90 protein-coding genes and 1 tRNA gene (1 of these 91 running past the window's edge) are annotated in these 106,430 nt (G+C 69.4%); 49 read left to right on the top strand and 42 right to left on the bottom strand.

Features of this window, described 5'->3' with window-relative positions; all coding sequences use genetic code 11:
- Positions 1-224: the 3' portion of a lysozyme inhibitor LprI family protein gene (locus OK345_RS05205; protein WP_265126864.1), read on the top strand. 103 nt of this gene lie to the left of the window's left edge; 224 of the gene's 327 nt are visible here — the last part of the coding sequence; the start codon falls outside the window, past its left edge; the stop codon is at positions 222-224.
- Between the two features lie 15 nt (positions 225-239).
- On the opposite strand, the gene OK345_RS05210 is transcribed toward OK345_RS05205, so the two are convergent.
- On the bottom strand, positions 240-797 hold the full coding sequence (locus OK345_RS05210; protein WP_265126865.1) for a GNAT family N-acetyltransferase: 558 nt from the start codon (positions 795-797) through the stop codon (positions 240-242).
- 81 nt (positions 798-878) lie between these two features.
- On the opposite strand from OK345_RS05210, the gene OK345_RS05215 reads away from it, so the two are divergent.
- From OK345_RS05215 to OK345_RS05235, 5 genes are all read left to right on the top strand, one after another.
- The gene (locus OK345_RS05215) at positions 879-2,057 is read left to right on the top strand and encodes a phosphoglycerate kinase (protein ID WP_265126866.1); all 1,179 of its coding nucleotides are present in this window, start codon (positions 879-881) and stop codon (positions 2,055-2,057) included.
- Positions 2,054-2,695 (top strand): HAD-IA family hydrolase, encoded by a 642-nt coding sequence (locus tag OK345_RS05220; protein WP_265126867.1) that lies wholly within the window; start codon positions 2,054-2,056, stop codon positions 2,693-2,695. Before OK345_RS05215 ends, OK345_RS05220 begins: the two co-directional genes overlap by 4 nt.
- A gap of 314 nt (positions 2,696-3,009) precedes the next feature.
- Positions 3,010-4,476, top strand: coding sequence for a pyruvate kinase (pyk, locus tag OK345_RS05225; protein ID WP_265126868.1), 1,467 nt, complete (start codon positions 3,010-3,012; stop codon positions 4,474-4,476).
- Between the two features lie 256 nt (positions 4,477-4,732).
- Positions 4,733-5,737 (top strand): class I fructose-bisphosphate aldolase, encoded by a 1,005-nt coding sequence (locus tag OK345_RS05230; protein ID WP_265126869.1) that lies wholly within the window; start codon positions 4,733-4,735, stop codon positions 5,735-5,737.
- Between the two features lie 112 nt (positions 5,738-5,849).
- Complete coding sequence (locus OK345_RS05235) at positions 5,850-8,144, top strand: hypothetical protein (RefSeq protein ID WP_265126870.1); 2,295 nt, start codon at positions 5,850-5,852, stop codon at positions 8,142-8,144.
- A gap of 136 nt (positions 8,145-8,280) precedes the next feature.
- Here the strand turns inward: OK345_RS05235 and OK345_RS05240 are convergent, their stop codons facing one another.
- The 3 genes from OK345_RS05240 to cysG all read right to left on the bottom strand — a co-directional run bounded on the left by OK345_RS05240 (position 8,281) and on the right by cysG (position 11,657).
- Complete coding sequence (locus OK345_RS05240) at positions 8,281-8,892, bottom strand: O-acetyl-ADP-ribose deacetylase (protein WP_265126871.1); 612 nt, start codon at positions 8,890-8,892, stop codon at positions 8,281-8,283.
- 322 nt (positions 8,893-9,214) lie between these two features.
- A complete protein-coding gene (gene cysK / locus OK345_RS05245; protein WP_265126872.1) occupies positions 9,215-10,174 on the bottom strand; it encodes a cysteine synthase A in 960 nt (319 codons plus the stop codon).
- Positions 10,175-10,196: 22 nt separating this feature from the next.
- Entirely contained in the window at positions 10,197-11,657 is a 1,461-nt protein-coding gene (gene cysG, locus OK345_RS05250; RefSeq protein ID WP_265126873.1) for a siroheme synthase CysG, read from the bottom strand.
- Between the two features lie 156 nt (positions 11,658-11,813).
- Here cysG and OK345_RS05255 point away from each other — a divergent pair, with 156 nt between their 5' ends.
- The 3 genes from OK345_RS05255 to OK345_RS05265 all read left to right on the top strand — a co-directional run bounded on the left by OK345_RS05255 (position 11,814) and on the right by OK345_RS05265 (position 15,616).
- Positions 11,814-12,797 carry a LysR family transcriptional regulator gene (locus OK345_RS05255; RefSeq protein WP_265126874.1) on the top strand — a complete coding sequence of 328 codons (984 nt, stop codon included), beginning with the start codon at positions 11,814-11,816 and terminating at the stop codon, positions 12,795-12,797.
- A gap of 230 nt (positions 12,798-13,027) precedes the next feature.
- Complete coding sequence (locus OK345_RS05260; RefSeq protein ID WP_265126875.1) at positions 13,028-13,477, top strand: DUF2946 family protein; 450 nt, start codon at positions 13,028-13,030, stop codon at positions 13,475-13,477.
- 72 nt (positions 13,478-13,549) lie between these two features.
- Positions 13,550-15,616 carry a TonB-dependent copper receptor gene (locus OK345_RS05265; RefSeq protein ID WP_265126876.1) on the top strand — a complete coding sequence of 689 codons (2,067 nt, stop codon included), beginning with the start codon at positions 13,550-13,552 and terminating at the stop codon, positions 15,614-15,616.
- A gap of 136 nt (positions 15,617-15,752) precedes the next feature.
- Here OK345_RS05265 and OK345_RS05270 read toward each other — a convergent pair whose 3' ends face one another.
- From OK345_RS05270 to OK345_RS05280, 3 genes are read right to left on the bottom strand one after another with little or no spacing between them, the layout of a single operon-like run.
- Positions 15,753-16,481, bottom strand: a complete 729-nt coding sequence (locus tag OK345_RS05270; RefSeq protein ID WP_265126877.1) for a phosphoadenylyl-sulfate reductase — start codon at positions 16,479-16,481, stop codon at positions 15,753-15,755.
- On the bottom strand, positions 16,478-18,394 hold the full coding sequence (gene cysI / locus OK345_RS05275) for an assimilatory sulfite reductase (NADPH) hemoprotein subunit (RefSeq protein WP_306332085.1): 1,917 nt from the start codon (positions 18,392-18,394) through the stop codon (positions 16,478-16,480). The genes OK345_RS05270 and cysI overlap by 4 nt, the downstream gene beginning before the upstream one ends.
- A complete protein-coding gene (locus OK345_RS05280; protein ID WP_265126879.1) occupies positions 18,282-20,123 on the bottom strand; it encodes an assimilatory sulfite reductase (NADPH) flavoprotein subunit in 1,842 nt (613 codons plus the stop codon). Before OK345_RS05280 ends, cysI begins: the two co-directional genes overlap by 113 nt.
- A gap of 198 nt (positions 20,124-20,321) precedes the next feature.
- Between OK345_RS05280 and cysD the strand changes: the two genes are divergently transcribed.
- The 8 genes from cysD to OK345_RS05320 all read left to right on the top strand — a co-directional run bounded on the left by cysD (position 20,322) and on the right by OK345_RS05320 (position 31,326).
- Positions 20,322-21,233: a sulfate adenylyltransferase subunit CysD gene (gene cysD / locus OK345_RS05285; RefSeq protein ID WP_265126880.1), complete on the top strand. Its 912-nt coding sequence runs from the start codon at positions 20,322-20,324 to the stop codon at positions 21,231-21,233.
- Complete coding sequence (gene cysN, locus OK345_RS05290) at positions 21,233-23,206, top strand: sulfate adenylyltransferase subunit CysN (RefSeq protein WP_265126881.1); 1,974 nt, start codon at positions 21,233-21,235, stop codon at positions 23,204-23,206. Before cysD ends, cysN begins: the two co-directional genes overlap by 1 nt.
- Positions 23,207-23,295: 89 nt before the next feature.
- Positions 23,296-24,378 (top strand): efflux RND transporter periplasmic adaptor subunit, encoded by a 1,083-nt coding sequence (locus OK345_RS05295; RefSeq protein ID WP_265126882.1) that lies wholly within the window; start codon positions 23,296-23,298, stop codon positions 24,376-24,378.
- The gene (locus OK345_RS05300; RefSeq protein WP_265126883.1) at positions 24,375-27,500 is read left to right on the top strand and encodes an efflux RND transporter permease subunit; all 3,126 of its coding nucleotides are present in this window, start codon (positions 24,375-24,377) and stop codon (positions 27,498-27,500) included. The genes OK345_RS05295 and OK345_RS05300 overlap by 4 nt, the downstream gene beginning before the upstream one ends.
- Positions 27,493-28,032, top strand: a complete 540-nt coding sequence (locus OK345_RS05305; protein ID WP_265126884.1) for a GNAT family N-acetyltransferase — start codon at positions 27,493-27,495, stop codon at positions 28,030-28,032. Before OK345_RS05300 ends, OK345_RS05305 begins: the two co-directional genes overlap by 8 nt.
- Positions 28,033-28,221: 189 nt before the next feature.
- On the top strand, positions 28,222-29,688 hold the full coding sequence (locus OK345_RS05310) for an alanine/glycine:cation symporter family protein (RefSeq protein WP_425510952.1): 1,467 nt from the start codon (positions 28,222-28,224) through the stop codon (positions 29,686-29,688).
- Positions 29,681-30,514 (top strand): TrmH family RNA methyltransferase, encoded by an 834-nt coding sequence (locus OK345_RS05315; protein ID WP_265126886.1) that lies wholly within the window; start codon positions 29,681-29,683, stop codon positions 30,512-30,514. Before OK345_RS05310 ends, OK345_RS05315 begins: the two co-directional genes overlap by 8 nt.
- Complete coding sequence (locus tag OK345_RS05320) at positions 30,511-31,326, top strand: class I SAM-dependent methyltransferase (RefSeq protein WP_306332086.1); 816 nt, start codon at positions 30,511-30,513, stop codon at positions 31,324-31,326. The genes OK345_RS05315 and OK345_RS05320 overlap by 4 nt, the downstream gene beginning before the upstream one ends.
- Positions 31,327-31,464: 138 nt before the next feature.
- Here the strand turns inward: OK345_RS05320 and OK345_RS05325 are convergent, their stop codons facing one another.
- The 4 genes from OK345_RS05325 to OK345_RS05340 form a co-directional block, all read right to left on the bottom strand.
- Positions 31,465-32,892, bottom strand: a complete 1,428-nt coding sequence (locus tag OK345_RS05325) for a M28 family peptidase (protein WP_265126887.1) — start codon at positions 32,890-32,892, stop codon at positions 31,465-31,467.
- A gap of 161 nt (positions 32,893-33,053) precedes the next feature.
- Positions 33,054-33,467: a large-conductance mechanosensitive channel protein MscL gene (gene mscL / locus OK345_RS05330; RefSeq protein ID WP_265126888.1), complete on the bottom strand. Its 414-nt coding sequence runs from the start codon at positions 33,465-33,467 to the stop codon at positions 33,054-33,056.
- A gap of 57 nt (positions 33,468-33,524) precedes the next feature.
- Positions 33,525-34,235, bottom strand: a complete 711-nt coding sequence (locus OK345_RS05335) for a fumarylacetoacetate hydrolase family protein (RefSeq protein WP_265126889.1) — start codon at positions 34,233-34,235, stop codon at positions 33,525-33,527.
- Between the two features lie 54 nt (positions 34,236-34,289).
- Positions 34,290-34,568, bottom strand: coding sequence for a hypothetical protein (locus OK345_RS05340; protein WP_265126890.1), 279 nt, complete (start codon positions 34,566-34,568; stop codon positions 34,290-34,292).
- A gap of 166 nt (positions 34,569-34,734) precedes the next feature.
- Between OK345_RS05340 and OK345_RS05345 the strand changes: the two genes are divergently transcribed.
- Positions 34,735-35,100 carry a Rieske (2Fe-2S) protein gene (locus OK345_RS05345; protein ID WP_265126891.1) on the top strand — a complete coding sequence of 122 codons (366 nt, stop codon included), beginning with the start codon at positions 34,735-34,737 and terminating at the stop codon, positions 35,098-35,100.
- Between the two features lie 213 nt (positions 35,101-35,313).
- On the opposite strand, the gene OK345_RS05350 is transcribed toward OK345_RS05345, so the two are convergent.
- The 4 genes from OK345_RS05350 to thiS form a co-directional block, all read right to left on the bottom strand.
- Positions 35,314-37,167: an SLC13 family permease gene (locus OK345_RS05350; RefSeq protein ID WP_265126892.1), complete on the bottom strand. Its 1,854-nt coding sequence runs from the start codon at positions 37,165-37,167 to the stop codon at positions 35,314-35,316.
- Positions 37,168-37,200: 33 nt separating this feature from the next.
- Positions 37,201-37,935, bottom strand: coding sequence for a tRNA (guanosine(46)-N7)-methyltransferase TrmB (trmB, locus tag OK345_RS05355; protein WP_265126893.1), 735 nt, complete (start codon positions 37,933-37,935; stop codon positions 37,201-37,203).
- A complete protein-coding gene (locus OK345_RS05360) occupies positions 37,935-38,729 on the bottom strand; it encodes a thiazole synthase (RefSeq protein ID WP_265126894.1) in 795 nt (264 codons plus the stop codon). Before OK345_RS05360 ends, trmB begins: the two co-directional genes overlap by 1 nt.
- A gap of 98 nt (positions 38,730-38,827) precedes the next feature.
- A complete protein-coding gene (gene thiS / locus OK345_RS05365; RefSeq protein WP_265126895.1) occupies positions 38,828-39,028 on the bottom strand; it encodes a sulfur carrier protein ThiS in 201 nt (66 codons plus the stop codon).
- 147 nt (positions 39,029-39,175) lie between these two features.
- Here thiS and OK345_RS05370 point away from each other — a divergent pair, with 147 nt between their 5' ends.
- From OK345_RS05370 to OK345_RS05395, 6 genes are all read left to right on the top strand, one after another.
- Positions 39,176-41,008, top strand: coding sequence for an autotransporter domain-containing protein (locus OK345_RS05370; protein WP_265154949.1), 1,833 nt, complete (start codon positions 39,176-39,178; stop codon positions 41,006-41,008).
- 141 nt (positions 41,009-41,149) lie between these two features.
- Positions 41,150-41,223: transfer RNA gene (locus OK345_RS05375), tRNA-Gly, on the top strand.
- 315 nt (positions 41,224-41,538) lie between these two features.
- Entirely contained in the window at positions 41,539-42,417 is an 879-nt protein-coding gene (gene rimK, locus OK345_RS05380) for a 30S ribosomal protein S6--L-glutamate ligase (protein ID WP_265126896.1), read from the top strand.
- 256 nt (positions 42,418-42,673) lie between these two features.
- A complete protein-coding gene (locus OK345_RS05385) occupies positions 42,674-43,141 on the top strand; it encodes a hypothetical protein (RefSeq protein ID WP_265126897.1) in 468 nt (155 codons plus the stop codon).
- 75 nt (positions 43,142-43,216) lie between these two features.
- Complete coding sequence (locus OK345_RS05390; RefSeq protein ID WP_265126898.1) at positions 43,217-43,894, top strand: response regulator transcription factor; 678 nt, start codon at positions 43,217-43,219, stop codon at positions 43,892-43,894.
- The gene (locus OK345_RS05395) at positions 43,887-45,245 is read left to right on the top strand and encodes a sensor histidine kinase (RefSeq protein ID WP_265126899.1); all 1,359 of its coding nucleotides are present in this window, start codon (positions 43,887-43,889) and stop codon (positions 45,243-45,245) included. The genes OK345_RS05390 and OK345_RS05395 overlap by 8 nt, the downstream gene beginning before the upstream one ends.
- Before the next feature lie 627 nt (positions 45,246-45,872).
- Here the strand turns inward: OK345_RS05395 and coaE are convergent.
- The 5 genes from coaE to OK345_RS05420 form a co-directional block, all read right to left on the bottom strand.
- Positions 45,873-46,496, bottom strand: a complete 624-nt coding sequence (coaE, locus tag OK345_RS05400) for a dephospho-CoA kinase (protein ID WP_265126900.1) — start codon at positions 46,494-46,496, stop codon at positions 45,873-45,875.
- Between the two features lie 10 nt (positions 46,497-46,506).
- On the bottom strand, positions 46,507-46,809 hold the full coding sequence (locus OK345_RS05405; protein ID WP_265126901.1) for a type II toxin-antitoxin system RelE/ParE family toxin: 303 nt from the start codon (positions 46,807-46,809) through the stop codon (positions 46,507-46,509).
- A complete protein-coding gene (locus OK345_RS05410) occupies positions 46,806-47,084 on the bottom strand; it encodes a YlcI/YnfO family protein (RefSeq protein WP_265126902.1) in 279 nt (92 codons plus the stop codon). The genes OK345_RS05405 and OK345_RS05410 overlap by 4 nt, the downstream gene beginning before the upstream one ends.
- Before the next feature lie 74 nt (positions 47,085-47,158).
- Positions 47,159-48,022: a prepilin peptidase gene (locus OK345_RS05415; RefSeq protein WP_265126903.1), complete on the bottom strand. Its 864-nt coding sequence runs from the start codon at positions 48,020-48,022 to the stop codon at positions 47,159-47,161.
- Positions 48,023-48,029: 7 nt separating this feature from the next.
- The gene (locus OK345_RS05420; RefSeq protein WP_265126904.1) at positions 48,030-49,289 is read right to left on the bottom strand and encodes a type II secretion system F family protein; all 1,260 of its coding nucleotides are present in this window, start codon (positions 49,287-49,289) and stop codon (positions 48,030-48,032) included.
- A 393-nt stretch (positions 49,290-49,682) separates the two neighbouring features.
- On the opposite strand from OK345_RS05420, the gene OK345_RS05425 reads away from it, so the two are divergent.
- Together OK345_RS05425 and pilB are read left to right on the top strand one after the other, a co-directional pair.
- Complete coding sequence (locus OK345_RS05425) at positions 49,683-50,114, top strand: pilin (protein WP_306332087.1); 432 nt, start codon at positions 49,683-49,685, stop codon at positions 50,112-50,114.
- A gap of 369 nt (positions 50,115-50,483) precedes the next feature.
- The gene (gene pilB, locus OK345_RS05430; protein WP_265126905.1) at positions 50,484-52,214 is read left to right on the top strand and encodes a type IV-A pilus assembly ATPase PilB; all 1,731 of its coding nucleotides are present in this window, start codon (positions 50,484-50,486) and stop codon (positions 52,212-52,214) included.
- 326 nt (positions 52,215-52,540) lie between these two features.
- On the opposite strand, the gene OK345_RS05435 is transcribed toward pilB, so the two are convergent.
- Entirely contained in the window at positions 52,541-53,923 is a 1,383-nt protein-coding gene (locus OK345_RS05435; protein ID WP_265126906.1) for a sigma-54-dependent transcriptional regulator, read from the bottom strand.
- A gap of 71 nt (positions 53,924-53,994) precedes the next feature.
- Complete coding sequence (locus tag OK345_RS05440) at positions 53,995-55,608, bottom strand: sensor histidine kinase (RefSeq protein ID WP_265126959.1); 1,614 nt, start codon at positions 55,606-55,608, stop codon at positions 53,995-53,997.
- A gap of 307 nt (positions 55,609-55,915) precedes the next feature.
- Here OK345_RS05440 and sucC point away from each other — a divergent pair, with 307 nt between their 5' ends.
- The 5 genes from sucC to OK345_RS05465 all read left to right on the top strand — a co-directional run bounded on the left by sucC (position 55,916) and on the right by OK345_RS05465 (position 61,765).
- Positions 55,916-57,079, top strand: coding sequence for an ADP-forming succinate--CoA ligase subunit beta (sucC, locus tag OK345_RS05445; RefSeq protein ID WP_265126907.1), 1,164 nt, complete (start codon positions 55,916-55,918; stop codon positions 57,077-57,079).
- Between the two features lie 27 nt (positions 57,080-57,106).
- Positions 57,107-57,979, top strand: coding sequence for a succinate--CoA ligase subunit alpha (gene sucD, locus OK345_RS05450; RefSeq protein WP_265126908.1), 873 nt, complete (start codon positions 57,107-57,109; stop codon positions 57,977-57,979).
- Positions 57,980-58,304: 325 nt separating this feature from the next.
- Positions 58,305-59,807, top strand: a complete 1,503-nt coding sequence (locus OK345_RS05455; protein WP_265126909.1) for a UbiD family decarboxylase — start codon at positions 58,305-58,307, stop codon at positions 59,805-59,807.
- A gap of 67 nt (positions 59,808-59,874) precedes the next feature.
- Complete coding sequence (gene ubiU / locus OK345_RS05460; protein WP_265126910.1) at positions 59,875-60,873, top strand: ubiquinone anaerobic biosynthesis protein UbiU; 999 nt, start codon at positions 59,875-59,877, stop codon at positions 60,871-60,873.
- 4 nt (positions 60,874-60,877) lie between these two features.
- Positions 60,878-61,765, top strand: coding sequence for a U32 family peptidase (locus tag OK345_RS05465; RefSeq protein WP_265126911.1), 888 nt, complete (start codon positions 60,878-60,880; stop codon positions 61,763-61,765).
- Positions 61,766-61,968: 203 nt separating this feature from the next.
- Here the strand turns inward: OK345_RS05465 and OK345_RS05470 are convergent, their stop codons facing one another.
- From OK345_RS05470 to OK345_RS05485, 4 genes are all read right to left on the bottom strand, one after another.
- Positions 61,969-63,414: an L-aspartate oxidase gene (locus OK345_RS05470; RefSeq protein ID WP_265126912.1), complete on the bottom strand. Its 1,446-nt coding sequence runs from the start codon at positions 63,412-63,414 to the stop codon at positions 61,969-61,971.
- Between the two features lie 5 nt (positions 63,415-63,419).
- Positions 63,420-64,439 (bottom strand): quinolinate synthase NadA, encoded by a 1,020-nt coding sequence (gene nadA / locus OK345_RS05475; protein WP_265126913.1) that lies wholly within the window; start codon positions 64,437-64,439, stop codon positions 63,420-63,422.
- Positions 64,436-65,275 (bottom strand): ubiquinone anaerobic biosynthesis accessory factor UbiT, encoded by an 840-nt coding sequence (gene ubiT / locus OK345_RS05480; protein ID WP_265126914.1) that lies wholly within the window; start codon positions 65,273-65,275, stop codon positions 64,436-64,438. Before ubiT ends, nadA begins: the two co-directional genes overlap by 4 nt.
- Before the next feature lie 121 nt (positions 65,276-65,396).
- Complete coding sequence (locus OK345_RS05485) at positions 65,397-65,570, bottom strand: hypothetical protein (protein WP_265126915.1); 174 nt, start codon at positions 65,568-65,570, stop codon at positions 65,397-65,399.
- Here OK345_RS05485 and OK345_RS05490 point away from each other — a divergent pair.
- Positions 65,569-67,206 (top strand): NAD+ synthase, encoded by a 1,638-nt coding sequence (locus OK345_RS05490; RefSeq protein ID WP_265126916.1) that lies wholly within the window; start codon positions 65,569-65,571, stop codon positions 67,204-67,206. The genes OK345_RS05485 and OK345_RS05490 overlap by 2 nt on opposite strands.
- A 307-nt stretch (positions 67,207-67,513) precedes the next feature.
- On the opposite strand, the gene OK345_RS05495 is transcribed toward OK345_RS05490, so the two are convergent.
- Entirely contained in the window at positions 67,514-68,395 is an 882-nt protein-coding gene (locus OK345_RS05495; protein ID WP_265126917.1) for an outer membrane protein assembly factor BamD, read from the bottom strand.
- A gap of 115 nt (positions 68,396-68,510) precedes the next feature.
- On the opposite strand from OK345_RS05495, the gene rluD reads away from it, so the two are divergent.
- The 4 genes from rluD to OK345_RS05515 are packed head-to-tail and all read left to right on the top strand — an operon-like array spanning position 68,511 to position 71,209.
- Positions 68,511-69,500, top strand: a complete 990-nt coding sequence (gene rluD, locus OK345_RS05500; RefSeq protein ID WP_265126918.1) for a 23S rRNA pseudouridine(1911/1915/1917) synthase RluD — start codon at positions 68,511-68,513, stop codon at positions 69,498-69,500.
- Entirely contained in the window at positions 69,497-70,276 is a 780-nt protein-coding gene (pgeF, locus tag OK345_RS05505; protein ID WP_265126919.1) for a peptidoglycan editing factor PgeF, read from the top strand. Before rluD ends, pgeF begins: the two co-directional genes overlap by 4 nt.
- Positions 70,273-70,803 (top strand): DUF4166 domain-containing protein, encoded by a 531-nt coding sequence (locus OK345_RS05510; RefSeq protein WP_265154959.1) that lies wholly within the window; start codon positions 70,273-70,275, stop codon positions 70,801-70,803. The genes pgeF and OK345_RS05510 overlap by 4 nt, the downstream gene beginning before the upstream one ends.
- Positions 70,790-71,209 (top strand): thiol-disulfide oxidoreductase DCC family protein, encoded by a 420-nt coding sequence (locus OK345_RS05515; protein ID WP_265126920.1) that lies wholly within the window; start codon positions 70,790-70,792, stop codon positions 71,207-71,209. Before OK345_RS05510 ends, OK345_RS05515 begins: the two co-directional genes overlap by 14 nt.
- 10 nt (positions 71,210-71,219) lie before the next feature.
- On the opposite strand, the gene otsA is transcribed toward OK345_RS05515, so the two are convergent.
- The 5 genes from otsA to OK345_RS05540 all read right to left on the bottom strand — a co-directional run bounded on the left by otsA (position 71,220) and on the right by OK345_RS05540 (position 78,481).
- A complete protein-coding gene (gene otsA, locus OK345_RS05520; protein WP_265126921.1) occupies positions 71,220-72,587 on the bottom strand; it encodes an alpha,alpha-trehalose-phosphate synthase (UDP-forming) in 1,368 nt (455 codons plus the stop codon).
- Complete coding sequence (locus OK345_RS05525; RefSeq protein ID WP_265126922.1) at positions 72,584-74,365, bottom strand: glycoside hydrolase family 15 protein; 1,782 nt, start codon at positions 74,363-74,365, stop codon at positions 72,584-72,586. Before OK345_RS05525 ends, otsA begins: the two co-directional genes overlap by 4 nt.
- 61 nt (positions 74,366-74,426) lie before the next feature.
- Positions 74,427-75,170 carry a trehalose-phosphatase gene (gene otsB, locus OK345_RS05530; protein WP_265126923.1) on the bottom strand — a complete coding sequence of 248 codons (744 nt, stop codon included), beginning with the start codon at positions 75,168-75,170 and terminating at the stop codon, positions 74,427-74,429.
- A gap of 105 nt (positions 75,171-75,275) precedes the next feature.
- Positions 75,276-75,959: a hypothetical protein gene (locus tag OK345_RS05535; protein ID WP_265126924.1), complete on the bottom strand. Its 684-nt coding sequence runs from the start codon at positions 75,957-75,959 to the stop codon at positions 75,276-75,278.
- An 83-nt stretch (positions 75,960-76,042) separates the two neighbouring features.
- Positions 76,043-78,481 carry a TonB-dependent receptor plug domain-containing protein gene (locus OK345_RS05540; protein ID WP_265126925.1) on the bottom strand — a complete coding sequence of 813 codons (2,439 nt, stop codon included), beginning with the start codon at positions 78,479-78,481 and terminating at the stop codon, positions 76,043-76,045.
- 208 nt (positions 78,482-78,689) lie between these two features.
- Between OK345_RS05540 and OK345_RS05545 the strand changes: the two genes are divergently transcribed.
- The 5 genes from OK345_RS05545 to clpB all read left to right on the top strand — a co-directional run bounded on the left by OK345_RS05545 (position 78,690) and on the right by clpB (position 85,534).
- Positions 78,690-79,160, top strand: coding sequence for a DUF3574 domain-containing protein (locus OK345_RS05545; RefSeq protein WP_265126926.1), 471 nt, complete (start codon positions 78,690-78,692; stop codon positions 79,158-79,160).
- Positions 79,161-79,426: 266 nt separating this feature from the next.
- Positions 79,427-80,254, top strand: coding sequence for an XAC2610-related protein (locus tag OK345_RS05550; RefSeq protein ID WP_265126927.1), 828 nt, complete (start codon positions 79,427-79,429; stop codon positions 80,252-80,254).
- A 71-nt stretch (positions 80,255-80,325) separates the two neighbouring features.
- On the top strand, positions 80,326-81,909 hold the full coding sequence (locus OK345_RS05555) for a SulP family inorganic anion transporter (RefSeq protein WP_265126928.1): 1,584 nt from the start codon (positions 80,326-80,328) through the stop codon (positions 81,907-81,909).
- 83 nt (positions 81,910-81,992) lie between these two features.
- Positions 81,993-82,811 (top strand): DUF3014 domain-containing protein, encoded by an 819-nt coding sequence (locus OK345_RS05560; protein ID WP_265126929.1) that lies wholly within the window; start codon positions 81,993-81,995, stop codon positions 82,809-82,811.
- A 137-nt stretch (positions 82,812-82,948) separates the two neighbouring features.
- A complete protein-coding gene (gene clpB, locus OK345_RS05565) occupies positions 82,949-85,534 on the top strand; it encodes an ATP-dependent chaperone ClpB (protein ID WP_265126930.1) in 2,586 nt (861 codons plus the stop codon).
- Between the two features lie 58 nt (positions 85,535-85,592).
- On the opposite strand, the gene OK345_RS05570 is transcribed toward clpB, so the two are convergent.
- Genes OK345_RS05570 through OK345_RS05580 form a run of 3 tightly spaced genes read right to left on the bottom strand, consistent with a single transcriptional unit; the run spans position 85,593 to position 88,086 of the window.
- Positions 85,593-86,168, bottom strand: coding sequence for a relaxation protein (locus OK345_RS05570; RefSeq protein ID WP_265126931.1), 576 nt, complete (start codon positions 86,166-86,168; stop codon positions 85,593-85,595).
- A gap of 41 nt (positions 86,169-86,209) precedes the next feature.
- Positions 86,210-87,514, bottom strand: coding sequence for a Tle-like phospholipase domain-containing protein (locus OK345_RS05575; protein WP_265126932.1), 1,305 nt, complete (start codon positions 87,512-87,514; stop codon positions 86,210-86,212).
- On the bottom strand, positions 87,511-88,086 hold the full coding sequence (locus OK345_RS05580) for a hypothetical protein (RefSeq protein WP_265126933.1): 576 nt from the start codon (positions 88,084-88,086) through the stop codon (positions 87,511-87,513). Before OK345_RS05580 ends, OK345_RS05575 begins: the two co-directional genes overlap by 4 nt.
- Before the next feature lie 426 nt (positions 88,087-88,512).
- On the opposite strand from OK345_RS05580, the gene OK345_RS05585 reads away from it, so the two are divergent.
- Positions 88,513-89,799, top strand: coding sequence for an O-acetylhomoserine aminocarboxypropyltransferase/cysteine synthase family protein (locus OK345_RS05585; protein WP_265126934.1), 1,287 nt, complete (start codon positions 88,513-88,515; stop codon positions 89,797-89,799).
- 186 nt (positions 89,800-89,985) lie between these two features.
- Entirely contained in the window at positions 89,986-90,864 is an 879-nt protein-coding gene (locus tag OK345_RS05590) for an AraC family transcriptional regulator (protein WP_265126935.1), read from the top strand.
- Between the two features lie 252 nt (positions 90,865-91,116).
- Here the strand turns inward: OK345_RS05590 and ybaL are convergent, their stop codons facing one another.
- The 3 genes from ybaL to OK345_RS05605 all read right to left on the bottom strand — a co-directional run bounded on the left by ybaL (position 91,117) and on the right by OK345_RS05605 (position 95,855).
- Complete coding sequence (gene ybaL / locus OK345_RS05595) at positions 91,117-92,817, bottom strand: YbaL family putative K(+) efflux transporter (RefSeq protein WP_265126936.1); 1,701 nt, start codon at positions 92,815-92,817, stop codon at positions 91,117-91,119.
- Between the two features lie 103 nt (positions 92,818-92,920).
- Positions 92,921-93,394, bottom strand: a complete 474-nt coding sequence (locus OK345_RS05600) for an OmpA family protein (RefSeq protein WP_265126937.1) — start codon at positions 93,392-93,394, stop codon at positions 92,921-92,923.
- A gap of 67 nt (positions 93,395-93,461) precedes the next feature.
- Positions 93,462-95,855 carry a TonB-dependent receptor plug domain-containing protein gene (locus tag OK345_RS05605; RefSeq protein WP_265126938.1) on the bottom strand — a complete coding sequence of 798 codons (2,394 nt, stop codon included), beginning with the start codon at positions 95,853-95,855 and terminating at the stop codon, positions 93,462-93,464.
- Between the two features lie 345 nt (positions 95,856-96,200).
- On the opposite strand from OK345_RS05605, the gene OK345_RS05610 reads away from it, so the two are divergent.
- Entirely contained in the window at positions 96,201-98,057 is a 1,857-nt protein-coding gene (locus OK345_RS05610) for an ABC-F family ATP-binding cassette domain-containing protein (protein WP_265126939.1), read from the top strand.
- A gap of 59 nt (positions 98,058-98,116) precedes the next feature.
- Here the strand turns inward: OK345_RS05610 and OK345_RS05615 are convergent, their stop codons facing one another.
- Complete coding sequence (locus tag OK345_RS05615; RefSeq protein WP_265126940.1) at positions 98,117-98,974, bottom strand: LysR family transcriptional regulator; 858 nt, start codon at positions 98,972-98,974, stop codon at positions 98,117-98,119.
- A gap of 189 nt (positions 98,975-99,163) precedes the next feature.
- Here OK345_RS05615 and blaL2 point away from each other — a divergent pair, with 189 nt between their 5' ends.
- The 3 genes from blaL2 to OK345_RS05630 all read left to right on the top strand — a co-directional run bounded on the left by blaL2 (position 99,164) and on the right by OK345_RS05630 (position 101,435).
- A complete protein-coding gene (gene blaL2, locus OK345_RS05620; RefSeq protein WP_265126941.1) occupies positions 99,164-100,057 on the top strand; it encodes a L2 family extended-spectrum class A beta-lactamase in 894 nt (297 codons plus the stop codon).
- Between the two features lie 217 nt (positions 100,058-100,274).
- Positions 100,275-100,541, top strand: coding sequence for an FmdB family zinc ribbon protein (locus tag OK345_RS05625; protein ID WP_265126942.1), 267 nt, complete (start codon positions 100,275-100,277; stop codon positions 100,539-100,541).
- Between the two features lie 249 nt (positions 100,542-100,790).
- A complete protein-coding gene (locus OK345_RS05630; protein WP_265126943.1) occupies positions 100,791-101,435 on the top strand; it encodes a hypothetical protein in 645 nt (214 codons plus the stop codon).
- A 79-nt stretch (positions 101,436-101,514) separates the two neighbouring features.
- On the opposite strand, the gene OK345_RS05635 is transcribed toward OK345_RS05630, so the two are convergent.
- A complete protein-coding gene (locus tag OK345_RS05635) occupies positions 101,515-102,204 on the bottom strand; it encodes a DUF3011 domain-containing protein (protein WP_265126961.1) in 690 nt (229 codons plus the stop codon).
- Positions 102,205-102,623: 419 nt separating this feature from the next.
- On the opposite strand from OK345_RS05635, the gene aspS reads away from it, so the two are divergent.
- Positions 102,624-104,381 carry an aspartate--tRNA ligase gene (gene aspS, locus OK345_RS05640; protein WP_265126944.1) on the top strand — a complete coding sequence of 586 codons (1,758 nt, stop codon included), beginning with the start codon at positions 102,624-102,626 and terminating at the stop codon, positions 104,379-104,381.
- Positions 104,382-104,384: 3 nt separating this feature from the next.
- Complete coding sequence (locus OK345_RS05645; RefSeq protein ID WP_265126945.1) at positions 104,385-104,909, top strand: GNAT family N-acetyltransferase; 525 nt, start codon at positions 104,385-104,387, stop codon at positions 104,907-104,909.
- Positions 104,910-104,925: 16 nt separating this feature from the next.
- Here OK345_RS05645 and OK345_RS05650 read toward each other — a convergent pair whose 3' ends face one another.
- A complete protein-coding gene (locus tag OK345_RS05650) occupies positions 104,926-106,065 on the bottom strand; it encodes a metallophosphoesterase (protein ID WP_265126946.1) in 1,140 nt (379 codons plus the stop codon).
- A gap of 167 nt (positions 106,066-106,232) precedes the next feature.
- On the bottom strand, positions 106,233-106,430 hold a 198-nt coding region (locus OK345_RS05655; RefSeq protein ID WP_265126947.1), incomplete at its 5' end, for an alpha/beta fold hydrolase.

Here is a 106,430-nt window from a genome sequence, read left to right on the forward strand (position 1 = left end):
CCCTGGCCTTCGTCCTTGGCCGCGATGCGGCGGCCGCGTCCCTGCTCGAAGATGCACAGCTGCAGTGGCAGCGTTATTCGCAGGCTTCCTGCGAGTACGCCGTCGCTGCGCGGCAGGCACCGGCCGGGGCAAACGATGCCCGTCTCGAATGCCGTTCGACGTTCGTCGAGGCCAGGATCCGGATCCTGCGCCGTTATCGCGACGATTCCGGGCAGATGGACTGACGCGCGCGGCGGGCTTCAACGGGCGGGGAAATCGCGCCGCAGCAGTCCGTACAACGCCGTGTCGCAGAGTTCGCCGTTGACGTGCCAACGCTCGCGCAGCATGCCTTCGCGGACAAAGCCCAGTTTTTCCAGCAACCGCCATGAAGCTTCATTGCGCGGATCGACATCGGCCTCCACGCGACGCAGCTGCAGCTCCTCGAACAGGTAGGCCAGGATCATCCGCAGCGCCTCGCTGGCCAGTCCGCGTCCTTGCCAGTCGGGATGCAGGCTGTAGCCGATCTCGGCGCGGCCCTGGGCGGGATCCAGCGCGAACACCACCCCGGTGCCGATCAGCCGGTCGCTGGCGGCATCGGCGATCGCCCACACCAGGATGTCCAGCTCGCGGCGCTGGCGCTGGATGTCGGCGACCTTCTGCTCGGCCTGCACCGGGTCCGTCCAGGCCGGATGGCTCCAGTAGCGCATCACCTGCGGATCGGAATGAATGGCGAACAGCGCCGGGGCGTCGTCCTCGCGCACTTCGCGCAGGCGCAGCCGGGGGCCGTGCAGTTCGGGTTGGGGAAGGCGCGTCTGCATCGAATGGAACCCTCGGGTTTGCCCCGGTTGGCGGGGCGGGCGAAAATGGCGGTTTCCCACCCCCGCGGAGCAGATCCTGCCATGTCCATCGTTCGCATGACCGACCTCGACCTTTCCGGCAAGCGTGTGCTGATCCGCCAGGACCTGAACGTGCCGATCGACGAGAGCGGCCGCATCACCTCCGAACAGCGCATCACCGCCTCGCTGCCGACGCTGAAACTGGCGCTGGAGAAGGGCGCGGCGGTGATGGTCGCCTCGCACCTGGGCCGGCCCAAGGAAGGCGTGTGGAGCGAGGCCGATTCGCTGGCGCCGGTGGCCAGGCGCCTGTCCGAACTGCTGGGCAAGGAGGTGCCGCTGGTCAAGGACTGGGTGGATGGCGTGGACGTGGCGCCGGGCCAGGTCGTGCTGCTGGAAAACTGCCGCATGAACGTCGGCGAGAAGGCGGACGACGAGGCGCTGTCGAAGAAGTATGCCGCGCTGTGCGACGTGTTCGTGATGGATGCCTTCGGTACTGCGCATCGCGCGCAGGCGTCCACCCATGGCGTGATCCGCTTCGCTCCGGTCGCCGCCGGCGGCCCGCTGCTGATGGCCGAGCTGGACGCGCTGGCCAAGGCACTGCACGAGCCGGCCAAGCCGCTGCTGGCGATCGTGGCCGGCAGCAAGGTCAGCACCAAGCTGGAACTGCTGTCCAACCTGGTCGGCAAGGTCGACCAGCTGATCGTCGGCGGCGGCATCGCCAATACCTTCATCGCCGCGGCCGGCCACGGCGTGGGCAAGTCGCTGTACGAGCCGGACCTGATCGACACCGCGAAGAAGATCGTGGCCGACGCCAGGGCGCGCGGCGCCGACATTCCGCTGCCCAGCGACGTGGTGGTGGCCAAGCAGTTCCTGCCCGAGGCCGAGGCCACGGTGAAGGCGGTGGACGCGGTGGCCGAGGACGACCTGATCCTGGACATCGGCCCGGACACCGCCCGGCGCTATGCCGAACTGATCGCCGGCGCCGGCACCGTGGTCTGGAACGGCCCGGTCGGCGTGTTCGAATTCGATGCCTTCAGCGGCGGCACCGAGACCCTGGCGCGGGCGATCGCCGCCTCCAGCGCCTTCTCCATCGCCGGCGGCGGCGACACCCTGGCCGCGGTCGACAAGTACGGCATCGCCGACGAGGTGAGCTACATCTCCACCGGCGGCGGTGCGTTCCTCGAATTCCTCGAGGGCAAGACCCTGCCGGCCGTGGCCGCGCTGGAGGTGCGCGGTTCGTGAGCCGCGACACGCTGTTCTTCGATCTTGACGGCACCCTGATCGAATCGTCGCTGGGAATCACCCGTTGCGTGGCGTATGCGCTGGAAAAAATGGACCAGCCGATCCCGTCGGAGAGCGAGCTCCGGCGCTGGATCGGACCGGCGCTGCGCACCAGCTTCACCCCGGTATTCGGCGATCCGGAGCGGGTGGAGCAGGCCGTGCACCACTATCGCGAACGTTTCGACAGCGATGGCTGGAGGGAGCACGAGATCTACCCGGAGATCGGCAACGTGGTGCGCGCGCTGAAGCAGGCCGGCCATCGCCTGGCGGTCGTCACCGCCAAGAACGAACCGCATGCGCAGCGCATCGTCGAGCACCTGCCGTTCGGCGATTGCTTCGAGGATGTCATCGGCGCCACCCCGGACGGTTCGCGCAGCCACAAGCCGGAACTGGTGGCCGAGGCCCTGGCACGGCTGTCCCTGCAGCCGGCCCGCTGCTGGATGATCGGCGACCGGCAGATGGACATCGAGGGCGCGCGCCACCACGACATGCGCAACATCGGCGTGCTGTGGGGCTTCGGTGGCGAAGCCGAGCTGCGCGCGGCCGGCGCCCTGCACCTGGCGCAGCGACCGCACGACCTGCCCGCGCTGCTGGGCTGAGCGGCCGGCCGGCGCCGGTGGCCGCCGCGTCCGGTGTCCCGGCTGTCCTGCCCGCACGGGTGGATGTCCCTTCCCGCACCCGGGCGGTCGGCCACGGGCCAGCGCGATGGCGCATACGTATGCGCCGCGACGCCGGGCTGACCGGCCCGCTACGCTTGCCGGACATCCCGTGTCGCCATGCCATGGCTGTCTGGACGACCTGTCCCGGTTGTCTGCAGGACATCGCGGAAAGGCGGAAAATCCTTTCCGGGACAGACCCATAGCGTCGTGTGCGGTGTGCTAATTTCGCTGTTTTACCGGGGAGCCCAAGTACCATGATCGAACGTCAGCGCCGTACCAAGATTCTCGCCACCCTGGGGCCGGCCACCGACCCGCCGGGCGTGCTGGAGGATCTGTTCCGCGCCGGCGTCAACGTGGTGCGCCTGAACTTCTCCCACGGCGATCCTTCCGGCCAGGCCAAGCGTGCCGCCGATGTGCGCGCGGCCGCGCAGCGCGTGGGCGTGGAAGTGGGCATCCTGGCCGACCTGCCGGGCCCGAAGATCCGCATCGACCGCTTCGCCGAAGGCCGGGTCACGCTCAAGGCCGGCGACCGCTTCGACCTGGTCGCCTCGTCCGACGCGCCGGCCGGCGACGCCAGCCAGGTGGGCGTGAGCTACCTGGGCCTGCCGCAGGACGTCGGCCCCGGCGACGTGCTGCTGCTCGACGACGGCCTGATGCAGCTGCAGGTGGTGGAAGTGCAGGGCGACCGCATCGTCAACACCGTGCTCAACGATGGCGTGCTGTCCGACCGCAAGGGCCTGAACAAGCAGGGCGGCGGCCTGTCGCTGGGCGCGCTGACCGAGCGCGACAAGGAACTGATCGGCATCGTGGCGAAGATCGGCGTGGACTTCATCGCCGTGTCGTTCTGCCGCAACGCCGAGGACATGAACGAAGCGCGCCGCATCGCCCGGCAGCACGGCAGCGACGCGGCGCTGGTGTCCAAGATCGAGCGTACCGAGGCGATCGAGAACCTGGCCGAGATCGTCGAGGCCAGCGACGTGGTGATGGTCGCCCGCGGCGACCTGGGCGTGGAGATCGGCGACGCCGAGCTGCCGGGCCTGCAGAAGAAGATCATCAAGGCCTCGCTGGCGCAGAACAAGGTGGTGATCACCGCCACGCAGATGCTGCAGTCGATGGTCGAAAGCCCGATCCCGACCCGCGCCGAGGTGCTGGACGTGGCCAACTCGGTGATCGACGGCACCGACGCGGTGATGCTGTCGGCCGAGACCGCGGCCGGCGCCTATCCGGTCAAGGCGGTGGAGGCGATGGCGCGCATCTGCCTGGGCGCCGAGCGCCAGTTCCAGACCGAGACCGATTTCGGCGCCGCGCAGCGCAACCTGGAGCGCGCCGACCAGGCCATCGCGATGGCCACCATGTTCCTGTCCGAGCACGTGGGCGTGCGCGCGATCGTGGCGATGACCGAATCCGGCGGCACCGCGCGCTTCCTGTCGCGCTTCCGCGCCACCGCGCCGATCTACGCCATCACCCGCCACGACGGCGCGCGCCGGCGCATGGCGCTGATGCGCGACGTGTTCCCGATCAACTTCGACAGCCGCGGCCTGACCCCGCGCGAGGCCGCGCGCGGCAGCATCCGCCTGCTGGTCGAGGCCGACCGGCTGCAGCCGGGCGACCGCGTGGTGTTCACCAGCGGCGAGCACATGGAAACCCACGGCGCCACCAACACCCTGCGCCTGCTGGAAGTGGGGCCGGACGGCCGCGCCAGCGGCCTGGGCGAGCTGTAGCGGAGAAGAACCACCCGGGGCATTCGCGCCGGTCCGCGATGGGGATCGGCGGGGTTGGCGCAAGGATTCCCCGCGCTGCCGCGAGTGGAGAAGGCGTGCGGCAGCGCAGCCCGCAACAGCCGATGGGCGGCAGCGGCATCGGTCATGGCGTTTGCCGGGGAACCTGCCTGAAAGCGTTTCCAGACCTTGTGGACGGCCAGTTCACGGGGGACGACGGCTATAATTCATGTTTTCCCGCACCCGCCACAGGAAATACATGAGCATCGAACAGCTGGCCGAAACCGCCCAGGCCATGGTCGCCCCGGGCAAGGGCATCATCGCCATCGACGAATCCACCGGCACCATCGCCAAGCGCTTTGCCAGCGTCGGCATCGAGAACACCGAGGAGAACCGTCGCGCCTACCGCGAGCTGCTGCTGACGACGCCGAAGCTGGGCGATTACATCTCCGGCGCGATCCTGTACGACGAGACCATCCGCCAGTCGACCAAGGACGGCGTGCCGTTCGCCAAGTACATGGCCGACCACGGCATCATCCCCGGCATCAAGGTCGACACCGGCGCCAAGCCGCTGGCCGGCTGCCCGGGCGAGATGGTCACCGAGGGCCTGGACGGCCTGCGCGAGCGCCTGCAGGAGTACTACAAGCTGGGTGCGCGCTTCGCCAAGTGGCGGGCAGTGATCAACATCGGCGAGGACATCCCCTCCGGCACCTGCATCGAGGCCAATGCCCACGCGCTGGCCCGCTATGCCGCGCTGTGCCAGGAAGCCGGCCTGGTGCCGATGGTCGAGCCGGAAGTGATCATGGACGGCGACCACGACATCGAGACCTGCTACGAAGTCACCGAGGCCACCCTGCGCTCGCTGTTCGACGCGCTGTACCAGCAGAACGTGGTGCTGGAAGGCACCATCCTGAAGGCCTCGATGGTCATCTCCGGCAAGGGCTGCGACGAGCAGGCCGACGTCGAGGAAGTGGCCGAGTCCACCGTGATGTGCCTGAAGAGCACCGTGCCGGCGATCCTGCCGGGCATCGTGTTCCTGTCCGGCGGCCAGAGCGACGAGCAGTCCACCGCCCACCTCAACGCCATGAACCAGCTGGGCAACCTGCCGTGGCCGCTGAGCTTCTCCTACGGCCGTGCCATGCAGCAGGCCGCGCTGAAGCTGTGGGCCAAGGACATGAAGGGCAACTACGCCAAGGCCCAGCAGACCGTGTACGAGCGCGCCAAGGAAAACGGCCTGGCCGCGCTGGGCAAGTGGGAAGGCTGATGCCTGTCTGCGCCGTGCCGGGGTGATCCCGGCGCGGTGCCGACCGCACCACCTCCTGGAACGCCGGCCTCGCGCCGGCGTTTCCGTTTCAACGCACCCTGGAGCAATACGTATGGACCACATCCTTTCCCGCCCGCCGGCCCGCCTCCTGCGGAGCCTGGCGCTGGGCCTGCTCGGCCTGCTCGGCGGCGTCGCCGCGCAGGCGGCCGAGACCCGCCACGAAGACGTCTACTACGTCCGCCAGCAGATCGGCCCGGCCGACGGCAAGGCGCTGATCGTCCAGCAGGCGCTGATGCCGGTGACGCTGGAGACCGGCGCGTCGGGCAGCCGCCTGCATGCGCGCACCGTCTGGTTCAAGGCGGATGCCGGCAGCGGCCAGCGCGGCGATTCGTACGGACTGGATGCCCGCTACCGCGACGACGCGGCGGTGATCGCGTTCCTGACCGGCGGCATCGAGACCCGGCTCAACCGCAGCGGCAAGGTGGTCGCGGTCGGCGCGGCCGATCCGCAGGCGCTGGAGGCATTGGCCGAGCATCGGCCGCAGGTGCGCGAGGCGTTGGCGCAGGTCATGGAGGGCGTGGGGGTACGGCCATTCGTCCTGCCGGAAAAGCTGCGCCTCGGCCAGCGCTTGCGGGAGACGCAGACCGTAGCCGGGTTGGGCGAACTGGCGTGGTCGATGCAGGTGATGGCGCTGGATGCGCAGCGGGTCGAATTGCAGGTGCGCGGCGATGCGAAGATCGGGACGGTGCTGGACGGGTACCAGGTCGTGCATCGCGAAAGCGGCCTGCCGGTCGAAGCGCGGCTGACCCTGTCGCTGCCGGACGGACTGGTGCCCGGCCAGGACGGGCCGATGCGGATGCAGGTGCTGGCGATCAGCCAGCGCCATGCCGGAATGATGACGTCGGTGCATTGGAACGAGGCGGACTGGAACGCGTACCGCGACAACTTCGCCGAGCTGGCGGCCTCGCCGTTGTTCCGCGACGGCGTGGTGGACGAGGACGCCTTGCTGGACGTCGAAGCCGCCATCGGCAGGATGGCGCTTGCGCAGCTCCCTGCCGGCGAACGCGAGCGCATCGCCGGTAGTCTCGTGTTCGATCTCGCGCCCGCCAACGGGCCGCGGCAGCAGCTGCGGCTGAGCGCGCAGTATTCGGTGGAGTCCGGCAGTATCCGGCCGCGCCGCTTCTGGATGCGGCTGCATGCGGCGCGCCTGCTGGATGCGGACGGTCGGCCACTGGCCGGCCTGACCGTGGTTCCCAACCGGCTGTTCGAAAACAGCGTCGGCTATGCGGACCTGGAGTTGGACGAAAGCGACGAGCAGTTCCCTTTCCGCCTGCCGCCGGGCTTGCCCGACGGCGCGCTGGATGCGCTGGACCGCATCGAACTGGACGTGGAGCTGGCCGGCCATGTGCTGGGCGAGCGCAAGGTGGTCGCCGTCGGGCGGCAGCCGGACGGGGCGTCGCCGCGACTGGAATGGTCGCGGCACTGGGCCGAACTGACGACCGCATCGGATGCGGCGCAGGGCGATATCTGGGTCGTGGTGCCGCTGGATGCGCAGGGCGAGCCGTTGCGCCATATCCCGATCGCCTACAGCAACCACGATGCCCGCACCGCGGGCGCGGGTCCGTTGCCGCCACTGGCCACGCAGGCGCGTGACTGGCATTACCGGGTGGTGGCCGAAGAGCCGATCGCCGCCGTGGAGCTGCGCCGCTATTCCCTGGCATGGGAGCGCGATACCTGGGTCTTCGCCGATGGCGGGGGGATGATCGACGGCGACGGACCGGTCGGCGAGCGCCATGCCGCCGAGCCGCTGTATCCGCTGGCCGCGGCGGTGTCCGGGCAGGAGCTGCTGGCGGCGTTCGACACGCTGGTGGCCGACGACAGCGGCTACCAAGTGAGGGTGCCGCTGCGGGGCGAATGGGTCGATGCCGCCGTGCAGCACTGCAAGGTCACGCCGCGGGTCGCCGACGGTATGTGGTCGGAAGCCCACCTGCGTACCCGCCTGTTCACCGCCTACCGCGATGGTCCCGATGATCCGGGCTGGGATGGCTGGCTGGTGCCGGCCCACGGATTCGCCGGCGACGACGTCGTGGTGACGGCCAGCTGTCCGTCCCGGCTGGAGCCGGTACACGAGCGGATCGGCGAGGGGGGCTGCTTCGACGACCGCGGCAACGGGCGTGTCGGTGTCGCGGCTGCCTGCATCGCAGACGTGGAGCGCGCGATGAAGGAGGGCACCCTCGTCGCCCGCGACGGCCAGGGTCGCCGGCTGGCGGAGTTCCCGGCCAACCGCACGGTGGAGGACCGATCGATGCTGCGCTTCTGGGGCAAGGCCGAGGCCATCGAGTTCGTGCGCGTGCATCCGCGCACGGCCGAGCGCGAGCTGGTGCTGCGCGGCGCCGCCACCCGCTGAACGGGCGGTACCGGCAGCACGGGAGCGGCGACACCCCGTGGTACCTCCGGGCCGGCACCGCGGTGCCTTCATCGATGCTGACCGGGGCGGGATCCGTCCGGCGTCCGGGCGCTGCTCCCCGCCGCGGGCGGGAACCTCAGAGACCGCTGCCGGCCGGCAGCGGCAGCGCGCCATCGGCCCGCTGCGGCGAACGGAGTGCGTCGGGGTTGCCGGCGGTGCCGTGGCCCAGCGCGGCCAGCGCCTGCCGGTAGGCCTGGGTGGTGGCGGTGTTGTAGGCCACCAGGATGATGCGCCGCGGTTCGGCATGGCTGCGCTGCCATGCCACGGTCTCGGTGGCGGCGATCCGCGCCGCCTGCTGCAGCGGGTAGCCGTAGACGCCGCAGCTGATCGCGGGGAAGGCGATCGAGTGCAGTTCCATCCGCTCGGCCAGCCGCAGCGACTGCCAGTAGCAGTTGGCCAGCAATGCCGGCTCGTCGTGCAGGCCGTCGCGCCAGACCGGGCCGACGGTATGCAGCACGTGCCGCGCCGGCAACCGGTGGCCGGCGGTCGCGCGGACCTCGCCGGTGGGGCAGCGCACGCCCGGCCGCAGTTCCGGCAGCTGGCGGCATTCGCGCAGCAGCTCCGGGCCGGCCGCGCGATGGATGGCGCCATCGACGCCGCCGCCGCCCAACAGCGATTCGTTGGCCGCGTTGACGATCGCGTCCACGGCCAGCCCGGTGATGTCGCCTTGCCAGACCTCGATTTTCATGCGTCGATCATCGTCCTTACCCGGATGAGGAAAATGTGATGGCCTCCGGCCGCCGGGCCGGGACCTGGCGGCGGCCGCGAATGCTCGGCCGGAGGCGTCTCACAGGGTGCGATCAGGGAACCCGGACAGGGGGCGGCACTGCAGGAGCGACGTCAGTCGCGACAGGGCTTCCCCGTGCGAATCTTCCGCCCATGCGTGTGGGCTCTTCTTGCGGAAGGGCCCGCGCGAAAGCCCTGTCGCGACTGACGTCGCTCCTACGATGAAGCAAAAAAACGGGGCCGCACATCGGCGGCCCCGGAGGGAATGCAGCGGTCGGGCGCGCTTACGGCAGGCCGGCCAGCCAGTCGTCGTCGCTGCCTTCGTTGACGTCGGCGAACAGCGGGGTGGAGAAGTAGCGCTCGCCGGTGTCCGGCAGCACCGCCAGCAGCACCGAGCCTTCCGGTGCCTTCTGCGCCACTTCCAGCGCGGTGGCCACGGTGGCGCCGGCGGAGATGCCGACGAAGATGCCTTCCTCGGCGGCCAGCCGGCGCGCCACCTCGATGGCGCGGTCGTCGCCGACCGAGTACAGCTCGTCGTAGACCTCGCGGTCGAGTACCTCCGGCACGAAGTCCGGGGTCCAGCCCTGGATCTTGTGCGGCTTCCACTCGTCGCCCTTGAGCAGGGCCGCGCCGGCCGGTTCGGTGGCGATGATGCGCACCTCGGGGCGGGCGACCTTGAGCACCTGGCCGACGCCGGTCAGGGTGCCGCCGGTGCCCCAGCCGCTGACGAAGTAGTCCAGCCGCCGGCCGGCGAAGTCGCGCAGGATCTCCGCCGCGGTGGTGTTGCGGTGGTAGGCCGGGTTGGCCGGGTTGGCGAACTGGCTGGCGAGGAACCAGCCGTGCTGCTCGGCCAGCTCGCGCGCCTTGCGCACCATGCCGGTGCCGCGTTCGGCGGCCGGGGTCAGGATGACCTTGGCGCCGTAGGCGCGCATCAGCTTGCGGCGCTCGATGGAGAAGGTCTCCACCATGGTGGCGACGAACTTGTAGCCGCGCGCGGCGGCGACCATCGCCAGCGCCACGCCGGTGTTGCCGGAGGTGGCCTCGACGATGGTGTCGCCGGGCTTGAGCAGGCCGCGCTGCTCGGCGTCGAGGATGATCGCCAGCGCCAGGCGGTCCTTGACCGAACCGCCGGGATTGAACGCCTCGACCTTGGCGTAGAGGGTCCGTCCCTCCGGCGCGAGGCGGCCGAGCTTGACCACCGGGGTACGGCCGATGGTGTCGAGGATGCTGTCGTGGATGGCCATTCGATAGTTCTCCGTGAACGGGTCAGGCGGCATGCGCCAGCTTGCGCGAGGCGGGCTTTGCGGTGGGTGAGGATGGCGGTTGCAGCGGCGGTGCGCCGAACCAGTGCAGGGTGTCGGCCAGCGCGGCGACTTCGCCCACGATCAGCAGCGCCGGCGAGGCCACGCGGTGCTGGCGGGCGGTGTCGGGCAGGGTCGCCAGGGTGCCGGCGACCACCCGCTGCTGCGGGCGCGAGCCGTTCTCGACGATGGCGAACGGGGTCTCCGGGCCGCGGCCGGCGGCCAGCAGCCGCTCGCGGATGGTTTCCAGCCCGGCCACGCCCATGTAGAAGGCCAGCGTCTGCCGCTCGCGGCCCAGAGTCTCCCAGTCCAGGGTATCGAGCGAGTCGCGGCAGTGGGCGGTGACCAGGCGCAGCGACTGGGCGTGGTCGCGGTGGGTCAGCGGAATGCCGGCATAGGCGCCGCAGGCCAGCGCCGCGGTGATGCCGGGCACCACTTCGTAGGCGATGCCGTGCGCGCGCAGGAACTGCAGCTCCTCGCCGCCGCGGCCGAACACGAACGGGTCGCCGCCCTTCAGCCGCACCACGCGGCGGCCGGCGCGGGCATGCTGCAGCATCAGCGCGTGGATCTGTTCCTGGCGCACGCTGCGGCCGCCGGCCGACTTGCCGACCTCGATGCGCTCGGCGTCGCGCCGGGCCAGCCGCAGCACCGCGTCGCTGACCAGGCGGTCGTGCAGGATCACGTCGGCCTGGTTGAGCGCACGCAGCGCGTTGAGGGTGAGCAGCCCGGGGTCGCCGGGGCCGGCACCGACCAGCGCCACCGAGCCGGCCGCGGGTGCGTCGGCGCCGTCGTCGGCCAGCGCCGCCTGCAGGTGTGCCAGCGCCGCTTCGGGCCGCTGTTGCCGCAGCAGCCGCAGCAGCGGGCCGGCGATCTGCGCATCGAAGAAACCGCGGCGCTCGGCCGCGGCCGGGAAGCGGCGCAGGATGCGCGCCCGCTCGCGGGTGAACAGCGCGGCCAGCGCGCCCCAGGCGTCGTCGAACAGGGTTTCCAGCTGGCGGCGGACGTGCCGAGCCACCATCGGCGCGCCGCCGCCGCTGGAAATGGCGATCTGCAACGGCCCGCGTTCGACCACGGCCGGTACATGGAAGGAGGACAGGCCGGCGTCGTCGACCACGTTGACCAGCAGCCGCCGCAGTCCGGCCGCCGCGGCCACCGCCTGGTTGACGCCGGCATCGTCGGTGGCGGCGATGACCAGCCACAGGCTGCCGGCGAACCAGCTCTCCTCGAAATGGCCGTGCAGCCATTCGACGCGCTGCGCCTGCGCCAGTTCGTGCAGCCGCGGGGTCAGCTGCGGGGCGCCGACGCGGGGCAGGGCGCCGGCGTGCAGCAGCGCCTCCACCTTGCGTTCGGCCACCGCGCCGCCGCCCACCACCAGCACGGGGCGGCCACGCAGATCGGCGAACAGGGGGAACAGGGGAGCGTTCAAGGCAGGCCTTTCCGGATGAGCGGAAGACCGTATCCCGGGCATATGACGGCCGGAAATGACCTGATGCAACTGCTTAATAACTTTCGGTTATCAAACTGTGGGGGCAATTGATCTACAGTCGGTTTCCCACCTCCGCACCCGGCTGCCACGCTCCCGATGACGCTGACCCAACTCCGTTACCTGGTGGCCATCGCCGACGCCGAGCTCAACATCACCCTGGCGGCCACGCGGGTGCATGCGACCCAGCCCGGGTTGTCCAAGCAGCTCAAGCAGCTGGAGGACGAGCTGGGCTTCCTGCTGTTCGTGCGCAAGGGCCGCAGCCTGGAAGCGGTGACCCCGGCCGGGACCGAGGTGATCGCGCGGGCGCGGTCGGTGCTGGCCGAGGCCAACAACATCCGCACTTACGCCGCCAACCAGCGCCGCGAGAGCCAGGGCCAGCTGATCCTGACCACCACCCACACCCAGGCGCGCTTCGTGCTGCCGCCGGCGGTGGCGCGGATCAAGCAGGCCTATCCGCAGGTCAGCGTGCACCTGCAGCAGGCCGCCGAAAGCGATGCGCTGGACCTGCTCAGCCAGGGCGATGCCGACATCGCCGTGATCAGCACCGCCGGCAGCGAGCCGGGCGCCGGCATCGCGGTACCGCTGTACCGTTGGCGGCGGCTGGTGCTGGTGCCCAAGGGGCACGCGCTGGACCGGGCCGGCGGCATCCCCGACCTGGCCGCGCTGGCGGCGCAGCCGTTGATCAGCTACGAATCCTCCACCCGTGCCAACTCGTCGCTGCAGCGCGCGTTCGCCGCGCACGGGCTGGCACCGGACATCGCCCTGACCGCGCTCGACGCCGACCTGATCAAGACCTACGTGCGCACCGGGCTGGGCGTGGGGTTGCTGGCGGAGATGGCGATCAGCGCCGGCGACGCCGATCTGCGCGCATGGCCGGCGCCGGAGGCGATCCCCGAGTGCATCGCCTGGGCGGTGCTGCCGCGCGACCGCGTGCTGCGCGACTACGCGCTGGAGCTGGTGCACGTGCTGGCGCCGCAGATCGACAAGCGCGACCTGCGCCGGGTGCTCGACGGCAACCAGGAACCGAACTGGCCGACGCCGCCGACCTGGGAATCGCTGACCCAGACCATCACCAGCTAGCCGGGCGCGGCGATGGAACCGGCGCGGTCCGCACGCGAGGCCCGCGACCGGCATCGCTTCCGCCAAAGGCAGGCACTCCTGCAGCAGCGACGTCGGTCGCGATCGGGAACAGGCAGCGCATTCGATTCCGCAGGGCGACGCATGCGGTCCGCTCCACCGGCATCGTGCGACAAAGGGTCGCACCGCCGCGGGCGGGAAGCGCGATGGGCCGCCGATAGAATGGCGCGGCCATGCGTACGGCCCGTTTCCAATCCTTCCTGCTCCTGCTGGCTTTCGCCGCCGCGCTGCTGATGGCGGTGGCGCCGGTGGTCAGCCGCTGGGTGCAGGCGCAACACGCCACGCATGCGGCGATGCCGGCGACGGCCCCCGCCGTGCAGGCGGCCGCCATGGAGGCGCATGCCGGCCACCACGGCATGGCCGCCGGGGAACACGCCCACCACGGCATGGACCACGGCACGACAGCCCCCGCGCCGCAACCGCCGGCCGATCCGCACGCCGCCCATGGCGAGGCCTGCGAGTACTGCACCCTGGCCTCGCGGCTGCTGCCGTGGCTGGCGCTGCTGCTGGTGCTGGCGCCGCTGCTGCCCTGCATCGTTCCCGCCATCCGTGGCGCCGCGCCGGCCGTGCGCGCGCTGCGCTGGCCCGCCCATGCGCCGCGCGGGCCGCCGCGCTTGTCCTGATCCCACGACACCTCCTTCCCTTGGCGTGACGCCTGCCGGCGCCGCGCCGTTCGTGCTATCCGGAGTTCCGCAATGTCTTCCATTCCCCGTATGCCGGGCGCACCGGCATGCCTGTCGTCGTGCCTTGCGCTGGCGTTGTTCCCGCTGCTGGCGACCGCCGCCGCCGCACGCGACGACGATGCCCTCACCCTCGACACGCTGGTGGTCACCGCCAGCGCGCCTTCCACGCCGCTGCACTGGACCACCGACCCGCGGCTGCCGCGGCAGCCGGTGCCGGCCAGCGACGGCGCCGACTACCTCAAGACCGTTCCCGGCTTCGCCACGATCCGCAACGGCGGCACCAACGGCGATCCGGTGCTGCGCGGGATGTTCGGTTCGCGCCTGAACGTGCTCAGCAACGACGGCACGCTGATCGGCGCATGTCCCTCGCGCATGGACAACCCGCTGTCCTACATCGCCCCGGAGACCTTCGACCGGCTGACCATCATCAAGGGCCCGCAGAGCGTGCGCTGGGGCGCGGGCGCCTCGGCCGGCACCGTGCGTTTCGAGCGCGACACCCCGCATTTCGAACGGCCGGGCGTGAACATCGGCGCCAGCGCGCTGGCCGGTTCGCGCAACCGCAACGACCAGGCGCTGGACCTGACCGCCGGCGCCGCGCCGGGCTACGTGCGGATCAACGGCAACCGCTCCGAGTCGGACGACTACCGCGACGGCAACGGCGACACGGTGCCGTCGAAATGGCGCAAGTGGAACGGCGATGCGGCCATCGGCTGGACGCCCGATGCCGACACCGTGCTGGAACTGTCGGCCGGCGCCGGCGATGCGCTGGCGCGCTACGCCGGGCGCGGCATGGACGGCGCTTCGTTCAAGCGCACCAGCTACGGCGCGCGCTTCGAGAAAAGCAACCTGCCCGGGGCCTGGGACACGCTGCAGGCCAACGTCTACCACAACGATGCCGACCACGTGATGGACAACTACACGCTGCGCGCGCCCAATCCGCTCGGTGCGATGCCCATGCCGATGGCGTCCAACGTCGATCGCCGCACCCGCGGCGGCCGCATCGCCTCGGAATGGCGCTGGCGCGAGGTGGCCGTGGTCGCCGGGGTCGATGCGCAGGACAGCCGCCACCGCCGCCGCGGCGGCATGGGCCGCAACGCCTACCGGCAGCTGCCGTGGACCACCGACGCGCGCTTCGGCAACCGCGGCGTGTTCTCCGAGCTCACCTTCGGCGCCGGCAGCGCCCGGCGCTGGATCGGCGGCCTGCGCATCGACCGCGCCGAAGCCACCGACGAACGCCGCAGCACCGGCATGATGGACATGCCCAATCCCACCGCCGGCCGCACCCGCAGGGAAAACCTGGGCAGCGGCTTCGTCCGTTTCGAACGCGACTTCGCCAACGGGCTGACCGGCTATGCCGGGCTCGGCCACAGCGAGCGCATGCCCGACTACTGGGAGCTGTTCTCGGCGGATGCCGGGCCGGCCGGGTCGCTCAACGCGTTCGCCGGCATCGCCCCGGAAAAGACCACGCAGCTGGACCTGGGCCTGCAGTACCGCGGCGAAGCGATGCAGGCCTGGGTATCGGCCTACGCCGGGCGCATCGGCGACTACATCCTCTTCCGCTACCACGAGGGCGGGATGATGGGCGCGACCACCTCGGCCGCCAATGTCGATGCGCGCATCGCCGGCGCCGAGGCCGGGATCGAGCTGCAGCCATGGGCGGGCTGGAAGCTGGGCGGCAGCCTGGCCCATGCCTGGGGCGAGAACCGCAGCCAGGGCGGCGCATTGCCGCAGATGCCGCCGCTGGAAGCGCGCGCCAGCGCGGCCTGGGAAGGACGGCGCTGGTCGGCGGGCGCGCTGCTGCGCGCGGCGATGCGGCAGGGACGCGTGGCCGTCGGCCAAGGCAACGTGGTGGCGCGCGACCTCGGCGCCAGTCCCGGTTTCGCCACGCTGGCGCTCAATGCCGGCTATCGCTTCAGCGACGTGCTGCGCGCCAGCGCCGGCATCGACAACCTGTTCGACCGCGCCTACGCCGAGCACCTGAACCTGGCCGGCAGCGCCGACTTCGGCTATCCGGCCGAGCCGGTTCGGATCGCCGAGCCGGGACGCACGTTGTGGCTGAAGCTGGATTACCGATACTGAGCTGGAGCCTGCGGGGGCGCACCGGGGGCGCCCCCGCGGCAGTTCCCTGTCGCAGGAGCGGCGTGAGTCGCGACACGGGGCATTCCCGGCAAGGCCCTGTCGCGACTTGCGTCGCTCCTGCAGGGGGAAGGGTGTTTCAGATGTCCTCGTGGATGCCGCACTCGCGCTTGAGGCCGAAGAAGCGGGTGTCCTCCTCGCGCATGCCCGGCTCCCAGCGGCGGGTGGTGTGGAAATCGCCGATGGAGACGTAGCCCTGTTCCCACAGCGGGTGGTAGGGCAGGTCGTGGCGCTGCATGTACTGCCAGATGTCGCGGTCGTTCCAGTCGGCGATCGGATTGACCTTGTAGCGGGTGCCGCGGCGCTGCAGGATCGGCGTGTCGGCGCGGCTGCTGGCCTGGTCGCGGCGCAGGCCGGTGAACCAGGTGCCCACGTCCAGCTCGTCCAGCGCGCGCCGCATCGGTTCCACCTTGCGCAGGTTGTTGTATTGCTCGATGCCGACCAGGCCCTGCTCCCACAACCGGCCGTGGCGGGCTTCCATCCATGCGCGGCTGACCAGCGGGCGGTAGACCTTGAGGTTGAGCTGCAGGCGCTGGACCAGTTCGTCGGCGAAGCGGTAGGTCTCGGCGAACAGGTAGCCGGTGTCGACCAGGATCACCGGGATGTCCGGCTTCTGCCGGCTCAGCAGGTGCAGGGTGACGGCCGACTGCGCGCCGAAGCTGGACGACAGCGCCGGCTCGGCCGGGCCATGCTGCAGCGCCCATGCCACGCGCTGTTCGGCGTCCATCGCCTCCAGCTGCGTGTTGATGGCGTCCAGGTTGTCGGGCAGGGATTGGGTACGGCCGGACACGGCGGGCAGGGCGGTCATGCGTGCAGTTCCACGGGAATGTGACGGTGGGTGGGATAGGCCGGCAGGGCGACGAGGCCGCTGCGGTGGAGGAAATCGCCGAAGCCTTCGTCGCCGTCGCGTTCGGCGGCATAGCGGGCCAGCAGCGGATCGAGCGCGTCGAGGATCTCGGCTTCGACGATGTTTTCGCGGTACAGGGTGTTCAGCCGCTGGCCGCGGTGGTCGGCGCCCAGCATCAGGTTGTAGCGGCCGGGGGCCTTGCCGACCAGGGCGATCTCGCCCAGGTAAGGCCGCGAACAGCCGTTGGGGCAGCCGGAGATGCGCAGCAGGATCGGCGCGTCGCGCAGCCCGTGCTTGTCCAGCAGCGGCTGCAGGCGCGCGGCGAACTGCGGCAGGTAGCGCTCGGACTCGGCCATCGCCAGGCCGCAGGTGGGCAGCGCCACGCAGGCCATCGCCGCACGTGCCAGCGCGCTGCCGGCAGCGCTGCCGTCGTCCAGGCCGTGGGGGGCCAGCAACGGAGCGATCTGCGCGCGCTGGGCGTCGCTGAGCGCGGCGATCACCAGGTTCTGGTTCGGCGTCATCCGGAACTGCGCCTGCGAACCGGGCGCATCGAGCAGTTGCGCGATATGGCGCAGGCCGCTCAGCTGGGTGCCGCCGGCGGCGGTGTCGGCGATGCGCCCGGCCGCCAGCGACAGGGTCAGGTGCCAGCGGCCGTCCTCGCCCTGCACCCAGCCGTAGCGGTCGCCGTTGTGGTCGAACGCGAACGGGCGCGCCGGCGCCAGCGCGAAGCCGGCGCGGCGCTCGATCTCGGCGACGATGAAGTCCAGCCCGCGGTCGTCGATGGTGTACTTGAAGCGCGCGTGCTTGCGCAGCTGGCGGTCGCCGAAATCGCGCTGGGTGGTGACGATGGCGGTGGTGACGTCGAGCAGCTGCGAGCGCTCGACGAAGCCGACGACGTTGCCCAGCCGCGGATAGGTGGCGGCGTCGCCGTGGCTGGCACCCATGCCGCCGCCGATGCTGACGTTGTAGCCGAGCAGTTCGCCGTCCTCGATGATGGCGATGTAGCCCAGGTCGTTGGCGAACACGTCGACGTCGTTGTACGGCGGCGCGGCGAAGCCGATCTTGAACTTGCGCGGCAGGTAGTGGCTGCCGTAGACCGGTTCGTCCTCGCTGCCGCTGCCGGCCACGCGTTCCTCGTCCAGCCAGATCTCGTAGTAGGCGCGGGTCTGCGGCAGCAGGTGCTCGGAGGTGCGGGCGGCGTCGGCATACAGCGCGGCATGCGCGGCCGACAGCAATGGGTTGGCCGCCACCAGCACGTTGCGGTTGACGTCGCCGCAGGCGGCCAGGGTGTCGATCAGCGTGGCGTTGATCGCCTGCATCGTCGCCTTCAGCTCGCGCTTGACCACGCCGTGGAACTGGAACGCCTGGCGGGTGGTGATGCGCAGCGAGTGGGCGGCGTAGCGGGTGGCGATGGCGTCGAGCTTGAGCCATTGCGCCGGCGTGACCATGCCGCCGGGGGTGCGGGTGCGGATCATGAACTGGTAGGCCGGCTCCAGCTTCTGCCGCCGGCGCTCGTCGCGCAGGTCGCGGTCGTCCTGCTGGTAGCTGCCGTGGAACTTGATCAGCCGTTCGTCTTCCTCGCGCAGCGCGCCGGTCACCGGGTTGGCCAGGCTTTCCAGCAGCGAGCCGCGCAGGCGCCTGCTTTCGCCCTTGATGTCTTCGACGGAATGGGTGCTCATGGTCTTCCGGGTGGAGGCGGTGCGGACCGCTCGGGAAATCGGGGAGGTGCCGGTGGCGGGGCCGCCGCCGGCGGATCGGCGTTCAGTACACGTCGCGACAGTAGCGGCCGGCGGCCTGCAGCTGCCGCAGGTAGTCGGCGGCGGCGTCGGCATCGAGCGCGCCGTGTTCGGCGACGATCTCCAGCAGCGCCGCATGCACGTCCTTGCCCATGCCGATCGCGCCGCACACGTAGAAATGCGCGCCTTCCTGCAGCCAGCCGTAGACCTCGCGGCCGCGCTGGCGCAGCCGGTGCTGCACGTAGATCTTGTCGGCCTGGTCGCGCGAGAACGCCAGGTCCAGCTCGTGCAGCTCGCCGCGCTGCAGCGCCTGCTGCCATTCGACCTGGTAGAGGAAGTCGCGGTTGAAGTGCCGGGCGCCGAACAGCAGCCAGTTGCGGCCGCTGGCGCCGGTCTCGGCGCGCTCCTGCACGAAGCCGCGGAACGGCGCCACGCCGGTGCCGGGGCCGACCATGATGATGTCGCGCGCGGGATCGGCCGGTACCCGGAAGCGTTCGTTGGCCTCGACATAGACCGGTGCATGGGCGCCCTCGGCCAGCGCGGACAGGAAGCCGCTGGCCGCGCCGAGGTGGTCGTGGCCGTGCGCGCGATAGTGCAGTTCGTCCACCGTCAGGTGGACCTCGTCGCCCACCCGCTTGCGGCTGGAGGCGATGGAGTACAGGCGCGGCGCCAGCGGCCGCAGTGCCGCCACCAGCGCGGTGTGGTCCCAATCCGCCGGCCAACGGCGCAGCACGTCGATCAGCTGATGGTCGGCGAGCAGCGCCGCCAGGCCGGCGGGCTGGGTGGGGGAGAGCAGCGTCTGCAGTTCCTCGGCACGCGCCTGTTCGGCGTGCGCGGCCAGGAACGGCCGGGACAGCTTGCTCAGTTCGCGGCGGCTGGCCAGCCATTCGGCCAGCGGCAGGGTTTCCTCGCCCAGGCTCACCTCGGCCCGGCCGTCGAGCCGCAGCGCCTGCAGCACCGATTCCACCAGCGCCGGCGGGTTGCGGTGGACGATGCCCAGCGCGTCGCCGGGCTCGTAGTGCAGGCCGCTGCCTTCCAGCGACAGTTCCAGGTGGCGGACGCGCTTGCCGGCGGCGCCATGCTGGCCGAAGGCGGGGCCCTTGAAATCGCGGCCGCTGATCGGCTGGTTGGCCAGCACCTCGGCGGCGAAGGGGCGTTCGTGGCTCCAGGCCGTCGTGGCGACGGCTCCGCGCAGCGGCGTCACCGTGGCCAGCGGCGCGGCATTCCCGAGCTGCTCGCGGGCATGCTGCAGCGCCTGCCCGCGCCAGGGCGCGGCCACCGTGTCGATGTCCAGGTCGGCTTCGCCCAGCGGCTGCACGCGCTGCGCGCCCAGCTCCGCCAGGCGGGCGTCGATGCGGCGGCCGATGCCGCAGAAATCGGCATAGCTGGAGTCGCCCAGCGCCAGCACCGCGAACTTCAGCGCCGGCAGTTTCGGCGCGCGGCGGCCTTCGAGGAATTCGACCAGGCCGATCGCGTCGTCCGGCGGGTCGCCTTCGCCCTGGGTGCTGATCACCACGTACAGCAGGCGCTCGCCGGCCAGTTCGCGGGTCGGGTAGGTGTCGGCGCGCAGCAGCCGCACCGGCAGCCCGGCCGCTTCGGCGTCGTGGGCGATCTGTTCGGCGGCGCGGCGGGCGTTGCCGGTCTGGCTGCCGTAGACCACGGTCAGCCGCGGCTGACCCGGCGCGGCGGCCTGGCCGCCGGGAACCACCGCCAGCGACGGCGGCGGGTGGCCCTGCGCCAGCCCCGCGGCGAAACCGGACAGCCACCACAGGCTGTTGCCGTCCAATCCCTCCACCAACTGCGTCAGCAGGACCCTGCGATCCTCCGGCAGGGGGCTGGGCGGCACGGCGGCGGGGGCGACGGTCATTTCCTGTCCGGACGGGGGGAGGGATGGACGATGCTACGGAGGCGCCCGGTCCAGCGGAAAGGAGCAGCGGTTATCGCTTCATGCCGTGCGTTCATTTCTGTCCGTCGGCGCCGAACGCCCACACTCGCCGCCTTGCCGGCCCGTGCCCGGCCTCGCTGCTACCCTCCCTCCGACGTGTCTCCGCCTGCACCCCGCTCGATGACCGTACCTGCCGCCTTGTCCCACCTCGACCGGCTGGAAGCCGAAAGCATCCACATCCTGCGCGAGGTGGCCGCCGCCTTCGACAACCCGGTGCTGCTGTACTCGGTGGGCAAGGACAGTTCGGTGCTGCTGCACCTGCTGCTCAAGGCCTTCTCGCCGGGCGTGCCGCCGATCCCGCTGCTGCACGTGGACACGCGCTGGAAGTTCCGCGAGATGATCGCCTTCCGCGACCGCCGCGTGGCCGAGACCGGCATCGAGCTGCGCGTGCACATCAATCCCGACGGCATCGCCGGCGACGTAGGCCCGTTCACCCACGGCGCCGGCGTGCATACCGACGTGATGAAGACCCAGGGCCTGAAGCAGGCGCTGGACAAGTGGAAGTTCGACGCGGCCATCGGTGGCGCGCGCCGCGACGAGGAGAAGTCGCGGGCCAAGGAGCGGGTGTTCTCGTTCCGCAACGACCGCCACCGCTGGGACCCGAAGAACCAGCGGCCGGAACTGTGGAACCTGTACAACGCCCGCGTGCATGCCGGCGAGAGCGTGCGCGTGTTCCCGCTGTCCAACTGGACCGAGCTGGACATCTGGCTCTATATCTACCGCGAGAAGATCCCGGTGGTGCCGCTGTACTTCGCCGCCGAGCGGCCGGTGGTCGAGCGCGACGGCAGCCTGATCCTGGTCGACGACGAGCGCCTGCCGCTGCGGCCCGGCGAACGGCCGCAGCTGCGCAGGGTGCGCTTCCGCACCCTGGGCTGCTACCCGTTGACCGGCGCGGTCGAGTCCGCGGCCGACACCCTGGAGAAGATCATCGCCGAGATGCTGGTCAGCACCAGCTCCGAGCGGCAGGGGCGCATCATCGACCACGACCAGTCGGCTTCGATGGAGAAGAAGAAGCTGGAGGGGTATTTCTGATGGGAAGCAGTATTCCGGAATTCGTGATCGGCGATTCGACAAGGCAGGGCCCGGCCGCCGGCGATGCCGCGGATCGGGCCCATGGATCCCCAGCCACCCATCACGGCGGCGACGAAATTGCCGCCTACCTGCGCCAACACGAATCCAAGCCGCTGTTGCGCTTCATCACCTGCGGCAGCGTCGACGACGGCAAGAGCACCCTGATCGGCCGCCTGCTGTACGACAGCAAGCGCCTGTTCGACGACCAGCTGGCGGCGCTGGAAAGCGACAGCCGCCGCCACGGCACCCAGGGCGAGCGCATCGACTACGCGCTGCTGCTGGACGGCCTGGCCGCCGAGCGCGAGCAGGGCATCACCATCGATGTGGCCTATCGCTACTTCGACACCGACCGCCGCAAGTTCATCGTCGCCGATTGCCCCGGGCACGAGCAGTACACCCGCAACATGGCCACCGGCGCCTCCACCGCCGACGTGGCGGTGGTGCTGGTGGACGCGCGCAAGGGCCTGCTGCGGCAGACCCGCCGCCACAGCTACATCGTCTCGCTGCTGGGCATCGGCCAGGTGGTGCTGGCGGTCAACAAGATGGACCTGGTCGGCTACGACCGGGCGGTGTTCGAGGGCATCGCCGACGACTACCGGCAGCTGGCCGCGCAGCTGGGCATCGCCCACGTGCAGTGCATCCCGCTGTCGGCGCTGGAAGGCGACAACCTGTCCTCGCCGTCCGCCAACACGCCGTGGTACGACGGCCCGGCCCTGCTCGAGCACCTGGAAACGGTGCAGGTGGCCGGCCACGACGCGGCCACCGGGCTGCGCCTGCCGGTGCAGTGGGTCAACCGTCCCCACCAGGATTTCCGCGGTTTCGCCGGCACCATCGCCGCCGGCCAGGTGCGCCCGGGCGATGCGGTGGTGGTGTTGCCCGGATCGCGGCGCTCCAGCGTGGCGCGGGTGCTGGGGCCGGACGGCGACCTCGCGCTGGCCGGCCCCGGCCAGGCGGTGACGCTGACCCTGGCCGACGAGATCGACGTCAGCCGCGGCGACGTCATCGCCGCCGCCGGCGACCCGCCGGAAGTGGCCGACCAGTTCGCCGCGCACGTGCTGTGGATGGACGAGGCCGCGCTGCTGCCGGGCCGGCCCTACCGGCTGCAGATCGGCGCGCGCAGCGTGGTGGCCAGCGTCAGCGAGATCAAGCACCGGGTCGACGTGAACACCCAGGAGCAGCTGGCGGCCAAGCGCCTGGAGCTCAACGAGGTCGGCTACTGCAACCTGTCGCTGGACGAGCCGATCCCGTTCGCCCCCTATGCGCAGAACCGCAGCCTGGGCGGTTTCATCCTGGTCGACCGCCAGAGCAACGCCACGGTCGCCGCCGGCACCCTGGACTTCGCCCTGCGCCGGGCCGGCAACGTGCACTGGCAGCAGCTGGACGTGGACCGCGCCGCGCGCGCGCGGATCAAGGGCCAGCAGCCCCGGGTGCTGTGGTTCACCGGCCTGTCCGGGGCCGGCAAGTCCACCATCGCCAACCTGGTGGAAAAGCGCCTGCATGCGCTCGGTTACCACACCTTCCTGCTGGACGGCGACAACGTCCGCCACGGCCTGAACCGCGACCTGGGCTTCACCGACGAGGACCGGGTGGAGAACATCCGCCGCGTGGCCGAGGTGGCGCGGCTGATGACCGATGCCGGGCTGATCGTGCTGGTCAGCTTCATCTCGCCGTTCCGCGCCGAGCGGCAGATGGCGCGCGAGCGGTTCGCCCAGGGCGAGTTCGTCGAGGTGTTCGTCGACGTGCCGCTGGCGGTGGCCGAGGCGCGCGACGTCAAGGGCCTGTACCGCAAGGCCCGCGCCGGGCAGATCCCCAACTTCACCGGCATCGACTCGCCCTACGAGGCGCCCGAATCCCCGGAGCTGCACCTGCTGGCCGATGGCGACAATGCCGAGGCGCTGGCGCGGCAGGTGCTGCGGGCGCTGGGGCACGGCTGAACGGCCGCCGCGGGGCTCCCACCAATGGCACATACGGCGGTCACGGGCGCCGGCTAGACTGCGGGATCGTCAATCTAGCGGGACTGTTCATGTTGGGACGTATTGCCGTGACCTTGACCAGTGGCGTGGCATTGGCGCTGGTGCTGGCCGCGTGTGGCAGGAGCGAAGGCGGTGCCGGTCCGCAGGGCGGCGCGGTGCCGGTGACCACCCAGGTGGTGCAGCCCTTGTCCTGGAGCGATACGTTGCAATCGCTGGGAACGGCCAAGGCGCGCGAGTCGGTGGCGGTCACCGCCAAGCTCAGCGAGATCGTCCAGCAGGTCCATTTCGAGAGCGGCCAGGAAGTGGCCGCCGGCGCGCCGCTGGTGACCCTGCGCGGCGACGCCCAGCAGGCGGCGCTGGCGCAGGCGCAGGCCACCTTCGCCGAGGCCGACCAGCTGTACCGGCGCCAGCGCGAGCTGGCCGCGCAGCAGCTGGTGGCCAGTTCCACCCTCGACACCCAGCGCGCGATCCGCGACGCGGCGCAGGCGCGGGTGCAGGAAATGCAGTCCGACATCGGCGACCGCCGCGTGCGCGCGCCGTTCGCCGGGGTGCTCGGCATCCGCCAGGTCAGTCCCGGCTCGCTGGTGACCCCGACCACCGTGATCGCCACGCTCGACGACATCTCCCGCATGTACGTCGATTTCCAGGTGCCCGAGTCCGAGCTGGCGTCGGTGGCGCTGGGCGACAAGGTCAGCGGCACCAGCGTGGCCTATCCCGGGCGCGACTTCGAGGGCGTGGTCAGCACCGTCGAGGCGCGCGTGGACACCGCCACCCGCGCGGTCACCGTGCGCGCCGACTTCGCCAATGCCGACCACGCGCTGCGCCCGGGCATGCTGCTGGAAGTGCGCATCTACCGGCCCGAGCGGCAGACGCTGGTGGTGCCGGAGATCGCGGTGGTGCAGGTCGGCCGCGATTCGTTCGTGTACCGGGTCAGGGACGACGAGACCGTCGAGCGCGCCGATGTGGTCACCGGTGCGCGCCGGGCCGGGGTGGTGGAGATCCGCCAGGGGATCGAGGCGGGCGACCGCATCGTGGTCGAAGGCACCGGCAAGCTGCGGCCGGGGCTGAAGATCGCCGCCGACGCGGGGACGCCGGCCGGCGCAGAGGCCGACGCAGAGGCTGACGCGGGATGAAACTCTCCGACATTTCCATCAAGCGGCCGGTGTTCGCGGTGGTGATGAGCCTGCTGCTCGTCGTGTTGGGCATCATGTCGTTCACCCGCCTGACCCTGCGCGAGCTGCCGGCGATCGATCCGCCCATCGTCTCGGTATCGGTGGACTACACCGGTGCCTCGGCGGCGGTCATCGAAAGCCGCGTCACCCAGGTGCTGGAAGACGCGCTGGCCGGCATCGAGGGCATCGACACCATCAACGCGCGCAGCACCAACGGCCGCGCCCAGGTCAGCATCGAGTTCACCGCCACCCGCGACATCGAGGCGGCGGCCAACGACGTCCGCGATGCGGTCAGCCGGGTCGCCGACCGCATGCCCGAAGAGGCGCGCCCGCCGGAGATCGCCAAGGTCGAGAGCGACGCCGATCCGATCATCTGGCTCAACATGAGCTCCACCACGATGGACACGCTGGAGCTCAGCGATTACGCCGACCGCTACGTGGTGGACCGCTTCTCCAGCCTGGATGGCGTGGCCCAGGTGCGCATCGGCGGCCGCCAGCGCTACGCGATGCGGATCTGGCTGGACCGCGACCAGCTGGCCGCGCGCGGGCTGACGGTGAACGATGTCGAGACCGCGCTGCGCAACGAGAACGTGGAGCTGCCGGCCGGCCGCATCGAGTCGGCCGACCGCGACTTCACCCTGCGCGTGGAGCGCAACTACATCAAGCCCGAGGACTTCGCCGGCATCCCGCTCGGCAAGGGCGCCGACGGCTACGTGGTGCGCATGGGCGACGTGGCGAAGATCGAGCTGGCCTCGGCCGAGCGCCGCGCCTACTACCGCAGCAACGGCGAGCCGAACATCGGCCTGGGCATCGTCAAGACCTCAACCGCCAACGCCCTGGACGTGGCCCGCGAGGCGCGCGAGGAAGCCGGGCGCATCGGGCAGACCCTGCCCGAGGGCACGCGCATCTTCGTCGCCTTCGACAACACCACCTTCATCGAAGCGGCGGTGGACCGCGTCTACGCCACCCTGGTGGAGGCGATGATCCTGGTGCTGCTGGTGATCTGGTTGTTCCTGGGCAGCTTCCGCGCCGCGCTGATCCCGGCGGTGACGGTGCCGGTATGCCTGGTGGCGGCGTTCATCGCGCTGTATGCGTTCGGGTTCTCGATCAACCTGCTGACCCTGCTGGCGCTGGTGCTGTGCATCGGCCTGGTGGTGGACGACGCCATCGTGGTGGTGGAGAACGTGCAGCGCCGCATCGACCTGGGCGAACCGCCGCTGGTGGCCTCCAAGCGCGGTACCGCGCAGGTGGCGTTCGCGGTGATCGCCACCACCGCGGTGCTGGTGGCGGTGTTCCTGCCGGTCGGCTTCCTGGAAGGCAACACCGGGCGCCTGTTTCGCGAACTGGCCGTCGCGCTGGCCGCGGCGGTGGCGCTGTCGGCGTTCGTGTCGCTGACGCTGACGCCGATGATGGCTTCCAAGCTGCTCAAGCCGCACTCGGGGCGGGCACCGCGCGGGCTGCACGGGGTGATCAACCGCAACCTCGAACGGCTGTCCACGGCCTATGGCCGGGTGCTGGACGCGCATGTCGGGCAGACCTGGATCTACATCGCGGTGATGCTGCTGTCGCTGCTGGCCAGCGCCGCGCTGCTGAAGGTATTGCCCTCGGAACTGGCCCCGGCCGAGGACCGTGGCTCGTTCCAGATCATGATCGACGGCCCCGAGGGCGCCGGGTTCGACTACACGGTCGGGCAGGTGCAGCAGGTGGAGAGCATCGTGGCCGGCTTCGTCGGCGAGGACAAGCCGATCGTGCGCGCCAACCCGCGCGTGCCCGGCGGCTGGGGGTCGAGCGAGGAAATGCATACCGGCCGCATCAGCGTGTTCCTGCAGCCGTGGCGCCAGCGGGATGTCGCCACCCGCGACGTCGCCGCCGATCTGCAGACGCACCTGGACGGCCTGCGCGGGGTACGCGTGCGCACCCAGGTCGGCGGCGGCCTGGTGCGCAGCGGCGGCCAGCCGTTCCAGATCGTGCTGGGCGGCCCGGAATACGAGGAGATCGCGCAGTGGCGCGACCGCCTGCTGGTGCGCATGGCCGACAACCCCGGCCTGGTGGGGCCGGATTCGGACTACAAGGAAACCCGGCCGCAGATGCGGGTCAACATCGACCGCCAGCGCGCCGCCGACCTGGGCGTGAGCGTGACCGAGATCGGGCGCGCGCTGGAAACCATGATGGGCTCGCGCCGCGTCACCACCTTCGTCGACAACGGCGAGGAGTACGACGTGATGGTGCAGGCCACGCGCGACGGCCGCGCCACGCCGAGCGACCTGGCGGCGATCCGGGTGCGCGGCAGCGGTGGCACGCTGATCCCGCTGTCGAACCTGGTGACGCTGAGCGAAGTGGCCGAAGCCGGTACCCTGAACCGCTTCAACCGGCTGCGCTCGATCACCATCAACGCCGGCCTGGCGCCGGGCTACCCGCTGGGCGAAGCCATCGCCTGGGTGGAGCAGGTCGCCAGCGAGGAGCTGCCGGAGTACGCGCAGATCGACTGGAAGGGCGAGTCGCGCGAGTACAAGAACGCCGGCGGCGCGGTGCTGCTGACCTTCGCGATGGCGCTGCTGGTGGTCTACCTGGTGCTGGCCGCGCAGTTCGAGAGCTTCATCCATCCGCTGGTGATCATGCTCACCGTGCCGCTGGCGGTGCTGGGCGCGCTGGTGGGGTTGTGGCTCACCGGCGGCACGCTGAACCTCTTCAGCCAGATCGGCATCGTGATGCTGGTGGGGCTGGCGGCCAAGAACGGCATCCTGATCGTGGAATTCGCCAACCAGCTGCGCGACCAGGGCCGCGACGTGCACCGGGCCATCGTCGAGTCGGCCATGGTGCGCCTGCGCCCGATCCTGATGACCTCGCTGGCCACGGTGTTCGGCGCGATCCCGCTGGTGGTGGCCGGCGGTCCGGGCTCGGCCAGCCGCGGCACCATCGGCGTGGTGGTGATCTTCGGCGTCTCGCTGTCCACCTTCCTGTCGCTGTTCGTGGTGCCGGCGTTCTATGCGCGGCTGGCGCCGTACACCAAGTCGCCCGAGTCGGTGGCCAACGAACTGGAACAGCTGGAGCGGGAAACCCCCTCGGTCGGCGGCCATGCCTGAGCCGTCGCCGCGGATCGAGGGCGACGGCTTCGCGCTGCGGCGCTGGCGCGCGGACGACCTGGATACGCTGGTGCTCCACGCCAACGACGAGGCGGTCTCGCAGGGGCTGCGCGACCGCTTCCCGTATCCCTATACCCGCGCCGACGGCGAGGCCTTCCTGTCCGGACGCATCCTGCCGCTGGACGGCCCGACCCTGGCGATCGAGGTCGAGGGCCGCGCCTGCGGCGGCATCGGCGCCAGCGCGGGCAGCGGCGAACGCGCGCACAGCGCCGAGCTGGGCTACTGGCTGGGCCGGGCGCTGTGGGGCCGCGGGATCATGACCCGGGTGGTCGCGGCATACGTCCCGTGGGCGCTGCGCACGCTGCGGCTGTACCGGCTGCAGGCCGAGGTGCTCGATTCCAACCCGGCCTCGGCCCGGGTGCTGCTGAAGAACGGTTTCGTCGAGGAAGGCACGGCCCGTCGCGCCGTGTTCAAGCGCGGCGTGCTGCACGATCTGCGCCGCTTCGCCCTGACCCGCGCGGCGCTGGACTGAGGCCGGCGCGGGAGGCCGGCCGGCGCGTTCATCGAAATTGCCACTACGCAGCCCGCTGCGGATCGTGGAGAATCGACGCGTCCTCCCGGCCGACGGGGACGTTCCCTTGTTTCCGCCGACTGGAGAGAGCGCGTGGAAGAAGTAATCAATTTCATCAACGACATCATCTGGAGCAACGCCCTCATCGTCATGTGCCTGGGCGCAGGCTTGTGGTTCACCCTGCGCACGCGCGTCATGCAGGTCCGCGGCTTCGCCGAGATGTGCCGGCTGACGGTCACCGGGCAGAAGTCCGAGGCCGGCGTGTCCTCGTTCCAGGCGCTGGCCATTTCCATGGCCGGGCGCATGGGCATCGGCAACATCGCCGGCGTCGCCACCGCCATCGCCTATGGCGGTCCCGGTGCGATCTTCTGGATGTGGGTGATGGGCTTCCTCGGCGCCTCGACCTCGTACGTCGAGTGCACCCTGGCGCAGGTCTACAAGACCAAGGACGCCGAGGGCCGCTACCGCGGAGGCCCGGCGTACTACATCGAGAAGGCCATGGGCCTGAAGTGGTACGCCACCGCCTTCGCCATCGCTACCATCGTCGCCACCGGCCTGCTGCTGCCGGGCGTGCAGGCCAACGCCATCGCCGACAGCGCCAGCAACGTGCTGTGCAGCGGCGCCGACGGCTGCGCCGCGGTCGGCGGGATGGGGGCGATGAAGCTGTGGATCGGCCTGGGCGTGGCGCTGCTGCTGGCGGCGATCATCTTCGGCGGCATCAAGCGCATCGCCACCTTCGCCGAGGTCGTGGTGCCGTTCATGGCGCTGGCCTTCATCCTGATGGCGGTGACGGTGATGGTGCTCAACGCCGACAAGGTGCCGCAGATGTTCTCCGACATCTTCTCCAGCGCCTTCGGCGCGCATGCCGCGTTCGGCGCGATCATCGGCCAGGCCATCGCCTGGGGCGTGAAGCGCGGCATCTACGCCAACGAGGCCGGCCAGGGCACCGGCCCGCACGCCGCCGCCGCCGCCGAGGTCTCGCACCCGGCCAAGCAGGGCTACGTGCAGGCCTTCGCCATCTACTTCGACACCATGCTGGTCTGCACTTCCACCGCGTTCCTGGTGCTGTCCACCGGCATGTACAACACGTTCCGGGTGGTCAAGGAGGGCGGCAAGGAAACGCTGGAGGCGGTGTTCACCGGCGTGCCGGGGGTGCAGCCTTCCGAGGGAGCGCAGTTCACCCAGGCCGCGGTGGAATCGGTGCTGCCGGGCTGGGGCGCCGGCTTCGTGGCGCTGGCGCTGTTCTTCTTCGCCTTCACCACGATCATGGCCTATTACTACATGGCCGAGACCAACCTGACCTACATCGCCGGAACCCGGCGTACCCACCCGCTGGCGACGCTGCTGCTGCGCCTGGGCATCATCGCGATGGTGGTCTTCGGCGCCTACCACAACGCCAAGGTGGCCTGGGCGCTGGGTGATATCGGCGTCGGCCTGATGGCCTGGCTCAACATCATCGCCATCCTGATCCTGCAGAAGCCGGCGATGGCCGCCCTGCGCGACTACGAACGACAGAAGAAGCTGGGCCTGGACCCGGTGTTCGATCCGGACGCGCTGGGCATCCGCAATGCGGACTTCTGGCGCGAGCGCCGGCAGAAGGCCCTCGCCGGTGAATGATCCCTGGAAATCCGCGCGGCGTCCGTCCGCGCGTCCGCCGCGCGCCACGGCGCCACCGGCGACCGCGGCCGGCGGCAACGTGGTGCGCGGCAACGACGAGCTGCGGCTGTACGGGGTTAACGCGGTGCTGGCGATGTTCGCCGCGCGGCCGCAGGCGCTGCGCAAGCTGTACCTGGCCGAGGCGCTGATCCCGCGGCTGCAGCCGCTGCTGAAATGGTGCGTGGCCAACCGCGTCGGCTACCGGGTGGTGGCCGAGGGCGACCTCAACAAGCTGGCCGCGACCACCCACCACGAAGGCGTGGTGGCCGACGTGCTGCGGGCCGAGCCGCTGCCGCTGGCGGCCTGGCTGGCGGCGTTGCCGGCCGGGCCGGCGCTGGCGCTGTGGCTGGATGGCGTGGGCAATCCGCACAACTTCGGCGCGATCCTGCGCTCGGCCGCGCATTTCGGCGTGGCCGGGATCCTGCTGCCGGCCGGTTCCGGCCTGGCGCTGTCCGGGGCCGCGGCACGCGTGGCCGAAGGCGGCGCCGAAGCGGTGCCGCTGGTGCGGCTGCCGGTCGCCGCGCAGGCGACGGCGCAGCTGCGCGATGCCGGTTTCAGCCTGGCCGCGACCCTGGTGGACGGCGGCGACGACCTGTTCGCGGCCGCATTGCCGCAGCGCCTGGTCTACGTGATGGGTGCCGAGGGCCAGGGCATGGACCGCGATTTCGCCGCTGCCTGCGACCTGCGCCTGTCGATTCCCGGCAGCGGCGCGGTGGAAAGCCTCAACGTCGCCTCGGCCACCGCCGTGTTCCTGGCCATCGGCGCCAGCCGGAGGCCGGTGGGGTGAATCGCGGCGGGCTGCGCGATCTCGGGCAGTGGCGGTCCGTGGCCGGGGCATGGCTGGCGCAGGAGCGGGAAGGCGCGCCGGCACCGTTGCCGCTGCGCGGGCAATGTCCGTTGTGCCGCGAGGACGTGGCGTTCGAGGGCGATCCTTCGGCCGGCAGCATCCGCGAAGGACTGCACTGCCGGAACTGCGGCGCCACCGCGCGGCAGCGTTCGGTGGCCGCGGTGCTGCTGCAGTCGCTGCCGGCGCCCGGGCAGGCGCGGGTCTACGCCACCGAACAGGCCAGCGGCTTCTATCGCCTGCTGCGCCGGCAGGTCGGTCGCCTGCATGGCGGCGAGTACGGGCTGGGCCTGGCCAGGCGGCTGCGGCTGCAGGCCTGGATGTGGCGCCACGGCCTGTACCAATGGTTGCGCCTGCGCGACGTGACCGCACTCGACTTCGACGATGCCTGCCTGGATGCGGTGGTCAGCCTCGACGTGCTCGAGCATGTTCCCGATACCGCCCGCGCGCTGCGCGAGATGGCGCGCGTGCTCCGCCCCGGCGGGGTGCTGGTGTTCTCGGTGCCGTTCTACCAGGACGCCGCGCACAGCACCCGGGTGGCGTGGTTCCAGGCCGACGGCCAGCTGGCTTTCGCGGGGGAGCCCGAATACCACGGCGATCCGGTCTCCGGCGGCGTGCTGTGCTTCCACCATTTCGGCTGGGACCTGCTGGCGGCGCTGCGCGAGGCCGGCTTCCGCGATGCCGAGGTGCTGCGCGTCCACGACCCGCGGGCCGGGCTGCCGCAGGGGCAGTGGGTGTTCCGCGCCACGCGCTGAGCGATTGCCGGCGCGGAAAGCACGAAGGCGCCCGCGGGCGCCTTCGCATTCGATGGTTCCGTTGCCCGCTTGAAGCGGCCAGCGGAACCGTGGCCGTGGTCCGCGCCTGCGCGGGGACGACGGCGGCTGTTGCCGCTCCTACTCCTGCGGGGGCGCGGTTTCCCTGGCCTCGCTGCCGAAGCCGCCTTCGGCCTCGGCGGCCAGGTAGGCGAACACGGTGTAGGCGGCCACGTTCTGCGCCAGCGCCTGCGGGTCGATCTTGTCCAGGGTGTCGTCGGCGGTGTGGTGCAGGTCGAAGTAGTCGCTGCCGTCCTGCGCCAGCCAGGCCCAGGCGCCGCCCTTGGCCGCCAGCGGGATGATGTCCGGGCCGGGGCCACCCTTGTCCGGCGCGTATTCGATGCCCAGCGGCTTGAGCGCCTCGGCGATCTGCGCGGTCGCCTCGCGCGAGCCGTCCGGGTTCGGCGAGCCGGTGTTGAAGGCGTAGATGCGGCCGGCGCCGAAGTCGCTCTCGGCGGCGAGCTGGTGCAGCGCGATCTCGCCGGCCGCCGCGCGTGCGTCGGCGTAGGCCTTGCCGCCGAGCAGCCCCTGTTCCTCGTTGGCGAAGGCGATCACGCGGATGGTGCGCTTGGGAGCCTGCTCGAGTTTGCCGATCAGATGGCCGGCGGCCATGGTGATGCCGATGCCGGCGGCATCGTCGACCGCGCCGGTGCCCAGGTCCCAGGAGTCCAGGTGGCCGCCGATCACCACCACTTCCCTGGGCAGGCTGCGCCCGGTGATCTCGCCGATCACGTTCTGCGAGGTGTACTCGCCGTCCCAGCCGCAATCCAGCGTCACCCGGATGCGGGTGGTGCCGCGCGCCGCCAGCCGTGCCAGCTGGTTGGCGTCGGGCACCGACAGCGCCGCCGCCGGTACCGGCGTCAGGCCCTCGTCGAAGCGGGTGATGCCGGTGTGCGGCACGCGATGCGAATCGGTGCCGGCCGAACGCATGACGAAGCCGATGGCGCCCTTGCGGATCGCTTCCGACGGCCCCTTGCTGCGCACCGCGCCGCCGATGCCGTAGTCCTTGCCGTCGCGCGAGGCGCTCATCTGGTAGTCGACGAAGGCGATCTTGCCGGCCAGCGAGCCTTCCGGCGCGGCCTGCAGCGCTTCCAGGTCGGCGAAGCGCACCACCTCGCCTTCGATCATGCCGCCGGGACTGCCGCCCAGCGCGGTGAGCGCCAGCGGCTGCGCATGCGCACCCAGCACCTCGGCGCGCTCGCTGCGCCGCTCCCATTTGGGGAAGGTCACCGGCTCGGTCCACACCTTGTCGAAACCCAGCGCCTGGAATTTGGCCTTGGCCCATTCCACCGCGCGCGCATCGGCCTCGCTGCCGGCCAGGCGTGGGCCGACTTCGGTGGTCAGCGATTCCACCACCTTCCAGCCGGTGTCGTCGGCCAGCGCCTGCTCGCGCAATTGCGCGGCGGTTGCCAGCGACTCGGGTGGCAGCGTGGTGGCGGCCGCCGCAGCGAAGGCCGGGGCCGCCAGCAGGGCGAGGGTGGAGGCGATGGCAAGGACGCGACGACGCATGGACTGCTCCGGCTTGAGTGCATGGAAGCGCCAGAGCTTAGCAGCGCGTGGCCGGCGCACATGGGCGGGAGGTCACGCTCGCCGCGAACGCTGTATCCCGCCACGATCCGCAAAGCGGAAAGCCCCGCCGGGCGGGGCTTTCGAGGGCGTGGCAGCGATGCCTAGCGTTTGAGGTTGTCGCGGATCTCGCGCAGCAGCAGCACTTCCTCGCTCGGCGCCGGCGGCGCTTCCGGCTCGGCTTCCTTCTTGCGGCTCAGCCGGTTGACCACCTTGACCAGCATGAAGATGGCGAAGGCGACGATCAGGAACTGGATGATGGTGTTGATGAAGTCGCCGTAGCCGATCACCACCGCCGGGATTTCGCTGCCGTCGGCGGCGATCTTGGCCGGCGCCAGCGTCCAGGCCAGGTCGGAGAAGTCGACATTGCCGATCAGCCAGCCGATCGGCGGCATGATCACCTTCTCCACCAGCGAGGTGACGATCTTGCCGAACGCCGCGCCGATGACGACACCGACCGCCAGGTCGATGACGTTGCCGCGCATCGCAAATTCCTTGAACTCGCTGATCATTCCCATGGGTTTCTCCTGATTGTCCGAAGCGGGGGCGAGGGCCGAAGCGTAACCCGGCCGGCGTCAGCCGGCGATCATGCCGTGGCGTTCGGCGACGTTCTCCAGCCGGGCGCTGAAGCGGTCGCCGGGCTGCAGGGCGGCGACCCCGGCCGGCGTGCCCATGAACACCAGGTCGCCGGCGCGCAGCGCGTACAGTTTCGAAAGCTCGTGCAGGATCTCCGGCACGTTCCAGATCATCTGGTCGAGCAGCGACTGCTGGCGGACCTCGCCGTTGACCTCCAGCGACAGGTTCAGCGCGGCCAGGTCGCCGACTTCCCCGGCCGGCACCAGTTCGCTGACCGGTGCGGAATGGTCGAAACCCTTGGCGATGTCCCACGGCCCGCCCTTGGCCTTGGCTGCGGCCTGCAGGTCGCGGCGGGTCAGGTCCAGGCCCACGCCATAGCCCAGCACCAGCGCTTCGGCCGCTTCCACCGGCAGCACGCCGGGCGGCGCATCGCGGCCGATGGCCACCACCAGCTCGACCTCGTGGTGCAGCTCGCGGGTACCGGGCGGGTAGGGGATCGGGTCGCCGTGGCCGACGACGATGGCGTCGGCGGGCTTCATGAAGAAGATCGGCTGGCCGCGCTCGGCGGTCGAGGCGGGTGCGGCGGCGCCCATCTCGCGGGCATGCTCGGCGAAATTGCGGCCCACGCAGTAGATGCGGCGCACCGGGAAGGTGCCGCCGCCGGCCACCGGGATACGGGGCTGCGCGGGTGCGGGAATCAGATCGGTCATGCTCGCGTCCTTGAACCAACGACGCGGCAGTCTAGCGGATCGGGTGCGTAGGCTTCAGCGCGACAGCGGCAGTACCGGCTTGCGGACGACACGGTACTCGGCATCGACCACGTTGCCTGCGGCGGCCGCCGCCGGACGCTTGCGCGAGGCCAGCAGCTTCCACGCCACGCCGACCAGGATCATCGCCGCGCCGACGAACACGCCGACGAACACCAGCACCGCGAGGATGGCCAGCCCCAGCAGGCCCATCGCAATGCGCACGAGCGGGTTGCGCGGCTTGCGCGGCTCGAACAGGTTGCGGAAAGCGCCAAACTGGAAATGACGGGTATACATCGACGGTTCTTTGACTGCTGGCAATGAGGCGCCAGTATCGTGGCTGTGCCGTGACAGAGAGTGAAATTACCGTTAATTTTCAGCCTTTACCCTTTTCATTCAATTGCTTGCGTGCGTGCTGTCCTGGTGTTGCGGGCGGCCATGCGACAATGCCCCGGGTTTTCCGATGTCCACAGACGCCATGACCACCGCCGTTTCCCCGTCTTCCGAGCTGGTCCCGTTCGACGACATTCCGCCACAGGGATTCCTCGCCGCCGAGGCGGTGCTGGCCGGGGATGCCGAATCGCTGATCCTGTACCGCGACGGCGACCAGGTCCGGGCCTGGCTCAACGTCTGTCCGCACGCCGGCCGCCGCCTGGACTGGGCGCCGGGGCAGTTCCTCAAGAGCAGGGAAGGGCATCTGGTCTGCGCCGCGCATGGGGCGTCGTTCGATACCGGCAGCGGCGAATGCGTGGCCGGCCCCTGCCGCGGCGACACGCTGCGCGCGGTGGCGGTACGGGTGCAGGACGGCATGGTCCATCTGGCCGAATAGGCGCCGCACCGGCCGTTCGGCGGCAAAAGCCGGTGTGGCCGCCTGGCACAAGGTCGGGTCCGCCGCCGCGCCAGCCGCGCGTCGCGCAGCGTTCGGAACTGGCGGTGAAGCTGCGGACCTTGGGACCGGCGAAGTGGGGCAGGGGGACCGGCGCAGGTACACGATCCGGGCGGACATGGCCTCCCCGCGCGGGAAAGGCCGGCGATGCCGGGCTCAGAACATCAGGTTGATCATCGCCACCACCACCACGGTGTAGATCAGCGCCAGCGGGCCGCCGACGCGCCACAGCACGCGCGGCTGGTAGTTGGCCGGGCCGGTGATCATCGAGATGACCGGGTTGGAGGCGGACATCAGGTTGTTGGACGCCGACAGCGCCACGATCAGCGCGAAGGCGGTGGGGTTGCCGCCGGCCGCCAGCGCCAGGCTCACCGCGATGGGCACCATCACGATGGTCGCGCCGACGTGGCTGATCACCAGCGAGAACGCGGTGGTGAGCAGCGCCAGCGCCAGTTCCAGGGTCCAGACCGGGATGCCGGTGGGCAGGCGGTCGATGGTATGGCCGGCGATCCAGGCCGCCGCGCCGCTGGAATCCATCGCCCAGCCCAGCGGGATCAGCCCGGCCATCATGAACACCGTCTTCCAGTTGATCGAGGCATAGGCCTCGTCCATGCGCAGCACGCCGGTCAGCAGCATGCCGGCCACCCCGGTCATCAGCGTCAGCGCCACCGGCAGCTTGGAGGTCAGCGCGATCAGGATGGTGATCGCGAAGATGGTCATGGCGATCTTGAACTTGTGCGGGCGCTGTTCGCCCTTCGGGTAGTCGGTGACGACCACGAAATCGCGGCTTTCCGAGGCCTGCGCCAGGTCCTGCCAGATGCTGTGGAACACCAGCATGTCGCCGGCGCGCAGCGCGATGTTGCGCACGTCCTCGCGGATCACCTGCTTGTCGCGGTTGATCGCCAGCAGGCTGATGCCGCGCTGCTTGCGCAGCCGCAGCTCGCCGGCGCTCTTGCCGATGAAGCGCGAGGTCGGCGGCACCACCGCCTCGGAGATGCCGGCGCGGCTGGGGTTGAACAGGTCGCCCAGGGTGCGCAGGCGCGAGGACAGGCGCAGGAAGTGGTTCTGTGCGAAGTCCGCCACCTGCTGCCGCGAGCCCATCGCGCCGATCACGCTGCCGACCCAGATGCGCATGTCCGCCGGCGGCGCCAGGCGGGTGTCGTTGCCGGTCTTGAGCGCCAGCAGCAGCGGCGCGTCGTGCATGTTCTCGGCCTCGCCCAGGGTCATGCCGACCAGCGGGCTTTCCGCGGTCACCACCAGCTCGAACACGTCGCCGTCGATGCCGTAGGTCCGCGCGAAGTAGCTCTCGGTGCGCGACGGGGTGACGCCGTCGCCGGCCTGCGCCTGCTCCTCCTCTTCCCGCAGCATGCGGTCGCCGCGGAAGCGGAAGTACAGCAGCGAGGCGACCAGCAGCGCCACGCCGATCGGCAGCGGCGCGAACATGCGCAGCGGCTCGATGGTGGCCATGCCCGAGGGCAGGTTGTTGTTGGCCGAGGCCAGCAGGTCGTTGAGCAGGATCAGCGGCGAATTGCCGACCATGGTCAGCGCGCCGCCCATGACGATGGCCGCGGCGATCGGCAGCAGCAGCCGCTGCAGGTTCAGCCCGGTGCGCGCGGCCAGCCGCGAGGCGACCGGCAGGTACAGCGCCATCACCGACGGGTTCTGCATGAAGGACGAGTTCAGGCCGGCGATGGCCGTGGTCATCATCAGCAGCCGCTGTTCCATGCCGTGGGAACGGCGCAGCAGCCACGAGGCGAGCCGGTTGAGGGCGCCGGTGCGGTCCAGCCCGGCGCCGAGGATGGTGGTGGCGATGATGCTCATCACCGCGTTGCCGGAGAAACCGCCGAAGATCTCCTCCGGCGCGATCAGCCCGGTGATGCCCAGCACCACCAGCACCACCAGCGCCACCACGTCGGCTCGGATGCGCTCGAACAGGAACATCGCCATCGTGAAGCCGACCAGCCCGAGGACGAGCTTCATGTCGTTGGTCAGCGTCAGCGCGGTTTCCATGGGGTGGCGCGGTTCCTGTCGGCGTCTGCGCGGTCAGTTGCGGTCGTAGAGCAGGTCCCAGACGCCGTGGCCGAGCTTCTGGCCGCGGGTCTCGAAATGGGTCTGCGGGCGCCAGACCGGGCGCTCGACGTGGCCGCGCGGACCGGCGCGGTTGACCAGCCCCGGCGTGGCGTCGAGCACGTCCCACATCTGCTCGGCATAGTCGTGCCAGTCGGTGGCCGCATGCAAGCGGCCGCCGCTGCGCAGCTTGCGCACCAGCAGCGCGGCGAACGCCGGCTGGATCAGGCGGCGCTTGTTGTGGCGCTTCTTGTGCCACGGGTCGGGGAAGTAGATGCGGATCTCGTCCAGCGCGCCGTCGGCGATCTCCTTCTCCAGCACTTCCACCGCATCGTGGTGGTACAGGCGCACGTGGTCGGCGCCGTCCTCGGCCAGTGCGTTGAGCAGGCGGCCCACGCCCGGGGCGTGGACCTCGATGCCGATGTAGTCGCGGCTGGGGTCCTGGCGGGCGGCGAAACGCAGCGCGGCGCCGTTGCCGAAGCCGATCTCCAGCACCTTGGGCGCAGCACGGCCGAAAGTGGCGTCCAGATCGCGCGGCTGGCCGCTGAAATCCAGCCCGAAGCGCGGCCAGCGCTCGTCGAACGCGCGCTGCTGGGCCGGGGTGAAGCGGCCCTGGCGCAGCACGAAACTGCGCACCTCGCGGCGGCCCTCGGTGACCGTGAACGGCTTGGGTGGCGCCTTGGAGCCGGCGCTGGAAAACGGATCCGTCATCAGCCGACCAACCCGTCCACCGGCGAGGAGGCGCTGGCGTAGCGCTTGCGCGGGATGCGCCCGGCCAGGAACGCCTCGCGCCCGGCCTCGACCGCCTTGCGCATGGCGCCGGCCATCAGCACCGGGTTGCGGGCGCCGGCGATGGCGGTGTTCATCAGCACGCCGTCGCAGCCCAGCTCCATCGCGATGGCCGCATCGGAGGCGGTGCCGACGCCGGCATCGACGATGATCGGCACCTTGGCGTTCTCGATGATCTCGATTAGGTTGTACTTGTTCTGGATGCCCAGGCCCGAGCCGATCGGCGCGGCCAGCGGCATCACCGCGGCGCAGCCGATTTCCTCCAGGCGCTTGGCCAGGATCGGATCGTCGGAGGTGTAGACCATGACCTCGAAACCGTCGGCGACCAGCTGTTCGGCGGCCTTGATGGTCTGGATCACGTCCGGGTACAGGGTTTTCTGGTCGCCCAGCACTTCCAGCTTGGTCAGGTTGTGGCCGTCGAGCAGTTCGCGCGCCAGCCGGCAGGTGCGCACCGCGTCCTCGGCGGTGTAGCAGCCGGCGGTGTTGGGCAGGATGGCGTAACGGTCCGGCGGCAGCACGTCGAGCAGGTTGGGTTCGCCCGGGTTCTGGCCGATGTTGGTGCGGCGGATGGCGACGGTGACGATCTGGGCGCCGGCGGCCTCGGTGGCCAGCCGGGTTTCTTCCAGGTCCTTGAACTTGCCGGTTCCGGTCAACAGCCGTGACGCGTAGGTCTTGCCGGCGATGACCAGCGGATCGGTGGGGGCGTGTGCATTCATCGCCGAATTATCGCCCATCGCGCCGCCGGTTGCCGACGCGGTGCGGCGTTGCGACCGGAACGCGCTGCCTTGCCGCATCCTGCCGCGCCGGGGCCGGGTCAGCCGCCACCCAGCGCGTGCACGATCTCGACCACGTCGCCGGCGCCGAGCACGCGGCCGGCATGCTGGCCGCGCGGCACGATCTCGCCGTTGACCTCGACGGCGACCCGGCGCCCGGCCAGGCCCTCGCTGTCGAGCAGGGCGGTCACGGTGATGTCGTCCGGCAGTTGGCGGAGTTCGCCATTGAGCTTGATGTCCATGCCGTCATTCTCGCATCGGTACGCGGAAAAGGCCGCTCCATGCGGCAGCGCAGCGTGAATGGCGGCCGGTGCGGTGAAACCATTGCACCGTGCGGCGGCGTACGCTGCCGGCCGTCTTTCCCATCCGATCATTGCAGGAGCTTTACGATGCCCTCTTCCCGGTTCCGTCCGATCCGCTCGGCGATCGCGCTGGCCATTGCCCTGGCCGCCACCCCGGCGCTGGCGCAGTCGCCCTACTCGAAGACCGTGTTCTTCGGCGACAGCCTGACCGACTCCGGCCACTTTCGGCCGGTACTGATGCAGCTGGATCCGAGCGCCGCGATCGTCGGCCGCTTCACCACCAACCCGGGCTGGGTATGGTCCGAATACGTGGCCGACCACTACGGCACCAATGCCGTCTCCAACGGCAACGGCCAGGGCGGCGACAACTACGCCGTCGGTGGCGCCCGGGTGGGCGTGGACGAGGTCGGTCCGCTCGGCCTGACCCCGTCGCTGAAGACCCAGGCCAGCGCCTACCTGGCCGCCAACGGCGGCAAGGCCGATGCGAACGCGCTGTACTCGGTCTGGGGCGGCGCCAACGACCTGTTCCAGATACAGGCCAATCCTTCGCAGGCCCAGGCCATCATCGGCGCGGCGGTGACCGACCAGGTCGGCATCGTCGGTGCCCTGAGCGGCGCCGGCGCCCAGTACATCGTGGTACCCACCATCCCGGACATCGGCCTGACCCCGGCCTCCCGCGCCGGTGGCGCGGTGGCGATGGCGCAGGGCACGGCGCTGGCCAAGGCCTACAACGACGCCCTGTTCGGCGGCCTGAAGCAGGCCGGGCTGAAGGTCATCCCGGTGGATACCTTCACCATCCTGCAGGAAATCGTCGCCGATCCCGGCACCTACGGTTTCAGCAACGTCACCGGCACCGCCTGCCAGCCGCAGATCACCGCACAGTCGCTGACCTGCAACCCGACCACCTATGTCAGCCCGGATGCGGCCAACAGCTACGTGTTCGCCGATGGCGTGCACCCGACCACCGCGGCGCACCAGATCCTGGGTCAGTACGCGCTCTCGATCCTGGAAGCGCCGCGCCTGCAGCAGGTGCTCACGCATTCGGCGCAGACCACCGGACGCGCCCGCGCCGACCAGGTCAGCGGCCACCTGGCCGGACCGCAGGAAGACGGCACGACCTGGTGGGGCAACGTGCGCGGCGACATGCAGCGCTACGACCACGCCGACCTGTACGACGGCCTGGCGCCGGCCGGGCTGTTCGGCCTGGACTGGGCCCGCGGCGGCATGGTGCTGGGTGGCTTCGCCGGCTACGGCCGGATGGACGCCGACTTCGGCAACAGCGGCGGCGAATTCAAGCATTCGGACACCACCCTGGGCCTGTTCGCCGGCTGGTATGGCGACCATGCCTGGGTCAACGGCCAGGCCAGCTACAGCTGGCTGGACTACGACGTGCACCGCCAGGTCAACCTGGGGCCGGCCAAGCGCATCCACCGCGGTTCGCCGGACGGCAGCAACCTGACCGTCGCGCTCAATGCCGGTTACGAGTTCGGTGCCGAGGGCGGCCTGCGCCATGGCCCGGTGGCGGGGGTGATCTGGCAGAAGGTCAAGCTCGACGGCTATGTCGAGAGCGACCCCAGCGCCACCGCACTGGGTTACGACGACCAGGACGCGGATTCGACCGTCGGCCGCATCGGCTGGCAGCTGCGCCTCGACGGCGGCCGTGTGCAGCCGTATGCGCAGGTGACCTACGACCACGAGTTCGAGGATCGCAGCCAGGCCAGCGCCTGGTTGCAGAGCATGCCGGACGTGGGCAGCTATACCGTCCCGGGGCTGGAGTTCGACCGCGACTATGCCACCGTGGTGCTGGGCGCCCGGCTGTCGCTGCGCGGCCTGAACAGCAACATCGGCATCAGCACCACCACGATGCAGAAGGGCGCGCGCGACGCCACCCTGTTCGCCAGCTTCAGCGGCAGTTTCTGAGCCGAGGGCGGTCCGGCCAGGGCCGGGTCGCCTTGACGGGAAGCCTGTCCCGGGCTTCCCGTTCCCGCGGGCACGCCGGGCTTCCGCCCGGCGTGCTCGTTGCACTTTGGCCCGCGACCCGAATAGACTTCACTGCGCCGCGCGGGCGTAGCTCAATGGTAGAGCTGTAGCTTCCCAAGCTACTGACGAGGGTTCGATTCCCTTCGCCCGCTCCATATCGCAGCGTCTGCGCATTCGCGCCAGCGCTTCCGCGGTTTGCCGCGCAGCCGTGGCCCTGCTTCCACCTGCCCGGATCTGCGCGCCTGCCGGCACGCGCTCGCTGCTTGCGGGCGTTGTCGCCAGTCGGATCATCGACGCTGGCGAATACGGCCAGACCCTCATCTGTACCTGGCAGGCCGGAAGAAGCGCCCGTCAGGGGTCGCGCATTCGCATGGCCGCTGCCCGGCGCTCGGCGGAACGACGCGCAGACGTCATCGCCTTGTATCTGGCGCAGGCTATGCTTCGCGCTTTCCTGCCCCCTGCGCGCCGCGATGAAGCTTGCCATCCTTTCCCGCAACAGCAAGCTGTATTCGACCCGGCGCCTGGTCGAGGCCGGGCGCGAGCGCGGCCATACGGTGCGGGTGCTCGATCCGCTGCGCTGCTACATGCGCATCGCCGCCGACGGTTTCAGCATGAATTACAAGGGGCGGCCGATCACCGGCTACGACGCGGTGATCCCGCGCATCGGCGCCTCGGTGACCCGCTACGGGACCGCGGTGCTGCGCCAGTTCGAGATGATGGGCACGCGTACACCCAATCCTTCCGACGCGATCCTGCGCGCGCGCGACAAGCTGCGCGCGCACCAGATCCTGGCGGCCAAGGGCATCGACATGCCGGTGACGGTATTTGGCGACAACCCGGACGACACCGGCGACCTGTTGTCGATGCTGGGGCCGGCGCCGCACGTGGTGAAGTTGAACGAAGGCACGCAAGGGCGGGGAGTGATCCTGACCGAGAAGGCCAGCGCATCCCGCGGCATCGTGGAGGCGTTGCGCGGGCTGTACGCCAATTTCCTGGTACAGGAGTTCATCGGCGAGGCGGAAGGCGCCGACCTGCGTTGCCTGGTGGTGGGCGACCAGGTGGTGGCGAGCATGCGTCGACAGGCGCCGGAGGGCGACTTCCGTTCCAACCTGCACGCCGGTGGCAGGGCGGAGCCGGCGGTGGCCACCCGCGCCGAGCAGCAGGTCGCGGTACGCTCGGCCAAGGCGCTGGGGCTGGGTGTGGCCGGCGTGGACCTGATCCGTGCCCGGCGTGGGCCGCTGGTGCTGGAAGTCAATTCCACGCCTGGGCTGGAAGGGGTGGAGGCGGTCTGCCGGATCGATGTCGCCGGACGCATCATCGACTACCTGGGTTCCATGAAAAACCGTTGATTATCAATTGTTTGAGTCTGTGCGAGCGGGTTTCCCGGTTTTCTTCCCTTCTCTTAACAAGTGTTTAATCGGTCTGTCGGTAGTCTCCACCAGACCGCAGCTCTGCCCTCCTCAGCAGGAACGGTAATCGGGATACATCATTTCGGCCCAGGCGCTTACCTGCCTGGGCCTTGTTTTTTGTTCCGATACCTTCGCCTTGTTGCATATGACCGGGCGGGCTACATTGGCCTTTGAATTCTCAAGGAGAGACCGTCGTATGCACCGCAAGGCCATTCTTTTTGCATTGCTTGCTGTTTCCAGTACTGCCGTGGCGAGTAAGGGGACGCAGGAACTTGATGCAAAGGTTCCATTTGGCGAGCAGCGCCAGCGGATCGAAGTGGCGCTCGCCGATGGCAAAACCTACAGCGAGATCAGCCGGGAGGATCGCAGCAAAGTCGGGGCGGCACTGGCGCGCATGGCCGAGAAGCTGGGTGATGATGGCATTGCAGCGAACCTGGGAGAGGCCGACAAGGTCCAGGTATTCAACGATCAGGAACTCATCAATACCCTGCTCACCAAGGCGCGTGAAGACAGTCGCCTGATTTGCCGTCGTGAGCGCCCGATTGGCAGCAATCGTCCGCAAAATCTATGCATGACCGTGGCGCAGCGGCGCGAGGCGCGGGAGAACGCCACCAATGTCTTCCGTGAGCAGCGCAGGAGCGATGTGCCCAACGCCACACGGTGAAACTGCCAAGCTAGCCACGGTGTGTGGAGTTAATGACATGGTCCGATGGTTGGCTTGATAAAAATTGAGGTCAAAGTGCGCATTCTCGTAATCGAAGACAACAGCGACATCGCGGCCAACCTCGGGGACTACCTCGAGGATCGCGGCCATACCGTGGATTTCGCCGCCGACGGGGTCACCGGATTGCATCTTGCGGTGGTGCACGAGTTCGATGCCATCGTGCTGGATCTCAACCTTCCGGGCATGGACGGTATCGAGGTCTGCCGCAAGCTGCGCAACGAGGCGCGCAAGCAGACGCCGGTGCTGATGCTGACCGCGCGTGATTCGCTGGACAACAAGCTGGCCGGCTTCGATTCCGGCGCCGATGACTATCTGATCAAGCCGTTCGCACTGCAGGAAGTGGAAGTGCGGCTGAACGCCCTTGCCCGTCGCGGCAAGGGCGTGCATACGCGGGTGCTGGAAACCGGCGACCTGGAATACAACCTCGATACGCTGGAGGTCCGTCGCCAGGGTAAGCTGCTGCAGCTCAATCCCACCGCGCTGAAGATCCTGCAGGCGTTGATGGAAGCCTCGCCGGCGGTGGTGACGCGGCAGGAACTGGAAACCCGCGTCTGGGGCGAGGAGCTGCCTGACTCGGACTCCCTGCGCGTGCACATCCACGGCTTGCGTGCGGTGGTGGACAAGCCGTTCGACGTGCCCATGATCCAGACCCGCCATGGCATCGGTTACCGCATCGCCGCACCCGATGCCTGAAGACGCGTTGCCCAAGGGGGTGCGCCGGCGGGGACGCTACCGGCGCAGGCTGCGCAGCCGCATCATCGTCTCGTTCGTGCTGCTGGGCTTCTGCCTGACAGCGCTGTTCGCGTTCGCCACCAACTGGGCGCGTGCGCGAGTGGAGAACCAACTCGTCGAAGACGTGATGAACCGCAACATCGACGAGTTCGCGCGGCGCTTCTATACCGATCCTTCGCGCAACCCGGACCTGCCGGTGCAGCAGATGTTCGGGCGCGTGGTGAAGAGCGACAAATTCGAGAGCCTGCGCAGCGAGGAGCCGGACTGGTACGACCTGTCCGACGGCATCCATACCATCACCGGCCGCGACGAACAGGGCAACCCCTTCTCCTACAAGCTGGCGGTGCGCAAGACCGCCAACGAATGGTTCTTCCTCGCTTACGACATGACCCAGACGCTGCGCGGCGAGAGCCAGCTCAAGCGCACGCTGTACCTTTCGGTGTTGGTGTTCAGCGGACTGTCGTTGCTGATCGGCTGGTGGTCGGCTTCGCGGGTGATGCGTCCGGTATCCGATCTTGCCGCGCGCCTGCGGGCCTATCGCGGCGGCACCAGCAACCCCGAGCCGCTGGCCCAGCGGTTCCCCGACGACGAGGTCGGGCAGCTGGCCGAAGCGCTGGACGATTATTCGGCGCGCCTGACCCAGGTGGTGCAGCGCGACCGCGAGTTCAACGCGGATGTCAGCCACGAACTGCGTACGCCGTTGGCGGTGATCCGTGGCGCCACCGAGTTGTTGCTGGCTCGGCCCGGGCTGGACGAGAAGGTGCTGCAGCGCCTGCAACGCATCCAGCGTGCCGAACAGCAATGCAGTGACCTGATCGGTTCGCTGCTGCTGCTGTCGCGCAACGAACGCGGGCATGGCACCAGCAATGTCGCCCGGGTTGCCGAGCAGTTGCTGGATGCCCACCGCGCCCAGCTTGGCGGCAAGCCGCTGGAGCTGGTGCTGGAGGGCGAGCGCGGACTGGTGATCGATGCGCCGGAAGCGGCGCTGTCGGTGGCGCTCGGCAACCTGATCGGCAACGCGGTGAAGTATTCGCAGGAAGGCCAGGTGCTGGTCCGGGTACTGGACAACGCCGTCGAGGTGATCGATACCGGCCCCGGCCTCAGCGAGGAGGACGCGGCCAGCCTGTTCCAGCGTGGCTACCGTGGTACCCATGCGGGGCATTCGCAGGGCGGCGGCATCGGATTGTCGATCGTCAGCCGCCTGTGTGCGTTGTATGGCTGGCAGGTGAGCGTGCGCCCGGGGAGTTCGTGCGGCGTGGTGGCCACATTGACGTTCCAGCCTTCGCCGATTGAGCAAGCGACCAAGGCCTGACCGGTGCCCGGTGTGTTCCCGGCGGCCCGCAGCGCGATACGCCTCAGACTCCGGCCATTGACCGATGTAGGAGCGACGTAAGTCGCGACCAATGAATTGGCCGACCGCGCTTCCGCTATCAGAAGGCCTGTCTCCGGCAAGCCCAGGCTTTCTCCCGGACAAGGAGAATGCATGTGCCCGGGCGGTTGGATCGCCGGAGTGGCGCACGCGTTGTATTCCGTCTTGGAAGACTCATTTGAAGAACCGGCGACTGATAGTCGTTCCTGCGCCGTGTTGCGGCTGGAACTGGGCATGTCATCGATTCCGGCAATGCCCCGGCGGTATTGCGAGAGGGGAGTGCGCATAGCGGGAGCCTTATCCCGGCACGAGCTTCCATGCCGCCCGATCAAGGGCATCCGCGGCTGGAAGCCGCTCCCGCCAAGGGGTCATTGCGGCTCCCACCACATCGATCGCGGCTGATGTCGCTCCTGCAGCTCCCTGCCGTTGTAGGGGCGACGTCAGTCGCGAGCTTTTTGCGGACACCCGTGCCGGAACTGCGCTCCCACCAGCACTCGCGAATCGTATCCAGAAGGAGGACGAATACCGCTTCCGCTGTGTGCTGCCACTGACACTTGCAGCTGGTGGGCCTCAGCCCTGACGCATCGCCGCAGCGAATGCCCGATAGCGTGCATCGAGGCTGCGAACGGCCTCGTCCAGGTGTGCCGGGTCGCCGTCGTTGCTGATCACATCATCGGCCAGCGCCAGCCGCTGCTCGCGATTGGTCTGTGCGGCGATCATGCGATCGGCCAGTTCCGCATCGATGCCGTCGCGCTGCATCAACCGTGCATGCTGCACCGGCTCAGGCGCATCGACGACCAGGATCCGGTCCAGCCAGGGATAGTGCTGGCGCCCACCGGCCTCGGCCAGCAACGGAATGGCGGCGATCGCATAGGGGCTGGTCGCCGCTTCGCAGATTTCGCGTACCCGCTTGCGGATCGCCGGGTGGGTGATGGATTCCAGCAGTTGCCGAGCCTCGGTGGAGGCGAACACGCGTTCGCGCAACTGCGCGCGGTCCAAGGTGCCGTCGGACAGCAGGACCTGCGCTCCGAAGTGGTTGGCGATCTGCTCCAGTGCCGGACTGCCGGGAGCAACCACTTCCCGCGCTGCCAGATCGGCATCGGCAACGACGATGCCCAATGCCTCGAAGCGGCGGCTGACCTCGCTCTTGCCGGCGGCGATGCCTCCAGTAAGTCCAACGATGAAGTCGCTCATACCAAGTCCATCAGTGATAGTCCTCTTCACGTTGATGCCGGATGGCGAGGATGGTCACGGTATCCTGGTCTTCGATCTCGAACAGGGCGACATAGCCGGAAACCCCGTGGCCGATGATCAGTTCGCGCAGGAAAGGATTTGCCGGGTCAACCTTCCTGCAACTGAAGGGCGAGAATGCCAGCAGTTCCATGGCGTGCCGTATGGCGGCCAGGGCATCCGCTGCGGGGGCAACACCGGAACGTTCCAGTAGGTAATCGTAGAGCCTGAGTAGATCGTCCTCGGCTTCTTCCGTGAAGCGGATCCTGAAGCTCATTTCGGAACGACTGCCTTGGACGAAGCGGCACGGAGCCTGGCCTCAAGCTTCTCCAGCACTTCGGAGGCCTCGACGTAGCGCCCATGCTGTCGTGCGGATGCCCGGGAAGCCAGGCCACGGGAAACGAATTCCGCGTGCATGTGCCTGTGGGCGATCTCGCTACGGATGGAGCTTTCCACGAAGCTGGACAGGCTTTCCCCGTCTTCGAGGACCTGTTCGGCCGAACGCCTTAGCTCGGGGTCCACCCTCACAGGCGGTAACGTCGCGGTCTTCATTGCAGCACCGTTGCATCGCATATGTGACGCAATGATGGCGCTTGTGATGGGGGGCTGCAAGTGAAAAGGAAGAGCTACCCCAGTCCGGCCAGCCGCAGATATCCGCCTACAAGCTGTTCGCCCCAGAAAAACACGATCCAGCCGGCAATCGCCAGATACGGGCCGAAAGGGATGGGCGTGGCGCGGTCGCGGCCGCGCGAGGCCAGCCAGATCGAACCGATGATCGCACCCACAAGCGACGACAGCAGGATGATCGGCAGGATGCCCTTCAGCCCGCACCAGGCCCCCAGTGCCGCGAGCAGCTTGAAGTCGCCGTGGCCCATGCCTTCCTTGCCTGTGATCTGCTTGAACAACCACCAGACGCTCCACAGGGACAGGTAGCCGGCGATCGCGCCCAGCAGTGCCGGCTTGGCCGGCATGTACAGGTTGTCCAGGCTGCCGATCAATCCCAGCCACATGAGTGGCAGGGTGAGCTGATCGGGCAGCAACTGGGTGCGCAGGTCGATGCCGGACAGCGCAATCAGGAAACAGGTCAGCACGATGGCGCCGAAACCCTGCCAGCCGAAGCCGAACTGCCAGACACTGGCAACCACCAGCAGCGCGGTCAATGCCTCCACGAGCGGGTACTGGATGGAAATCGGGGCGCTGCAATGGCGACACTTGCCACGCTGCAGCAGCCAGCTGAACAGCGGGATGTTCTCGTACCACGCCAGCTTGTGCTTGCAATGCGGGCAGTGCGAAGGTTCGACCACGATCCCCGGCGGTGGCGGTTCGTAGATGTCGGGCTCTTCGAGCGCTTCGCGCGCGTCGCGCTTCCACTGCCACTCCATGCGCTTGGGCAGGCGCAGGATCACCACATTGAGGAAGCTGCCGATCAGCAGCCCCAGCCCAGCCGCGGCGGGGTAGCCGAGGCCGGGATGCTGGTCTAGAAATGCCATTGATTGCTTATCCGACCACCGCGCCGAGCTTGAAGATCGGCAAGTACATGCCGATGACCATGCCGCCAACGATGGTGCCGATGAATACCATGATCAAAGGTTCCAGCAGGCTGCTCAGCGCATCAACGGCATTGTTCACTTCCTGCTCGTAGTACTCGGCTACCTTGAACAGCATGGAATCCAGAGCGCCGGCTTCCTCGCCGATGGCGGTCATCTGGATCACCATGTGCGGAAACAGATTCATCTGTTTCATCGCCATGTTGACTGGGTAGCCCACCGACACATCGTCACGCATGCGTAGTACGGCTTTCTCGTAGACGGTGTTGCCGGTGGCGCCGGCAACGATACCCAGAGCTTCGACCAGCGGTACGCCGGCCTTGAAGGTCACAGCTGTGGTGCGGGCAAAACGGGCGACCGCGCTGTTATGCATGATCTGGCCGATCACGGGGACCTTCAGGATCAATCGGTCCATCGTGTGCTGCATGGACGGCGAACGTTTGTAAGCGAATATGAAGCCGCCCAGTGCGCCGCCAACGATCAGCAGCATCAGCCACCAGTAAGACACCATGAAGCGCGAGGCTGAAACGATCAGCTGGGTGAAGGCCGGCAAGTCGGCACCGAAGCCTTTGAAAACATCCTCGAACTGTGGGACCACGAAGATCAGCAGGATTGCGCTGACGATCAGGGCTACGGCCATGACCATCGCTGGATAAAACAAAGCCTTCTTGATCTTGCCCTTGAGGGTCTCGATGTTTTCCTTGTAGTTGGCGATGGTCTCCAGCACCGTTTCCAGCACGCCAGCACCTTCACCAGCCTTGACCAGGTTGCGGTACAGCTCGTCGAACTGCACGGGATGCTTGCTGATGGCTTCATACAGCGATGAGCCGCCTTCGATGTCGGTGCGGATCTGGCCGACCATCTTCTTCATGCGTGGGTTCTTGTGACCCTCACCGATGATCTCCAGCGCACCCACGATCGGGACGCCAGACTTCATCATCGTCGCCATCTGGCGACTGAAGAAGGCGATGTCCTTGGTCTTGATCGTGCTGCCAGTGGAGCCGAACAAAGGCTTGGGCTTGGGCTTGACCACGCTTGGCGTGATGCCTTGCTTGCGAAGTTCTGCACGCAGCATGTTGGCGTTCTTCGCCTGCTGCTCGCCCTTCATCTTCACGCCACGTTTGTCGGTCCCCTCCCAGACAAACGGAAGCATCTGGCTAGTGTTGCGAGACACCGGCTCTTTCTTGATCGCGCTACGGGTTACGGCCATCGATGTTCTCCCCGCCCGGACCATCCCCAGGCCGGGCATACCGTCGCATGGTAGCCGGTTCCGGGGCGTACGACATCCTGCCTGGCGGCAATCGTGCCGCCGATCACGCTTGGTGTCGCATGCTGACCGCGCGGATAAGGACGCTGGGCCGGATGCGGAGGATGTGACGGCAGAGGTCATAAAGTGACAAAAATCGTCAATTAGTCGTGCGTATCGCATTTGCGCATTCAGGGGCTTCCATTCCTTGGAGTTGCTGCCATCATTGCGCCGGGGAGTCTTGGGGGTGTGCCGGGGTCTGGCACGCAACCTGCTTTGAAATCACCCCGCATGGAGCGGTAGCGTGATTGCACAACCGCTCTTGTCCACCCATCAAAACCTCTAGGGGATGTACACATGAAGAAGCAGCAGGGTTTTACGCTGATCGAATTGATGATCGTGGTTGCGATCATCGCCATCCTGGCCGCCATTGCGTTGCCGGCATACCAGAACTACATCAAGCGCGCCAAGGTTTCCGAGGGCATTACCGCAGCCTCGGCCTGTAAGGGTTCGATCGCCGAGTATGTGGCCAACATGAACGAGTACCCGGCAGACGCCGCCGCGGCCGGTTGCGACAACTTCACGGCTACCCAGTACGTCACCACCTTGGAAGTGGGTACAGCTGGTGAGGTCACCGTCACCTATGACAACGTAGGTAGTGGCGTGGATGGAGCGACCTACGTGCTTGAGCCGGGTCCGGGCGCTGATCCGGCAGATGGCCAGATCACCGAGTGGATCTGCACCAACAGCACCGTCGAAAGCCAGCTGTTGCCGGCCAGCTGCCGTTAATTTTGTGTAACTGTTTTGGAAAAAGCCCCGCCTCGGCGGGGCTTTTTTCATTTGCTTGGCCTCACGGTGCACGGTCTACTCATGGGTTGGCTCGTACTCGTGGCTTGTTTCTTCATAACAGTAGCGTCGGTCGTGCTGGGTCACCAGTTCGTTTGCCGTGATGATCGTATGCAGCCGGGCCCGAGGTGGTAAGCACTCAGGTTCACGGAAGTCGGTTGCTTGGATAATATTTCTCAGCGCCGAGGCTGGTGCGACTTGCGGGATAGTGACATGGGTGTAGCGGCGTACCGGCCATGGAGGTCAACATCAGCATCGGGGTGCGCAAGTGTGCTTTTACGGTAATCTGCGCGAGTCCTGCGGGGGAGTGTGATGAATACAGTTGTTTCCGCCAATCTGGTAGGTATCACCGGCATCGCCCGTCGCCTGGTCCAGGACGGGGCGATCGAGGAGGGGGCCGCGCGTACCGCGATGGCGCAGGCGACGGCGGCGAAGACGCCGCTGGCGCAATGGTTCGCCGAAAAGAAGCTGGTGACGGCAGCGCAGCTGGCGGCGGCCAATGCGGTGGAATTCGGCATGCCGCTGATGGATGTATCGGCATTCGATGCCAGCCAGAACGCGATCAAGCTGGTCAGCGAGGAGCTGCTGCGCAAGCACCAGGTGCTGCCGCTGTTCAAGCGCGGTGGCAAGCTGTTCGTCGGTACCAGTAACCCGACCCAGTCGCTGGACGAGATCAAGTTCCACACCAACCTGGTGGTGGAGCCGATCCTGGTGGACGAAGACCAGATCCGTCGCACCCTGGAGCAGTGGCAGGCCAGCAACGACACGCTGGGAGATGCGCTGGGTGGTGGCGACGATGACATGGGCGACCTGGAGGTGTCGGCCGGTGACGAGGACGTGGGTGCTGGCGGCGACAGCGGTGTCGATGCCAAGGGCGACGACACCCCGGTGGTGAAGTTCGTCAACAAGGTGCTGGTGGATGCGATCCGCAAGGGCGCATCGGATATCCATTTCGAGCCCTACGAGGACGACTACCGCGTCCGCTTCCGCATCGATGGCCTGCTCAAGAACGTGGCCAGGGCGCCGGTGAAGTTGAACCAGCGCATCGCCGCACGCCTGAAGGTGATGTCGCAGCTGGACATCGCCGAAAAGCGCGTGCCGCAGGACGGTCGCATCAAGCTCAACCTGTCCAAGAGCAAGCAGATCGACTTCCGCGTCAGTACCTTGCCGACCCTGTTCGGCGAGAAGATCGTGCTGCGTATCCTCGACGGCAGCGCCGCCAAGCTGGGCATCGACAAGCTCGGCTACGAGGAGGATCAGCAGCGGCTGTTCCTGGAGGCGATCCACAAGCCCTACGGCATGGTGCTGGTGACCGGCCCGACCGGCTCGGGCAAGACGGTGTCGCTGTATACCGCGCTGGGCATCCTCAACGATGAGACCCGCAACATCTCCACCGCCGAGGACCCGGTGGAAATCCGCCTGCCCGGTGTCAACCAGGTGCAGCAGAACAACAAGCGCGGCATGACCTTCGCCGCGGCGCTGCGTTCGTTCCTGCGACAGGATCCGGACATCATCATGGTCGGCGAAATCCGCGACCTGGAAACGGCGGAGATCGCCATCAAGGCGGCGCAGACCGGTCACATGGTGCTGTCCACCCTGCATACCAACGACGCACCGCAGACCATCGCGCGCCTGATGAACATGGGCATCGCGCCGTACAACATCACCTCGTCGGTGACGCTGGTGATCGCCCAGCGCCTGGCGCGGCGCCTGTGCAGCCACTGCAAGAAGCCGGTGCAGTTGCCGGAGAACGCCCTGCTTGCCGAAGGCTATACCCCCGAACAGATCGCCGCGGGCATCGAGTTGTACGAGCCGGTGGGATGCGACGACTGCACCGAGGGCTACAAGGGGCGTACCGGCATCTACCAGGTGATGCCGATGAACGACGACATCGCCGCCATCGTGCTGGCCGGCGGCAACGCGATGCAGATCGCCGAGGCGGCGCAGAAGGTGGGGGTCAACGACCTGCGCCAGTCGGCACTGAAGAAGGCGGCGCAGGGCATCACCAGCCTGGCCGAGATCAACCGCGTCACCAAGGATTGAGGGCCGGTCACGCGTTTGTCGGTGCGGCGCATCGTTCCGTGCGGGCAATGGGGGGCGGCGGCGTCAGTCATGACCGGGGGCCCCTGCGCGAGTCCTGTCGCGACTGGCGTCGCTCTTAAAGCGTGCAGGCCTGCCGGTTCCAATCCATGCCGGGCTTCTTGGGCTGATGGTGCGGCACGGAGGGCGAAGCCACCCCCGAAAGGCGCGTGTCCGCTGGCGAAGGTAGGAGCGACGTCAGTCGCGACGGGCTTTCCCGGCCAGGCCCGGTCGCGACTGACGTCGCTCCTGCGGTATATGGGGGTTGCAGGGGCGGGCGTGGTCCCGCCTCAATCCATGCCGAGCTTCTTGAGCTTGTAGCGCAGTGCGCGGAAGGTGATGCCGAGCTGGGCGGCGGTCTTGGTCTTGTTCCAGCGGTTTTCTTCCAGTGCCTTCTGGATCGCCACGCGCTCCATCTGCTCGATGTACGAGGGCAGCGCCGAGGTGGACGGGTCGATGTCGGCCACGGCTTCCTGTGCTGCCACGGTGCCCTGGGAAGCCGCTCGCGCGGTGGCCTGCGGCAGGCGCAGGTCGCTGGCGCCGATGCTGTCGTCCTCGGCCAGCGCAAGCGCGCGTTCGAGGATGTTCTCCAGTTCGCGCACGTTGCCGGGGAAGCCGTAGCCGGCCAGCGCCTCGAGCGCGGAGGGCGACAGCAACGGGGTGGGGCGGCCGTGCGACTTGGCCAGCCGCGACAGGATCGAGGCCGCCAGTTGCGGCAGGTCGCCGCCGCGCTCGCGCAGCGGCGGTACCCGCAGTTCGATCACGTTGATGCGGTAGTACAGGTCGTGGCGGAAGCGGCCGTCCTCGACCAGGTCGGCCAGGTCCTTGTGGGTGGCCGAAAGGATGCGCACGTCGACCGGAACCTCGGCGGCGGCGCCGACCGGGCGTATCGACTTCTCCTGGATCGCGCGCAGCAGTTTGACCTGCATCTGCAGCGGCAGTTCGGCCACTTCATCCAGGAACAGGGTGCCGCCGTGCGCGGCCTGGAACAGGCCGGGCTTGTCGGCGTGGGCGCCGGTGAAGCTGCCGCGTTTGTGGCCGAAGAACTCGCTTTCCATCAGCTCGGCCGGGATCGCGCCGCAGTTGACCGGCACGAACGGCCCGGAAGCACGCGCGCCCTGTTCGTGGATGGTGCGGGCGACCAATTCCTTGCCGACGCCGGATTCGCCCAGGATGTAGACCGGCGCCTGGCTGCGCGCGACCTTGGCGATGGTGGCGCGCAGTTCGTCCATGGCCGGCGAGTCGCCGAGCAGGCGCGCGGCCTGTTCCGGCGGCGGCGGGGGCGGGGCGGGACGTTCGGTGTTGTTGAGTTCCAGCGCATGCTTGACCAGGCCGCGCAGCACGCCGATGTCCACCGGCTTGCTGACGAAGTCGAATGCGCCGGCCTTCAGCGCTTCCACCGCCAGGTCCATGCTGCCGAAGGCGGTGATCATCGCCACCGGGGTGCGGGGGTGGTTGCGCGAGATTTCGGTGACCAGTTCGATGCCGTTGCCGTCGGGCAGCCGCATGTCGGTGATGCACAGGTCGTAGGGATTGCTGGCCAGCAACTCGCGGGCCTCGGCCAGGTTGGCGGCGGTGCTGATGCGGAGTCCCATGCGTCCCAGGGTAAGGACCAGCAGTTCACGGATATCGCGTTCGTCGTCGACGACCAGGGCGCTACGGGTTTCGTTCATGAACGGAAAGATAGCCGAGTGTGGCGATTGCCGACAAATCCCGGCAGTTTGAGGCGCGCCGCGCGCCTGGTTCAGCCGGGCAGGATGGTATGCGGGCCGGGCAGGATCACCCGGAAGCAGGCGCCGCCGGCGGGGACCGGGACGTACTCCAGCTGGGCCTGGTTGGCCCGGCACAGCTCCCGGGCGATATACAGCCCCAGGCCGGTGCCATGCTCGGAGGTGGTGAAGAACGGGCGGAACAGCTGCGCGGCGACGGCTTCGGGAATCCCGGGGCCGCGGTCCATCACGTCGACCACCGCATGCCGCTCCAGGGTGGCCACGCGCAGTCGCACCCGTGCCGGTTCCTCGGCGATGCGGCCGTATTTGAGCGCGTTGTGCACCAGTGCGGTGAGGATCTGGTACAGGTGCCTGGGGTCGACCAGGGCCTGTACCGAGGACTGGCTGACGATGGTCTCCAGGCTGTCGGTCTCGATCGACAGGGTCTGCCGGTACTCGAGCACGAAGCGGCGCACGAACGCGGCCAGGTCCAGGTTCTCCGGGTTGGCGCGCTCGCGCCGGGCCAGGCCCAGCACGCTTTCGACGATGCCGTTGGTGCGCTGGCATTGCTGGTGGATGATCTGCAGCAGGCGCCGGTCGGCGTCGCCGATGCCGGTGGATTCCTCCAGCAGCTGGGTGGCGTAGTTGATCGCGGCCAGCGGGTTGCGGATCTCGTGCGCCAGGCTGGCCGAGAACCGGCCCAGCGTGGAAAGGGTCAGCGACTCGGCGCGGCGCGAGACCACGGTGGAGTCGTCCAGGAACACCAGGGTCAGGTCGCTGTCGGCCAGCAGCCGGGCGAAGCGCGGCTGCACTTCCGGCTGCTCGGGCGACAGCTGCAGCGGGGTTTCGTCCTGGTTCCAGCCGTTGCGCCAGCGCTGCAGGCGGCGGGACAGCTCCGGGGCGACGCTGGCCAGGTCCAGGCGGCCGCCGGGGATCTCGCCGTCGGTGTCGCCGAGCAGCAGCGAGGCGGCCTCGTTGGCCAGGGTGATGCGGTTGCCGGCGTTGACCACCAATACCCCGGTGCGCATGCGGCGGATGATCAGCTCGTTGATCTCGAACAGGTTGGCGACTTCGGCGCCGCGCCGTTCGGCCAGCTGCTGGTTGCGGCGGGCGCGGTGGCCGATCTGGTAGCTGATGTAGGCCAGTGCCAGGTAGCTGGTGACGAACATCGCCAGTTCGGCCGCGGTACGGGTGGCGTTGCCGCCCTCCACCGCCCGCCAGACGAACTCCACCACGGTGGCGACGCTGGCCAGCAGCGCGATGGTCAGCCCGCGTGCGAGCGGCAGCAGCATCGCCGCGGCGGCGATGTTGAACAGCAGCGACATCGAGATGCCGGCGCTGGCCCCCGGCAGGGCATGGGTGAGCAGGGTGGCGGCGAGGATGTCCACGCCCACGCTCCAGAACACGATGGTATGCAGCCAGCGTTCGTTGCGGCCCCAGAACAGCAGTGCCGCCGCGACCAGCAGGTAGCCGATCGAAACCAGGTGGGCCAGGCGCGGATGGTGCGGTTCGCCCACCAGCGCGGTCAGCGGGCTGAACAGCAGCGCGGCGATCAGCGAGGCCACCAGCACCCGGTACAGGGCGAAGAAATAGAGTTCGCGCCGCGGAATCGATTCGATGCGGTCGATCAATGAAGCGCTGGGTGACACGCCCGAACTCCCCTTCTGGCTGTCGGGCAGTATAGGCATGGGCGGCGCTCGCGCGATCGGCCGGCCACATCCGCCGGCCATGCCGCCGCGCGGTTGCGGCCGGCCGGGGCTGCCGGGCGCTTGCCGGGGGTTCCGGCAACTGCCTGAAAAATCGCCGGAAAATCGCCGGAACCGGCGATTTGTATGGTCTTCTTTTGCGCCCCGGCGCCGGCTCGGCCACAATAGTGGGCCCGCTCGCGGTCCACGCTGGCGCCCCTGGAGGGCCCCGTGGTGCTGCGTGCGGTCGTTCCTATTCCCACGGTGACGCATGAATTTCCACGAATACCAGGCGAAACAACTGTTTGCCGATTACGGCATCCCGGTCCCGGCCGGACGCGTCGCGTCCACGGCCGATGAAGCGGTCGAAGCGGCCAAGTCCTTGGGCAATGGCCCCTGGATGGTCAAGGCGCAGATCCACGCGGGCGGTCGCGGCAAGGCCGGTGGCGTGAAGTTCTGCAAGACCACCGACGACGTGAAGGCCGCCGCAGAGAAGATGCTCGGCACCAAGATGGCCACCTACCAGTCCGCAGGCGTCGCCCTGCCGGTCAACCTGGTGCTGGTCACCGAAGCCGGCGAGATCGCCAAGGAACTGTACCTGTCGGTGCTGGTGGATCGCGATACCCGCTCGATCACCTACATCGTCTCCAGCGAAGGCGGCGTGGACATCGAGCAGGTGGCCGCCGAGACCCCGGAGAAGATTCACACCCTGAACGTCGATTTCGTCGAAGGCTTCCAGCCGTACCAGGGCCGCGAGATCGGCTTCAAGATGGGCCTCAACGCCAAGCAGTCCAACCAGCTGGCCAAGATCATGGGCGGCCTGTTCGCCCTGTTCAACGCCAAGGACCTGTCGCTGGTCGAGCTGAACCCGCTGGCGATCCTGGACAGCGGCGACCTGTACGCGCTGGACGGCAAGGTCAACTCCGACGACAACGCCACCTTCCGCCACAAGGACCTGGCCGACATGCGTGACACCACGCAGGAAGACGAGGCCGAAGTGCGCGCCAGCCAGTTCGACCTGAACTACGTGACCATGGACGGCAACATCGGCTGCATGGTCAACGGCGCCGGCCTGGCGATGGCCACCATGGACGTGATCGCGCTCAACGGCGGTTCGCCGGCCAACTTCCTGGACGTCGGTGGCGGCGCCACCAAGGAGCGCGTGACCGAGGCGTTCAAGCTGATCCTGTCCTCGGACAAGGTCAAGGCGATCTTCGTCAACATCTTCGGTGGCATCGTCCGTTGCGACATGATCGCCGAGGGCATCATCGCCGCAGTGAAGGAAGTGGACGTCAAGGTCCCGGTCGTGGTCCGTCTGGAAGGCACCAACGTCGAAGCGGGCAAGAAGCTGCTGGCCGAATCCGGCCTGGCCATCACCCCGGCCGACGACATCAACGACGGCGCCAAGAAGGCCGTTGCTGCTGCTGCCGCCTGAGCCCACCGCGAATCCTAGGAAAGAATCATGTCTGTCTTGATCAACAAGAACACCAAGGTGATCGTGCAGGGCTTCACCGGCCAGCAGGGCACCTTCCACGCCACCCAGATGGTGGAATACGGCACCCAGGTCGTCGGTGGCGTGACCCCGGGCAAGGGCGGCACCACCCATATCGAACTGCCGGTGTTCAACACCGTGCGTGAGGCCGTCGAATCCACCGGTGCCGACGCTTCGGTCATCTACGTCCCGCCGCCGTTCGCGGCCGACGCGATCCTGGAAGCGGCCGCGGCCGGCATCAAGGTCATCGTCTGCATCACCGAAGGCATCCCGGTGCTGGACATGCTGCGCGTGAAGAACGTGCTCAAGCAGCATCCGGACGTGGTGCTGGTCGGCCCGAACTGCCCGGGCATCATCACCCCGGGCGAGTGCAAGATCGGCATCATGCCGGGCCACATCCACACCCCGGGCAAGATCGGCATCGTCTCCCGTTCGGGCACTCTGACCTATGAAGCCGTCAAGCAGACCACCGCTGCCGGCCTGGGCCAGTCGACCGTCATCGGCATCGGCGGCGACCCGATCAACGGCCTGAACTTCGTCGACTGCCTGAAGCTGTTCAACGAAGACCCGCAGACCGAAGGCATCATCATGGTCGGCGAGATCGGCGGTGCGGCCGAGGAAGCCGGCGCCGAGTACATCAAGAACCACGTGAAGAAGCCGGTCGTCGGCTTCATCGCCGGTGCCTCGGCCCCTCCGGGCAAGCGCATGGGCCACGCCGGTGCGATCGCCTCGGGCGGTTCCGGTACCGCTGCCGGCAAGTTCGCGGCGATGGAAGCCGCTGGCGTCAAGACCGTCCGTTCGCCGGGCGACCTGGGTGCCGCGATCGCCGAGCTGGTCAAGTAAGACCGGCTTCGCGCGAGACGAAGAAGGCCGCCTCCGGGCGGCCTTTTTCGTGGTCTTTCGTCGGGGTGGTCGGTGCCCTCGGCGGTCGCGACTGGCGTCGCTCCTGCAGGGGCGGGGAGACGTTGCAGGAGCGACGCCAGTCGCGACCCTGGCCCGGGTCGTGGCGACCGCGCCCATCGGCATGGCGCACGAAGGCTTCGCCGGACGGATATCCGGAATCGCTCCCGCGCAGGACAGGCGCGCGCTTGACCGGCGTCAGGGCTCCCGGGCGCGCCGCCGCCTACGCTGCCTTGCCGGTTGGGCGGGCTGCTGCGGGGGAAAGGACATGCACGATCTGAGGACGTTCCTGGCGTTGCTGCGCCAGCGCGGACAGTTGCTGGACGTGGAGGCCGCCGTGGACCCGGTGCTGGAAAGCACGGCGCTGAGCCAGCGCGCGCTGCGCGAGCAGGGACCGGCACTGCTGATGCGGCACCCGCTGGGATCGGCGCATCCGTTGCTGGGCAACCTGTTCGGCCACCGCCGCCGCATCGAACTGGCGCTGGGCGGACGCCCGCTGGCCTCGCTGCGCGAACTGGGCGAACTGCTGGCGGCGATCAAGGAACCGCGCTGGCCGTCGTCGCTGAAGGACGCATTGCGTTCGTGGCCGGAGCTGGCGCAGCTGGCCAACGTCGCACCGCGGCGCGTGCCCGAGGCGGCGTTCAACGAGCTGGTGCTGGAGCGCGACGACATCGACCTGGCGCGGTTGCCGATCCAGCATTGCTGGCCGGAAGACATCGACCGCTTGATCACCTTCGGCATGGTGGTCACGCGCGGGACGACGCAGGCGCGGCAGAACGTGGGCATCTACCGCCAGCAGCCGATCGGCCGCAACCGGGTGATCATGCGCTGGCTGGCGCACCGCGGCGGGGCCCAGGACCACGCCAGCTGGCAGGCCGCCCATCCGGACAGGCCGTTCCCGGTGCTGGTCGCCATCGGTGCCGATCCGGCGACGATGCTGGCGGCGGTGGCGCCGGTACCCGATACCCTGTCCGAATACGAGTTCGCCGGGCTGCTGCGCGGCGCACGCACGCAGCTGTGGCGCAGCGAAACGACCGGGCTGGATGCGCCGGCCGGGGCCGAGATCGTGCTGGAGGGCTTCATCCACCCCGGCGATACCGCCCTGGAAGGACCGTTCGGCGACCACACCGGCTACTACAACGCGCAGGCGCACTTCCCGGTACTGACCATCGAGCGCATGCGCCTGCGCGGCGATGCCATCTACCACGGCAGCTACATGGGGCGTTCGCCGCTGGACGAGCCGTCGGTGCTGTCGGCCGCGCTCAACGATGTATTCGTGCCGATACTGCGCAAGGTGTTCCCGGAGATCGTCGATTTCCACCTGCCGCCGGAGGCCTGTTCGTACCGGCTGGCGGTGGTGAGCATCCGCAAGCAGTATCCCGGCCATGCGCGGCGGATCATGATGGGCGTCTGGTCGTACCTGCGGCAGTTCACCTATACCAAGTTCGTGATCGTCACCGACGAGGACATCGACGTGCGCGACTGGGGCCAGGTGCTGTGGGCGCTGTCCACCCGGGTCGATCCGGCGCGCGACGCGCTGCTGGTGGAAAACACGCCCATCGACTACCTGGATTTCGCCAGCCCGGTGTCGGGGCTGGGGTCCAAGCTCGGGCTCGATGCCACCGGCAAGTGGCCTGGCGAGACCTCCCGCCCGTGGGGGCGGCCGATCCGTCCGGACGCGGCGGTGGAGCGGCGGGTGGAAGCGCTGTGGGCCGCGCTGTGGCAGGCCCGCGCCGGCGGCGATGGCCGCGGACACCTGGCGCCGACCTGACCCATGTCAACGACAGCGCGGACGAGGCTGCCGATGATGGCGCGGTCACGTCAGCGGGAGGGAGCGCATGCAACTGGTATGTCCGGCCGGCAACCTGCCGGCCCTGCAGGCGGCGGTGGATGCCGGCGCCAATGCGGTCTATGCCGGGTTCCAGGACCAGACCAACGCCCGCGCGTTTCCGGGGCTGAACTTCAGCGAGGCCGAACTGCGCGCGGGCATCGCCTATGCGCATGCCCGCGGCGCGCAGGTGTACCTGGCGTTGAATACCTATCCGGACAGCGCGCGCCTGCCGGTCTGGCGCGGCGCGGTGGACCGCGCCGCCGGGCTCGGCGCCGATGCCATCATCGCCGCGGAGATGGCGGTGCTGGACTACGCCGCCCGCCGCCATCCGGACCTGCCGCGGCATCTTTCGGTGCAGGGCTCGGCCACCAGCGCGCCGGCGCTGCGTCATGCCCACGAGCGTTTCGGCATCGCCCGTGCGGTGCTGCCGCGGGTGTTGTCGATCCAGCAGGTGGAGCGCCTTTGCGCCACCGCGCCGGTGCCGCTGGAAGTGTTCGCCTTCGGCAGCCTGTGCATCATGGTCGAGGGCCGCTGCCAGCTGTCCAGCTACGTCACCGGTGCTTCGCCCAACCGTCACGGGGTGTGTTCGCCGGCGCGCTTCGTGCGCTGGGAGGAACATGCCGGCAATGCCCGCAGCGTGCGCCTGAACGGGATGCTGATCGACCGTTTCGCCGATGCCGAGCCGGCCGGCTATCCCACCGTCTGCAAGGGCCGCTACGAAGTCGGCGGCGAGGTGTTCCATGCGCTGGAGGAACCGACCAGCCTCAACACGCTGGAGCTGATCCCGCGGCTGGCCGCCGCCGGCGTGGCGGCGCTGAAGATCGAGGGACGGCAACGCGGCGTGGCCTACGTCCGGGCCGTGGCCGGCACCTGGCGCAAGGCGCTGGACGCGCACCTGGCCGCACCGGAGCGGTGGGCGCCGCAACCGGGCTGGCAGCAGGCGCTGTCGGCCCATGCCGAAGGCCAGCAGACCACGCTTGGCCCCTATCACCGCGCCTGGCATTGAACCGATGAAACTCAGTCTTGGACCGTTGCAGTACTTCTGGCCGCGCGAACGCACGCTGGCGTTCTACCGCGAGGCGATGCGGTGGCCGCTGGACATCGTCTACCTGGGCGAGACGGTGTGCGGCAAGCGCCGCGAACTGCGCACCCGCGACTGGTTGGCGCTGGCCGAGGACATGGCCGGCAGCGGCAAGCAGGTGGTGCTGTCCACGCTGGCGCTGATCGAGGCCGAGTCCGAACTGGGCGTGCTGCAGCGGCTGGTGCGCGACGGCCGCTTCCTGGTGGAAGCCAACGACATGGCGGCGGTACAGCTGTGCCGCGAAGCCGGACTGGGCTTCGTCGCCGGGCCGACCCTGAACGTCTACAACCACCACGCGCTGGCGATGCTGGTCGAGGACGGCCTGCAGCGCTGGGTGCCGCCGGTGGAGCTGGGCCGGCAGCTGCTGCAGGAACTGCGCGCGCGGATGCCCGGGACCGGGGCCGCGATGCCGGAGCTGGAACTGATCGCCTGGGGCCGCTTGCCGCTGTCGTATTCGGCGCGCTGCTTCACCGCGCGTGCGCTGGACCTGCCCAAGGACCAGTGCGGCTTCCGCTGCATCGACTACCCCGACGGCCTGCCGCTGGCCACCCGCGAGGGCGAGCCGTTCATGACCATCAACGGGATCCAGGTGCAGGGCAGCGAGATCGTGGACATGGCGCCCGAGCGCGACGAAATGCGCGAAAGCGGCGTCGCGGTGTTGCGATTGTATCCGCAGGGCGAGGACATGGCGGCGGTGGTGGCGCGTTTCCATCGGATGCTGGAGGAAGCCGCACCGCCGCCGCGCCAGGGCGAACGCAACGGCTACTGGCACGGCGAACCGGGCAAGGCTTCGTTGCCGCCGTCGCCGGCGGCATAGGACGCTTCCGTGCGCGCGGCCGGCGGCGGAAGCCGGCCGCGGGGGCGGGGGAAAATGCCGGCTCCTCTGCGATGGCATGCGGCAACGGGAATGCGGGCCGCCGGTTTCGCGGACCGGACCGGCTCCGCGACGGCCATCGTTGTCGTGGTTGTAGCCGTTACGCGGTCACCGCACCGGACGTCGCCGCCGCGCGTACCGAAGGGTCAAGCGCCGACAGGATCGTCGCTGCGGTAGTGCGCACCCAGGCTGCCAGGGCGGCGGAGGGCCGCTCGCAGCAGGTGGGCCGCCAGCTTTCCCTGCCAGGTATGCGAAAGCGCATCGTCGCTGCCGAGGGCGGCCATCGCCGCCGTCATCGTGCCGGCGGCGCGTACCGGGCCCAGCGCATGCCAGAGCAACGCGCGCAGGCGTGGCATCGCATCCTGCCCGGCCTCGGCGCCGCGGTCCACCCAGCGCGACGCGCGCGCGGTCGATGGCGGCAGGCGGCTGTCGGCCAGCCGCTGTCCGAGCCGGCGGCCGAACACCACGCCTTCCAGCAACGAGTTGCTGGCCAACCGGTTGGCGCCATGCACGCCGTTGCAGGCCACCTCGCCGACGGCATGCAGGCCGCGCACGCTGCTGCGTCCGCCGGCATCGACGGCAATGCCGCCCATGTGGAAATGCGCGGCGGGCGTGACCGGAACCGGCTGCACGCGCGGGTCGATGCCGTGCCCCCGGCAGATCCCGAGTACGGTGGGAAACCGGGCCTGCCAGTCGCCCTGCACGCCGGTCGCATCCAGCCATACCTGGCGGCCCGCCTGCTGGCAGCGCCATACCTGGCGGGCCACGATATCGCGCGGCGCAAGATCGCCGTGGGGATGCACGCCGGCCATCAGCGCTTGCCCGCTGCCGTCCAGCAGACGCGCACCGGCACCGCGCAGCGCCTCGGTCACCAGCGGCAGGGCGCCTTGGCTGGCGACGTCCAGCGCGGTGGGGTGGAACTGCATGAACTCCAGGTCGCGCATGGCCGCGCCTGCGGCCATGGCGATCGCCAGTCCGTTGCCGTCGGCGCCGGGCGGGTTGGTGGTGGCGGCGAACAGCGCGCCGCAGCCGCCGGTGGCCAGTACCAGGTCGGCGCATGCGATCTCCTCGCTGCGGCCGCCGGTGCCGGCGATCGTGCGGATGCCGGCCACGCGGTCGTCGCGCAGCTGTATCGCCGCCAGTGCGGAAGGCGGCCGCCAGTCGATGTGGGCGGCCGCCGTGACCGCGCGCTCCAGCGCCGCCAGCAGCGCCGCACCGCTGGCATCGCCACCGCAATGGACGATGCGATCGTGGCCGTGGCCGCCTTCGCGCCCCAGCAGCAGGCGCATGCCGAGACGGTCGAAGGCGACGCCCTGCGCCTGCAGCCACTCCACGGCGGCACCGGCCTGCCGGGTCAGGTAGTGCACGGCGGCCGCGTCGTTGTGGCCGGCACCGGCGGCCAGGGTGTCGCGCGCGTGCGCGGTCGGGCTGTCGCCGGCATCCAGTGCCGCGGCGATGCCGCCCTGTGCCAGCGCGGTGGCGCAATCGTGGCCTGCCGGCGATCGGCCGACCAGGACCACCGGTCGCGGTGCGGCCGCCAACGCGACCGAAAGTCCGGCCACGCCGCAGCCGACCACCACCAAGGGCGGCACCGGGTTCACACCCGGTCGCGCCGGCCGACGGCGAGCATGCGTTGCAGTGCCGCCCGTGCGCGGCGGGCCACGACCGGCGCGACCTCCACCGGGTGGCGGAGCTCCCGCAGGCAGGCATGGATGGCGGGCAGGGTGATCCGCTTCATGTGCGGGCACAGGTTGCAGGGTTTGATGAATTCCACGTCCGGGAAGCGGGTGCGCAGGTTGTCGGCCATCGAGCACTCGGTGATCAGCGCGACCCGCCTGGGCTTCTCCCTTGCCAGCCACGCGCCCATCGCGGTGGTGGAACCGACGAAGTCGGCCTCCGCCTGCACCTCGGGCGGGCATTCGGGATGGGCGACCAGGCGCGCGTCGAAGCGTTCGCGCGCCTGCCTGGCCTGTTGCGCGGTGAATTGCTCGTGCACCTCGCAGCGTCCGTCCCAGAGCACCAGCTCCACCCCGGTCTGGGTGGCGACGTGGTGGCCGAGGAAGGCATCGGGCAGGAAGATCACCTTGTCCGCCCCCATCGCCTCGACCACCTGCACGGCATTGGCCGAGGTGCAGCACGCATCGGACTCGGCCTTCACCGCGGCGCTGGTGTTGACGTAGCTCACCACCGGTGCGCCGGGATGGCGTCGGCGCAGGGCGCGCACGTCCTCGGCGCCGATCGAGGCGGCCAGCGAGCAGCCGGCTTCCAGGTCGGGGATCAGCACGGTCTTGTCCGGGGCGAGGATCTTCGCGCTCTCGGCCATGAAGTGGACGCCGCACAGCACGATCGTCGTCGCCTCGCAATCGGCGGCCGCCTGCGCCAGCGCCAGCGAGTCGCCGGTGATGTCGGCCACGCCGTGGAAGATTTCCGGCGACTGGTAGCTGTGGGCCATGATCACCGCGCCGCGTTCGCGCTTGAGCGCGTTGATGGCGTCTATCCAGGGCAGGTGCAGCGGCCATTCCAGGCACGGCAGCGCATCGCCGATGCGTGCGGCGAGCCCGGCGTAGCGCTCTTCCAGGTCGTCCGACCAGCGTGGCTGCGTCGGGTCGTGGTTCATGCGCGGGCACCTTCGTGCGTGCGATGGGCATCGCGCGCATCGCGTGCCAGCCGGGCGCCGCGTTGCAGGACGATGCGCAGGCCCAGGGGCAGTTGTTCCCAGGGCATGCGGTCGAGCAGGTTGCGTACGGTCAGGCCCAGCTCGGTGTCGCCGGTAAGCATGAGCCGACGCTGGAAGAACAGGGTGTCGGCGTCTTCCAGCCGGCTGGCGAGCAGCAGCAGGTCGGTGGCGCTGCCGCGCACGCTGGCCTCGGCCGCGCCGGTGCCCGTGTGCAAGCGGTCGCCGCGCAGTTCCAGCACCCACGACAGGCCCAGATCGCTGGCTTCGATGCCGAGCCGGCGCCCGGCGATGGCCTGCAATGCGCTGTCCTGCAGCGGGCCGGCGATGGCGTGCGACAACACCCGCGATGCCAGCCCGTCGCGCAGGGCGCCGGGCACCGCCGCCAGCAACGGGCGCCAGCGCCGCGGGGGAGGGATCAGGCGCAGCAGCGTGGTACGGGCGGTGGTGTTCCGGGCATTGGACATGGCTGGCGGATTCCCGGTGGCCGAGAGGGAGAAGCTGTCCGCCTGGCGGTTGCAGGCGTCGGCGATCAGCAGCGCGACCAGCTGCCGTGCGGTCTCCGGCGGCACCCGCAAGCGGTCGGCCAGCCATTGCGCGCGACGATGCACCTGGGCCTCGCGCGCGGCATCGCGCAGCGGCCGGTTGCCCTCGGCCTTGAGCCGACCGCCGGCCGCGGCCAGTCGCCGCCGGCCGGCGAGCAGCGCGATCATCGCGTCGTCGACCTGGTCGATCGCCAGTCGCGTTCCCGACAGCGCCAGGCGTGCGCCGACCCTCACGGCCGGGCTCCGGCGGTGCTGGCATCCTGTTGGCGGTGGTCGACGGGCATGCGTGGCAAAGGCCATCGGCGGATGGAGCCTGCATGCTAGTGGTGGCCGCGACCGACGCCCTTGATGCAGATCAAGCGGCGCCGGCAAAGCCGCCGGGCAATGCGGTGAACCGGTCGTCGCCACGTATCTGGGATAATGCATCCACGGTGGATGCCGCGATCGTGCGCCGCCATGCGCCCACGCCGGGCTTCCTTCTTTTCCTTTCCCGTTGGCGGGAAATCCGCAGGACCAAGGCAACCGACATGTCCCAAACCCTACGCATCGCGATGGCCCAGTTCGACTTTCCGGTCGGCGCGGTGGCACAGAACACCGACAGCATCGTGGCGATGATCGCCGAGGCCCGCGACGAGTTCGGGGCCGACGTGGTGCTGTTCCCGGAACTGGCGGTCAGCGGCTATCCGCCGGAAGACCTGCTGCTGCGCCCGGGGTTCCTGGCCGACTGCGAAGCGGCGATCCGCCGCATCGCCGCCGCGGCCACCGGCATCGTCGCGGTGGTGGGCTGGCCGCAGGCAGCCGGCAGCGTGGTCTACAACGCTGCCAGCGTGCTGCGCGACGGCGCCATCGAACATACCTACCGCAAGCGCGAGCTGCCCAACTACGCAGTGTTCGACGAGCGCCGCTACTTCGACGTCGACCCGGACGGCGGCAGCTGCGTGTTCGAGCTCAACGGCGTGCAGGTCGGCGTGCTGGTGTGCGAGGACCTGTGGTTCGCCGAGCCGCTGGCCGACACCGCGCGCGCCGGCGCGCAGCTGGTGCTGGTGCCCAACGCCTCGCCCTACGAGCGCGGCAAGCACGCCCAGCGCGATGCGCTGCTGGCCGAGCGCACCCGCGAGAGCGGCTGCGCCATCGCCTACCTCAACGTGGTCGGCGGCCAGGATGCGCTGGTGTTCGACGGCGCCTCGGTGGTGGCCGACGGCGACGGCAGCGTGCATCCGGCCGCGGCCGCCTTCACCGACCAGTGGCTGGTGGTGGAATTCGATGCCGACAACCGCAGCTTCCTGCCGCGGCAGTGGATCGACGACGGCGACGAGAGCATGGACGCGCTGGCCTGGCGCTCGGTCACCCGCGGGCTGCAGGACTACTGCCGCAAGAACGGCTTCGACAAGGTTTGGCTGGGCCTGTCCGGCGGCATCGACTCGGCGCTGGTGCTGGCGCTGGCGGTGGACGCGCTGGGCGCGGACAACGTCACCGCGGTGCGGCTGCCGTCGCGCTATACCGCCGACATGTCCAACGACCTGGCCAGCGAGCAGTGCAGGGCGCTGGGGGTGAAGCTGGAAACCGTCTCCATCGAGCCGGCGTTCGAGGGCCTGCTGCAGGCGCTGGCGCCGATGTTCGAGGGACAGGAGGCCGACGTCACCGAGGAGAACCTGCAGTCGCGCAGCCGCGGTGTGATCCTGATGGCGCTGGCCAACAAGTTCGGCGGGCTGCTGCTGACCACCGGCAACAAGAGCGAATACGCGGTCGGCTACGCCACCATCTACGGCGACATGTGCGGCGGTTACGCGCCGCTGAAGGACCTGTACAAGACCGAGGTGTTCGGCCTGGCCAAGTGGCGCAACACCGTGGGCGGGGCGCCGGTGATCCCGCCGGCGGTGATCGCGCGGCCGCCCTCGGCCGAGCTGCGCGCCAACCAGACCGACCAGGACTCGCTGCCGGCCTATGACGTGCTCGACGGCATCCTGTACCGCTACGTCGACCAGGAGCAGTCGCGCGAGGAGATCGTCGCCGCCGGCTATGCCGCCGAGGTGGTGGAGCGGGTGCTGCGGCTGGTGCGGACCAGCGAATGGAAGCGCCACCAGGCCGCGCCGGGGCCGAAGGTCTCGCGCCGCGCCTTCGGCCGCGAGCGCCGCTACCCGATCAGCAACGGCTACAGCGGGTAGTGACAGGGCGGGCAGAGCCCGCCCTGTCACCGTAGAGCGGAGCTCGCTCCGCTGCTCTTCCCACCGTAGAGCGGAGCTTGCTCCGCTGCCTTTTCCCACCGTAGAGCGGAGCTCGCTCCGCAGCCTTTTCCCACCGTAGAGCGGAGCTCGCTCCGCAGCCTTTTCCCACCGTAGAGCGGAGCTCGCTCCGCTGCCTCTTCCCCGAAGGTTCCCGTCAGCGGAGCAAGCTCCGCTCTACGGCGGCAAGGTGGCCGGCACGAAAAAGGGGCCTTCCGGCCCCTTTTCGTATCCATTCCCGGCGGCGCGCCTACTTGCTGATGGTGGCGTTGCGCTGCCCGGTGCTGGCCGACTTCTCGCCGGCGAACGGGTTGAGCTTGCGGATCATCCACGGGTACTTCGGCCAGTCGCCGCTCAGCCAGGGATGGTCGGGCTGGTTCATTTGCAGCACGCGGCGGGCATCGTCGGCCAGGGCCTTGTTGCCCAGGTGGGTGTAGGCCTCGCCCAAGGCGGCCACCGCGTCGTACTGGTAGGCGCTCTGCGGGTAGGTCTCCAGCAGGTAGTTGGCGCGGCCGGCGGCCGAGACCCAGGCGTCGCGGCGCAGGTAGTACAGGGCGTTGTCCAGCTCGTGCTGGGCGAACACGTCGCGCAGCTGGATCATGCGCTGGCGGGCGTCGGCGGCGTAGCGGCTGTTCGGGTAGCGCTCGGCCACGATATTGAAGTCGGCATAGGCCTGGCGCGGGGTGGACAGGTCGCGGCGGCTCGGGTCCAGCGACCACACCCGGCGCAGGAACACCGTGTCGCGGTTGGCGTTGGCCAGGCCGCGCAGGTAGTACAGGTAGGCGATGTTGCGGTGGGTGGGGTAGGTACGGATGAAGCGGTCGATGCTGGACACCGCATCGTCGTGCTTGCCGGCCTTGTACTGGGCGTAGGCGGTCTCGATCATCGCCTGCTCGGTGTACGGGCCGTACGGGTACTGGGCCAGCAGGCGCCGGAAGCTGGCTTCGGCGCCGGACCAGTTGCCGCCCTGCATCAACTTGTGGCTCTTCTCGTAGAGCTGTTCGACCGGCATGCCTTCTTCCGGATTCTTGCCCTTGGTGCCGCGGCCGCAGCCGGTGGCGACGAAGACCAGGACCAGCAGCAGGGCGGTGAGGCGGACGGGCGCGGACAGCAGGACGGAGCGTCGGATCATGGGGTCGGGGCAGGACGCGGCAGGAATACGAAGGGGCGATGATAGCCTAGTGGCCTGTCCTGCGACTGACTGTCGCCGCCAGGACCCCCAATTCCGCCTCCAAGCCGTGTCCCCCATGTCCGACAACCTTCCCGATTCCCCCCGCCAGGCCGTCGTGCCCGGTACCGCCGCCGGCCGCCGCTTCGACGCCGTGCTGGCCGAGCTGTTCCCCGAATTCTCCCGTTCGCGCCTGGCCGAATGGATCAAGTCCGGCGATGCGCTGCTGGACGGGGAACCGGCGCGCCCGCGCGACCCGGTCCGCGGCGGCGAGAGCGTCAGCCTGAATGCGGTGCTGGAGACCCAGACCCACGCCGAGCCGGAGGACATCCCGCTGTCGGTGCTGTACGAGGACGAGCACGTGTTCGTCATCGACAAGCCGGCCGGGCTGGTGGTCCACCCCGGCGCCGGCAACCCCACCGGCACCCTGGTCAACGCGCTGCTGTTCCGCGACCCGGTGCTGTCGGCGCTGCCGCGCGCCGGCATCGTCCATCGCCTGGACAAGGACACCAGCGGGGTGATGGTGGTGGCGCGCACGCTGCCGGCGCAGACCGCGCTGGTCGAACAGCTGTCCGCGCGCCAGGTGCATCGCCAGTACCTGGCGGTGGTGGTCGGTGCGCTGGTCTCCGGCGGCACCGCCAATGCCCCGATCGACCGCCATCCGCGCGACCGCCTGCGCATGGCCGTGCGCGAGGATGGCCGCGACGCGGTCACCCATTACCGGCTGCGCGAGCGCTTCCGCGCCCATACCGCGCTGGAATGCCGGCTGGAAACCGGCCGTACCCACCAGATCCGCGTGCACATGGCGCACCTGCGGCATCCGATCGTCGGCGACCCGCTGTACGGCGGCGCGCTGAAGCTGCCCAAGGGCGCCAGCGACGAGCTGATCGCGGCGCTGCGCGGCTTCAAGCGCCAGGCGCTGCACGCCGAGACGCTGGAGTTCGTGCATCCGGTCAATGGCGAGAGCGTGCGCAACAGCGCGCCGGTGCCGGCCGACATGCAGCAGCTGATGGCGGCGCTGCGCGAGGACAGCCAGCGCTTTGCCGAGCAGGAGCGCGCGCGCCGATGAACGCAGCGCTGCCGGTGCTGGCGGCAGGCTGGCCGGCGCCGCCCGGGGTGCATGCCTTCACCACGCTGCGGTACGGCGCGGGCGGTTCGCAGCCGCCGTTCGATGCTTTCAACATGGGCAACCGCTACGCCGCCGACGGCGACGACCCGCGGCAGGTGCAGCGCAACCGCGACGAACTGGCCGCGCTGGCGCGGCTGCCGTCGCCGCCGCACTGGCTGCGGCAGGTGCACGGCACCGGCGTGCTGCGCTTGGACGCGCCGCCGTCGGCGCAGGGCGTGGAGGTGGAACCGGTCGCCGATGCGTCGGTGACTTCCGTCCCCGGCGTGGTGTTGGCGATCCTCACCGCCGACTGCCTGCCGGTGGCCTTCGCCGCCCGCGACGGCAGCGAGGTGGCCGCCGCCCACGCCGGCTGGCGCGGGCTGGCCGACGGCATGCTGGAAGCCACGCTGGCGGCGATGCGTACCCCGGCTGGCGCGGTCGTCGCTTGGCTGGGGCCGGCCGCCGGACCCGGCCACTACGAGGTGGGCGCCGACGTGTACGAAGCCTTCTGCGCGCGCGACGCGGCCGCGGCCACGGCCTTCGCCACCACCCGTCCCGGCCACTGGCGGGTGGATCTGTATGCGCTGGCGCGGCAGCGGCTGCGCGCGGCGGGCATGGCGGTCGATGCCATCCATGGCGGCGACCAGTGCACCATCGCCGACCCGCAGCGGTATTTCTCCCATCGCCGCGACCGCCGTACCGGGCGCATGGCGACGCTGGTGTGGATGGCGCCGTGAACCGGCCGCTGTTCGCGCAGTTGCTGGGCGAGGATTTCGAACGCCTGCCGCCGGCGCTGCGCGCGCTGCATTCGGTCGCGCGGCGACAGCTGTTCGCCGGCCAGGGACAGGTGCGGCGCGGCGGCCACCCGCTGGTGGCGCCGTGCGCATGGCTGGCGCGCTTGCCGCCCACGGCCGCGGAACTGCCGGTGCAGGTCGAGTTCCTGGTCGATGCCGGCGGCGAACAGTGGCGTCGCCGCTTCGGCGGACACCCGATGGTCTCGCGGCTGTGGCTGCACCGGGGCCTGCTGCGCGAGCGGCTGGGCGCGCTGCGCTTCGAGTTCGCGCTGCGGGTGCAGGGGGACGAGATCCATTGGCGGGCCCGGCGGGCGTGGTTGTTCGGGCTGCTGCCGCTGCCGCCGCGCTGGTTCGCGCAGGTGCGTTGCCGCGAGCGCGAACATGCCGGCCGCTACGAATACCTGGTGGACGTTTCGTTGCCGCTGATCGGTCCGTTCATCCGCTACGAGGGCTGGCTTGAACCGCGTTGATGCCGGCGGCGGTACCGCCATCGTCGTGTTCGACGGCGTGTGCGCGCTGTGCAGCCGTTGGGTGCGTTTCCTGCTGCGTTTCGACCGCCGCGGCCGCTACCGCTTCGCGGCGATGCAGGGAGAGCAGGGCCGCCGGCTGCTGGCCGCGCACGGGTTGGACCCGGACGACCCGCTGTCGTTCCTGCTGGTCGAACATGGCCGTGCCTGGATCGACACCGACGCCATCGTGCGGGTGCTGGCGGGGCTTGGCGGCCTCTGGCGCCTGGCACGGCTGGCGTTGCTGCTGCCACGCCGGCTGCGCGACCCGGCCTACCGCGCGCTGGCGCGCAACCGCTACCGCTGGTTCGGGCGCCACGAGGCCTGCTTCCTGCCGGATGCGCAGCAGCGGCAGCGGTTCCTGGACTGACCGGCACCGCTCAGGCGCGTTCCAGCGCCTGCAGGTAGTCGCGCCGCCAGCGGTTGATGTCGTGTTCGCGCAGGTGGTCCATCATCACCTGCCAGCGCTCGATGCGCTGCTTGCGCGGCATGGTCGCCGCGCGGGCGATGGCGTCGGCCACGCCGTCCAGGTCGTGCGGGTTGACCAGCAGCGCCTGCTTCAGTTCGTCGGCGGCGCCGGCCAGCAGCGACAGCACCAGCACGCCGGGGTTTTCCGGGTCCTGCGAGGCCACGTATTCCTTGGCCACCAGGTTCATGCCGTCGCGCAGCGGCGTGACCAGGCCGATGCTGGCGGTGCGGTAGAAGCCGGTCAGGGTGCTGTGGGCGTAGTTCTGGTTGACGTAGCGCAGCGGCGTCCAGTCGGCCTCGGCATGGCCGCCGTTGATGTGCCCGGCGATCTGCTCCAGCTCGGCGCGCAGGTGCCGGTACTCGGCCACGCCGCCGCGCGAGACCGGGGCGATCTGCAGGTAGGTCAGGCTGCCTTTCTGGTCCGGGTGGCGCTTGAGGTAGCGCTCGAAGCCGTGGAAGCGCTCGGGCAGGCCCTTGGAATAGTCCAGGCGGTCCACGCCGATGGCCAGCTGCCGCGGCTGCAGGCTCTGCCGCAGCCGGCGCACGGCGTTGTTGTTGACCGCGATGGCGGACTGCTGGGCGATGCGGTCGGTGTCGATGCCGATGGGGAAGGCCGCGGCGCGGAAGCGGTGGCCGCCCGGCGCCTCGACCACGCCATCGCCGACCACCCGGCCGCCACCGAACAGGCGCGCGTAGGACTGGAAGCGGTCGGCGTCGCGCTGGGTCTGGAAGCCGACCAGGTCGTAGGCATACAGGCTGGAGAACAGCTGCAGGTGCTCGGGCATGGCCTGGATCAGGTCGGCCGAGGGCATCGGTACGTGCAGGAAGAAGCCGATGCGGCAGCCGATGCCGCGCTCGCGCAGCAGCGAGGCCAGCGGGATCAGGTGGTAGTCGTGGATCCAGACGGTGTCGCTGTCGCGCAGGTAGGGCGCCAGCTTGTCGGCGAACAGCGCGTTGACCCGGCGGTAGCCTTCGCGGGTGGCGCGGTCGTAGTCCACCAGGTCCAGGCGGAAGTGCAGCAGCGGCCACAACGTGCGGTTGGAGAAGCCGTTGTAGTAGGTGTCCAGGTCGGGCTTGCTCAGGTCCAGGGTGACGAAGCGGATGTCGCCGTCGACCTGTTCGTGCAGCTCGCCGCTGCCGCCGCGGGCGGTCTTGCCGCTCCAGCCGAACCACAGCCCGCCACGTTCCTTCAATGCCGCCAGCAGGCCCACCGCCAGGCCGCCGGCACGGCTTTCGCCGGGCACCGCGACGCGGTTGGACACCACCACCAGCCGGCTCACGACGCCTCCTGCCAACTGCGCGACAGCCGCATCGCGGCGATGATCAGGCCGACGTGCGAATACGTCTGCGGGAAGTTGCCCCAGGGGCTGCCGTCGTCGAAGGCCAGGTCCTCCGACAGCAGGCCGACGTGGTTGCGGCGGGCGAGGATGCCTTCGAACAGGGTGCGTGCCTCGTCCATGCGGCCGATCGCCGCCAGCGCGTCGATGTACCAGAACGTGCAGATGGTGAAGCTGGTCTCCGGCGTGCCGAAGTCGTCCGGCGCGATGTAGCGGTACAGCGCGTCGCCGTGCCTGAGGTCGCGGCCGATGGCTTCCACCGTGGCCACGAAGCGTGCGTCCTGCGGGTCGATGAAGCCGATGTCGGCCAGCAGCAGCAGCGAGGCGTCGAGCCGGTGGCCGCCGAAGGTGTCGGTGAAGTGGCCGTGCGCGTCGCTCCAGGCCTCGTGCATGACCCGCGCGTGGATCTGGTCGGCCCGCCCGCGCCAGTAGCCGGCGCGGTCGTCCAGGCCCAGGCGCACGGCGATCTTCGCCAGCCGGTCGCAGGCGGCCCAGCACATCGCGCTGGTGTAGGTGTGCACCTCGGTGCGGCCGCGGAATTCCCACAGCCCGGCATCGGGCACGTCGTGCAGGGCGAAGGCCTGTTCGCCCAGCGGTTCCAGCCGCAGGAAGGTGTGGATGTCGCCGGGGTCCTTGAGCCGCTGGTCGAAGAACAGCTGGGTGGAGGCGAGCACCACGCTGCCGTAGACGTCGTGCTGGCGCTGCACCCAGGCCAGGTTGCCGCGCCGCACCGGACCCATGCCGCGGTAGCCGGCCAGCGATTCGACCTCGTGTTCGTCCAGCCGGCTTTCGAAGCCGATGCCGTACAGCGGCTGCAGGGTGCCGTCGCTGGTGGCCAGGTTGAAGATGTAGCCGAGGAACTGCTCCATCGTGCGGGTGGCGCCGAGCCGGTTGAGCGAGCGCACCACGAACGCGGCGTCGCGCAGCCAGCAGTAGCGGTAGTCCCAGTTGCGCACGCTGCCCGGCGCCTCCGGGATGGAGGTGGTCATCGCGGCGATGATCGCGCCGCTGTCCTCGTACTGGCACAGCTTCAGGGTGATGGCGCTGCGGATCACCGCGTCCTGCCATTCCAGCGGCACCGACAGGTAGCGCACCCATTCGCGCCAGTAATCCTCGGTGCGTTCCTGCGCCTCCTGCACGTAGCCAGTGAGCGAACGGTCCAGCGATTCGTCCACGCCCAGCACCAGGTTGACCGGGTGGCCGAGCACGAACGGCAGGCCGTCGCGCACGAAGCGCACCGGCACGTCGGTGGTCAGGCGCAGGGTGAAGCCCGGCAACAGCCAGCGCAGGTGGTTGCTGCCCCAGGTGCACTCGGGCACGCGCGCGCCCCAGTCGGCCAGCGGCCGCGCACGCACCACGATGCGCGGATTGCCGGCCAGCGGCCGCACCCGGCGGATGATGCTCACCGGGCGGTACAGGCGGCCGTTGCGGCGCCAGCGCGGTGCGAAGTCGATCACCTCCACCTCGCCGCCATGGCGGTCGCGCAGCACGGTGCGCAGGATCGCGGTGTTGGTGACGTAATGCTGTTCGCTCCCGGCGAAGTCCTCCAGCTCGATGCCGAAGTCGCCGCCGACCTGTTGCGTGGGCGCGAGCAGCGCGCAGAACGCCGGGTCGCCGTCGAAGGCCGGCAGGCAGCTCCACACCACGTTGGCGCGCTTGTCGATCAGCGCGCCGAAACTGCAGTTGCCGACGACGCCCAGGTCGAGGGATTGATCGTTCATGCGGGGGGATCCTGGCGGTGGTCCGGTGCTGGCCGGCGGTGGCGGGGAGGGTGGGGTTTCATCATGCGTTTTCCCGCAGCCACGCGTGCACCGCGTCCGGGTCGCGCAGGCGCCAGCGGGCATCGGTCGCGGTACGCGGACCCACCAGTACGCTCCAGCCGCCGAGCCGGTTGGCCGCGGCGAAGCCGAACTCGTCGGTGAGGTCGTCGCCGATGTACACCGGCCGTCGTCCGGCGAAGGGCGGCTGTCGCATCAGCCGTTCCACCGCACCGCCCTTGTCGGCGTCCGCGGGGACGAACTCGATGACGTGATCGCCCGGTTGCAGGCGGTAACCGGAGTCCTGGCGCAGGTGCTGGCGCGCGAAGCGGGTGACGTCCTCGCCCAGGTCGGGCGCCGAGCGCCAGTGCAGCGCCAGGCTTATGCCCTTGTCCTCGACCAGCACGCCCGGGCGCGCATGGGCGTATTCCATCGCCTGCCGGTGCAGCGCATGCAGCCATTCGGGGGCCTGTTCGGCAGCGGTGCCCAGCAGGTCGCCGTTGCGCAGCTGGTGGCCGTGCAGTCCGGCGGCGGGCAATCGCAGCGGGGCGAACAGTGCGTCGAGCTGGGCCAGCGGGCGACCGCTGACCAGGGCCACGGCACCGTGCAGGCGGTCGCTGATCCGGCCGATGTCCTCGCGCACCTGCGGCAGCAGGCGGACCTGTTCGGGACGTTCGGCGAATTCGATCAGTGTGCCGTCCACGTCCAGGAACAGGGCACAGTCGGCATCCAGCAGGGGAGGATGGCCGGAAGAAGAAGCGTTAGCCATGGCCTCAACCATGCCATGCCCGGTGTGAGCGGACGGTTATGGCGGACGCGCGGATCGGCCGTCGCACCTGCGCGACGGGGAGTCGCGCCGTCGTCATGGCGGCGTTCACTGCCGCCCCCGTTCCGGCACGGCGAAGGTCACCTTGCCGTCCGCGTCCAGCATTTCGAAACGGGCCACGCCCTCGCGGTCCACGCGCAGGCGGATGCGCTCGCGGCCCTGCGGGTCGGCGAGCAGGATCTCCGCGTTCTCGTCCTCGTTCTGGATCGCGATGCGGCGCTGCACGACCTTGCTCGCCTGCAGCACGTCCAGTCCGGCCGGCGGGTGCGAGTTGATCTGCAGTCCGGTGGTGGCGCTGCTGTTGTCGGCATTGACCCGGCTGACCAGGCCCACCGCGTCGTAGTTCGGGTAGTCGAAGGCCAGCGCGGCGATCCGGCCGGTCTCGACGTCGGTCAGCGCCAGCCCGCCCATCTCGTCGCCCTTGGCGTCGTAGAACACCAGCCCGGCCGGCTGTACCGCGCGCGGGTATTCCTTGCCGGCCAGCCGCGGCAGCGGGAACTGGCTGGCATTGGAGATGACCAGCCGCAGCGAGCCGTCCGGTTCGACGATGTTGATGCGTTCCACGTCGAGCGACTTCTGCGCCGGCGCGCGGGCGCCGGCAAGCACGGTGGCGCCCAGTGCGCACAGCAACAGCAGGCAGGCGCCCCATAGCCAGCGGACCTTGCGGTCCAGCCGGGCCAGGTGGGCGTGGATGTCCGTGGCCGGATCGACGTGCTGGATGGATGAAGGCATGCCTGTTGTCCCGCTGGATGGAACCGTCAGGGTGCCATCCAACGGGCCGGAGGAACAGGACGGCGCGCCGCCCGCGACGCTTTTCAGAACGTGTAGCGCAGCCGCCCGTACCAGTACGCGCCGTTGCTGCCCACCGGCGACAGCACGTCGTAGGGCAGGTTGCCGAAGTAGTAGATGTCCTCGTTGGACAGGTCGGCGTACTCGTCGGTCAGGTTCTGGCCGCCGACGGCCACGCTCCACTGCGGGGTGAGGCGCAGTTCCACTTCCGCATCCAGCTGCCACTTGGCGCGGTAGGTCTGCTCGGGGATGTAGCCGTCGCCGAAGTCGAAGACGCGCCTGGCGCTGCCGTAGCGGGTGAGTCGGCTGTTGAGCGACCAGCGGTCGCTGGACCAGGCGGCCGCCAGCGCGGCGCGCGTGCGCGGGGTGGCGTCGGTCAGCGTGTTGCTTTCCTCCACGCCGAACAGCACGTAGTCCGGGTCCAGCGCCAGCAGCTGCGCGGGCGTGGCCAGCACGTTCTTCAGTTCGGTCTTGGCATAGGCCCAGGTGCCGGTCAGCAGCAGTTCGCCGCCGCCCAGCGACTGCCGCCAGTTGCCGACCAGCTCGGCGCCGCGGGTACGGGTGTCGGCGGCGTTGACGAAGAAGCTGGCGCTCTGCACCCCGGCCACGCCGAACTGCTGCTGCACGTAGTCGGTCAGCGCGTCGCCGGCGATGCTTTCCGACAGCGCGATGCGGTCGTCGATGTCGATCTGGAACAGGTCCAGCGACAGGTCGAAGTGGCTGCCGATGCGGCTGGTGAAGCCCAGGCTGGCGTTGAGCGACTTCTCCGGCTTCAGGTCGGTGGCGCCCAGGCCGCGCGCGATCGGGTTGTTGACCGACAGCAGCCGCCCCTGCACCAGCTGGCCGCCGGCGGTGTAGCCGGTGGAGGTGGCCTCGTAGCCGATCTGGCTCAGCGAGGGCGCGCGGAAGTTGTTGGAGAGCGCGCCGCGCAGCGCGAACGCCGGGGCGAACTCGTAGCGGGCGCCGAGCTTGCCGGTCAGCTCGCCGCCGAAGTCGTCGTCGTGCTCGTAGCGGGCGGCGATGTCGGTGGTGAACTTCTCGCCGAAGGTGCTGGACAGGCTGGCGTAGGCGCTGGCCACGTCGCGCGACAGGTCGGCCACGTCCTGCGGGGTCAGGCCGCCGCCGGCCTGCGCGCCGGTCGGGCGGTCGGTCCAGGGGCCGGCGGCATAGCTGGCCGGGTCGCCGGCGCCGGTCTCGTAGCGCTCGTGGCGCGCCTCCACGCCCAGGCCCAGGCTGTGGCTGGCGTTGTCGCCGGTTTCGAACAGGCGACCGAGGTCGAGGTTGGCCACGGTCTGCGCGAAGCGGTAGTCGCCGGTCTTGAAGCGGGTGGGGCTGTCCGGGCCGAGCGAGGCGTTGAGCGAGTCGCGCAGGCGGTAGGTGAACTCGTTGCGGCCATGGTCGAGGCTGGCGTCGTAGTTCCATTCGCCCCACTGGCCGCGGGCGCCTGCCACCAGCTGCACGTCCAGGTTCTCGCCCTCGGAGACGGGCCGGTAGCCGTCCGGGTAGACCTGCTTCCAGTTGGCCACGCCATCGGGATAGCGGAAGTAGTTGGCGCCCTCGGTGTCGCGCTGGTGGTAGGTGCCGAAGGCATAAGCGGTGGAGGTGGCGCCGAACGGGATCTCGCTGTTGAACCAGGCGTTGAGATCCTTGCTGGCGCCGTCGCCGAGTGCGTAGTTGCGGCGCCCGGCCAGGGCCAGGTTGTCCGGCGTCTGCTCCTCCCAGAACGGGATCTGGTCGAAGCCGGCGCGGTTGGTGGCCTCGCGGTTCTTCAGTTCCAGGCCCACGCGCAGGAAGCCGCCCTCGTCGGTCAGGCGGGTGCCGACCTTGGCGCTGAGGAAGCCGGTCTGGCCATCGGTGAGGCGGCGGTCGATCGGTTCCACCTTGGTGTGGTGGGCACCGAAGCTGGCTTCGAAGGCGCCGCCTTCCGGCGCGTCGTCGAGGATCACGTTGATCACCCCGGCCACCGCGTCCGAGCCGTACAGCGCGCCGGCGCCGTCGCGCAGCACCTCGATGCGCTTGATCGCGCTGACCGGGATGGCGTTGAAGTCCACCGGCGTGGTGCCCTTGCCGATCTTGCTGTCGGTGTTGACCAGCGCGCTGTTGTGGCGGCGCTTGCCGTTGACCAGCACCAGCACCTGGTCGGGCGAAAGGCCGCGGATCTGCGCCGCGCGCACGTGGTCGGCGCCGCCGGAGTTGGACTGGCGCGGGAAGTTGAACGACGGCAACAGCGCCTGCAGGGCGCTGCCGAGTTCGCCGTTGACCACGCCGGCCTTGCGGATGTCCTCGGCGGTGAGCACGTCCACCGGCGAGGTCGATTCCAGCACGGTGCGGTCGATGGCGCGGGTGCCGGTGACGATCACCGTGTCCAGCGTGGTGGCGGGGGCGGACGCGTCCTGCGCCAGCGCGGGGGAGGTCAGGGCCAGGGCGATGGCGAGGCCGAGCGGCGTCGCGGACAGACGGGACATGCGGTACTCCGACGGAAGGGCGGGGAGGGGGAGGTGATTTTTCTTACATCCATCCGGATGAAGCGATATATTATCTTGGCGTGACGGCGGCCGCGGGCGCAAGCCCCGACCGATGCGTTATCAGCAGATAGCCGTTGGCGATCTGCCCCGCACCCGGATATCCCGCACGCTTTCTTCCCCCGTATTCCCGTTCCGCGGAGATCTGCCCATGAAGTTGCACGGCCCCCTGTTCGCCCTGGTACTGGCCCTGGCCGGTTGCGCCAGCCTGCCGCCGGAGGCCGTGCCGGTCGCCACCGCCTCGCTGCACGGCGATGCCGCGCGCCCGGCGGCAGCCAGCGGCTGGGTGCGCAGCGAGCTGTACTTCGGCGTCGGCGAGGAAAGCGGCGAGTCGGCGCGCGAGCAGACCGACGCGATCGGCGAAGCGCAATGGCGCGCATTCCTGGACAAGGAGGTGACCCCGCGCTTCCCCGATGGCCTGACCGTGTTCGACGCCTACGGCCAGTGGCTGTTCCGCGATGCGCCCGAGCCGAACCGACTGCGCACCAAGGTGCTGGTGGTGCTGCACGAGGACACGCCGCAGCGGCGCGAGGACATCGAGGCCATCCGCCTGGCGTGGAAACAGGCGACGAACCACCAGTCGGTGCTGTGGTCGCGGCAGGCCGTGGAGGTTTCGTTCTGATCGCCAGCGGATGGGATAGCCTCGGCGGACATCATTCGGGAACGATCAGGACGGCCATGGCAAAAGAAACACGGAATCCGGGCCTCGGCCGGCGACTGCGCGCCCTGCTGCCTGGAGTGGCTGGCAAAGCCCGTCGTCCGAGAAGCTTCGCAACGGCGCAAAGCGCTGGTCGCCCGGCGACTTCCGCCCGGGAGAAGACAAGGCACTGGATCTCCGCCTGCGCGGGAAAGACGGCTACGGTTTTGCCGGGTGCCGTTGCGCTTGGCGTGCTTGCGCAGCTGCCGTCGGCGTGGGCCGACGACGGCAGCCGTATCCGCTTCGAGGTCGCACCGGGCATCAGTGCCGATGCGCGGCTGCTGGAAGCGGGCTGGATCGATGCCGGAACCGGCCGTTCGCCGCAACGCCAGCGGCTGCAGGCGGCCTCCGACGAGGAGGGGCGTTCCAGGCTGGACCATGGCGACTACGACTTCGACGGCTACCAGGACCTGGTTTCCACTGCCACGGTCGGGCAGGTCAACGAGGCGGTCGTCGTCCATCTCTACGATCCTGCCAGCGGCCGGTTCCGCGAACTGGCGCCGCCGACGGGCGTGGCGGTCAACTGCGAAGGATTCTGGTCGCTGTCGCCCGATGCGGCGAGCCGCACGCTGACCAGCAGCTGCCGCAGCGGCCCGATGTGGTACAGCGACGTCTATCGCTACGACGGCCCGCGCCTGTACCTGTTCCGCTCCATGCGCGTGGTGCGGCTGGACGCCGAGGAACTGTCGCAGGTGCTGGCGCTGGACGTACCCGCGGGACAGGGGCCGTTGGCGGTATGGAGCACCTACGCGCCGTCCGGAAGCGTACTGGAGCGTGCGATCGGCGATGGCCTGGAACTGCCGGACCACGCCGCCGCGCTGCGCGGGAACGCGGCGGTCGTCGTGCCCGCGCGCCTGCCGCTGCATGCGCATGCCGGTGACGCCTCGACCCGGCGCTACCTGGTCGCAGGCGACCGGGTGGAGCTGCTGGACGAGGCCGGCGGCTGGCTGCAGCTGCGCTACCGCAATCCCTCGCGCGGCCCGGTCCTGGGCTGGGTGAAGCTGCCCGGGCCGCCATGAACCCGCCCGTTCGCGTGAACCTTTCTCGCCGGCCTTGACGCCGCCCCCGCTCCTTCTGCCGATCGTCCCCCATGACCACTCAATCCTCTCCCGCCCCGCGCGCACGCTGGTTCGTATCCGGCGACCTCAACGGCTTCTTCGGCCTGGTGGTCGACAACCTGTCGATCCTCGGCTTCATCGCGATGGCGCTGGTCGGCATCTTCCAGTTCCCGGCCGACGTGGTGTTCGGGCGCATGTTCCCCGGCACCGCGTTCGGCGTGCTGGTCGGCAACCTGCTGTACACGCTGATGGCGCGGCGGCTGGCCGCGCGCAGCGGCCGCGACGACGTCACCGCGATGCCGCTGGGGCTGGATGCGCCCACCTCCATCGGCATGGCGCTGCTGGTGCTGGGCCCGGCGTTCGTCGCCTTCAAGGGCCAGGGGCTGGCGCCGCACGACGCGGCCATCGCCACCTGGCAGCTGGGCATGGCGGCGCTGATGATCATGGGCGTGCTCAAGCTGGTGCTTTCGTTCTTCGGCGAGGCAGTGACGCGCGCGCTGCCGAGGGCGGCGCTGCTGGGATCGATCGCCGGCATCGCGCTGGTGCTGATGGGCCTGCTGCCGCTGCTGGAAACCCTGCGCTCGCCGGTGGCCGGCTTCGTCACCCTCGGCCTGCTGCTGTACGTGCTGATCGCCAAGGGGCGGTTGCCGGTGCGCGCGCCGGGCGTGCTGGTCGCGTTCGTGGTCGGCACCGCGCTGTACTACGCGCTCGGCCTGGCCGGGCTGGGTGCGCCCGGCTTCAAGCCGCCGGAATGGATACCGCCGCAGGTGGTGCTGCCGTGGCCGACGCTGGGTTTCATCGATGGCCTGCCGGCGGCGATCCCCTATCTGCCGCTGCTGCTGCCGTTCGGCCTGTTGATGGTGGTGGGCGGCATCAACGTCAGCGAGAGCGCGCGCGCGGCCGGCGACGACTACCGCACCCGCGACATCCTGCTGGTGGAAGCCTTCTCGACCCTGGCCGCGGGCCTGTGCGGCGGCGTCGCCCAGACCACCCCCTACATCGGCCAGCCGGCGTACAAGCACATGGGCGCGCGCAGCGGCTACACGTTGCTGACCGGCCTGTTCGTCGGCATCGGCGGCATGCTCGGGGTGATCTCGGGGTTGGTGCAGTGGCTGCCGCTGGCGGTACTGGCGCCGATCATCGTCTACGTCGCCATCGACATCACCACCCAGGCGTTCGAGGCCACGCCCAGGCAGCATGCCGGGGCGATGGTGCTGGGCTTCCTGCCCTCGGTGGCCTACCTGCTGGCGATCAAGGCGCCGGGCTGGATCGCGCCGGAGAAGCTGGTGGAACTGACCACCACGCTCGACGGCCACGGCTTGCCGGAACTGGCGGTGATCTTCGCCCTCGGCAACGGCTTCATCATCACCGCGATGCTGTGGATCGCGACGGTGGTGGCGATGATCGACCGCCGCCTGCTGCGCGCCTCGGCCTTCCTGCTGGTGGCCGCCGGCCTGACCCTGTTCGGCCTGATCCACTCGGTCGACCCGCGCGGCGGCATCTACCTGCCGTGGGCGCTGGAAGGCCTGCCGCGGATCATCAGCTGGCAGTTCGCCGGGGCCTATGCGGCGCTGGCCGCGGTGCTGGCGGCGCTGTCGCTGCAGAAACCGCGCTAGGCCCGCGCCGCGAGCAACTGCACGGGGAACCCGCACCGGTCCCCGTGGTCACAAGGTGTCCATGCAAGACGAGGCAGTGCGAAATGCAGAAGACGAAAGCGGTCTGGCCGTGGGTGCTGGGCGTACTGGTGGTGGGGGCCGCGGGCTGGTGGCTGTTCCGCGACGACCTGCGTTCCCTTTACCCGACCCGGCCGACGCCGGCCGCGGAGGTGCGGCCCGATGGCGATGAGCCTGCTCCGGCGGATCCCGTCGCGGCCCCGGCCGTTCCGCAGATCCAGCATCCGCTGGACCTGGAAGCCGCGGCCGATCCCGCATTGCCGGCATTGGGCGACAGCGATGCGTCGGCCTGGGGCGCGCTGGCCGAGTTGTTCCCCACGGATGGAGTGCTGGCGCTGGTGTTGCGCGACCACCTGATCCAGCGGCTGGTCGCCCATGTCGACAACCTCACCCAGCCCAGCGTGACCGCCTCCAGCCTGGCACTGCGGCCGGTGCCGGGCGCCCTGCAGCTCGAACAGGACGAAGCCGGGAGCCGGCTGGGCCGGGACAACGCGGCCCGCTACGCTCCTTATGTGCAGGCGTTCACCGCCGTCGATGCCGATGTCCTGGCGGCGGCCTATGTGCGTTTCTACCCGCTGATCCAGCAGGCCTACGTGGAACTGGGGCATGTCGACGGCTACTTCAACGACCGCCTGGTCGCGGTGATCGACCACCTGCTGCAGGCGCCCGAGCCGCAACGGCCGCTGGCGGTGGAGCCCGACGAGCGCGGCAAATACCGGTTCACCGACCCGGCGCTGCAATCCCTGTCGGTGGGGCAGAAGGCCCTGCTGCGGCTGGACGCCGAACAGGCCCGGGCGGTGAAGCAGCAGCTGCGCGCCATCCGTGCGGCGGTGACCCGGGGCTGAGCACCGCCCGCGCCGGGAGTACGGCGGGGGAAGGGGGGATGAATTGCGGTCCGCGCCGGGGTTGAATCGTACCGGCGCAACCGCATCTTTCCGGGTATCGCCGGCGCTGCCCGGCCACCACGCCCCGAGGACCCACCATGCGGATGGACAAGCTCACCTCCAATTTCCAGAAGGCACTGGCGGATGCGCAGTCGCTGGCCGTGGGCCGCGACAACAACATCATCGAACCGGTACACGTGCTCAGTGCGCTGCTCGACCAGCCCGGCGGCAGCAGCCGCCCGCTGCTGGCCCAGGCCGGGGTCAACGTGCCGCTGCTGCGCGAGCGCCTGGGCGAGGCGCTCGACGCGCTGCCCAGGGTCTCCGGGCAGGAGGGCAACCTGTCCATCGGCAACGACCTCAACCGTCTGCTCAACCAGACCGACAAGCTGGCCCAGCAGCACAACGACCAGTTCATCGCCAGCGAATGGTTCCTGCTGGCCGCGGCCGACGACACCGGCGCGGTGGGCATGGCGCTGCGCGCGGCCGGCGCCGACAGGAAGAAGATCGAAGCGGCCATCGACAAGCTGCGCGGTGGCGAGACCGTGCAGTCGGAAAACGCCGAGGAGCAGCGGCAGGCGCTGGAGAAGTACACCATCGACCTGACCGCGCGCGCCGAGAGCGGCAAGCTCGACCCGGTGATCGGCCGCGACGAGGAAATCCGCCGCACCATCCAGGTGCTGCAGCGTCGCACCAAGAACAACCCGGTGCTGATCGGCGAGCCCGGCGTGGGCAAGACCGCCATCGTCGAAGGCCTGGCCCAGCGCATCGTCAACGACGAGGTGCCGGAGGGTCTGCGCGGCAAGCGCGTGCTGTCGCTGGACATGGGCGCGCTGATCGCCGGCGCCAAGTTCCGCGGCGAGTTCGAGGAGCGGCTCAAGGGCGTGCTCAACGACCTGGCCAAGAACGAAGGCCAGATCATCCTGTTCATCGACGAACTGCACACCATGGTCGGCGCCGGCAAGGCCGACGGCGCGATGGATGCGGGCAACATGCTCAAGCCGGCGCTGGCGCGCGGCGAGCTGCACTGCATCGGCGCCACCACGCTGGACGAGTACCGCCAGTACATCGAGAAGGACGCCGCGCTGGAGCGCCGCTTCCAGAAGGTGTTCGTCGGCGAGCCGAGCGTGGAGGACACCATCGCCATCCTGCGCGGACTGAAGGAGAAGTACGCGCTGCACCACGGCGTGGAAATCACCGACCCGGCGATCGTCGCCGCGGCCACGCTGTCCAACCGCTACATCGCCGACCGCCAGCTGCCGGACAAGGCCATCGACCTGATGGACGAGGCCGCCAGCCGCATCCGCATGGAGATCGACTCCAAGCCGGAGGAACTGGACCGCCTGGAGCGGCGCCTGATCCAGCTCAAGATCCAGCGCGAGATGCTGAAGAAGGAGAAGGACGAGGCGTCGCAGAAGCGGCTGGCCGACCTGGAAACCGACATCGACGGACTGGAGCGAGAGTTCTCCGACCTCAACGAGATCTGGAAGTCGGAGAAGGCCGCGCTGCAGGGCGCCACCAAGATCAAGGAGCAGGTGGAGCAGGCCAAGCTCGACCTGGAAGCGGCCCAGCGCCGCCAGGACTTCGCCAGGATGAGCGAGATCCAGTACGGCCTGCTGCCGCAGCTGGAGAAGCAGCTGGCCGCGGCGCAGGAAGCCGAGCACAAGGAATTCAAGCTGGTGCAGGACCGCGTGACCGCCGAGGAGATCGCCGAGGTGGTCTCGCGCTGGACCGGCATCCCGGTCAGCAAGATGCTCGAGGGCGAGCGCGACAAGCTGCTGCGCATGGAGGACGTGCTGCACAACCGCGTGGTCGGCCAGGAAGAGGCGATCAAGGTCGTCTCCGATGCGGTGCGCCGTTCGCGCGCCGGCCTGTCCGATCCCAACCGCCCGGGCGGCTCGTTCCTGTTCCTCGGCCCGACCGGCGTCGGCAAGACCGAGCTGTGCAAGTCGCTGGCCGAGTTCCTGTTCGACAGCGCCGAGGCGATGATCCGCATCGACATGAGCGAGTTCATGGAGAAGCACTCCGTGGCCCGGCTGATCGGCGCGCCTCCGGGCTACGTCGGCTACGAGGAGGGCGGCTACCTGACCGAGGCGGTGCGCCGGCGCCCGTATTCGCTGATCCTGCTCGACGAGGTGGAGAAGGCCCACCCGGACGTGTTCAACATCCTGCTGCAGGTGCTGGACGACGGTCGCCTGACCGACGGCCAGGGCCGCACCGTGGACTTCCGCAACACCGTCATCGTCATGACCTCCAACCTGGGCTCGCACCAGATCCAGGAGCTGAGCGGCGATGGCTCGCCGGAGGCCTACACGCAGATGAAGGCGGCGGTGATGGGCGTGGTGCAGGCGCACTTCCGCCCGGAATTCATCAACCGCCTGGACGACATCGTCGTGTTCCACCCGCTGGACAAGGTGCAGATCAAGCAGATCGCGCGGATCCAGATGCGCGGCCTGGAAAAGCGCCTGGCCGAGCGCGGCTTGAAGCTGGAGGTGGCCGACTCGGCGTTCGAACTGCTCGGCAACGTCGGCTTCGACCCGGTGTACGGCGCGCGCCCGCTCAAGCGCGCGATCCAGGCGCAGCTGGAGAACCCGCTGGCACAGAAGATCCTGTCCGGCGAGTTCGCCAACGGCGACACCATCAAGGTCGAGGCCGGTGGCGGCCATCTGGTGTTCGCCAAGGGGTGATCCCGCGCGTGCGCGTGGCCTTGCCGGCCGCGCGCATTCCCCTGCCCGGGCAGGGCTATCAGGGACGCGAGCGGATAATGCGGTACTGCTGCTTTTCGCCCACCGCCGGCGCGCGGGTGTCCACGTTGGCGCATAGCGCGCCTTCGCCACAGAGCACCACGTCCGCGCGGTTGTAGGCTTCCAGCAACTGCGCGCTGACCCGGTTGCGCTCGATCTCCTGCCGGTAGCCGAGCGACAGCCAGGTGCCGCCGGCCAGCAGCAGGAGTACCGCCAATCCGGCCGCCAGCAGGGATTTCCAGGCCGCGTGCCGGGACAGGGTTTCCTGCCGCTTGATCTGCGCGGCCAGCGAGTGCGCGCCCTGTACGATCTGGCGGGACGCTTCGATCAGTTGTTTCTCGTACTCGGCCACCGGAGCGGCGATCGCGCCGCGGACGCCGGTCGCTGCCTGCCGGGCCAGTTCGCCGAAGGTCCGGTTCGCCGATTGCTCGACCTGCGCCGGAATCTGCCGCGCCAGCTGCTGCAGCGCTGCGGCTACCTGGGCCTGGCTGGCTTCCATCCTTTCGCAGTTGCGCTGGAACTGCTCCATCAACGCAGCGGTCTTGCTTACCAGCTCTGCCAGCTCCTGTTCGCGCATCTTTCCACTCCTTGGCGCAATGATCCGTATTGCCGCGATGGTCAGCGGTGCATCGCGCGGACCTGTGTTTCGTTGGCCCTTTCCTGCATGGCCGCCTGCTGCGCGGCCTGTTCCACTGCCTGGCGTTCCTGTTGGTCGACCTTCTCCACCGCCTCCATGCGCAGGGCGACACCGGCCGGTTGTTGCGCCAGGTCGTGGGTAAGCCGCGAGAACGCCTGGCTGTCGCCGTCGCGCGATGCCGCCAGCAACCGGTCCAGCGTGTTGCCCAACGGGGAAGAGGATGCCTCCACTTTCAGCGGAGGACTCCAGGGCGCGGGTGCCTGCTCGCAGCGGGTATCGGTATGGATCGTGCGTGGCGTGGCGTCCCGGATATCCTGGCGTTCCGGCGCGAGTCCGGCAGGAGCGCCCGGCGGCAACGGGCCGCGCAACTGGTCGTACAGGTGCTTTGCGGTATTGGGCGCGTTGCCCAGCAGTACCGTGGCCCCGCCGCGCAGGCTTCCTATCGCCTCGCGATAGTCGTCGATCTGTTCCTTGTGCGTGGCGGCCAGTTCCCTTGCCTTGGGATCGGCGAGGACGGAGATATCCGCAGCGCCCTTGGCATCCACGTTCAGGAAATTGTGGATCCGGTGCGAATCGCCGAGCTTGACCGCCGTGGTCGCCGCGGCGATCGGCTGCGCGACGGGGGCGAGATGACTCAGCGTCCCGAGCATGCCGGGGCGAAACCCGGCTGCCTGCAGCGATTCGATTTCGCGGGGCAGGGCGTAGGTGACCACCTCGCCGTAGTGCGGACTGGCCGCGCTGACCGCGTCGCCGGCCATCACGTGATTGGTGAATTCGTACTTCGAATCCTGTGGCCCTTCCGGAATGCGGTAGCCCAGGCTGACCGCGCCATAGGGATTGAATGCCTCGCCCTTGAGTCCGTAGTGATGGGCGGTGATCTGTGCCAGGCAGCCGCCGAGGGAGTGGCCGGTGACGGTGACTTTTGCAAGGGGGTTCTCTTGGGGCTTGGCATCGCGACTGGCGAAATCCAAGGCTGCTTTTGTCAGTTCGAGGGCATCTTTGACCTGAGGGTTGATGCGGCTCGCCACCATTGCACCGTCAGTTATCGCGCCATCTTTGATCAGTTCGCGGTCAAATTCCGTTCCACGATGCGCCACGATGATCTGCCCAGCATCAAAACGCTGATAGATCGTGCCTTGATAGCCGCTGGGGCGATCGACGTGAGCCAATATATTGTATTTCACCCCGTCGAAAGTGACTGGTTCATACTCGCCGGTGGCCGTTTCATTTGGTGTGCTGTAGGTGTCGTCTGACAAATATGCGTTCTGTTGTGTTGTCTGAGTCATGGTGATGGCTTCCGTGCGGTTATATGGGCGGTGAAATATTTATTGCGACTATCGGGGGGTGGGTTGGCTGATTCCCCTTCTTTTTCTCTTATGCCAAAGTCGCGTGGAATGCTTGATTCAATGCGTGGGTAATTCTCTTTCCAGAAGTGGGTGGTAACTCCCGATCCGTCTATAAGCTCGTCTGGCATCAGATGCGAAATGAATTTTGTCTCGCCCTCTGTTCCGGATGCGGCCAGAGCCGTTGTTAAGGCATTGAACTCCCATTGGCAAACGCCACGCCCATAGTAATCGGCTGCTTCCATCAGATCAGTGTGGATCGTTGCCAAATATTGATTGGCCGCTACCTTACGGTACTCCACCGGCACACTGTTGCGTGTCGGTGCACGTTGGACGCCTGCGAAGTTGTCCCTGGGCGGCAAGCAGGTTTCTCCCACGATGTTGTAGGACGCATATCCATTGACCACGGCGAACGGCCCGGGCGCATCCTCGATGGTCAGGGTGATCTCGTAGGCCTGCGATGGATTGGCCTTCTGGCGATACGGATTGGGGTAGGGGTCTTCGTTGCTGTCCATGGAGCACCCGGGAAGGAGGGCGAGCGGCAAAATGCACGCAAGGCCTATGCGCCAGATGGGAAGGAGGCCTGGGCGAAGGCGGCGGCGGCCGGCATGAGGGCCATCGCTGCGCTGTGGGCTTGACGAAGGGCGGTGGTTCCAGAGCACCTCAATGTCCTTTTGAAGTCGGAATGCGGCGACTATGCCACGGCAGAAACGGGGTCGACCGCAGTCGAATGGTTTTCATGGCGCATGTCACGGATTTGCTGCCCGGTCAAACCCGGGAGCGCGGCAGTGGTGCGGGATCCCTTCTGCAGTCCCGGAAGGCGCTTATAACCGGAAGCGACGACGCTGATGCCGAGCGGTCACAAGTCGCGGTTGCAACCATCGGATCGCCGCCGGCCAGGCTGGGCTATGGTCACGGCTCCCGACTTCGCGAGCCCCGTGATGACCGACCCGCAATGGAAGCCCGAGACCATCGCCGTGCACGGCGGCTACCGGCCCGACCCGACCACCCGCGCGGTGGCGGTGCCGATCTACCAGACCGTGGCCTATGCCTTCGACGATACCCAGCACGGCGCCGACCTGTTCGACCTGAAGGTGCCGGGCAACATCTACACGCGGATCATGAATCCCACCACCGACGTGCTGGAGCAGCGCATCGCCGCGCTGGAAGGTGGCATCGGCGCGCTGGCGCTGGCCTCGGGGCAGGCGGCGGTCACCTATGCGATCCAGACCATCGCCGAAGCCGGCGACAACATCGTCTCCTCCAGCGCGTTGTATGGCGGCACCTACAACCTGTTCGCGCACACGCTGCCGCAGTTCGGCATCGAGGTGCGGTTCGCCGACTACGACGACCCGGAAGCCTTCGCGGCGCTGATCGACGAGCGCACCAAGGCGGTGTTCGTCGAATCCATCGGCAACCCGCGCGGCAACGTCACCGACATCGAGGCGGTGGCCAGGGTCGCCCATGCCCACGGCGTGCCGGTGATCGTGGACAACACCGTGGCCACGCCCTACCTGCAGCGGCCGTTCGATTTCGGCGCCGACATCGTGGTGCATTCGCTGACCAAGTACCTCGGCGGCCACGGCAACAGCATCGGCGGCGCGATCGTCGATTCCGGGCGCTTCCCGTGGGCCGAGCACCGGCAGCGCTTCCGCCGCCTCAACGAGCCGGACGTCAGCTACCACGGCGTGGTCTATACCGAGGCGCTGGGGCCGGCGGCATACATCGGCCGCGCGCGGGTGGTGCCGCTGCGCAACACCGGCGCGGCGATCTCGCCGTTCAACTCGTTCCTGATCCTGCAGGGCATCGAGACCCTGGCGCTGCGCATGGACCGCATCAACAGCAACGCGCTGGCGGTGGCCGGCCACCTGCAGCGGCACCCCAGGGTGGCGTGGGTGAACTATGCCGCGCTGCCCGACCATCCCGAACACGCGCGGGTGCGCAAGTACCTGCGCGGGCAGGGCTCGGGCGTGCTGACCTTCGGCCTGCCCGGCGGGCGCGAGGCCGGGGCGCGTTTCCTCGATGCGCTGCAGCTGTTCACCCGGCTGGTGAACCTGGGCGACGCCAAATCGCTGGCCACGCATCCGGCGTCCACCACCCATCGCCAGCTGGATGCGGCGGAGCTGGAGAAGGCCGGGGTGTCGCTGGATACGGTGCGGCTGTCGATCGGCATCGAGCACATCGACGACCTGCTGGCCGACCTGGAGCAGGCGCTGGCCAAGGCATAGGTGCCGGCCCGGGATATCCGCCGGAGGCACGCAGGGACAGGTTTCCCGCTTGCCGGCCGGTGGCGCCGGGCCCGATCATCCGTGGCCGGATCGCGGCCCGGTCGCCGCCATTTGCGCAGGATCGGGAACGCCGTCGCTGCCGGTGCCTGCGAGCATGGGCGGCAACCGTCACCGGAGAGCGTCCAGATGAAGGATTCCACGCGTGTCCGCCACGACCTGGGTATCGATCGCGTCGTCGCCCGCCTGCAGCGATGTCTTGCCGAGGGCCTGCCGTTGCCGGACGTGGCCGAACTGGCGGCGCTGGCGCACCAGTCGCCGTTCCATTTCCAGCGGGTGTATCGCGCCCTGACCGGCGAGAGCATCGGCCGCACCGTGGTGCGGCTGCGCCTGCTGCGTGCGCTGCAGCTGCTGGAGCGGCCCGGCGCCAGCGTCACCGAGGCTGCGCTCGGCGCCGGCTACGGAACCCCGCAGGCACTGGCGCGGGCGTTCCGGCAGGAACTCGATGCCAGTCCGAGCGCGCTGCGTTCGCGGCCGGCATTGTTGCAGGCCGAGCGCACCCGGTTGTCGCAACCGCCGCCGTTGCCGGCGGACGCGGCGCCGCTGCAGGTAACGGTGACGACGCTGGAGCCGCTGCAGGTGCTGGCGCTGCGCAAGCGCGGTCCGTTCGAGGAACTGGATGGCGCGTTCGGGCGGCTGTTCGAATGGGCTGCCGGGCAGGGCCTGGTCGAGCGGCTGCGGCAACTGGTGGGCATCCCGCTGGACGACCATCGCGACGTGCCGCCGCCGCGTTTCGCATTCGATTGCGCGATGGCCTTCGATGCGGCCCTGCCGGGGCCGCCGGCGCCGATGCGGGTGTTGCGGCTGGATGGCGGCCGCTACGCGGTATTGCGCCACGTGGGCAGCTATCTGGAGCTGGAGGCGGCCACCGACCGGCTGCTGGCGCGCTGGTTGCCCGGCAGCGGCCACGCGCTGCGCGATGCGCCGATCCACTACCACTACCTGGACGACCCGGAAGAAGTGCCCGAGTCGATCCTGCGCGCGGACATCCGCGTGCCGCTGCGCTAGAGCATTTTTCGACCCAACTGTTTACACCCCCGACGCAGGCCCGTCGTCCCCGCAGAGCTTGCCTCCGCGAAGGCGGAGGCCGGGGCCCGGAAGAAGTCGCTGGGCGACCAGCGCTGTGCGCCGTCGGGGGCTTTTCCCGCCTGCGCGGGGCGACGGAAGCCGGGTCTCTTTTGGACTTCCGGCCTGGAAACGCTCCAGTCCCGCGATTGCCGGACGGCGGCGGGCCGAGGCCGCGGCGCCCGCCGCGAAGGCTCAGACCACCGGGATGCCGTGCTGGCCCATGCTGCGGTACGGCGGGGTGGACATCACCATCTCCGCCAGCGAATGCGCCAGCTCGCGCTCGGCCATCACCGTGCCGTCGGCACCGTGTTCCAGCAGGTGCTTGACCTCGGCATCGCTGTGCGCGCGCGCCAGCAGGGTCAGGCCGGGGTTGATCGCGCGCAGCTTGGCCAGCGCCTCGCCCGATTCCAGCGGCTGCGGAATCGCCAGCACCGCGATCTTGGCGCGTTCGGGATGGGCCTCGGCCAACACCCGGTCGGCCGCGGCACTGCCGCGGATGCCGGGGATGCCGGCGGCGTGGGCGCGCTCGACGTGTTCCTTGTTGTCGTCGATCACCAGCACCGGCACGCCGCGGTCGCGCAGGACCTGGGCCAGGGTGCTGCCGACGCGGCCGTAGCCGATGACGATGGCGTGGTCGTGCAGGTCCAGCGACGGACCCGGCGGCAGTTCCGGCTCCACCGTCACCGGCGCCTGCTCCTGGTGCTTGGCCTGCCAGCGGTCGAGCAGGGCGAACACCAGCGGGTTGAGCATGATCGAGATCAGCGCGCCGGCCAGCACCAGCGCCTGGCCGGTGGGCGGCAGGATCTTCAGCGCTACGCCCAGCCCGGCGATGATGAAGGCGAATTCGCCGATCTGCGCCAGCGAGGCGGAAATGGTCAGCGCGGTGCTGCTGGGGTGGCCGAAGGCGCGCACGATCAGGAACGCGGCGGCCGACTTGCCGAACATGATGATCGCGGTGGTGGCCAGCACCTGCCACGGGTGTTCGAGCAGGATGTGCGGGTCGAACAGCATGCCGACCGAGACGAAGAACAGCACCGCGAACGCGTCGCGCAGCGGCAGCGAGTCGTTGGCGGCCTTGTGGCTCAGTTCCGACTCGTTGAGCAGCATGCCGGCGAAGAACGCGCCCAGCGCGAACGACACGCCGAACAGCGCCGCCGAGCCGAACGCCACGCCCAGCGCGATGGCCAGCACCGACAGGGTGAACAGCTCGCGCGAGCCGGTGCCGGCGATGCGCTCGAGGATCCACGGGATCACCCGGCGGCCGACCACCAGCATCACCGTGACGAACAGCGCCAGCTGCAGCAGGGTCAGGCCGATCTTGCTCATCACGCTGGTGACGGTGTGGGTTTCGGCCGCGGCTTCCGGGCCGAACACGCCGGCCAGCACCGGCATCAGCACCAGCGCCAGCACGCAGGCCAGGTCCTCGACGATCAGCCAGCCCACCGCGATCTTGCCGCGCATGGTCTCCAGCAGCCGGCGTTCCTCCATCGCCCGCAGCAGCACCACGGTGCTGGCGGTGGCCAGCGAGAAGCCGAAGATGATGCCGTGCAGCGCCGGCCACCCCATCAGTGCCGCCAGCCCCCAGCCGAGCAGCGTGGCCACGGCGATCTGGCCGATGGCGCCGGGGATGGCGATGGCCTTCACCGTCATCAGGTCCTTCAGCGAGAAGTGCAGGCCGACGCCGAACATCAGCAGCATCACGCCGATCTCGGCCAGCTGGTTGGCCAAGGTCTGGTCGGCGACGAAGCCGGGTGTGAACGGTCCGACGCAGATGCCCGCCACCAGGTAACCGACCAGGGGAGACAAGCGCAGCTTGTTGGCCAGGGCGCCGAAGATGAAGGCGAGCCCCAGGCCAACGGCCACGATGTTGATCAGGTCGGTGTCATGGTGCATCGGGGCTCGCAGTGGGGCGGGAAGTCACCCGATTCTAACGTGCCGAGGGCAGGTTCCACGACAGAAATTGTGGGTTTTCAACATCCTGCGGCCGCGCCGGGGCTCACGGCGGCGCCTGGCCGACCACGATCTCGATGCGCCGCATCGGCGACAGGCAACCGGCCAGCAGCGTCGGCTCGGTCTGGCCGGAGCAGAACAGGTCCCACAGGCGCTCGGCATCGCCCACCACTTCCAGGTGCAGCCGGTCGGCAGCCACGTCGCGGTCGATCAGGGCGCGTTGCAGGGCCCGGCCGTATTCGGCGGCGCGTTGCATCGCGACCTCGCTGCCGGCGGTGTGGTCGTGGTGCGCATACAGCGTGACCGGTGCGTCCGGGGACTCCTGCAGGCGCCGCGCCAGGGCGTCCAGCCATTCCCCGGGCGAGGTGGACAACGGGCCATCGTCGGGGTTGAACAGCGCGGTGGGTACGGTGAATACCTGCTCGGGCGTGTCGCCGGCCCTGGCCGTGGGCAGTGCCGGCGGCGCGGCCAGCAGCAGGGCGGCGATCAGCGACGGCAGGGTAGTGCAGAGACGGGGCATGGCGAAGGCTCGGCAACGAAAAGCCCACGACACCCCATGAAGGGCGTCGTGGGCGGGCCGGCCGATGTTACCAGCGGTAGGCGATGCGCCCGTAGGCGTAGGCGCCGTTGAAGCCGAACGGCGAAAGGTTGCTGTACGGGAACTGGCCGCTGGTCGAGTTGGCGACGCTGTTCTCGTCCGGATACTCGTTCAGCACGTTGTCCGCACCGACGGTGATGGTCCAGTTCTGGGTGGGCCGGTAGCTGGCCGAGACGTCCACCAGCCACTTGGCGCCATAGGTCTGGTCGTTCGCCGGCGAGGCGGTGCGGGTGGTCACGCTGCCGTAGCGGGTGGTGCCCAGCGAGAAGTCCCAGTGCTCCAGGCTCCACACGCCGTTGACCAGGAACTTGGTGCGCGGGAAGCCCTCCTCGATGCGGCCGCGCTCGGTGCGGTCGATGCGTTCCAGGTCCAGGCCGTTGCTCTCCAGCGCCGGCGGGTTGGCGGCGATGCGGGTCACCTCGGTCTTGGAGTAGTTGTAGCCGGCGGTCAGGTCCAGGTGGCTGCCGCCCAGGTCGAAGCGGTAGCTGCCGACCACGTCCACGCCGCGGGTGCGGGTGTCGATGGCGTTGGTGAAGTAGCGGCCGCCGTTGACGCCGTAGATGCCCTGCGACTCCAGCAGCGCACGCACCGCGTCGCCGGTGAGGTTGGAGGACAGCACGATGCGGTCGTCCACCTCGATCTGGTAGGCGTCCACGGTGATGTACAGCGCGTCCACCGGCTGCAACACCAGGCCCAGGCTGTAGGACAGCGATTCCTCCGGCTTCAGGTCCTCGGCGCCGAAGGCCTTGGCCACCGCGCTGGAGGCGGGGAAGGTGCGGATCTCGAACGGTGTCGGGATGCCGGCCAGGTAGGTGGTGCTGATGGTCTGGAAGTTCTGCTGGGCCAGCGACGGCGCGCGGAAGCCGCTGGAGACGGTGCCGCGCAGCGCCACCTGGTCGGTGAAGGCGAAGCGCCCGGACAGCTTGCCCGAGACCTGGCTGCCGAAGTCCTCGTAGTCCTCGTAGCGCACCGCCGCGCCGCCGGACAGGCGCTCGCTGAGGTCCGCCTCCAGGCCCAGGTAGGCGGCATAGCTGTCGCGCTTGTAGTGGCCGGACACCGCCGGCGCGAAGCCGCCGAAGCCCTGCGCGCCGCCCGGCCGGCTCAGGTCCGGCTGGCTGTAGGAGCCTTCCACGCCCGGCGATTGGTTCCACTTCTCGTTGCGGAACTCGGCGCCGAAGGACAGCGTGACCGGATAGGCCAGGCCCCAGTCCAGCGACTTGCTGAAGTCCACGTTGCCGATGTTCTGGGTGGTCTCCAGCGCGCCGTCGTAGAACGAGGTGGGCGAGCCGGCGCCGATCGAGGCGTTGAGGGTGTTGCGGGTGTAGAACTCCAGGTGGTTGTAGCCGTAGTTGTAGCTGGCGTCCCAGTTCCAGCCGGTGGCGGTCTGGCCGCGCACGCCGGCCACCAGCGAGCGGTCCTTGGAGATGTTGTTGATCTCCGGCAGGAAGCCGTCCGGATAGATCGACGGCACGTTCTGGGTGGGGTTGTCGGGCGCGCGGAAGAACGCGAACGAGGTGATGTCGCGGTTGCTCAGCGTGGTGAAGGCGTAGGCAGTGACGCTGTCGTTGAGCGCGAATTCGCTGTTGAGCGAGACCGCGCTGAAGTCGACGTCCGGCTCGCCGATCACGAACGCCTTCTGGCCCAGTTCGGGCTGGGTCGGGCCCGGGGTGCCGGCGAACGGACGGGCGCGGTTGGTACGGTCCTGCTGCCCGGTCTGGCCGGCCACGTGCAGGAAGCCGCGGTCGCCGCCCAGGGCGATGCCGGTGTCGCCGGCCAGCTGGTACTGCTTGCCGTCGCCGGCCGAATACTGGCCGTAGTTGGCGACCAGGCTGCCGCCCTGCTCGGCGCCCTTGAGCACCACGTTGATGACGCCGGCGATGGCGTCCGAGCCGTACTGGGCCGAAGCGCCGTCGCGCAGCACCTCGACCCGGGCGATGGCCGCCACCGGGATGGTGTTCAGGTCCACCGGCGCCGAGCCGCGGCCGATCGAGCCGTTGAGGTTGAGCAGCGAGGAGGTGTGGCGGCGCTTGCCGTTGACCAGCACCAGCACCTGGTCCGGCGACAGCCCGCGCAGCTGCGCCGGGCGGATCGCGCTGGTGCCGTCCACCAGTGCCGGGCGCGGGAAGTTCAACGAGGGCAGGGCGCGCGCCAGCGCGGTGGCCAGTTCGGTGGTGCCGGTGGCCGACAGCGCTTCGGGGGTGATGATGTCGATCGGCGACTGCGACTCGGCCACGGTACGGTCGGACACGCGGGTGCCGGTGACGATGATGGTGTCCAGCGTCTGCGCACCGCCGCTGCCGGCGGACTGCGCGAAGGCGGGGGACAGCGGGAAACCGAGCGCGACAGCTACGGCGGCGGCGAGCGTACTGGTCTTGCGGTTCATCAGGATGCGGCTCCGGTTGGAATGGTGCGACACCGTGGCGACATCACGACTGCGGGGAGGGCGGGTCGGCGAGGGCGGTTGTTGCGGTGCGCAAGGCAGGAAGTAGCGGGATATCGAAGGCCTGTCAAATCCTTGCCATCGAAAAAAACGTTGCAAAAGCAACTATTTAGCGCGAGGGGGCGGGGGTCTGGCAGGACCCCGGGACAGGCGCCGGCGACGACGTGGGAGAGATGGATCGGCCGCCGGCGCGCATCCCGGGACGCGTCAAGTATTCGTTAACGCTAGAATCGCGTCGCAGGAATGGTGTTCACATGCTCATTCCTTTTCGTTCTAACGGACCCCCCAATGATTTCCCTGCGTAATTTCGCCCTGCGCCGTGGCGAACGGCTGCTGCTGTCCAACGTCGACCTGACCATGCATGCCGGCTACCGGGTCGGCGTGGTGGGCCGCAACGGAGCCGGCAAATCCAGCCTGTTCGCGGCGGTGAAGGGCGAACTGGAAGCGGACAAGGGCGACGTCGACCTGCCCGGCAAGGTGCGCATCGCCAGCGTGGCGCAGGAGACCCCGTCGCTGCCGGATCCGGCGCTGTCGTTCGTGCTCGGCGGCGATACCGAGGTGGCCGCCATCCTGCAGGAAGAGGCCGAGGCCACCGCGCGCGAGGACTGGGAGGCGGTGGCCGACGCGCACACGAAGATGGCCGAGATCGGCGCCTACGACGCCGAGGCCCGCGCCGGCAAGCTGCTGCATGGCCTGGGTTTCCCGGCCGACACCCACTCGCGCGCGGTGTCCTCGTTCTCCGGCGGCTGGCGGGTGCGGCTGAACCTGGCGCGCGCGCTGATGATGCCCAGCGACCTGCTGTTGCTGGACGAACCGACCAACCACCTGGACATGGACGCGGTGCTGTGGCTCGAGCAGTGGCTGCTCAAGTACCCGGGCACGCTGCTGCTGATCTCGCACGACCGCGAGTTCCTCGACAACGTCGCCACCCACACCCTGCACCTGCACGGCGGCGGCGCCAAGCTGTACGTCGGCGGCTATACCGACTTCGAGCGCCAGCGCACCGAGCACCTGCGCCAGCAGCAGATCGCGCACGAGAAGGAGCAGGCCGAGCGCGCCCACCTGCAGAGCTTCATCGACCGCTTCAAGGCCCAGGCCAGCAAGGCCACCCAGGCGCAGAGCCGGATGAAGCGGCTGGCGAAGATGGCCGGGACCGAGGCGGTGCGCGCCGAGCGCGAGTTCCGCATCGAGTTCGCGCCGCCGGCCCGGCTGCCGTTCTCGCTGATCCGCCTCAACCACGTCGAAGCCGGCTACGGCGCCGACGCGGTGATCCTGCGCAACGTCGGTTTCGGCCTGGAAGCCGGCCAGCGCATCGGCCTGCTCGGCCCCAACGGCGCCGGCAAGACCACGCTGGTGAAGACCCTGGTCGGCGACCTGGCGCCGCTGGCCGGCGAGCGCATGGCCCACCCGGACCTGAAGATCGGCTACTTCGCCCAGCACACGGTGGAGTCGCTGCACGAGGGCCAGTCGCCGATGGACCACTTCCGCGAGATCTCGCCGGACGGAAGCAACCAGTCGTTCCGCGACTTCCTCGGCAAGTGGAATTTCCCGGGCGACCGCGCGTTCGAGCCGGTCGACGGTTTTTCCGGCGGCGAACGCGCACGCCTGGCGCTGGCGCTGATCGCCTGGCAGCAGCCGAACGTGCTGCTGCTGGACGAGCCGACCAACCACCTGGACCTGGAAATGCGCGAGGCGCTGGCCGAGGCGCTGAGCATCTTCGAGGGCGCCATCGTCATGGTCAGCCACGACCGGCACCTGATCGGCCTGGTCTGCGACACCTTCTGGCGCGTGGCCGATGGCGTGGTCGAGCCGTTCGCCGGCGACCTGGACGACTACGCGGTGTGGCTGCGCACGCGCCCGGCCGCACAGGGCACCAAGCAGAAGATGGCCGAGGTGGCGCCGACCCCGCCGCCGCCGGCCAAGCCGCTGCCCGCGCGCAAGGCGCCCAACCCGCACAAGCTGGCCGCCGCCGAAGCCCGCGTGGGCGAGCTGGAAGCCGCGCTGGCCGAACTGGACCGCGCCTTGGCCGATCCGAAGAACTACGCCGACGCCGAGACCATGGTCGTGCTCGGCCGCGAGCGCGAAGCCACCGCCGCGCAGCTGGCGCAGGCCGAGCAGGTGTGGATGGAACTGCTGGACGCGTAGATCCACGCAGGGCGTGGATAGCGCAATGCCACAAGCGTAGATCCGCACATGCCGTGGATCTACCCCGTCAGCCATTCCCGGAACCTGCGCGCGGCGTCGCTTTCGGCACGCGAGCGCAACCGCGTCAACCAGTACCGCCCCAGGTCCTGGGTCTGTGCGAACGGCTGGATCAAGCGCCCCTGCGCCAGGTCCTGCTCGAACATCTTCAGCGGCAGCAGCGCCACGCCGCTGCCGGCGGCGGCCGCGCTGGCCAGGGTCAGCGACGAATCGAACACCGGCCCGCGCGCCTCCAGCTCCGCCACCCCGGCGGCATGCAGCCAGCGCGGCCACTCATCGCTGCGATACGAGCGCAGCAACGGCACCCCGGCCAGGTCGCGCGGATGCCGCAATGCGCGGGCCAGTGCCGGTGCGCACAACGGCGCGAACGGTGCGTCCAGCACCGGTGTGCACACCTGGCCCTGCCAATCGCCGTCGCCGAAGCGGATCGCCAGGTCCAGGCCTTCGCCGGCCAGGTCGATGCGGTTGTTGTGGGTGTGCAGGCGCAGTTCGATGTCCGCATGCCGTGCGTTGAAATCGGCCAGCCGTGGCAGCAGCCAGCCGGTGGCGAAGGTGCCGACCACGCCCACGCTGAGCACCTCGCGGAAGTGGCCGCCGACGAAGCGGTCCAGGCTGACCGCGATGCGGTCGAAGGCCGCGTTGAGCACCGGGTACAGGCTGGCGCCCTCGTCGGTGAGCGCCACCCCGCGTGGCAGCCGGTGGAACAGCGACACCCCCAGGCGATCCTCCAATGCCCGGATCTGATGGCTCAGCGCGGCCTGGCTGACGCACAGCTCCAGCGCGGCGCGGGTGAAGTTCTGGTGGCGGGCGGCGGCCTCGAAGGCGCGCAGCGCGTTGAGCGGCAACTGGGGGCGAAGCATGGGCGCAGGCGTGAGGGCGGTTGATGGATGATCGCATCGATCCGCCGCGCTGTCGGCCTGTCCGGGCAAGGAAAGCACGGATCCTGGATGGTGTGGCATGAGGCGAATTCATGCCTCTCACTGGGAATCCTCGCTGGTGCCTGCCCGCTGCGCCTTCAATACTCCGGGCACCACACACGGAGAACCTGCATGCTTGCCCGACGACAGTTCCTGCAATGGACCGGGGCCGCGGTCGCCTCGGCACTGGCCGCCACCGCGTTCGCCCGGACCCCGTTGCCATCGCCGCCGGCGCAGAACGGGGATTTCGCCGCGCTGGAAGCGGCCAGCGGCGGTCGCCTCGGCGTGACCCTGCTGAACACCGCCAGCGGCTGGCGCACCGGCCATCGCCAGGACGAACGCTTCCCGATGTGCAGCACCTTCAAGTTCGTGCTGTGCGCGACGGTCCTGCACCACGCCGACCAGGGCCGGCTCGATCTCGACCAGCGCGTGCCGGTACGCCAGCAGGACATCCTGTCGCACGCCCCGGTCACCACCCGCCATATCGGCAAGGACCTGACCGTGCGCGACCTGTGCCGCGGCACCATGGTCACCAGCGACAACCCGGCGGCGAACCTGCTGCTCGGCGTGGTCGGTGGGCCGGCCGGCGTGACCGCGTTCCTGCGTGGGCACGGCGACGCGGTGACCCGCAACGACCGCACCGAGCCGGAGATGAACCGTTTCGCCCCCGGCGACCCGCGCGACACCACCAGCCCGGCGGCGATGGCCGCCAGCCTGCAGCGCCTGGTGCTGGGCGATGTGCTCACGCCGGCCTCGCGCCAGCAGCTGGCGGACTGGCTGATCGACAACGAAACCGGCGATGCGCGCCTGCGTGCCGGCCTGTCCAAGGCCTGGCGGGTCGGCGACAAGACCGGCAGCAACGGCAAGGACACCACCAACGACATCGCGATCCTGTGGCCGCTGTCCGGCGGCGCGCCGTGGGTGCTGACCAGCTACCTGCAGGGCGCCACGGTGGATGACGCCGGGCGCAACGACGTGCTGCGCCAGGTGGCGGTGATCGCCGAGGGGATGATGCGCGCGGCGTGACGGGGGCGAGGCGGTGTGCGCCGAGCGCGAGTTCCGCATCGGGTTCGCCGCGCCGGCCAAGCGGCCATTCCCGCTGATCCGCCCCGACCCTGTCGCAGCCGGCTGCGGGGCACGGCCTGGCCCCGGCGAGCGCGATGGCGCCTGCCGGCGGTTGGGGGCTTGAATGCCCCGGTTTCGCCCTGACATCGGGACCCTGTTTCCACCAGCTTCCTCCGCCATGCCGATCTACGCTTTCCAGTGCGCCGAGTGCGGCCACGCCTTCGACCGCCTGCAGAAGATTGCCGATCCCGACCCCACCCAGTGCCCGTCCTGCGATGCGGCCGCGGTCAAGCGCCAGGTGACCGCACCGTCGTTCCGGCTCGCCGGCGGCGGCTGGTACGAGACCGACTTCGGCGCCAACAAGCGCAACCTGGCGGAGAAGGGCGACAAGCCGGCGACGGCGTCGGACAGCAAGCCCGCCGCCGGCGGCACCCCGGCGACCTGAGCACGGCATCGGCCGGCTGCCGCGCGTTGCGGCGGCCGGCGGCGCTGGCTGGTGGCCGCCTCATCCCAGCGTGATCTTCCGCGGAAAGCCCGCGACCGACGTCGCTCCAACAACGGCGAAGAGCCGCAGGAGCGACGTCAGTCGCGACCGATGGATGGGGGGCGGTTTCCAACTGCGGCTGTGTCCGCCGTCTCGCGGGGGCGACGGTGCATGCCGGCATCCAAAGCGAAAATGTTCTAGGGTGGGCGGATGAAAACCATCACGCCTCTGAGCTTCGCCCTTGCCCTCGTCCTTGCCGGCTGCCAGGCCGGCAACGAGCCCGCCACCCCGGCCAGTACCGCCGCCGCGCCGGCCGAAACCGCGCCGGCCGACCAGTTCCTGGCCGCCATCGCCAGCCACTGCGGACAGGCGTTCGCCGGCCGCATCGTCGCCAACCAGCCGCAGACCGATACCCCCGACGCGTTCGAGGGCAAGGCGCTGGTGATGCACGTGCGTGGTTGCGACGAGCCGACCCGCGAATTGCGCGTTCCCTTCCATGTTGGCGATGACCATTCGCGCACCTGGGTGCTGACCCGCACCGGCGACGGCCTGCGCCTGAAGCACGACCATCGTCACCAGGATGGCAGCCCGGACGCCACCACGATGTACGGCGGCGACACCGCCGAGGCCGGCAGCGCGCAGCGCCAGGCGTTCCCGGTGGATGCCGAGTCGGTGGCGCTGTTCGAGCGCGAGGGCCTGACCGGCTCGGTCGAGAACACCTGGGCGATGGAAGTGGAGGCGGGGCAGCGCTTCCTCTACGAGCTTTCGCGCCCGGACGGCCGCCTGTTCCAGGTGGAATTCGACCTCACCCAGCCGGTGGCGCTGCCGCCGGCGCCGTGGGGAGCCGAGGGCTGAGGCCAGCCGGCAGGCCTGCACAGGAAAGAAGGGCGCCTTGTGGCGCCCTTCCTCGTTCCAGGTCCGGTGGCGCGCGCCTTCAGCGGGCGCCGAAGCGCGCGCGGCAGCCGCCGTTGACCCAGATGGCGTTGCCGCCCAGGCCCCAGGTGCGGCCTTCGATGCAGGCGTTCTTGGAGATCTGCTGGATCACCACCGGGCGGCCCTGGCGACGGTCCCAGGCGCAGGTGCGCGGGCGGTTGTTGTCGCTGCTGCAGGTCACGCTGTAGTTGCTGTTTCCGCCCCCCCAGCCACCGCCACGGCTTTCGGCGAATTCGCCGCGGCAGCCGCTGCGCACCCAGATCGCGCCGTTGCGCACGCCCCAGTTCTGGCCCTCCACGCAGCGGGTCTTGGACAGCTGTCGGACCAGCGTGGCGCCGCGCCAGCCGCCGGCCGGGCAGATCCGCTCGCGGTTGTCCTGGCTCTCGCAGCGCAGGATGCCGCCGTTGCCGCCGCCGCCACCGCTGCCGCCCCAGCCGCGGCCTTCGGCGAAGCGGCCGCGGCAACCTTGGTCGACCCAGATTAAACCGCTGCCGCTGCCCCAGTTCTGGCCCTCCACGCAGCGGGTACCGGAGATGTTCTCCACCAGCACCGCGCGGCCGCGGAACGGCGTCTGGCACTGGCGGCGGCGCCGGTCGTTGCTCGAGCAGGTGACCGTCTGCGAGCTCCAGCCCGGGTTCGGCCGCCAAGTGCCGCCGCTGCCGCGCAGCGAGGTGGCGATGTCCTGCTTGATCCGCGAGAAGCCCCAGCCCGAGTCGACCTGGGCCAGGTAGAACTCCAGCTGGTCGTCGGGGATCTGGCGGCCGCGGGACTGGTCGGCGTACTCGCGCTCGATCACCCGCACCCGGTCGGGAACGCTCAGCTGGCGCAGGTTCTCCGGGGCATAGGCGCGGGCGCTCTGTGCCTGCGCCGCCGCGGGGGCGGCCAGGGCCAGGAAGACAGCCAGGCAGGTGACGAACAGGGGATGTTTCATGGCGACTTCCATGGGGCCGGTGGTGGCGCCGAATATAGGCGGGAGCGCACTTAAGCGGACATGACTGGGGCCGATTTGCCCCGGCCGGGCGCCGGCCGCAAAATAGCCGGCTTGACCAGCCTTCGGCTGCGGTAAAACCCATCCGGTGCGTTCTGCGCCGGCTACCTGCGGAGTTTTCGATGCGAACCCACTTTTGCGGCCTGGTCGACGAGACCCTGATCGGCCAAACCATCACCCTGGCCGGCTGGACCGACGTGGCCCGCAACCAGGGCGGCGTCTGCTTCATCGATCTCCGGGACCATGAGGGCATCGTGCAGGTGACGGTGGAGGTCGACAACGCCGAGGTGTTCGCCGTGGCCGCCAGCCTGGGCTACGAGGACGTGCTGCAGGTCGAGGGCGTGGTGCGCGCGCGGCATGCGGTCAACGACAAGATCCGCACCGGCAAGGTCGAGGTGATCGCCAGCCGCATCACCGTCCTCAACAAGGCCGCGCCGCTGCCGTTCCACGCCCACGAGAACCCGGGCGAGGACACCCGCCTGAAGTACCGCTACCTGGACCTGCGCCGCCCGGAGATGCAGCGCATGCAGCGCACCCGCATCAAGCTGGTGCAGGCGCTGCGCCGGCACCTGGACGCGCGCGGCTTCCAGGACATCGAGACCCCGATCCTGACCAAGGCGACCCCGGAAGGCGCGCGCGACTTCCTGGTGCCGGCGCGGATGCACCCGGGCGAGTTCTACGCGCTGCCGCAGAGCCCGCAGCTGTTCAAGCAGATCCTGATGGTGGCCGGCTTCGACCGCTACTACCAGATCGCGCGCTGCTTCCGCGACGAGGCGCTGCGCGCCGACCGCCAGCTGGAGTTCACCCAGCTGGACATGGAGTTCGCCTTCGTCCGCGAGCGCGACGTGCAGGACTTCGTCGAGGACATGATCCGCGCCATCTTCAAGGAAGTGGTCGAGGTCGAACTGGACGCGCAGTTCCCGCGCATGACCTGGGCCGAGGCGATGCGCCGTTACGGCTCGGACAAGCCGGACCTGCGCATCGCGCTGGAACTGGTGGACGTGGCCGAACTGGTCAAGGACAGCGGCTTTGCCGTGTTCACCGGCCCGGCCAACGATGCCGATGGCCGCGTGGCCGCGCTGCGCATTCCCGGCGGTGCCACGCTGTCGCGCAAGCAGATCGACGAATACGCCGCGCATGCCGCCAAGTTCGGTGCCAAGGGCCTGGCCTACATCAAGATCGCCGACAACGGCGAGGTCAGCTCGCCGATCCAGAAGTTCTTCGACGAGGCCGCCTTCGCCGCGCTCGTCGCCCACGTCGGCGCCGGCAACGGCGACATCGTGTTCTTCGGCGCTGGCGGCTACAACAAGGTGTCCGACTTCATGGGCGCGCTGCGCTTGAAGGCCGGCAAGGACTTCGGCCTGGTGCAGGACGGCTGGAAGCCGCTGTGGGTCACCGACTTCCCGATGTTCGAGTGGGACGAGGAGGAGCAGCGCTACGTGGCCCTGCATCACCCCTTCACCGCGCCGGCGGTGGATTCCATCGACGACCTGCGCGCCAACGCCAGGACCGCGGTGTCGCGCGGCTACGACATGGTGCTCAACGGCAACGAGATCGGCGGCGGCTCCATCCGTATCCACCGTCCGGAAATGCAGAGCGCGGTGTTCGAGCTGCTCGGCATCGGCGCCGAGGAAGCGCGCGCCAAGTTCGGTTTCCTGCTCGATGCGCTGAACTACGGCGCGCCGCCGCATGGCGGCATCGCCTTCGGCATCGACCGCATCGCCGCGCTGATGGCCGGCACCGAGTCGATCCGCGACGTGATCCCGTTCCCGAAGACCACCGGCGCCCAGGACCTGATGACCGACGCGCCCTCGCCGATCGCCGACGCGCAGCTGGCCGAGGTGCACGTGCAGGTGCGGCCCAGGGCCGACAAGGCCTGAGCCATGGGGTTCGGTATCCGCCGCGCGACCATCGACGATGCCGCCACCTTGTCGGCGCTGGCCGCGCGTACCTTCGTCGAGACCTTCGGCCACCTGTATCCGGACCAGGACCTGCAGGACTTCCTGGCCGAAGCCTACGAGGTGGGCAGGCAGCAGGTGATCCTGGCCCATCCCGACTACGCGGTATGGCTGCTGGAATGCGATGGCGTGGCCGTGGGCCATGCCGCGGCCGGCCCCTGCGGCCTGCCGCATGCCGAGGTGCGCGCCGGCGACGGCGAGCTGAAGCGGCTCTACCTGCTGAAGGAGCACCAGAACAGCGGCTGGGGCAGCCGCCTGTTCGAGACCGCGCTGGCGTGGCTGGAGCGCGATGGCCCGCGCACGCTGTGGATCGGGGTGTGGTCGGAGAACTTCGGCGCGCAGCGTTTCTATGCCCGCTACGGTTTCAGGCAGGTGGGCGAATACGAGTTCCCGGTCGGGCGCGTGCGCGACCGCGAGTTCATCCTGCGCCGCGAGCCGGCAGCCGGCTGACTCCCGCGCGCGGCAGTCAGTCGCGCTCCGGCGGCCCGCCTTCGGCCAGCGGCACCCGCGAGCCGTCCAGCAATCCGCGGCTGAGGCGGTCGCCCTCGATGAACAGCAGTTCGCCCGATTCGCCGTCCTTGATGCTGCTGTCGATCGCGATCACGCGGCCGTCGTGGAAGCGGCTGACGTGCGGCATCGAGGTATGCCCGACCACGATGCGCGCCACGCCCAGCCGTGCGACCAGCGCCTCGACCTGGGCGCTGTCCAGGCGGCCGTCGAAATAGCCGCGGTACCAGACCGGGCTGGTCTTGCCGTCGTACAGGTGCGACAGCGCCGGATCCTGCTTGACCTGTGCGCGCGGCAGCCCGAGCGAGGCGCGGTAGCCGGCGTTGGTCGCCTCGGCGTCCAGCGCCAGGTCCAGCGCCTCGGGGGCGATGCCGCCGTGCAGGAACAGCGTGTCGCCGATCCGCAGCAGCGCCGGGCGGGTCCGCAGCCACTGGCCGAGCACCGAGTCCGCGGCATACAGCCCGGCATAGGAGCGCTGCAGCAGGCGCGCGCTGCGCAGGTACTTCGGGTGTACGTAGCGCAGGTCGTCGTACAGCACCATCGTCTCGTGGTTGCCGAGTACGAAATGGACCGCGCCCCCGGCCTGCGCCGCCTGCCGCTGCAGCGCGTACAGCAGCCAGAACGTCTCGGTGACGCGATCGCCGCGATCGAAGACGTCGCCGGCGACCACCAGCGTGCCGCGACCCAGCGCCCAGCGGTCGTCGGCATCGATGACGCCGTTCGCGCGCAGCAGGCGCACCATCAGCCCGTACTGGCCGTGGATGTCGGAGAGCGCGACGATGCGGCCGTCCGCTGTCGCCGTTGCCGGCGCGGCAATGGCAGGAGGTGCGATATCCAGCGCATGCGGATAGGCGCACACCGGCGCGATCCCGGCGCTGCCGTCGGCAGTGCTCGGCAGTTCACGGCGGACCACCTCGTCGTCGCAGATCCAGGCCGCCTCCAGGCCGCCTTCGTGGCGGAAAACATAGGGGCCGTCGGCGGCGACGGCGGGCGCTTCGGACGGGTCGTCGGCCGCCGCGACGGCGAAGGCGCAGGCCAGCAGCGCCGTGCCGAGGGCGAAGCGGATGAGGGGAACAACGGGGGCGATGCCCAGGTGCATGCGGATCGTGGCCGGCGAGGGAAGGACTGGACCTTACGCAGCGGCGGATGCCGCTGGCAACCCGATCGCCCTGCAACGAGACAGCGCGGCCCGCGACATCGTCCTGCGACGTCGCGGGCCGTCCGTATCGGCGACGGCCGCCGCAGGGCGGCCGTGCGGTGCCGCGCTTACTCGCGCAGGAACGCCAGCAGGTCCTGGTTCACGCGGTCCTTGTGGGTGTCGGTCAGGCCATGCGGTGCGCCCGGGTAGACGATCAGCCTGGCACCTTCGATCAGGGCGGCCGAAGCCTTGCCGGCGGCGTCGATCGGCACGATCTGGTCGTCGTCGCCGTGGATCACCAGGGTCGGCACGTCGAACTTCTTCAG

It is taken from the genome of Xanthomonas chitinilytica (assembly GCF_026107455.2).
Classification (GTDB): Bacteria; Pseudomonadota; Gammaproteobacteria; order Xanthomonadales; family Xanthomonadaceae; genus Stenotrophomonas; species Stenotrophomonas chitinilytica.

Excerpts from the sequence above, each read along its gene's own strand:
- OK345_RS05625 (WP_265126942.1), top strand. The coding sequence starts at position 100,275 with ATGCCGATCTACGCTTTCCAGTGCGCCGAGTGCGGCCACGCCTTCGAC.
- OK345_RS05265 (WP_265126876.1), top strand. The coding sequence starts at position 13,550 with ATGTCTTCCATTCCCCGTATGCCGGGCGCACCGGCATGCCTGTCGTCG.
- OK345_RS05255 (WP_265126874.1), top strand. The coding sequence starts at position 11,814 with ATGACGCTGACCCAACTCCGTTACCTGGTGGCCATCGCCGACGCCGAG.
- OK345_RS05435 (WP_265126906.1), bottom strand. The coding sequence starts at position 53,923 with ATGAACGAAACCCGTAGCGCCCTGGTCGTCGACGACGAACGCGATATC.
- pyk (WP_265126868.1), top strand. The coding sequence starts at position 3,010 with ATGATCGAACGTCAGCGCCGTACCAAGATTCTCGCCACCCTGGGGCCG.
- cysK (WP_265126872.1), bottom strand. The coding sequence starts at position 10,174 with ATGGCCATCCACGACAGCATCCTCGACACCATCGGCCGTACCCCGGTG.
- OK345_RS05490 (WP_265126916.1), top strand. The coding sequence starts at position 65,569 with ATGTCCCAAACCCTACGCATCGCGATGGCCCAGTTCGACTTTCCGGTC.
- OK345_RS05230 (WP_265126869.1), top strand. The coding sequence starts at position 4,733 with ATGAGCATCGAACAGCTGGCCGAAACCGCCCAGGCCATGGTCGCCCCG.
- cysD (WP_265126880.1), top strand. The coding sequence starts at position 20,322 with ATGACCGTACCTGCCGCCTTGTCCCACCTCGACCGGCTGGAAGCCGAA.
- OK345_RS05645 (WP_265126945.1), top strand. The coding sequence starts at position 104,385 with ATGGGGTTCGGTATCCGCCGCGCGACCATCGACGATGCCGCCACCTTG.
- sucD (WP_265126908.1), top strand. The coding sequence starts at position 57,107 with ATGTCTGTCTTGATCAACAAGAACACCAAGGTGATCGTGCAGGGCTTC.
- aspS (WP_265126944.1), top strand. The coding sequence starts at position 102,624 with ATGCGAACCCACTTTTGCGGCCTGGTCGACGAGACCCTGATCGGCCAA.
- OK345_RS05305 (WP_265126884.1), top strand. The coding sequence starts at position 27,493 with ATGCCTGAGCCGTCGCCGCGGATCGAGGGCGACGGCTTCGCGCTGCGG.
- clpB (WP_265126930.1), top strand. The coding sequence starts at position 82,949 with ATGCGGATGGACAAGCTCACCTCCAATTTCCAGAAGGCACTGGCGGAT.
- OK345_RS05545 (WP_265126926.1), top strand. The coding sequence starts at position 78,690 with ATGAAGTTGCACGGCCCCCTGTTCGCCCTGGTACTGGCCCTGGCCGGT.
- OK345_RS05415 (WP_265126903.1), bottom strand. The coding sequence starts at position 48,022 with ATGGCATTTCTAGACCAGCATCCCGGCCTCGGCTACCCCGCCGCGGCT.
- otsB (WP_265126923.1), bottom strand. The coding sequence starts at position 75,170 with ATGGCTAACGCTTCTTCTTCCGGCCATCCTCCCCTGCTGGATGCCGAC.
- OK345_RS05590 (WP_265126935.1), top strand. The coding sequence starts at position 89,986 with ATGAAGGATTCCACGCGTGTCCGCCACGACCTGGGTATCGATCGCGTC.
- OK345_RS05585 (WP_265126934.1), top strand. The coding sequence starts at position 88,513 with ATGACCGACCCGCAATGGAAGCCCGAGACCATCGCCGTGCACGGCGGC.
- OK345_RS05650 (WP_265126946.1), bottom strand. The coding sequence starts at position 106,065 with ATGCACCTGGGCATCGCCCCCGTTGTTCCCCTCATCCGCTTCGCCCTC.
- OK345_RS05370 (WP_265154949.1), top strand. The coding sequence starts at position 39,176 with ATGCCCTCTTCCCGGTTCCGTCCGATCCGCTCGGCGATCGCGCTGGCC.
- OK345_RS05525 (WP_265126922.1), bottom strand. The coding sequence starts at position 74,365 with ATGAACGATCAATCCCTCGACCTGGGCGTCGTCGGCAACTGCAGTTTC.
- cysI (WP_306332085.1), bottom strand. The coding sequence starts at position 18,394 with ATGCGGCGCTGCTGGAGATCGTCGCCGAACACGGCGCGCTCGATGCCG.
- OK345_RS05215 (WP_265126866.1), top strand. The coding sequence starts at position 879 with ATGTCCATCGTTCGCATGACCGACCTCGACCTTTCCGGCAAGCGTGTG.
- OK345_RS05535 (WP_265126924.1), bottom strand. The coding sequence starts at position 75,959 with ATGCCTTCATCCATCCAGCACGTCGATCCGGCCACGGACATCCACGCC.
- OK345_RS05540 (WP_265126925.1), bottom strand. The coding sequence starts at position 78,481 with ATGTCCCGTCTGTCCGCGACGCCGCTCGGCCTCGCCATCGCCCTGGCC.
- OK345_RS05240 (WP_265126871.1), bottom strand. The coding sequence starts at position 8,892 with ATGAAAATCGAGGTCTGGCAAGGCGACATCACCGGGCTGGCCGTGGAC.
- rimK (WP_265126896.1), top strand. The coding sequence starts at position 41,539 with ATGAAGCTTGCCATCCTTTCCCGCAACAGCAAGCTGTATTCGACCCGG.
- OK345_RS05455 (WP_265126909.1), top strand. The coding sequence starts at position 58,305 with ATGCACGATCTGAGGACGTTCCTGGCGTTGCTGCGCCAGCGCGGACAG.
- pilB (WP_265126905.1), top strand. The coding sequence starts at position 50,484 with ATGAATACAGTTGTTTCCGCCAATCTGGTAGGTATCACCGGCATCGCC.
- OK345_RS05345 (WP_265126891.1), top strand. The coding sequence starts at position 34,735 with ATGTCCACAGACGCCATGACCACCGCCGTTTCCCCGTCTTCCGAGCTG.
- OK345_RS05325 (WP_265126887.1), bottom strand. The coding sequence starts at position 32,892 with ATGCGTCGTCGCGTCCTTGCCATCGCCTCCACCCTCGCCCTGCTGGCG.
- OK345_RS05280 (WP_265126879.1), bottom strand. The coding sequence starts at position 20,123 with ATGACCGTCGCCCCCGCCGCCGTGCCGCCCAGCCCCCTGCCGGAGGAT.
- OK345_RS05270 (WP_265126877.1), bottom strand. The coding sequence starts at position 16,481 with ATGACCGCCCTGCCCGCCGTGTCCGGCCGTACCCAATCCCTGCCCGAC.
- ubiU (WP_265126910.1), top strand. The coding sequence starts at position 59,875 with ATGCAACTGGTATGTCCGGCCGGCAACCTGCCGGCCCTGCAGGCGGCG.
- rluD (WP_265126918.1), top strand. The coding sequence starts at position 68,511 with ATGTCCGACAACCTTCCCGATTCCCCCCGCCAGGCCGTCGTGCCCGGT.
- pgeF (WP_265126919.1), top strand. The coding sequence starts at position 69,497 with ATGAACGCAGCGCTGCCGGTGCTGGCGGCAGGCTGGCCGGCGCCGCCC.
- sucC (WP_265126907.1), top strand. The coding sequence starts at position 55,916 with ATGAATTTCCACGAATACCAGGCGAAACAACTGTTTGCCGATTACGGC.
- OK345_RS05485 (WP_265126915.1), bottom strand. The coding sequence starts at position 65,570 with ATGTCGGTTGCCTTGGTCCTGCGGATTTCCCGCCAACGGGAAAGGAAA.
- OK345_RS05300 (WP_265126883.1), top strand. The coding sequence starts at position 24,375 with ATGAAACTCTCCGACATTTCCATCAAGCGGCCGGTGTTCGCGGTGGTG.
- OK345_RS05350 (WP_265126892.1), bottom strand. The coding sequence starts at position 37,167 with ATGGAAACCGCGCTGACGCTGACCAACGACATGAAGCTCGTCCTCGGG.
- cysN (WP_265126881.1), top strand. The coding sequence starts at position 21,233 with ATGGGAAGCAGTATTCCGGAATTCGTGATCGGCGATTCGACAAGGCAG.
- OK345_RS05385 (WP_265126897.1), top strand. The coding sequence starts at position 42,674 with ATGCACCGCAAGGCCATTCTTTTTGCATTGCTTGCTGTTTCCAGTACT.
- OK345_RS05615 (WP_265126940.1), bottom strand. The coding sequence starts at position 98,974 with ATGCTTCGCCCCCAGTTGCCGCTCAACGCGCTGCGCGCCTTCGAGGCC.
- OK345_RS05210 (WP_265126865.1), bottom strand. The coding sequence starts at position 797 with ATGCAGACGCGCCTTCCCCAACCCGAACTGCACGGCCCCCGGCTGCGC.
- OK345_RS05235 (WP_265126870.1), top strand. The coding sequence starts at position 5,850 with ATGGACCACATCCTTTCCCGCCCGCCGGCCCGCCTCCTGCGGAGCCTG.
- OK345_RS05580 (WP_265126933.1), bottom strand. The coding sequence starts at position 88,086 with ATGGACAGCAACGAAGACCCCTACCCCAATCCGTATCGCCAGAAGGCC.
- OK345_RS05395 (WP_265126899.1), top strand. The coding sequence starts at position 43,887 with ATGCCTGAAGACGCGTTGCCCAAGGGGGTGCGCCGGCGGGGACGCTAC.
- OK345_RS05575 (WP_265126932.1), bottom strand. The coding sequence starts at position 87,514 with ATGACTCAGACAACACAACAGAACGCATATTTGTCAGACGACACCTAC.
- thiS (WP_265126895.1), bottom strand. The coding sequence starts at position 39,028 with ATGGACATCAAGCTCAATGGCGAACTCCGCCAACTGCCGGACGACATC.
- OK345_RS05610 (WP_265126939.1), top strand. The coding sequence starts at position 96,201 with ATGATTTCCCTGCGTAATTTCGCCCTGCGCCGTGGCGAACGGCTGCTG.
- ybaL (WP_265126936.1), bottom strand. The coding sequence starts at position 92,817 with ATGCACCATGACACCGACCTGATCAACATCGTGGCCGTTGGCCTGGGG.
- OK345_RS05560 (WP_265126929.1), top strand. The coding sequence starts at position 81,993 with ATGCAGAAGACGAAAGCGGTCTGGCCGTGGGTGCTGGGCGTACTGGTG.
- trmB (WP_265126893.1), bottom strand. The coding sequence starts at position 37,935 with ATGACGGATCCGTTTTCCAGCGCCGGCTCCAAGGCGCCACCCAAGCCG.
- OK345_RS05410 (WP_265126902.1), bottom strand. The coding sequence starts at position 47,084 with ATGAAGACCGCGACGTTACCGCCTGTGAGGGTGGACCCCGAGCTAAGG.
- OK345_RS05465 (WP_265126911.1), top strand. The coding sequence starts at position 60,878 with ATGAAACTCAGTCTTGGACCGTTGCAGTACTTCTGGCCGCGCGAACGC.
- OK345_RS05570 (WP_265126931.1), bottom strand. The coding sequence starts at position 86,168 with ATGCGCGAACAGGAGCTGGCAGAGCTGGTAAGCAAGACCGCTGCGTTG.
- OK345_RS05555 (WP_265126928.1), top strand. The coding sequence starts at position 80,326 with ATGACCACTCAATCCTCTCCCGCCCCGCGCGCACGCTGGTTCGTATCC.
- coaE (WP_265126900.1), bottom strand. The coding sequence starts at position 46,496 with ATGAGCGACTTCATCGTTGGACTTACTGGAGGCATCGCCGCCGGCAAG.
- OK345_RS05260 (WP_265126875.1), top strand. The coding sequence starts at position 13,028 with ATGCGTACGGCCCGTTTCCAATCCTTCCTGCTCCTGCTGGCTTTCGCC.
- nadA (WP_265126913.1), bottom strand. The coding sequence starts at position 64,439 with ATGAACCACGACCCGACGCAGCCACGCTGGTCGGACGACCTGGAAGAG.
- OK345_RS05420 (WP_265126904.1), bottom strand. The coding sequence starts at position 49,289 with ATGGCCGTAACCCGTAGCGCGATCAAGAAAGAGCCGGTGTCTCGCAAC.
- OK345_RS05335 (WP_265126889.1), bottom strand. The coding sequence starts at position 34,235 with ATGACCGATCTGATTCCCGCACCCGCGCAGCCCCGTATCCCGGTGGCC.
- OK345_RS05600 (WP_265126937.1), bottom strand. The coding sequence starts at position 93,394 with ATGCCCCGTCTCTGCACTACCCTGCCGTCGCTGATCGCCGCCCTGCTG.
- OK345_RS05425 (WP_306332087.1), top strand. The coding sequence starts at position 49,683 with ATGAAGAAGCAGCAGGGTTTTACGCTGATCGAATTGATGATCGTGGTT.
- blaL2 (WP_265126941.1), top strand. The coding sequence starts at position 99,164 with ATGCTTGCCCGACGACAGTTCCTGCAATGGACCGGGGCCGCGGTCGCC.
- OK345_RS05495 (WP_265126917.1), bottom strand. The coding sequence starts at position 68,395 with ATGATCCGACGCTCCGTCCTGCTGTCCGCGCCCGTCCGCCTCACCGCC.
- OK345_RS05295 (WP_265126882.1), top strand. The coding sequence starts at position 23,296 with ATGTTGGGACGTATTGCCGTGACCTTGACCAGTGGCGTGGCATTGGCG.
- OK345_RS05405 (WP_265126901.1), bottom strand. The coding sequence starts at position 46,809 with ATGAGCTTCAGGATCCGCTTCACGGAAGAAGCCGAGGACGATCTACTC.
- OK345_RS05630 (WP_265126943.1), top strand. The coding sequence starts at position 100,791 with ATGAAAACCATCACGCCTCTGAGCTTCGCCCTTGCCCTCGTCCTTGCC.
- OK345_RS05310 (WP_425510952.1), top strand. The coding sequence starts at position 28,222 with ATGTGCCTGGGCGCAGGCTTGTGGTTCACCCTGCGCACGCGCGTCATG.
- mscL (WP_265126888.1), bottom strand. The coding sequence starts at position 33,467 with ATGGGAATGATCAGCGAGTTCAAGGAATTTGCGATGCGCGGCAACGTC.
- OK345_RS05360 (WP_265126894.1), bottom strand. The coding sequence starts at position 38,729 with ATGAATGCACACGCCCCCACCGATCCGCTGGTCATCGCCGGCAAGACC.
- OK345_RS05340 (WP_265126890.1), bottom strand. The coding sequence starts at position 34,568 with ATGTATACCCGTCATTTCCAGTTTGGCGCTTTCCGCAACCTGTTCGAG.
- OK345_RS05605 (WP_265126938.1), bottom strand. The coding sequence starts at position 95,855 with ATGAACCGCAAGACCAGTACGCTCGCCGCCGCCGTAGCTGTCGCGCTC.